The sequence below is a fragment of the Paraburkholderia sp. RL17-347-BIC-D genome, from assembly GCF_046027915.1.
Taxonomy (GTDB): domain Bacteria; phylum Pseudomonadota; class Gammaproteobacteria; order Burkholderiales; family Burkholderiaceae; genus Paraburkholderia.
Genome location: NZ_JARESS010000017.1, coordinates 1 through 115,343 on the forward strand (window position 1 = coordinate 1; position 115,343 = coordinate 115,343).

The following is a 115,343-nucleotide window of genomic DNA, read 5'->3' on the forward strand; positions in this document are numbered from 1 at the left end:
AGGATTGGTCCATGCGTCGGGCGCGACCATCGGTTCGCTGGCGGGCGGCTTGCCGGCCGCAGCGGCACCGCTTGTAACAAGATCGGCGTACGCGCGCAGCGCTCGCTGCGATTCGGCAGCAGCAGGAATCGTGTCGGCGGCATTGCGCTCTTCAGGTGTCGCCGTGCTCACGTAGCGATAGGGCTCGCCAGTCATGACCGAGTCATCGAGCGCGCGGCAGTTCGCACGCAACTCGCGCAACATCGCCAGTTGCGCTGCCGACACGCCTGGCCAACTGAGCGGCAGTTCACTCGCTCCACGATAAAGCCGCGACACGGTCGCAATGCACGCAAGCTGTGATGCCTGATGCTCGCGATAGTGGGCATCACGCATCGTCGTGAACCGCAGCAGCTTCTGCAGGGTGAGCGCGCCTTGCTGGACGGCCGCCAGCGTGATCGGCGCGGCGCTCGCGGTGCCGTCGACCAGCTGCGTCAGGCGCGCGTCCAGCGTCGCGAGTTGCCGATGGATTTCCGCCTTGAGTTGCAATTGCGGTTCGGCAGGCAACAGCAAGGTATTGACCACGAGCGTCAGGGCGATTGGGTAGTTGACGGCGATCCACACCCACAACACCGCGCGGATCAGCAGGTCGGCCTGATCGGTCTGGTCCACGAAACTCTGCACGTAGATCACGACGATCGCGACGATGAAAAACACCACGCCGATCTTGAGCACCCGGAGCAGGTACACGCTGCCAAAGAACATCAGACTCGCGATGACGATGCGCAGCAACGGATAGTCGAATGTAAACTTCAACAGCAGGATCGACAGGCCGATGGCGAGCGTCGAGCCGACCATGAACATCACGCCGACCAGCCGCGTGACCACCACGTTCGACTGCGTGACATAGAACACCACGAGTAGCGACAACGCGAGTTCGGGCACCTCGAGCGCCATCGACACGACGATCACGATGGCGCTCGTCAGCATGGAACGCAACATGACGTTCAGACGCCCTGGAAACGGCGCAAGCTCGCGCATCAGGAAAGCGCCTGCATCGCGCAGCGTGACGGGCAGATAGTCGGCGGCGGTCATGGGTTCCTCAATGGCGCTCGCCGTCGTCGTCGTGCCCGGGTTCCAGCACGGCCACCGCCGACGTACCGACGCGAAACAATTCCGGGTTCGGCTTGTCGATGCGGATCTTCACCGGGAAGCGCTGCGATACATGCACCCAGTTAAGCGTGCGTTGAATGCGCGGCAATCCGCCGGGCAATGCAAGGCCGGCTTCATCGGGCGCGATACCATAGCTGATCGAGTCGACGCTGCCCTGGAAACGCTGGCCCGTATCGCTCATCAGGTAGACCGTGGCAGGCGTCCCCGCCCTGACGCCCTTGAGTTCGGTCTCGCGAAAATTCGCGACCACGTACCAGTGGCGCGTATCGATCAAGGTGAAGACCGGTTTGAGCGCCGTGGCAAACTGGCCGGTCGATGTCTTCAATGACACGATGCGTCCGTCGAACGGTGCTCGCACCGTCGCATACTCCAGATTCAGTTCGGCCGTCGCGATCTCCGCCATGACGACGGCGCGTTGCGCGACCAGCGCATCGACGCCGCTCACAGCAGCCGCCGCCTGCTGCGCCTGCAATTGCGCGGCGCTGAGTTCGGCCTGCGTGGAGCGTTGCGCGGTGCGCGCACGGTCGACGTCTTCCGCCGACACATAACCGTGTGACAACAACGGCTCCATGCGGTGCAGCGTGTCCGACGCCTGGCCGGCTACGGCTCGCGCGCGCTCGACGGCCGCACGCACCGACTGCGCGTTGTACTGCTGCGCATTGACCGTGCGCTGGGTCAGCTCGATCTGGCGGTCGAGCGCGACGAGGGACGCCTGGCCCCGCGCGAGCGCATCCTGGTACGGGCGCGGATCGATACGGAACAGCAGATCGCCCTGCTTCACCGCCTGATTGTCGCGCACGGCCAACTCGACGATGCGGCCGCTGACTTCGGGCACGACGTCGATCGTATCCGCGTAGACATAGGCGTCGTCGGTGCGAGGCGCCCGGTCCCACACCCGGATGACGTAGACGAGCAGCAACAGTGTCACCACGACCATCACGATGGCCGGCCATTTTCTCTTCGATGTCCTGCTGGCTGGGGTCGCCATTCATCCACCCGACAAAAATTCAATGTTGGAAGAACATCAACCAGACAGCGAGCGCGAGGAATGCGACAAGCGTGGGATACACCACGGCGGAAGGTCCCATCAGATTGTCGGCCTGTAAGCGCTTGAGGATCAGATAGATGACGACCGTGAGCACGACGCCCGCGACGATACAGAACAGCCAGTCGGGAAAGTACGCGCCCAGCACGCCAATGGATGGCGAATTTGCGCACCCTGACATCGGAATCGCGGCAATCGCGGCCGCGCCGATTGCACGCTTTGAACATCTGCCTCTGGCTAGTGGCATGTGTCGTTTCAAAGTCGTCTCTATGGTTGAAATCAATGTTACGCCTTGCAGATACGCCGATGCGTCTCGCCTCGGATTTCGGGTTTTGGGCAGTGAGGGAAACGGCTTCGGGCGCACCGGAGATGTGACGCTTGCTTTGCATTTCCAACAAAGCGCCTTCATCCAAAGGCCTTCTGAAGAAACTGACAGCGCACCTTTCAAGATCATAGCCTGTGGGCCGCCCGTCGACAGATGGCAGGCGCACCAAGCCGTCACAATAACGCCGAAAAAGGTATTCCGCATTACATGAATATGTAATGTCGCCGCCATGACTCCTCTTCCTGGTCAAACCCTGACGCACTCCACATTCATGTAGTAGCGGCCCGCAATTGCGCTGACTATCATCAAGCCGGGGTCGAATGTTGGCTCGAGAATCCGGCACGTCACATTGATTGCGCACGGCATCTTTTTGTCTAATGAGAATCGAGGAACCGCATCATGCAAGCGCCCTTTGAAGAAGACAGAACGTGGCAGTCCGCGACGGCGCGCCTCTCGAACGAAAGCGAAATGCAACGGCCCATTGTGTCCAGTCGCGCGCGCCCGATGTGCGGCAAAGGCAAGTTTTCGAAATGCGCGATCCGGATTCTGGAGCGCAATGGACAGATCTCGGCAACCATTGCGTGGAGCGACGCGACCTCCTGCTGCTACGGCGAACAGACATGGCGGCGCTGCATCGCGAGGAAAGCCGGGGTTTGCGCACTGAGCGGCCAGACCATTGCAACCGGCGATGCCGTGTATCGACCCAGGCGTGGCCGACCTGCCCCACGAAACGTCGAAGCGATGATTCTGGCTACCGTCATGGACGCTACCCCCGTGGAGGAAACAGTCTGACAGGTCAAATCCGGCTCTGCGTCAACAACGATGACGTCATGCTCGGCCAACGTATTTCATATCTACGTAATCCGAATCTTGTTCCGGTGTCCTGCCGTAACTCAATCAGTGTCGAGCGCCAATAGCCTGTCCAGGCTGATTCCAGATTCATGTAATAGCCGCGCTTCGCCACGCTCACTAACATCAAGGACCTGACACTGCGGACCGTCCAAAACAGCCACTACGGCTGGGTGATTGCACCGCGCTCATGCGGACGTGTCTCTTTGGTCTCTCTGCGAAAGCATCGCACTCGTAGTAATTCATTCACCTATGGAGATGTGAAATGGCGACGATAGCTGCCGACTACATGGTTGGTGCACTAGTCAACGCGGGCGTGAAGCGCGTGTTCGGTGTCGTGGGGGATTCGCTCAATGGATTCACGGACTCGCTGCGCCGGGATGGTTCGATTGAATGGGTTCACATGCGGCATGAGGAAAGCGCGGCTTTCGCCGCTGGCGCCGAGGCTCATCTCACGGGGCAGCTCGCAGTGTGCTGCGGAAGTTGCGGTCCGGGGAATCTGCACCTCATCAACGGCTTGTTCGACTGCCAACGCAGCGGCGTTCCCGTTCTTGCTATCGCCGCGCATGTCCCAAGCACGGAAATCGGCATCGACTATTTTCAGGCGACTCACCCCGAAATCCTGTTCAAGGAATGTAGCCACTACGTCGAACTCGTCACCAGCCCGGACCAACTGCCGCAAATTCTGGGCCGCGCCATCCGGACAGCGGTTGCGCGTAAAGGCGTCGCTGTTGTCGTCATACCTGGAAATGTGGCGCTCGGACCTCTCACCAAACCTGTGCCGACCTGGAGCGCGCCTTCCGCTCCGGTGATTCACCCATCAAACGACGATGTGACGGAACTCGCAGGCCTGCTGAACCGGTCGTCGCGAGTGACGTTGCTGTGTGGGGCCGGCTGCAAGGATTCCCATGCGGAAGTCGTAGAACTCGCCCGCAAACTGCAAGCACCGATCGTGCACTCGCTGCGAGGCAAGGAATACATCGAATACGATAATCCATTCGATGTGGGCATGACGGGCCTTGTCGGTTTCGCTTCTGGTTATTCCGCGATGAAGAGTTGCGACATGCTCCTGATGTTGGGCACCGACTTCCCTTATCGACAGTTCTACCCGGAGAAGGTGACTATCGCGCAGGTCGATACAAGGGCGGAAGCGCTCGGCAATCGATGCCCGATAGAGCTTGGCGTATTGGGAACCGTCAAGGATACGCTCAATGAACTTCTTCCGAAAATTCAGCAGAAAACCGACAGCAGCTTTCTGAATCGCGCACTCGACGACTATCGCAAGGCTCGCCAGAGTCTGGATGCGCTGGCGGAGCCGGAAGCGGGCAGCAGCACGATCCATCCGCAGTACGTGACGCGGCTCGTCAGCGAACTCGCGGACGAAGATGCGATCTTCTCCTGCGACGTCGGCACGCCCATCGCATGGACCGCACGATATCTGAAGATGAACGGCAAACGACGACTGGTCGGTTCGTTCAACCACGGTTCGATGGCCAATTCGTTGTTGCACTCGATCGGCGCGCAGGCTGCTTTCAGGGACCGACAGGTGATCTCGATGTCGGGTGACGGCGGCTTCACCATGATGATGGGCGAGTTCCTGACGCTGATTCAAACCGGTTTGCCGGTCAAAGTCGTCGTGCTCAACAACGGAACACTCGGCTTCGTGGAAATGGAGATGAAGGCCAGTGGGTTCATCGATACGGGATGTGACCTGAAAAATCCGAACTTCGCCGCGATGGCCAACGCGATAGGAATCAAAGGCGTGCGCGTCGAGCATCCTGCGGAGCTGGAAGGCGCCCTAGCCGAAGCATTCGCCCATCCGGGCCCGGCTCTCGTCGACGTAGTGAGCGCGCGTCAGGAGCTCGTGATGCCTCCCGCGACCACCACTGATCAGGCCTACCACTTTGGGCTGTTCATGCTTCGTGCCGTCATGGACGGTCGGGGCCAGCAGCTCATCGATCTCGCAAAGGTCAACCTGTTCCGGTAACGCGGTCCGCAAAACTCAACGGAAATCGAACCATGTCCAGCAAGGCCGTCAGCACCGTCAATGTTGCATCACACCGCCAGCCCATCCACATGGGTTTCGTCATCGCCTGGCTTTTCTGTGCCGCGTTCTACTTCATGCAGTACATGCTGCGTTCGGCGCCGGGCGTGATGATACCCGAGCTGAGTGCGGCGTTCGCCCGCGATGCGCTGGGCGTGGGCGCGCTAGTCGGCCTGTACTACTACACCTATGCGCTGTTCTCGATCGTTTGCGGTGCGTTGCTCGATCGACTCGGCGGCAAGGCCGTCATTCCGGCCGGCATCGTTCTCGTTGCCGTCGGCGCGGCGCTGTTCGGTCTGGGCAGCGTGGAGGCGGCGCAGGTCGGCCGCCTGCTGCAAGGCGCGGGTTCGGCGTGTGGGTTCATCGGCGCGGTGTATCTCGCCACGCACGGCTTTCCCCCGCGTTCTCTTGCGACGGCGGTGGGATTCACTCAATGCTTCGGCATGCTGGGCGGCTCCGCAGGGCAGTTCGCCGTTGCCCCGCTGATTCACGGCCTCATCACGTGGCAAAAGTTCTGGTGGCTGTCCGGCCTTGTCATCCTTTTGATCGCCGTGCTGGTGTTCTTCGCGACGCCCGCAGTCCATGACGACAGCCCAGCCAACCAGGGCTCATGGATAAAGATGTTCGCGCCGTACAAGGAAGTGCTGTCCAATCCGCAGTCGTATCTCTGCGGTTTCTGCGCCGGCTTGCTGTTCCTGCCGACTACGATCGGCGACATGATCTGGGGCATTCCGTTCCTGCACAACGGTCTCGACGTCAGCTATGCGGAGGCCGTCAATCGTGCGAGCATGGTGCCGCTCGGCTGGGTGATCGGCTGCCCGCTGTTAGGTTACCTGTCTGACCGTCTGGGGCGTCGCAAGCCGGTGTTGATTGCCGGCGCACTGCTGATGCTTGTGTCGGGCGCGGGCATTTTCTATCTGCCAGCCGGTGTGGCGCCGCCTTATGTGCTCGGGCTGCTCCTCGGCATCGGCTCCGGTGCGGCAATGCTGCCCTACACGGTCATCAAGGAAGTCAATCCGGACAACGTGAAGGGCAGCGCCAGCGGCGCGATCAATTTCCTGGTATTCACGTTCAGCGCCTTGCTCACGCCCGCGTACGGCAAGCTGCTTGCCCACGTCGCGAGCGGCGGCGCAATGGATCTGCCGGTGTTCCGCGCAGCCGGCTCGTGGCTGCTCGGTGGCATCGTGCTCGCAATGGTGCTTGCGATGTTCATGCGCGAGACCGGATCACGCGGACGTGCGAACGCGTGAGACTGTACGGCCAGGCTAGCGTTTTTTGATCCTATCCGAAGGATGGGCCGCCGACGCTGCGACGTTCGGGCGTTTTGGTGGCCGCAAGATTTCCGTATCGGGTCGGTGCTAACACGCATCAGGCGTCAGGCATCGAACGTGGTTGTCGACGACGTTTCGAGTTGCAGTTTGCCGGCCTGCCGGACGAGAGTAGCAAACGAATCCGCCTGCATTTTTTTCATGATGTGGCCGCGATGCACCTGCACGGTGTATTCAGTGATGCCGAGGGTTGCCGCCACCTGCTTGTTGAGCAAACCGCTTGCGAGTAGCGGCAACAGTTCCTGCTCACGAGGTGTCAGCGATTGATAGAGCGCTTGAAGCGTCGCTGCATTCTGCGCTTCCTCGCGAAGAACGTATGCTCTCGCGAGAGCCGCGTCGACCGCGCGCATCAATGCATCTTCATCGACAGGCTTGGTGAGGAAGTCGACAGCCCCGCCCTTCATGGCAAGAACTACGGACGGCACATCTCCCATTCCGGTAATGAAAATGACCGGAATCGGAGAGTCCATGCGAAGAAGCTTCTGGACTTCCAGGCCATTCATGCCAGGCATTCTCATATCCAGGATCAGACATGCCACCACATTTCGATGCGGTTTGTCCAGAAACTCTCCACCGGAGCTGAATGCCTGGACGTCTCTTCCGTTTGCGCGCAGCAGCGCAGAGAGTGCTTCTCGCACCCGGCTGTCGTCGTCCACCACATAGACCAGTTCGTTTGCGGATTCCATGGAACCCCCTGTAGTCAGGCAAACTTCCCCTAACGTCGGTACAGTCGATCAGCGATAGACGCGCAGAATGTGCCTCTCAGGCGGGCGTGCCGACGAGAAATTATAGCCGTGGGAATCGTTGCCCGGAAGCGTAGGGAGCCGCATCGTGCATTACATGATTATGTAATGTCAGCGCCGTATATGAAATTGTAGGCTGAGCGTTCCACCTTGTCCGCTTGATTGGAAATCCCGATGCGGCGCACTCGGAAACACGTCATTGCTATCAGCCCACTATGCTCTTCCAAACCGCGTCTTCGAAAAGCTTTGATCCCCAAATGCAAGCAGCGATTCGCTATGGTATGACGGATCGCTGTCTCCTCGTATCCGATTCGTGCGCACTGCACTGCGCGCGACCAGGCCTCGCACGTACTACATAAAACAACCGACGACACCCCCCGCTCAATTTGCGCAAGGCACCATTGCGCTGGAAGATCCTGCCATGGGCGGAGACATGCAAAAGTACCACCGTCCAATGCGCCGACGAACTCGGAGGTTGACATGCTTACCGTGTTGATACCACGCTCGTCTCGGGATATTGCCCTCAGCGTCGCCATATCCAGTGCGTCAAGCATCGCAGGGTTACTAGAACCGATTTCCGGCATCCTCAGCCTCCTCTTTGTTGTCCTGATCGCGCACTTTTTCGGCAGGAGTTTCGGGCGTCTGGCCGCTGGGTTCGCCTCGCTTGGGATAGCCGGAATGGCATTCACCGCCGGTCACCCTCCGCTTGACTCCGGCTCTATCACCCATTCCGCGGTCGCAATCGCGGCGGCATGGCTTTGTGCCGAGCTGGCCTCCCGGCGCCCCCCGCAGCCTGACTCAACGGCCGGATCGAAGGATGGACAGTTCGATGAGCAACTCCGCCAACTGAACCAGACACTTCAAAGTATTAGCAGTCTTTTTCCCGGCCATGTGTGGACCGCGCTGCCCACTGGTCACATCGAATACCTGAGCCCCAGCCTGTGCGAATACACAGGCATAAAGGAAGCACACCACTGCGACTCTTTCCGAGCCGCAATCCACCCTGACGACCTGCAGACAAACGACCGATACTGGGGGGCGCTTCTGGCCGGAAACGACATGGGAGAGCTCGAGCTTCGACTCCGACGTACTGACGGCGAGTACCGGTGGTTTCTCTGCCGTGTCAAAACGATAAAAAACGAAAGTGGACGGCTACTGCGATGGATCGGTGTGAGCTGGGACATACACGACCGGAAGACCGCTGAATCCCTGCTTCGAATCGAAGAGGAAACCTATCGGCGCATTGTGGATAGTGTGCCGGCATGCGTATGTGTCGGTGGACCCACCGGCGAGCTTGTCTATGTGAATAAAGTCGGCGTCGCCGCGTTGGGACGACCGATGGAGGAAATAGTCGGCGACCGATGGATGGCTTACATTCATCCCGATGACCTGCCCGCCGCACGACAGCGATGGAATGCGTGCATTGCCGCGCGTGAACCGGTCGACATTGCCGTGAGGATGCTGCAGCGCGACGGCATATACCGCTGGCAGCGTCTTCTCGCCGAGCCATCACGCTCGTCGAGCGGGGACGTCATCAACTGGTACCTCGTCGGAATAGAAATCGAGGAGACCATCAAGGCTCAACAGGCATTGGCGGCCAGTGAGAAAGAAGCCCGAGAACTCCTCGATCGATTACCCGGCCGCTTCGCTACCCGGACAGAGCACGAGTTCGACTACGTGAGTCAGCAGATTCTCGAGGAAACGGGAACGACGCTTGAGGGCATACAGAATCTCGGCTTTCTGAGTTTCATTCACCGCGATGACCGCGACCGGATAGAGGCGGGCCATCGTCGCTCTCTTCGGGAAAAGAGCGCGCACGATACGACCTATCGATGGGCAGACCGCGACGGTAACTATCGATGGCACCACGCGCGCTCGATCCCTTACTTCAATGATGACGGAAGCGTTTACAAGTGGTATGCCGTGACCATCGACATTGACGATCTTTACAGGTCTAAAGAGGTCATCCGCGAAAATGAGGTTCAACTGAACTGGCTGGCGGAAACCGTTCCGGGCCTGCTCTGGCGTACGGACTCCCATGGCCGCCTGCAATACGCCAACAAGCGCACTGAAGACTACACCGGGCTACAGCTCGATGATTTGGTGGCGAACGGCTGGCTTCACCTGGTGCACCCGGATGACTCCGCGTCGACCGTTGAAGCCTGGCAGGATTCCATCGATAGCGGGAGGCCTTTTGACTGGGTCTATCGGCTCCGGGCGGCCGACGACACGTATCGATGGTTTCAATGCAAAGGCGCACCTATGCGGGGTGCCAACGGTGACATTTTGAATTGGTATGGGCTTTCGACGGATATCCACGACCGGCAGTTAGCCGAGGAGGCTCTTCGCTCGGAAGAGCTTAATTTGCGAAGGCTCGTGGACGCATTGCCCGTGATGATCTGGCGCGCCACACCGCAAGGAGATGTCGACCGGTGGAATCGACAAATGCTGAAGTTCATGGGCAAGGGCGAGGAAGAATTCGACAGAGAAATGTTACTTAAACTAATCCCCGAAGCTGACCGCCTTCGCGTCCGTTCGCGCTGGAGGCAAGCTGTCCAGGAAGGTGCGTCCTATCAGGACACGTACCAGGTGACGGGCGCCGATGGGAAACTGCGCTGGTATCTCGCTCGCGGCGAACCGTTTCGCGACGAGAGCGGACAGATCCTGCACTGGTACGGCGTATGTACGGACATCAACGATCTCAAGCAAACGGAAGCAGTGCTCGAACAGCGGGAGCACCAACTACACGAGCTTATCGAGACCATCCCGGCCATGCTCTGGTGCAATGACCCACAAGGCAGGCTCACTTACGTCAATCGGAAGACCTCCGAATTTGTTGGCCTGGATATTTCACAACTCGAGAACCTCGGCTATCAGAAGACCTTCCATCCTGACGATCTGGACAGCCTGCTTCAGGCGTGGACACACTCGATCGAGACTGGCGAACCGTACTGCCATGTTGCGCGGCTTCGCCGAAAAGACGGCGTCTATCGCTGGTACCAGAACACTGCCGAAGCAATGAGAGACGCCGACGGCAACATTGTTCAATGGTATGGGCTCAGTCTTGATATCGACGAGCGCAAGCGCGCGGAGGACCGGCTCAGACAGACTCAGGCTGAACTCGCGCGTGCAACCCAGATTGCCACGGTCGCGGAACTCTCGGCGTCGATCGCACATGAACTCAATCAGCCGCTCACGTCCGTTATCGCCAATGCGCAGGCTTGCAAACGGTGGCTCGCGGCGTCTCCGCCCAATTTAGGCGAAGCCAGGGTTTCCGTGGAAAGCGTCGTTCGAGATGCCCGTTCCGCGGACGAGACGATGCAAAGCATCCGCGCATTGTTCAAGCGGCAAACATTCCAGAAACGGGAACGGAATGTGAAAGACATGGTCCTCGAAGCCGTCCGTCTGCTACGGGAAGACGAAACCAGGCGTAGCGCCGACATCGAGTTCGACTTGCCCGATGGCCTGCCTCCAGTGTTCGTCGATCAGATACAGATTCAGCAGGTCCTTCTTAACCTCATCACGAACGGCATAGAGGCCACGGAGAACTCGGGACGCACACCCAGGATTCTGATTGCCGCGAGCCCGGTTGACGACCGGTCCATACTGCTCGAAGTCATCGATAACGGCTCGGGCATCGTCGACGACGACGACAGCATATTCGACGCATTCGTCACGACCAAGTGCAAGGGGATGGGCATCGGACTTGCGGTGTCCCGTTCCATTATCGAGGCTCATGAGGGTCGGCTTACCGCCTCCAATAACGAGGGCTACGGAGCGACCTTCGGCGTCGTCCTCCCCGTCTTGCCTGTCCCGATTTCCCAACCGGAGGTGGGCGCGAGATAGTGCAACCGGGCGACTTTCGCCATGCGTCCGCCGCCTGCTCCAATGCCCTCCGTCGCTTCAACCACAGAGCCTCGTCGACAAAAACAGACTTGACTCCAGATTCATGTAATAGCGGTCAGACATACGGCCAACTACCATCGAAACCAGGTAGAACACTGGAGCGACCACGGCTCGATGACTTCAACGCTGCTATCGCAGTCGCCGGTCTGCGCCGGTTACTGTCCCAATACAGCGGCCTCAAACGAATGGATATTTAAGCAATGATTCGCATTGGAAATCTGACTGTCTTCCCGGACCGGCGAGAGATATTCGTCGACGGCTCGCCTGTCGAGCTTGGCTGCAGAGCGATGGATGTTTTTCTCGTCCTTATCGAAGCAAACGGCGCATTGGTGACAAAGGAGAAGCTGATAGATCAGGTGTGGCCGACCACCATAGTCGTGGACAACAATCTTCACGTGCACATCTGCTGGATTCGTAAAATGATGGGCGAGGATCGTAAGTTGCTGGTATCCGTACCTGGCCGCGGCTATCGTCTGTTGAGACCGGTTCAGCTGCCGCATGCCGCCTCGATTTTCGTCGACTGTACTGACTCAAGGTGGGGTGCGCAGTAGTTTTTTCTCTTCGAGCGCGACACGTCCCGCTCAAAACAACTTGCCGGCGCCTGCAAATCTGGCAGCGCTCGTCCTAAGGCAGAGGTGGACCGACCACCGACGCCTTCAGGCGATGCTGTCGAGCAGGTCCAGCAACGCGTCCCCATCGACAGGCTTTCTGAAGAAGCCTAGTGCGCCTCTCTGCTGATAGTAGTTTTCAGTATGCTCGCCCGGTTTGCCGGTAATAATGATGACGGGCATTGCTGCGCCAGAATGAACCACACGCTCGAGCACTTGCAAGCCGTCGATGGGCCGCATTCCCAAATCCGTTATAACGCATAACAGACCCACGTAGCCGTCGGAAAAGAAATCTTGTGCCGATTCGTAGAGCCGTGTTCCATACCCGCCTGAGGCCAACAGGTTCGCTAGAGAGGTCAGAACCCGCCGATCATCATCAATCACGGCAACGGTTCGAACCGGAGGCGCGAGCATTTCTTTCCTCCGGGCCATGGAGTCTCACAAAGGTTTGGCGTTGGCGTCAGGCATCGAACGTGGTTATCGACGAGGCTTTGAGTTGGAGTTTGCTTGCCTGCCTGACAAGAGTCGCAAATGAATCCGCCTGCATTTTTTTCATGATGTGGCCGCGATGCATTTGCACGGTGTATTCGGTGATACCAAATCGAAAGGCTTTGTGAGGAAATCAACTGCCCCGCCCTTTATGGCAAGACCGTAGTTGAATGCCTGAGCGTTCGTTCCGTTTGTGCGCAATAGTGCAGAGCGTGCTTCTCGCACCCGACTGTCGTCGTCCGCCAGATAGACCAGTTCGTTTTCGGATTCCATAGAACCCCTCTGCGGTCAGGTAAAAACCTCTCCTAACTTCGGTACAGTCGATCTGCAGTAGGCCCGCTAAATGTGCTGCTCAAAGGGCGTGCCGATGAGAAATTATAGTCATCGGAATCGTCGTCCGGAAGCGTGAGGAGCCATGTCGTGCATTACATGATTATGTAGTGTCACCACCACGTATGAAGTTGTAGGCTTATTGTTTGGCCTCATCGGCCGCGGCGCATAGCGTCGGTCGTTCCAGATACACCATCTTCTACAGCGTAATCACGGCCGTCACCAGAGCCAAAGTAACTATTTATGCCTGAACGCTGCTTACAAGGGAATATTGGCACTTGTCCAACTGTTCAATGATTTGAGGCTCGTTTGCGAGCTGAAGGCCAATCATTCTGGAGCGACTTTAGTATGAATTCAAACGCCAAGCATACTTACGTATTGATCGCGGGCGCGTGGCATGGTGGATGGGTATGGCGCGATGTGATTCCAGGCTTACGCGAATTAGGACACGCCGTGACCGCACCCACGCTGACCGGACTCGGCGAGCGTCGCCACAATGGCACCGGCGACACAGATCTTGATAGCCACATCGACGACGTGATTGCTCATATCGAAATGGAAGGCCTGCGCTCCGTCACCCTGGTTGGATGGAGCTATGGCGGTATGGTCATCACTGGTGTGACCGCACGAATCCCCGACAAGATCAAATCGCTGATCTACCTGGACGCCTTTGTACCCGAAGACGGAAAATCTCTGGTTGACTATGTCCCGGCCGAGATGCGCGCCCAGTTCGATGAGTTTGTAAAAAAGGACAATTCAATTCCTCCAATCCCACCGGAAGTATTTGGCGTAACCGCCCCGACACTCGCCGAATTCGTGACGCCCCGCCTCGCCCATCAACCATGGCAAACTTTCTATGAACCGGTGCGGGCCCGGCCTCTACGCCAGGACATTTCCGTCGGATACGTGTACTGCTCGGGGTGGAATGCGACTCCATTCACACAGTTCTATGAAAAGTTCAAAAGCGATCCGCGCGTTCAGACAGCCGTCATTGATACCGGCCATCACTGTATGCTCACCGAGCCATTGAAAACCATCGAGGTCCTCGCTAACCTCGCATAAGCGGGTGTCTCTCATTGCTGTCTACTGGCCACCCTCGCAGATGTGCGGCGCGCATTGTCTTTGGATAAGCCGGGTCGAAATATAGTCGTGGTTCACTTGGCTTCCGAACGATGAGCGAGTGCGATCGCATCGAGACCCGCGAGCACGAATCGCACAAAATCCTCTGCAAGCGCATCCTTGTCCTTGGCGATAGCGGGCAATAGAGCGGACTGCATCTGCTTTGGCGCGATCATCATGGCGATGCAGGGCAACACTGAAAACATCAAAGCCCGCTGAACCACGGGCGTGGTCGGGTCCAGCCCCAGCACGCCGCCGATCACCTTGAGCAGGAATGCGGCCTTCGGACGCACCGCTTTCTCGATGAGCGCCGGGATGGCTTTCGACGGTGACAGCACTTCGCGCAGCATCAGCATAAAGCCCCAAGGCGTGCCCGCGTTCGTTGAAAGACCGACGAAACGCGAAAGGACCGCGCGCAACTGATCCTTGGGATCGTCGAGGCCCGCAGCAAGCGCGGCCAGCTCGTCAAGACCCACGACTTGCCGGTGCGCCTCGACCAGCGCTGCTTCGTAAAGCGCTTCCCTGCTTCCAAAGTGATAGTTCACCGACGCCATCGGTGTGCCCGCGCGTTCGCAAATTTCCTTGCTGGTGGCATCCGCGAAACCACGTTCGGCGAACACCCGGCCTGCAGTCTCGAGCAGGTGCTGACGGGTCGCCGCGCCGTCAGGGCGCGAGGCCCGTCTAGGCTGGGTCGCGGCTGTCTTTTTCGGGGTGGTCGGCATGGTCGAAGACTTACATTCCAGAAATAGTTTGAATTTGAATTCAAATTCGCATAGTATCCATTCTACTTGATCTGCGTCCGGTCCGCGAACGGACGCGCCGGCATGAAATGCTCAGTCACCAAGGCAGCCGGATCGCCCTCGCGGAGACTGCAGATTGAACTCATCGCGCGCTTTCCGTCGTGTTGAGTCGATCCGTCCAGTGTTCCGATCGGGACACCACAGGGTTTTAATTATGGATGACTTACTAAATAAACGCCTCTCGGTGGGAGTTTTGTCTAACCCCACGCGAGCGCAACGATTTGCCGGCGCCACACTTTCCTTGCTGCTCGTCGCTCTGTTATCGGCCTGCTCGCGGCACGAAGCGGCGACTTACCAAGGCTACGTCGAAGGTGAATTCGTCTACCTCGGCTCCTCGCAAGCCGGCAAGCTCACGGCGTTGTCAGTCTCTCGCGGACAAACGGTCAAGGCGAACGCCCCGCTATTTTCCCTTGACGCCGACGATGAAACCCACGCGCTCGCCCAGGCGCAGCAGCAACTCGCGGCGGCCCGCGCTCAACTCGCCGACATCCGGACCGGCAAGCGCGTGCCCGAAGTCGACGTCAACCGTGCGCAACTGGCCGAGGCCGTCGCCAACGCCCGCAAGGCCGCGCTGCAACTGACCCGGGACGAAGCCCAATATCGCGCGGGCGGCATCGCAAAAGCTCAACTCGACGATTCGCGTGCGAATGCCGACTCTACCGCCGCACAGGTTCGGGAGCTCACCCATCAGGTCGACGTGGCTCGCCTGCCGGCCCGTTCACAACAGATCGTCGAACAGGAGGCGCAGGTAGCCGCTGCCGATGCCGTGGTTGCGCAGGCGCAATGGAAGCTCGATCAGAAACGCGTCAGCGCGCCATCAGAAGGCCTTGTCTATGACACGCTCTATCGCCAGGGTGAATGGGTGCCCGCCGGCAGTCCGGTCGTCCAGATGCTGCCGCCGAAGAACGTCAAGGTGCGTTTCTTCGTTCCGGAGACGATCGTCGGGCAACTAGCACTCAATCGCGGCGTGACGCTGCATTGCGACGGCTGCGCGGCTGACGTGCCAGCGAAGATCACTTACGTGTCGAATCAGGCTGAATACACGCCGCCCGTCATCTATAGCAACGAAAGCCGCGCCAAACTCGTGTTCATGGTCGAAGCCCACCCGTCGATTGCGGACGCGACGAAGCTTCATCCGGGCCAACCTGTCTCGGTGGTGCTGCAATGAACGACGACACCCAACAGTACGTGATCGACGTGCATGACCTGAACAAGCGCTTCGGCAACAAGCACGTTGTCAACAACGTCTCGTTGCAGGTCGGCCGCGGCGAAATCTTCGGCTTTCTCGGGCCAAACGGCAGCGGCAAGACGACGTCCATCCGTCTCATGTGCGGCTTGCTCACGCCGGATTCGGGCAGCGGCACCTGCCTCGGCTACGACATCGTGCGCGAGAGCGAGCAGATAAAACGCAACGTCGGGTACATGACCCAGCGCTTTTCCTATTGGGAAGACTTGACCATCCGCGAGAATCTCGACTTCGTCGCGCGCATCTACCAGATGCGCAACCGGCGCGAGGCGGTGGATCGCTCGCTGGAATCGCTCGGCCTGCAAACGCGCGCGAACCAGTTGACCGGTTCCTTGTCGGGCGGGTGGAAGCAGCGGCTCGCGCTGGCCGCCTGCATGTTGCACGAGCCGAAACTGCTGCTGCTCGACGAGCCCACCGCCGGCGTGGATCCCACCGCACGGCGCGACTTCTGGGAAGAACTGCACCGCCTCGCCTCCACCGGCATATCGGTGCTCGTCAGTACTCACTACATGGATGAAGCCGAGCGCTGTCACAAGCTCGCTTATATCGCTTACGGGAAGATGCTCGCGCGCGGCACCGCGAGCGAAGTGATCGAATCACAAGGCCTTTCGACGTGGTCGATCCATGGCGAACACCTAAGCAAACTATCCGAGCAGCTCCGCACGACGCCCGGCGTTGACCAGACCGTCGTGTTCGGTTCCGCGCTGCACGTCAGCGGACGCGATCATGAAGCGCTCGAAGCCGCGGTGCGGCAAGCGGTGGTCGGAACCTCGCTGCGCATCAAACCGATCGGCACGGGGCTCGAGGATGTGTTCATCTATCTGATGAGCCATTCGAAAGACAACTTCGGAGCGCCGTCATGAGGAATCGCACCGTCTTCTCCTTGACGCGCTGGTGGAGCATCGTTCTCAAGGAGTTTCTTCAGCTGAGGCGCGATCGCGTCACGTTCGGCATGATCGTCGGGTTACCGATCATCCAGCTGGCACTGTTCGGCTTCGCTATCAATACCGACCCGAAGCATCTGCCGACAGCCGTCATCATCCACGACCAGAGCGAGTTTTCCCGCAGCTTCGTTGCGGCGATGACGAACTCCGCTTATTTCGACATCGTCGAAATCTTGCCTGACGAGGAGGCCGGACGCCGCGCGCTCGCTCAGGGCAAGGTCCAATTCGTGCTCAACGTGCCGGTGGATTTCTCCCGCAAACTGCTGCGTGGCGAGCATCCGTCACTACTGGTCGAAGCCGACGCGACCGATCCCACCGCAACGAATACCGCCGTCAGCGCGCTGCCGAAACTCGTCCAGCCGGTCGCGAACAAAGATCTGACGGGTCCGCTCGCACACCTGAACGGCACGCAAAACGCATTCGACGTGCAGGTTCACAATCTCTACAACCCCGAAGGCGTGACGCAATACAACGTCGTGCCCGGACTGATGGGCGTGATCCTGACTATGACGCTCGTCATGATGACCGGCCTCGCCGTGACTCGCGAACGCGAGCGCGGCACGATGGAAAACCTGCTCGCCACTCCTGTTCTGCCAATCGAAGTGATGACCGGCAAGATCGTGCCCTATGTCGTCATCGGGCTCATTCAGGCGTCGATCATTCTTGCCGCGACGCGCTACGTTTTCCACGTTCCGTTTGTCGGCAGCGCGCTGGCCATCTATCTCTCGGCGCTGCTTTTCATCGCGGCGAATCTGACGGTGGGCATCACGCTTTCTTCGCTCGCACAAAACCAGTTGCAGGCGATGCAACTCACCGTCTTCTACTTCTTGCCCAACATCCTGCTTTCGGGCTTCATGTTCCCGTTCGCGGGCATGCCGGCATGGGCGCGGTTTATCGGCAACCTCTTGCCGCTGACCTATTTCAACCGGCTGATTCGCGGAATTTTGCTCAAGGGCAATGGCTGGGCCGACCTGTGGCCATCGGTGTGGCCAATGGCGCTCTTCACGGCAATCGTCATGGCCATTGCATTGCGCTTCTACCGGCGCACGCTCGACTAGGGGGACACGATCATGAAGCAACTCGTTTTCCTGTGTTCACTCGTGCTATGCGGCTGCGCAGTGGGACCGGACTTTCACGCGCCCGCTGCGCCGGACACGCAAACCTACACGCACAAGGCCGAGTCATCTCGTACGGTATCGGCCGGCGGCACAGAGGGTTCCTCGCAAACCTTCACGACGGCGGACACGCCGCTACCGATGTGGTGGCGCCAGTTTCACTCGGCGCAGCTTGATCGTCTTGTCGAGCAGGCACTCAGCCAAAGCCCTACCTTGGCGCAAGCCCGCGCAAAGCTGATCGAGGCGCGCGAAAACTATAACGCCCAGTCGGGTGCGACACGATTTCCGAGCGTCGACGCGAAGATTTCGGCAATGCGTCAACAAGTCGATCTCGCGGCTTTCGGCATTCCGAATGTCGAGAACCCCGGGCCGTTTTCGCTATTCAATGCGTCGGTGATGGTGTCCTACACATTCGACGTTTTCGGCGGCAATCGCCGGGCGCTCGAAGCCACGTTGGCGCAGGTCGACTATGAGGCGTTCCAACTGGATGCAGCGCGCTTGTCCATTGCGGGCAATGTCGTGTCGACGGCCGTGCAGCGCGCTTCGCTGCAACAACAGGTCTTGCTGACGCAGCGTCTTGCAGATGCACAGGCGCAGCAACTCGGCATCATGGAGGCACGCTTTGCCGCCGGTGGTGTGTCGCAGCTCGACGTGAACAGCCAGCGCACGTTGCTCGCGCAGACGCGTGCGTCGCTGCCGCCACTCGCTACGCAGCTCGCGCAGGCGGATCACCAGCTTGCGATCCTGGTGGGCGACGCCCCGTCTAAAGCAGATTTCGATCAACTCACGCTGGACTCGCTTCACCTTCCGGTTGAGATACCCGTGACGCTGCCATCGACACTTGCACGGCAACGTCCTGACATCCGCGCCTCTGAAGCGCTATTGCACCAGGCCAGCGCAAACGTGGGCGTTGCAACGGCGAATCTGTATCCACAGTTTTCGCTATCGGCGGGAATCGGCTCTGAACGCACGAGTATTCAGGACATTGTGAATGGCCTGAACATCTGGAATATCGGCCTGAATCTGACACAGCCCATTTTTCACGGCGGCGAACTGCATGCGAAGAAACGTGCCGCCCAGGCCGCCTATGACGCTGCGTTTGCGAGCTATCAGCAAACGGTACTTCAGGCGCTGCAACAGGTCGCAGATGCGCTGACGGCATTACATAACGATGCGCACGAGTTGCATGCACGCGACGACGCCGCGCGACAGGCTCGAGCGAACCTCGAGATTGCGCGCGCGCAGTATTCAGCGGGTGGCGTCAGCCAGTTCAGCCTGCTCGACACGCAACGTCAAGCGCTGCAGACCGCTCTCGACCAGACGCATGCGCAGGCTGCCCGGTTGGGCGACACGGCTGCGCTGTTTCAGTCGCTGGGTAGCAGCGAGGCTGACTTGACGTTAGGAAGCGCGCCGTAAGGGCGAGAGGCCGCTTTGCGTGACCACATATATCATGGAGTGATATATAATCGGATCGAAGGCCCGCGGCGGAATCCGGAGTGTGGCCTCGCCCCACGTGATATCGCCCTCTCAAATTCCTATTCGACCCTTGTCCCGCTACGCTCTCATCCGCTGGCTCGCCAGCTTCGCCCCCCACCCCATTGCCGTCCGGTGGCCGGAGCGCCTGAGATCGGGTCTCGGCGCCTTGCTCGGAATTGCATTCACCGGCGGGACCATGCACGTCCTTCTCGGACCGGCGGCGAACATTCCGCTTCTCGTCGCGCCAATGGGCGCTTCGGCCGTGCTGCTGTTCGCGGTTCCCGCCAGTCCGCTTGCGCAACCGTGGTCGATTATCGGCGGCAATATCGTCTCCGCGACAGTCGGCGTGGCCTGCGCAAGCTGGATCGCCGATCCAGTGGGCGCGGCTGCCTTGGCCGTCGCGCTGGCGATCTGTGCGATGTTTGCGCTGCGCTGCGTTCACCCGCCGTCGGGCGCGGTCGCGCTGACCGCGGTCCTCGGCGGTCCGGCGGTGCACGCGTTGGGCTACCGCTTCGTGGCCGAGCCGATTGCAATCCAGTCGGTGACGCTGCTGTGCGGTGCCATCATCTATCACGCTGCTACCGGGCATCGATACCCGCACGTCGCCCAGGCGAGTTCGGTCAAAGGCGCGGGCGCATCGGCTTCGGCGTCGAATGAAGGTTTTACGCGCGCGGACCTCGAAGCAGTGTTGAACCGGCGCGGCGAATTGCTCGATATCGACACGGACGATCTGGAATCTCTGTTGCGCGATGTTCAGTTGCAGGCCTACGCCCGTACGTTCAATGAACTGACCTGCGCGGACATCATGTCGCGGTCGCTCGTCGCCGTGTCGGCCACCACGCGAGCTTCCGCCGCATGGAGTCTGCTGAAGCAGCGCCAGATCAAGGCACTTCCGGTCACTGACGAAAAGCAGCACGTGATCGGCATCGTGACCCGCGCCGACCTCGTCGACAAACGCGCGTTCGGCAAAGCGCCCGGTCTGTCGTCTCCCATGCAGCGCTGGTTCAGGCGCAGCGTCACGCCGGCGCCGCTGGTCGGCGCCCTGATGAATGTCGACGTCCGTACCGTCGACGCAACGACGCCGATCGTCGAACTGGTGCCCGTGTTCGCGAACTACGGGCATCACCATATCCCGGTTCTGGACTCGAGACAGCGGCTTGCCGGAATGATCACGCAGGCCGATCTCATCGCGGGACTGTATCGCCAGGCTTACGCCAAGCAGCGAACCACGGCATAGCCACCGTCATACACATCGAGGTCGAACACGGACATACATATCACGTCATGATATAATTCGTGTTTCACTTCTTTCTCCACGGCACTCCGATGAAAACACTCACGCGCGGCTTGACCAAGGCGAACTTCGAGCAACTGTCCGAGTTTCGCTACCAGATGCGGCGCTTCGAGCGTTTCTCTGAACAGGCCGCCCAGGGCGAAGGCATCACGCCGTTGCAGTATCTGCTGCTCCTGCATATCAAGGGTTATCCGGAGCGCGACTGGGCGACCGTCGGCGAGCTTGCGGAACGGCTGCAGGCGCAGCATCACGGCGTGGTCGCGCTCGTGTCCCGCTGCGAGGCGCTCGATCTGGTCCGCAGGAAGGTCAGTGAGACGGACCGCCGCCAGGTCGAGGTTCATCTGTTGAAGGCGGGCGAGCAGGTGCTCGCCCGTCTCGCCGAGATGCACCGTGCCGAGCTGAAGTCGCTCAAAGGCGCGTTTAATGTCCCCCAGATCGATATTTGAGTCACCATGAGTCTCGATACCCATAAGCGCGATTTTTCCATCAATGCGCGGCTTCCTGGCATTTCCGCGCTCGCCGCGGGGATCGGCGCTCTCAGCACGCTCGCGGCGTTCGTGCTGTTGAGCCTGATTCATCTATTCACCAATCTGTTTTTCTTCCAGCAATTTTCGTTTGCGGACCGCTCACCCGCTGTCAACACGTTGGGTGTCTGGGTGGTAGTCATCCCTGTGATCGGCGGTCTGATCGTCGGTCTAATGGCGCGTTACGGCTCGGAGAAGATTCGCGGGCATGGCATTCCCGAAGCGATCGAGGCCATCCTGTTCGGCAAGAGCCGCATGTCGCCGAAGGTGGCGATTCTCAAGCCGCTGTCGTCCGGCATCGTGATCGGCAGCGGCGGCCCGTTCGGGGCGGAAGGCCCGATCATCATGACAGGCGGCGCGCTGGGCTCGCTGATCGCGCAGTGCGTGAAGGTCACGTCCGCGGAACGCAAGACGCTACTGGTAGCCGGCGCGGCGGCGGGCATGACAGCGGTCTTCGGCACGCCGGTGGCGGCCGTCCTGCTGGCGGTTGAACTGCTGCTGTTCGAATGGCGCCCGCGCAGTTTTCTGCCGGTCGCCCTCGCGTGTGCCGTCGCGGGATTTGCGCGCGCGGCATTCTTCGGCACCGGGCCGCTGTTTCCGCTCGAAACCGAGCCGCCCGGCGCGCTGTCGCTGCTGTCCTGCGTCATCGCGGGTCTGCTCTCCGGTGCGCTCGCCTCGGGTTTGTCGGCCGCGCTTTATAAAGTCGAGGACCTGTTCGGCAAGCTGCCCATCCACTGGATGTGGTGGCCCGCGCTGGGCGGGCTCGTCGTCGGCATCGGCGGCTTTCTCGAACCGCGTGCGCTCGGCGTCGGCTACGACGTGATCGGCGACCTGTTGCATCAGCACATTGCAATCCAGATCGCGCTGGCGATTCTCATCGTGAAGGCTGTCATCTGGGTCGTGGCGCTGGGCTCGGGTACTTCGGGCGGCGTCCTTGCTCCATTGCTCATGCTGGGCGCGGGACTCGGCGTCTTGCTCGGCCATGTGCTGCCGGGCGGCGAACCCGCCCTGTGGCCGCTCGTCTGCATGGCGGCCACGCTCGGCGCGACTTTGGGCGCGCCGTTGACCGCCATCGTGTTCGCATTCGGCCTGACGCACGACAGTAACGCACTGCTGCCGCTGCTCGCCGCGACGCTGATCGCGCACGGGTTCGCAACAGTCGTCATGAAGCGTTCCATCATGACAGAGAAAATTGCCCGGCGTGGTTATCACATTTACCGGGAATACGGTGTCGATCCACTCGAGCGCCACCATGTCGACGAGGTGATGTCGCGCACGGTCAAGACAATCGATGCCGACATGTCCGTGGCCGAAGCGCTGGCAACGTACTTCGGCGCGACGCAGACACATCGCGCCTATCCGGTGGTGCGTCAGGGCGCGCTGGTGGGCGTCGTCGATCGCGCGGTGCTGGAGAAAATCCGCGATGGCGACGCGCAAAATGCGCTCGACTCGCGACTCGCCGACGTATTGCGCCAGCGTTCGCCCGCTTTTGCATTACCCGGTGAAACCTGCCGGCTCGTCGCAACGCGGCTTGCGGTGCATGGTCTCGAACGGTTGCCGGTGGTTGCGGATTCCGCAACGTTGCAACTGATCGGCATCGTGTCGCGCAGCGATCTGATCAAGCCGTCTCTCGCGCACTTTGACGAAGAGCACATGAAAGAGCGGTTCCGGCGCTTGCGAATGGACACCGGCAAGCGGCACTTCCCACCGGTTCCGTAAACCGCCAGAGCTGTCAGCGATTCTTCCGTGCCCCTTCGGGGGCACGCTTGCCTCCTTTTCCCCGCTGTTTCACAGCACTGTCTCCCGCACGACATCGTCCCGACGCCGCGAAGCCATGTCGCGCGTTTCATCGCTATTCGCAAGCGTTCCAAAGACACGCGCGTCGCAAGCCACAACTGGGAACGGGGCTCGCACACGTGACATCCAACACCATATTGACGATCGAATCAGCCGCCGATCGCGTGCGGACCGACCCGGACTCGCCATCATTATTCAGGAGACGCAAGATGAAGATGATCAGCGCAGCACTGCTCAGCGCACTCACGTTGACCGGCCTTCCATGCTGGGCGCAGAGCGCCGGTCCCACCGATGCGCAGATCGCAGCCATCGTCGTGACGGCCAGTCAGGTGGATATCGACGCGGGCAAGCTCGCGGAATCGAAAACGAAGTCGAAAGATGTCAAAGCGTTCGCGCAACGCATGGTCACCGATCACAGCGGCGTCAACAAGGCCGCCGCCGACCTTGTGCACAAACTGGGCGTGACGCCGGAAGACAATCCGACGAGCCAGAGTCTCAAGCAAGGCGGCGATGCGAACCTGGCCAATCTGAAGTCGCTCAAGGGCGCGCCATTCGACCAGGCGTATATCGATCACGAGGTCACCTATCACGAGAACGTTCTCGACGCGCTGGACAAGACGTTGATTCCGGACGCGCAGAACGCGGAATTGAAGGCGCTGCTCGTCAAGGTGCGCCCAGCCTTTGTCGCGCATCTCGAGCACGCCGCGCATTTGCAGGCTGCGCTGGGCAAGAGCGGTGAGTAATCCGACAGTTCGCGCGGCCGGAAAGCGCCGGAGCAAGAGCACGTTCAAGCTTTGCCGCGGACGACGAACGTGAGACAGTCCGCCGCATCGTCGCGGGAGATCGCTCGGCGTTCGAACTGCTGATGCGCCGGCACAACCGGCGCTTGTATCGTCTCGCGCGCGCCACGCTGCGTGACGCGGCGGAAGCCGAAGACGCGCTGCAGGCGGCGTATCTATCGGCCTACAGATCGATCGCCCGGTTTCGTGGCGATGCCACGCTTCTCACCTGGCTGTCCCGTCTGGTGCTCAATGAATGCTATGGACGCCTGCGCCGGGAAGCTCGCCGTCAGAACGTGATTCCGATGGTGGACGCCAACACTCACGTCGATATCGATACCATGATCGCGCAAGATTCCGATTCCCCAGAAAAGGCGGCCGCGCGCGCCGAGTTGCGGACATTGCTCGAGCGCAAGCTGGACGAATTGCCGGAAGCCTTTCGCGTTGTGTTCGTGCTGCGTTCAGTCGAGGAAATGAGCGTCGAGGAGACCGCGCAATGTCTCGACATCCCGGAAGCGACGGTGCGCAGCCGGCACTTCCGCGCCAAGAGCCTGCTCCGCGAATCATTGGCGCACGAGATCGATCTCGCCGAGCGCGACGTCTTCGAATTCGGTGGTGCGCATTGCGACCGGGTGGTCGCCAACGTACTAAAGCGGCTAGCCGATGAGGATGGTCAGCCGTTCACTTGTGGTTGAGATTTGTTTGCACGCTGTTGGCAGATGGAGAGAGTCGCCTATGCGCCGTCGATACAAATCCGCCGTTTTCGCCGACCCCATTCGCAGTGTCTGCGCGATCCTGGCCCTGCTCGCCGCGGTGGCAAGCTCGAGCGCCGAGGCGCGCGAGATCAAAGTCGTGTCGGGAACCTATGGCAAGAACTGCGGCGCGTCACGAGGCAACGCGACTGCAGACCTCGCCCGCCAGTGCAACGGTCTGCAGACCTGCCGGTACGTGCTGCACAAGGCACCCACAGGCACTCCATCCGTGCGCTGCCGCACGGACTTCCGCGCCGAATGGTTTTGCACCGGCACCGAATTCCATACCGCCGCGCTCAGCGCTCAAGCAGAGCCGGGCAGCACACTCGTGCTGAGTTGCGTCGAAGAGACCGGCGCGGGCAAATAACCGCCTCACTTCTGCGGACGGGCCCGCAGGGCGTTCTGCGCCATCCACCTGAGCCGCTCGCAGTCAGCCTTGACTCTCGATTTGAATTCCGCCGGATCGTGCAACCGCATGGCGTTCATCTGAATGCCTTCCTTCTCGCCGCGGCGCCAGCCGGTCTGCCATTGCAGGTCGAAGTTGCTGGCGTCATGCAGCACCTTGCGCAGGCGCTCCTTGTACGCGCCAATACGTTCGGGCGAGGTCCCACAGAATTCCTGGGCGAAATGAGCCCGCTCACCCGCGGCTTGCGCATTGGCGTTCGCGGTTTCCTCGTTCGCCACGCCCGGCAGCGGCCATGCCACCGACAGCAACAGCACGGATGCCACCGGCAATAGCATTCGATAGCAGTACTGCCATTTCCTCATGTCCGACTCCTTACGTCCATGGCGGCGCATCCGTCCAATCAGCCCGGCACGGCCGCATCGCCCAGGGATACTCCCTACGTTTTCCGCCATTTCACGCCGATCTGTCTTGATTCGACTGCAGGATGGCGGTTTCACGCGCTATGCCAGTGTATTGCGTTGACAATACACGGTGTTACGCTCAAGAAAGCAGCCTTCGCGGCAGTGAGCCGCCGTTCAGCGGCAGAACAGCAGCCATAGAACATACCGCGAAGCGCGAATGCCTACGAGAGGCGAAACATCGCTGCGGGAGCGACTGCGATGCAAATCAAAACATATACCGGACTGACGCTATTGGTGTTTAGCAGTGCTGCTTTCGCATGGCAGCCACTCACCTATCCAATTCGAAGTCAAAGCCCTTATCAGCGCAGCATCGATACCGCGATGTGTTACGCGACGGCGAACAAGCAGACCAAGGTCAACATCGTCCGCGAGCCGCAGATTCCACCGCGCAAGCCGGCTGCCACCAAGACGTCGTCGACCGGCGTGCCGTCGCGGCCGCCATTGCCGCCCAGCACCTTCTCGTCCGCGCCGATCGGCGCGAGCATGCCGGCCGCCGCCGCGCCGGGCGCGAGCGCGCCCGCAGAGACTACGGCGGCGACGGCGACGAAGGGTGCCTCGGCGCCTACGGCGGCGAGCGCGACTTCGGCGGGCACCACGACCACGGCCGCCACGGCGGCATCGGCGACGAGCGCGGGCAACAGCGCCTCGGAAACGGCGGCTGCGAGCGAGGCGCAGATGGCTGCGGCATCCAGTGTGAAGCTGCCACCTCTGCCGGCGCCCGAGCCGCCAATGACACAGTATTGGGCCGCGTATGGCGCGTGCATGCAAGCGCGGGGTTACGTCGTCGCACAGTAACCCTGCTTGCAAGCCTCGTTACGGTGCCTTGTTTTTTTCTGATTGTGGCGCCGGCATTCGACGCCCCTTTGCGACACGGCGATGCTTAGCGACTTTACTTCCGATCAGCACGATCCCCTCAGATGCGGGCACTGCGGTGTCCCGCTAGCCGGTCGCTTCACGCCCTGTCCTTTGTGCCATCGGCGACCGGTCGATTCGTTCGGCGCGCGTTCGGCGCCGCCTCCCTCGCTCAAAGTCCCGCTGAAGGATCCATTGGACGATTCTCAGCCGCTCGTCGACAGCCGTCTGCCGACACGCAGGATCTGGAACCCGTCCTCGCGCGCGCTGGTCAATCCCTACGAGTTCATCGAGGAGCCCGTGGTCGCGGTGTCCGCCTATCAGCGACTGCGCCAGCCCCTCGTGCTGGGCGCATCGGTGCTGGTGGTGACGTCCGCGGTGTATCTGGGGTTCATCCATAGCAACGACTCGGATGTCGGCACGCCTATCGCGGTTTCCGGCAAGGTGCGCACGCAAAACGTCCCGCCGCTCGTCGTCATTCCGCAGAAGCCCACGGCCGCTGTCGCGCAGCGGTCCGCGCCTGCCACCCCACAGAAATCCACGACCATCGTCGCCCAGAAGCCTGCAGCCGTCGCCTCCCAGAAGCCCGCCACCGTCATCGCGCAGAAGCCCGCGGCCGCGCCCACTGTCGTCGCACCAAAGCCCGCGGCCACCGTCGCCGCCGCGCGGTCCGTGCCCGTGCGTTCGCCGCCGGTTCCGCCACCGGCCGCGACGCCACCGCTTTCGCGCCGAGTCGCATCCGTTGGACCCGAGACGAAGCGAAATCCGGGCGGCCAGTCAGGCAACCCGCCGGATCAACCGCGCGCGGATGTGTCGCGGCATCTCAGAGCTGCCCGTGCCAATCTGCAGCAGAACAATCTTTCGGCGACCCGAGGGCGCCTCGCAGCAGCCATCGCCGCGCAGCCGGATAATCGCGACGCGTTGAACTTGCGCTCGACAGTGAGCCAACGCGAACAGCAGCGCGACGCGCTACTGAGCCTTGCGCGAGGCTGCGGATATATCGCTCGATGGACGTGCGTCTCGCACAATGCCGGCACGGCACTGCAGATCGATTCGAGCAGCAAGGAAGCACAGCGTCTCGTGACGCTTGCACAGCGCGAAACCGAACTGCAGATGCCGCCGCCCGCGGAACCCGCACCCGAGCCGCCGCCCGACACACGCGACGTGGCCATCCATCATTGACACAAGAGGCCGCTTCGATCAGTCATGCAGGAATGGAACAGGAACACGTGCGCGCTGCGCCCTAGCGGGCCGGCACGGCCAGACTCACCTGACGCGCGATCGCGCGATAGCGGTCAGCGGTATCCCTGAGCGTCAAGCCGGCCAGCGAGCGTTCCGCCCGCGCCTGCCCTAGCGCAACGATCACCGCCTCGGCATAGCACTGCACATTGCCGGTATCGACCAATTGGACGCCGGGAAATCCGCTCGCGAAAGCGAAGGCCGGAATCTTGCTCGCCACGATCGGCACGCCGGAAGCCAGCGCTTCGAGAAAAGCCACACTGTGCGCCTCGGATTGCGACGGCATGACGAACACGTTCGACTCCGACAGCACGGTCGCGACATCCGTGCGCGGACCTGCCACCGCGACGCGCTCCGCGATGCCCAGCGTCTTCGCCAACGCGACGACCGCGCGGTGATAGTCGGGGTCTTCGATCACGCCGTACAACACGAGCCGTGCGTCTTTCTCGTGCTTGAGGACTTCGTTGAAAGCCCGCACCGTCAGCAGTTGATTTTTGACCGCCGCGTACCGGCCGATCTGCACCACCTGCGGCGTGCGGCCGTCGCGCTCCACGCCGTCGGTGAACGCGAAGCGCGCGATGTCCACGCCGTTCGGCACGACGGTCATCGACGGATGCGGCCCGATGGCCTGCACATAGTCCGTCACCCCCTGCTCCGACACGCCGATCACCATCCGGGCGCGTCCCGACAGGACATGCTCGACGCGCCTGAACAGAGGGCGCTCGAAGTCGTTGGTCGCCGAATGCATGACGTAGACCACCGGCACGCGCAACGGCAATGCGCGCGCGTAAAACGACGGAATGGTCGCGTGCGCAAAGATCACATCCGGATGAAAACGCCGCACGGCGCCGAACAGATGGCACAACTTGATGAACGCACGATGCCGCCGCTCTGGAAAGAAGCACTGCACGCCGTGGCTTTCGAGGTCGTTCTGCAAGGGCGCGAAATCGGCATGCGCCGGCAACAGCGAAGCCACGCACACCGCCATGCCCTCGGCACACTGATCGAGCGCGAGGTCCTTGGCCAGGACTTCAGCTCCCGACAGACGCGGCGCAAGAACCAGGTGAAAGACACGCATCATGGTGTCCTTGCCATCAACGTCCTGAACAGCATCCACGCGGCGGCGCAGCCAAGGCCGAGCGTCATGGACCAGGCAATGCCCGTCACGCCCCAATAATGCACGGCGGGAGGCGCGCTCAACACCAGCACCACGACCTGGATCGCCGACGCATGCACGGTCGCCTTCGCGTCGCCCACCGCGCGCAGATAGGCCACGAGCACTGCGATCAAAGCGCCGATTGCCATATTGATCACCAGGATCCTGAAGAGCGGCACTGCCGGCAGCCATGCCGCGCCGAGAATCAGCGAGAAGAGCGGCTCGGCGATCAGCCGCAGCACTGCGACGAAAGCCGCGAGCCCGATCGCGATCACCAGCAGATAGATCTTGATGATGCGCGACGCCGACTCCGGACTGCGGCGATGATGCGCCGCGAAGGTCGGAAAGAGGTATTGCGACATGGCGATCGCGGCGTCGGCGAGCAGCATCTGCGCGAGCCGCGACGACATCTGATAGCTGCCCAGTTGCGCCGGCCCGAGCAGTTTGCCGACCACCACCTTGTCGAACTGATTGAGCAGTAGATTGATCACGCTGCTGGCCCAGATCCAGCGGCTGAAACCGACATAGTGGCCGATGCCCGACCACACCGCGCGGATCGGCGGACGCGGTTTCATGGTCGCCCAGGTCAGCGTGCTTTTCAGGCTCTCGCCGGCCACGAGGCCGATCAGCACCGAAGACGCGCCGGCGCCGAAATACGCGAGCGCGAGCCCCACCGTGCAGTCGACGAATGACGCCGCCACCTCCACACCGGCGATATGCTGGAAGCGCCGTTCGCGCTGCACCACGTAATAAGCGGGCGACGCCAGACCGCGCAGCAACGGCAGCAGCGCCGCGAGTTGGATCAGGATCAGCGAGCCGTCCAGATGGAACTGGCTGCTCAGCAATGGGGCGAGCGCGACCAGCAGCAGCGAAATGAGCACACCTCGCGCCGTCAATGTCGTCCACACCGCGCCGAGCTGCGAGCGCGACGGCGGATGTTCGCCTTGAATGACCGCTTGCGCGAGGCCGGTATCGGACAGCGCCTCGGCAATCGCCACCGCGAGCAGAGCCACGCTCACGCTGCCGATCGCCGCCGGCCCTAGCATCCGGCCAATCGCAAGAAATTTGATCGCTACAAGTCCACGCACGGCGAACTGCTGTAGCAGGACCCACGTCGCCGCACTCGCGCCGAAGCTGCCCGCCACCGAGAACGCCGGAAGCCTGATCGCCCGCAAGCTATTTCTCCGTCGAATCGGAGCGCCGTTGAATCGGCCGCGCAGAGCGATTTCAAGCATCGCTCTGCGGACGCCGCCGGCGCATAATTTGTTAGGTTGCACCAGCAAGCTGGCGAGGTTTTTTCATCGAACTCTATGCACGACCATACCGCGAGAGAATCGCCTACAACCGCCATCAGCTAGGCCGGTTCGGCCTAAGCCGACACCCCCTAGTACGCTGAACCACAAAGCCGGACAAATTAGTGGTTACACGGATTCCGGCGGTGCTAACGTTGCTCAGCTAGCGCCATGCGGGAACGGGCGCACGGGTACTTTTTTTTGCAACGCAAATGGCTACCGAAGCGATGGAACGAGACTACGTCCTGATTGTGGAACCGAATCTCACCGGTCACCGCTGGCGATATGTCGAGTGGACCATGCAGGCCTGCGCTGAAGCCGGCTATCCGTGCATGCTCGTGACCGAGTGCGCGAACGAAGACCACCGGCTCCCGAGACAGATCACCGCCGCGAACCGCCCGGACCAGCAGATCGCGTTTGTCGATCCCGAGGAGCAACCCCGCGGCCTCATGCGCGATCCCAACGAATACTGGCGCTTCCACCGCTATTTCAAGCGCGTGCACACGATCATCAGCCGGATGCAGTCGATCCGCCTCGTGGTCGTGCCCTATGTCGATTATTTCTTCTATTCTCTGCCGTTTCTCGGCTCGCCGTTCGGCAAGACGCCTTGGATCGGCATCACGATGCGCTCGACGTTCCATCATCACAAGGTCGGCATCAAGGCGCCCGATCGTCCGGTCGTCAATGCGATCAAGGCGCTGCTCTTCAAGCGCGCGATTCGGACCACCGGCCTGCGCACGCTGCTGACGATCGATCCCACCTTGCCGGAATGGTCAGCGCGCAGTGCATCGAAGCACAGCGCGGCCATTGCCTACGTGGCCGACCCTTTTCCCGATGAACACGCGGAAAACCCCGTACTGGCCCGCCAGCGTCTGGGACTCGATCCCGAGCAGCGCTATCTGCTGGTGTACGGCGCGATCACGGAACGCAAGGGCATCTACGAACTGGTGCATGCGCTGACGCGTCTCGAGCATGCGCCCACGCTGATCGTTGCCGGCGAGCAGGATGCGGGCACGCGTCATTTCATGCGCAATCATGTGCGCAGCCTCAAGCCCGCGCCGCTGGTGCTCGACGCCTTCATTTCCAACGATATGGAACGCGATCTGTTCTCCGCGTGCGACGCCGTCTGGCTCGGCTATAAGGGGCACTACGGCATGAGCGGCGTGCTGGTGCAGGCGTACCGTTTCGGCAAGCCCGTAATCGCGACGGAAGACGGTTTGATCGGCTGGTTCAGCCGGCGTTGCGAGCTGGGGCCGATTCTGAGCGACCTGAGTTCCGCGTCGATCGGCCGCGCGATCACCGAGACCATGACCTCGTGGCCGCATGCGCCTCAAGCCACGCCGTCCGCGCGTGAAGACCTGCTGTCACGGCATACGCTCGGGCAATTCAAGCAGACCTTGCTGCAGCAGATGGCTTGATTGCACGGCAGGTTCTTCAATAAAACACGAGGCGTCCATCATTGCGATGGACCGCCTCGTCACATGTGGCGTCGGTTTCGTCACTGACACGGCGAACTCATGTCTTGAAGTACCGCGGAAGTGGCTGGAATTGACGCGAAGGCTCCAAACGGTACGCGCTGTATGCCGCGAATCGAGGCCAGTAGCAAATCAGATAGGCGAGCGGAATAAAAGAGGTGACGGTAGTGACGCTGACGGTGGCGCTGATAAACAGAAATATCATCATGACGAAGCCGTCGCTCGCGGTAAATGCAATGACAGCGAAAACGACCAATGCGCTGAAGATCCCCAGTTCCGCTATCGTGCCGGGAAGACCACCAAACAGCGCACCGAGCGCCATGTCGTCCTGGATCAAACGGATATAGGGAAGGTACTTGTAGTGCGCCATCATGTCGGGTGCGCTGATGCCCTTGACGAGATCCTCCAGCCGCGCATCGAACACGAACGCATAGCCGGCCAACCGGTGGGCAAAGGTGTCCGAGCCGAAGAAATTGTTGGACGCAAGGTACACCGAGATCGCTGAAATCACCGCATAGTAGCCAACCATGACCACCACTGGATGGAGCGAGCGCAATCTGTAACGGAAGGGATACAGCGCAGCGAAAAGGAAAAGCACCATCGACGACTTCGAGAAGCTGATGAAAAGGCCGAAAAGATAGAGAGCAATGAGTTTTTTATTGGGTGAATCGCTGAAGAGATGCAGGATAAGAGACGCCACCAGCAACGACGAGAAAAACCCCGCTTCGCGCGAAAATCCCGAGACCCGAGTGAAGTAGAACACCTCGTAGAAGTTCGTGTTGGTCATCGTCGCGTAGTCGCCCCAAATCAGTTTCGACAGATTCGTTGGCCCGAGCAGGAGCGAGAAATCACGATCGACGTAGTACATCGCGAATTGCACGGTTGCGAACAGGATATTGATGACCATCCACGGATGAAGGTAGCTGATGCGGCGCTCTGTCGTGTACATCAGATAGCCGATGCAGATGCCGATCGACAGGACCCGCACCGCCGCGGAGGGAGAGGTCAACGCGCTTGCCATAACCGCGATCAGCAATGGGCCGGCCCAGCGACGCGCCGTACCGGCGAGGAAGCGGGAAAAATCCAGATCGAGGAACGGGATCACGAGATAGAAATAAAGGGTGATCCCGTTCACCTGCGGATTGAGAATCACGCAGGTAAAAAACATGTAGAACAGCACGGATACTAGTCTGGAGTACATTGTTTTCTCAATGCAGGAACGCGCGACAGCCGGCGGCGATCACGATGCGCCATGCTGTTGCGGTGGCGGAGCACTCGCCGCGGCATAGGCCGCTGCATAGCCGTAGCTGCGTTTCTCGCTGCGCCGTCGCGGCATCGCGTTGAATATCATGCCGATCAGACGCGCGCCGGCGCGATCAAGACTTTGCGCGGTGTCCTCGAGTTCCCGTTCGCTCTGGGCGCTCGGACGTACTACGAGCACCGTCGATCCGCCGAGAGAGGCGATCAGGTTTGCATCGCTCACCGCGAGCACCGGCGGTGTATCAACGATGATCACGTCATACAATTCGCCAAGACGGTCGAGTAGTTGTTGCATGCGGGGAGTCGAGAGCAGCCGGGACGGATTGGACGGGTACCGCCCTGCAGCGATAAACGAAAGTCCATGAACACCTGTGTTTCGAATCACGTGATTGACGTCGACCTGGCCAGCCAGAACTTCGGCGAGGCCACCCGCACCGGTCTGCTTCATGATGGCGGCCAGTTGGCCGCGGCGCATGTCGCCGTCGATCAGCAATACCCGTTTTCCGGCCTCCGCGCTGAGGACGGCCAGATTCGAAGAGATAAAACTCTTTCCCGTGCCGGGCGTCGCGCCTGTCACGACAAGCACGTTATTCGGCGCGTCCTGAATCTGCCGTTGCAACGACGCGCGTATGCCCCGCAAAGCTTCAAGCGGCATGTCATCGTACCCGTCGGTGGCGAGCAGGAAGCGGCCGCCGGCCAACACGGGATCTTGCGGAGCAGAGCCGCTATAGGCCAATCTGGGCGGCGATCCGGTTATCCTTTCGGCCCCTGTTTGCTGTGCTCTCCCCGAAAGGCCTTTCTTCGCCGGCTGCAAGTTCAGACTCTGCGCACGGTCCAGCCGGGCCTGCTCGTCACTGAACAACACGTGACCAAAGACAGGCAGGTTCAGATGGCGCTCGGCCGCCAGCGAGTTCTCGAGCGCCGACGACCATAGGCGCCGCACAAAGACGTACAGGAACGCCGCGATCAGACCGCCGGCGGCGCCCACGCCGATCACCAGCGGGCGCTTGGGTTTCACAGGGTCCACGGGCAACAGCGCGGTGTCGATGATGTGTACGTTCCCAAGCGTCCCAGCCTGCGTCACCGCCAGTTCGTTGGATTTGTTGACCATAGCAACATAGATATCTTCGGCGACCTTGACGTTGCGTGTGAGGTCGGCCGACCGGCGCTCGGACGCGGGCAACTGGTCAAAGCGCGCTTCGAACGCGCTCTTGGCATTCTGCAGAAGTTCGAGTTGGCTATTGACGGTCTGCACGTCACGCGAGTTTGCTGCAAAGTGACTTTCCAGCGCCGCTTTTTGCACCTTGAGCATCGCGATCTGACGGTCGAACTCAATGCTGCCCTGGAGGTAGGACGCGGCTTCGGTACCCGCCTGCATCGAGCTCGACGCGGTTCTGTACTGGCTCAGTTCGGCCTCCGCTTGCGTCAGGTTGGCGTGAAGCTTCGGCAGTTCTCCAACGATAAAGTCACGGGTCGTGAGGGCCTCGGTGCGGTGCTGCGCTATATGAGAAGCGATATAGCCCTGGGCGATGCCGTTGGCAATTGCGCGAGCCAGTTCCGGATCGGTGTTTTCATAGATGATCTGCACGACGCCGGTGTCCTTACCCGACTCGCTGACTTTCAACTGATGCTGGAAACGTTCGATTGCCTTGACGTCGCTAAAGCGCACGAGCGTGAATTCGGTTCCGGGGCGCGCGACGAGCCGATCCATCGTCAGCGCCACGCCGTTGGCCTGGGAGGGTACGCCGGGTGCGCCCGTGAGCAAGGTCCGCCCTTTCGGATCGGTGAGACGGTAGTGACCGCCAGCGAGAGCGGTCAACGTCAGTGATTCGTCTTCGAGCCAGGCCGGAACAGTCAGCGAACCGACCGACGCTTCCTCTCCGCCCCATGCAAAGGAGCCCAAACCGATGGGCGCCGGCATTGGCTCACCCGGCGTGGCAAATTGGCTGGTGATCGCTCCGATAACTGGGATGCGGTTCGGCGTGATTGAGGTGTCCTGCTTGAATTTCTTGATCACCGGCGCAATCACGCTCCGGCTTTGGATGATCTGAATCTCCGCCTCGGTAGGCAACGTGGGCGGAACGACCTGCTCCGGCGTCTTCGACGCTTGACCGAGCGCATTGGGCTGAGGGAAATCAACTTTGACCAACGCATCCGCGGAATAGACGGGGGTTGCTGCGAATGCATATAGCGCGGCCAGTCCCGTGACCACCGCGACAATGCCGACGATCAACCACACGTTGTCCACGATCAGGCGTGCTAGTTCGCCGGCGGAAAACGCATCGACGTTGTTCCGTAGCCCAACCGGCGCAGTACGGGAAACACTCGAATTCATACGACGAACTCCTTGTTTGTTAGAACCAGAGTGAACCACTGGCCGGGAAATCCTCTTCCCGAACGCGCCTCGCAGTTCGACAGGCGCATCAGATTGGATCAGGGGATCCGTCACGCTTGCGTGAGGATCAAGGGGTCGTTGGTGGCAGGGGTGGAGCGGTCCGGTCTCGCCTGACAGATTGCGGCGCCGCAGCGACATCGTCTGTGCTGTAACGCACACGACTTAAAAATCGCGCCACACAGAGGGACGGACCAAAAGAAACAGCCCGCGGCTTATAGAAAGCGCGGGCTGCGGAGGTAGAAGGCTTGCTGCGCCGGGACGCCGGCGCGACGGATCGGGTTAGACCGGATTGGCGGCAACGAAATTCTTGAAGGCCGCATAAGACGGATTCTTTGTGACGCCGTCTGCCTGTATGAGGCCGAAGTCCGGATCGATCAGGCAGTACATCTGGACGGATTGAATGTTGTATTGATCCTTGAGCGATCGATACTCCGTCAGCGCCTTGGTTACATAGCTAGCCTGTTGCGCCGGGGTGACCTGGTTGCCCTGCCAGCCCCATTCCGTCAACCAGATCGGCAGGTTAAAGGAGTCTTTCAGAACTTGCAGTACATTCAGGCAAGCGTTGTTTCGCCAGCCACAAATGATATCGCCTGAACTCTGGTACCAGTGGTAAGTCGTGTAGTCCCAGCGAACCTGCGCTGCGCCTGAAACGCCGTTAGCCGAGCCATTGGGCGTGATGCCGCTCCACAGCATCTGCAAGGCGCGATAAGCAAGCGGGACACCAACGTTGACGCCGCATTGGATCGTCGGGTCGATCGCCTTCACGCCGTCGATCATGCCGCGAATCACGCCGCGGAATGCCGGCCAGATCGCGGGACTATAGTTGTTCGTGTTGCTACCATCACCGTTCGTAATCAGGCCGTTCGAGTCGAGCTCGTTACCGCACTCGATGTACTTGACGAGGCCCTTCAGCGGCTTGGCGATGGACGATCCCAGGTTGTAGCCCAACGTGTATGCGGCCGATTCGGAACCGTTCTGGTTATACGCCGTCGACCAGACATTAATACAGGGCATGATGGACACGCCGCTGCCGGCAAACGCACCGGTCAATGCGTTGGCGACCGTCTGAGCCATGCCTGCGTCTGCTACGTCGACGCGATAGGTCGTAACGCCGAGATCCTTGAGCAACGCCAGTTGGGCAGCTGCCGACATGGTGTGGTAGATACCGTCGGGCCACGCAAGGTGGCCATTCATGCCGTAGAACAGCGAGCCCGAAGTCGAAGGGGAAGTCGCCCGGGTGACGTTGACCGTGATGGTCTGCGTGGTCTTGGTGCCGCCCGCCTGTCCCGCCGCAACGGAAAATGCGACCACATCGATCTGATGCGAGCCCACGGTCAATTTAGTCGTATCAACCTGGATGGAAAATTTGCCGCTGCTCGGCGTCGTGTCGGCGCCGATCTTGGCGACGGTCGCGTGGTCGTAAACGGCCACGTTGCGCCAGTTGGTGCCGGCTGTGCCGGTCACTGTGATGGTACCGGAGATAGTCGCGTTGGCCGCAGGGGTCGTCACGGTGAAACCGCTTGAGCCGGCCTTGTTGGCCACACTTGCGTCATTGGCTACCGCCGCGGGTGAGTCGCCGCTGCCACCGCCGCCGCATGCGGAAAGTGCAATCGACCCGGCACCTGCGACGAGACCGGCGAGGAACTTCCTTCGAGGTACTGATTCAGCAGGAACCAAAGAAGGGACGGAAAGTGGAAGATGTTGCTGATTTTTCGGTCGGGTAGGTAAGGTCATGAGTACAACTTACGCAGTTCGGTTGGGGTTCGCAGTATATGTGCCCGCCCTTTTCGTATGTTGTAACTGGATGTAAAAGCGCAGCGATAAGGCGAACTATCTCCAGACTTATGCGAAGAAGCAAATATCCGCATTACGCGTATCTAAAAAGAGAACATATGTGCGCCGCCGCACATACGAACTGTTGTGTCCGCGCAGCAGTAAAACAATTATTTACCTATTAATTAGGGGTTTTCAGCACTTAATTTTTGTGCTTCAGCCCGGCTCCAAGCGAGTTCTCGCTTTGTCTCCGGACAACCCGTCCCCGATAAAAGATCAAATATCGCGAGGATTTATTCATACAAATAGCAACCCCTTCTTCTATTTTGTCCGATGAATAAGGGTAAAAACTAACGACACCAAAAAAAAGCCGACCCTTAAATCGTTAGAGGGCCGACCGCATGTTCGCCATAGAAACTCTTTACGCGCGCACTTCTTGAAGTCGATTACGTCATTGGCTTGAACGAGTTTAGTTTTCATAACTCATTTAATTTATTCTCCATACGAAATGTCGAGCGCCCCTTTGGATGCCCGTAGCCATGGGCAATCAACAAAATGCGAGTGCGCCTGTCTGTCGCGCGGAGTGCCTGTGCGCCGGCGTGACGCTACATACTCGAACGCAAGCGCGGCGGCGAATGCTCTGAAAGTTCGATTTCGTACTGACGAGTGGTCCGGCGCACCGTATTTTGGTTCTGCTTGCCGCTAAAGAACGCGGAGTTCCGCGTTGCCTTCAGGTGCCTGCAGACCACCTGCCTCTTGCTCATCGAACCGACTGAGCCATTTTCATAAGCGATTCAACGAGGATTGATCCGATGCCGACGATTCATCGCCGCCGCAGCCTATTCAGATCACGCATATTCGGGCGCGCTACGCTGTCTGCTCTCCTGTTGCTGGCTTTCTCAAGCGGCTCGTACGCGCAGGTGAAGCTGCAACTGGCCAACCCGGCGGGCTCGCAAGTCATGCTGACAAACGGAAAGAAGACACTCCAGTTCAAAGTCGTGCCGCCGGACCATCTGCGCGCGGCGAAAATAACGGTCGGCGTTTATTCCTATGACAGCGACGGCAAGCCGGCGCCCACTCCACTCACCTCGTACGAGAAAACCATCGGCAGCATGCAGGGTGGTAAGGCGATCGACATCGACGTGGCGATCCCGCGTGCGGGTCTATTCCGCCTCGACGCAACCGTGGAATCGGCGCATGGGGAAACGCTCGGCAAGACAACGAGCACGCTGGCTGTCGTCACGAAACGCGACGAGGTAGGGCCTTCCGACTTCGGGGTCGGCACGCACTTCGCTCAACACGTCACACCACCAGCGTCGGTGCTGTTGCCGCTCGTCAAGCAGGCTGGATTCTCGTGGATTCGGGATGACCTCTATTGGGCGGCAATCGAGAAAAAACCCGGTGTGTTCAAATTTCCCAAGAGCTACGACGACTATCTTGCCTTGTGTAAGCAGCTCGGCATTTCGCCGTTAGTCGTTCTCGGCGAGGGTAATGAGGGCGCCTATCCGACACTCTTCCCAAAGTCGAATTTCCCGCTGTCAGCCGACGCTCGCGCGCGCTTCGCGGATTACGTCGACGCGGTGGTCTCCCGCTACGGTGACGATGCTGTGACTGCTCCCTACGGCGGAATAGTTAAACATTGGGAGGTGTGGAATGAGCCGGACTTCAACAAGATCAGCTACGCCGCCTACCTTTCCCTACTATGGGAAACGTTCGGCGCCGTTAAGGATGTCAACGCCGATGCGTCGGTCATTTCCTGCGGCGGTGGCGGCTCGGGCGGCGGCCCCGGCGGCGACTGTGTTGTCGGTTTACTCAAGGAAGGAGGACTGAACGATCAGACCGGATTTAGCGTACACCCCTATATGTCGCCGAATACGCCAGAAAGGGGTTACAAAACCGAAGGCGCTCCAATCGACTCCGTGAGCATTCCGACGGTGTGGCCCTACCTGAAAAACTTCACTGCCGACCGTGTGAAAGCAGACGGCCGACCTCTGCAAGTTTGGGTGACCGAGTTCGGCTGGCCTGTGAATCCTAAAGAGCCGGGGCAGGATGAGGCCACGCAGGCGGCCAATCTGGTGCGCAGCTATTTGCTATCGCGACGCTATGGCACAGTTCGCGTCATGTTCTGGTATGACTTTGTCGACGACGGCACCGACCTCAACAACATCGAACATAATTTTGGCTTGCTGCATCACGACCTGACACCCAAACCCGCATTCGTCGCGGCGTCCGTATTGAGCAGCACGCTCGGCAAGCGTAACTGGGCAAGAGCGCTCGTCGACGAGGAGAACCTCAAGGCGTATCAATACGGAACCGATGATCCAGTTATCGTCGGCTGGACGGTCGACGGCAAGCAGCGCGTTGCATCAGTCAGCCTGCCGCCTGGAAAATATATTCTGCGCGACTGGCAAGGCGTCGACACACCGGTCACGATTACCGCGCAGAAATTCCAGTGGCGAGTGGGTCCGATTCCCCGTTACCTTGTGCCAAACCGACCGTAGTGTCAGTACACGCCAGTGCGCCGGACCGCCACGCAGAGCGGCATGCATGCACGCTCAGGATAACTGCCCACCCGCAGCAGCAGCGGGCACTTCCTCGCGCACCGAACTGCTGCGCTTTTCTGGGAACAGTGCATTGCGCATCAACAGGAACGGATACTCGATAGCACGCGTGGTCACATAGCCGATCGCAATCGCGATCGCAAACTGCGCCGTAAGCGCGACGACCCAAATGAGGCTCGGCGCAAAACCCAGCGCGGTCGCTTTACGAATCAGCATGTCGCCCGGCGCGAGCGCGAGCGAATGCCACAAGTAAATACCGTACGAATAGAGGCCGATCCACGCCACGCCGCGATAGATCCACGATTTACGCAGCGATCCGGAGTATTCGAGCACCAGCACGATCAGCGCAGCAAAGCCAAGCGCTTGAATCGTGTAGCCGATGCTTTCATCCAGTGCGAGGTTCTTGGTGGCGAAAGCGAGCCATGCGCAGAGCAGGACGACGCTGAAGATCAACAGCCACTTGCGCTTGGCGAGCTGATGGTAGACACCGGGTTTCATCCAGTAGATCGCGGAAAGAATCACGCCCACCAGCAAGCTGTCGATACGGTATTGCGTGTAAGCAAACGCCCCATCGAGATTACCGCCCGCCACTGCGAAACAACGCGCCGTGAGCACCACCGCGCAGATGCCGGTAAGCACGCTGACGATCGTCCACGCGCCGAGACGCCAACGCGCAAACACCAGCAGAAGCGCCGGCAGTACCAGATAAAAGTGTTCTTCGACCGCCAGACTCCACGTCTGCGTAATCGACGTGCCCAGATAGTTTTGCAGGTGGGTCAGGTTCTGGAACAGGAAGGTATTCCACGGGTGGCGGCCGGCCAGCACATGGAAGACGATCAGCACGTAATACGCGGGCCAGATGCGGAAAATCCGGCGGATGATAAAGCGCCGTGCATCGACCTGTCCTGTTTCGGCGTACTGTCGAAGCAGCAGACCGCCCACCAGAAAACCGCTCAACGTGAAAAACAGGTTCACGCCTTCACGGCCGAAACTCTTCAGTGGGTACTCAATAATCTGGATGAGGTAATTGCCGGTATGTACAGCATGAAAGTGAAAGCCCATCACCATGATGATCGCGATGCCGCGGACGAAGTCGAGTTCGATCGCCCGTCCGGCTTTTGTGGGTCCCGCCCCGCCGAATAACTTCATGTTGTGCTCCGGTCCCATGCAAATGCGGTCATGCAAGATTGCGGTCGTCTCTCGCGGGCCCATGTCCCTTTTTGCATCTTCGGTGTCGGCAAGCGTGCGTGCGCGCCAACTTCAAGGCATTGACCGACAACATACGCAAGTGTGCGCGCGTCTTGCAGAGCTTACGCTTTCCGCGACCGCCAGAACCCAGGCAATGGTCGACGAATGCGGTCCAGCCCACTAACAGGCGTGCAGATTCCTTCAAAATAACCCGATGCGAGACCGTCCACTGTAGACCGACGGCGAAACGACGGTGACGGGGAGGAACTCGGTAATGCGCCACCAGTATGCAACGCCCTGGATATGGTTTTTTCTGCTGCCGCTTGCGTTCGACTATAAGGCGACCGACGCGAATACGGGTCACTTCGCGCAGTTCATCTTCGTCCTGCCGGCGATCGCCGCAGGGATTGCCCTTCTTCTCATCGCGCCGCGTTTTCACGAGCGCTCGCGGCTGCGCTCGGTCGTCACTTGGAGCTTGATCCTGTGCGTGTTCGGCAGCATCGTCGCCCAACTGGTTCAGGATAACGACACCGGCAACTATTTACGAACGCTGCTGCCGTTCACTCTCTTCATGCTGGGTTACCTCGTGGCGTGCCGCCCGTGGAGCGAATTCCGCATCGCCCAGTTCGAAAAAGCCCTGTTCGTCGCCAACGTCATCAGCCTCGTGTTCACCATGGTCTACGGCATGGCGACGGGCGGCGGTCTCGACGACGTGCGCTTCCGTATCCTCTCCGTGACGCTGCTGGGTTTGCAAGGCGTATTGCTCCACGAATTCATCGTGGCAAAGCGTTTTTCGCTCTTTACCGTGTCGATCTTCGCGCTGAGCGTCGTCATCGAATTGTTGAGCGTGACCCGCAGCGTGATGGTCGGCACGGTGCTGCTGTTCCTGATCGCCATGGGACTGAGCGCGCCGTCGATCCGGCATATCTGGCGCGCAATGAGCCGCACCATGATCATCGGCGCCGTGCTCGCCGGCATGGCCGGCGTCGCGGCCCTGACTTTCCCGACCGTCGCCGAGCACTGGACGCAGCGCATTTTCTTCTCCGAGGAAACCCGCTCCGGCAAGGATCCGACCACGATCACGCGTCTCGCGGAAATGCGCGACCAGTACGATCAGGTCACCGCGCAGCCGGAGACCTTGTTGTTCGGCGAAGGTTACGGCCACTACTATCGCTACTCGCCGGTCTATCTGCCTGACCTCGCCGGCCAGATCAGCGAGAAGGACTTTTACGCGATCAACGAATGGGCCGCGGGCCACAATTTCTGGGTCTATCAGTTCTTCGCGGGCGGCCTGCTGTTCGGCATCGGCATGCCGTTGGCCACGCTCGCCGCACTGGCGATCTGCTTCTTCTCGTATCGCTACTGGCGCTCCGTCGTGCCCGACGCACCCATGCTGCCGGTGCTCGGGCGCGCCATCATGCTGTTTGCCGCGCTGCCGGCCACGTCGATCGGCGGCAATCCGCTTGGGCCGCGTTTTTCTGGCCTCATATTCGGCGTCGCGCTCGGCTTGATGATCGCCACCCACGCGCGTTTGCAGCGCGCGTTGCCGGCGCGCGCGCGGCGCTTCCGCAGGCCGCCTTACGTGCGCCCGGAAGCAATGCCGGAATTGCCCGGCCGGATCCAGCCGGGCATGGGCCGCGCGGACCTCACGTCCACGCTCGGCGTGTCGCGCACGGCCGGCTCCTCGTCCGACGCCGGCCAGTTCGGTGCGCTCGTCCCGCATACGCCGCCCAGGCATCGCTCCAACCGACCGAATATCGCCCGATGAAAATTCTCCACCTGCTTGCAAGCGTCGACCCACGCGCCGGCGGTCCCGTTGAAGGCGTCCGCCGCAGCGGCATGGCGATGCGGGAGGCCGGACACGAGATCGAAGTGGCGACTTGCGATGCCCCCAGCGACGCCTACCTTGCGGCCTTCCCCTTTCCGCTCCACGTCTTCGGCCCGACCAATGGCCGCTACAGCTTCAGCGAACGCCTCGCGCCGTGGCTTGCCGACAACGCGAAGCGCTTCGACGCGGTGATCGTCCACGGCTTGTGGCAATACCACGGCTTCGCGGCATGGAAAGCGCTGCACAAGAGCGAGGTGCCGTATTACGTGTATGTGCACGGCATGCTGGACCCGTGGTTCAAAGAGGCCTATCCGCTCAAGCATCTGAAGAAGTGGCTGTACTGGCCGTGGGCCGAATATCGCGTGTTGCGCGACGCGCGCGCCGTCATCTTCACAACCGAAGAAGAACGTACGCGGGCGCGCCAGTCGTTCTGGCTGTACCGCGCGCATGAACGGATCGTGCCGTTCGGCACGACGGTGCCGCAACTCGAAGCCGCACCGCTGCGCGAAACCTTCCTCAAATCCATACCGAGCCTGCGCGGCAAACGCATCGTGCTGTTCCTCGGCCGCGTGCATGCGAAGAAAGGTTGCGATCTGCTGATCGAGGCCTTCGCACGCGTTGCCAGCCGCGATCCGGCGCTGCATCTCGTGATCGCCGGTCCAGACGAAACCGGCTGGGCCTCGACGCTGCGCACCCAGGCGCAGGCGGCCGGCATCGCGCATCGCGTGAGCCTGCCGGGCATGCTGCAAGGCGAACTCAAGTGGGGCGCTTTTCATGCGAGCGACGTGTTCGTTCTGCCGTCGCATCAGGAAAATTTCGGCGTGGCGGTAGCGGAGGCGCTCGGCTGCGGACTGCCGGCGCTGATCTCCGACAAGGTCAACGTGTGGCGCGAAATCGAAGCGGACGGCGCGGGGCTGGTGGCCGCGGATACCGTCGACGGGACGGAAAAGAATCTCGTGCGCTGGCTCGAACTGGACGACACGGCTCGCGAGGCGATGCGCGCACAGGCGGCCCGCACATTCAATGCGCGCTTCCGTGTCGAGACCATGGTCAGCGCGCTGACTGCCCTGCTCGAGACCAAGGGCGGCCACGACGACGTGCGTGAAAACGACAACACCCTCACCACGCTGCGCGAAGCAACCCAGCAAAGCCGCTGATCACCGGCGGCATTCCACGGCCTGAAGGCCTCACACTCAAAACGAAGATGGCGCGCCTCGTGCGCGCCATCTTCGTTCGTCTTCATCAAACGCTCACTGCTCTTTCATCACCGGCGTCAAAGTCGAGGCTGCGATCGGCAACGTCTCGACTTGAGGCGGCGTCTGGAGCGACATGGTCGCACTGTTCGCGGCTTCGGTTCGCGTACTGCCTACGGCGTCCGGCACATCCAGCTGTCGCATCAAATGACCGGCGAGACGCAGCGACAACGCGGCAATCGTGATGGTCGGAAAATTGGCGCCGACAGTCGGAAACACCGAGCTGCCGCCAATGTACAGATTGCTGATCCCGTGCACCTTGCAATCACGATCGACCACGCCCTCGCGCGGTGAATCGTGCATGCGCGTGGTGCCCATGTGGTGCCACGTGCCTTCCAGCTTCACCGGCCACGTCCGGCCTTCGAGCGGCGCATCGAGCGTGACGTCGGCGACGTTCGCCATCTGCAATTCCTGCGCGAGCAACTGGAACGTTTTATCGAAAGTGCGCTGCACCTGGTCGCCCAGTCGCCACTCCACCCGCACGCGCGGCATGCCGAAGTGGTCGCGCTTGTCGGCCGACAACGTGACGCGGCTATCCGGATTGGGCTCCGCTTCGACGATGGCCTGCAGCGTCACGTCGGTGATCAGCGCGGGCCATTGCAACAGCCGCGTCAAACCGAAACCGACGGTGTGCAGCGGGTGCGCGATCATGGTCTCGATGTCGCGCTTCACGCTGCGGCCGGGCTGGTCCTTGCCCATCAGCGCTTCCTTGAAACGGATCAACGCCTCGGAACCCGCACTGCCTTCGCCGTACCATTTCGAATAGAGCCACACGCGTGAATTGAGCAGCTTCTCGCGTTCCATCCACTCCTGCTTCGGCGCGAACTGGGACGAGATCTTCGTGCCGTGCGCGGAGACCGCCACATTCTGGTAGTGATACTTGATGTCGTACAGCTTGTTGCGCGCGATGCCCGGACGAAAGCGCACCTTGCCCGACATCATCCGCGGATGGTCCATGAAGTAGCGGCCGACCAGATCGTTGGCATTGCCGAGCCCCGCAGCCTGCACGTTGTTCGACGCAAGCAGTAGGCGCGCGTTTTCGATGCCGCCCGTGGCCAGCACGAAAATCCGCGCGCTCACCGACATCGCGCGGCCGCTGATGGTGGCCACCTTCACTCTGGAAATCGTCGTGCCTTGCGCATCCGCGTCGATATTGAGCACGTTCGCATGAAGGAACACGCGCACCCGTGTCGAGCGCGACAGTTCCTCGCGATACACCTTGCCGAAGCGCACCGGCGGGCTGAACTGCGCGACGGTATCGCGCATGTCGCCGGTGGCGAGCGGCAGACGGCGCACGTCCTGACGCCCGATCTCCTGCTCCCAGTAAGCAGGGTCGAAATTCTGCGGACCGAGCTTCAGAAGTTCATGCGTGCGCGCATAGTAAGGCTCCAGTTCGTCGAGACCGAACGGCCAGCCGCTGTGCGCAATCCAGTCGCGCTTTTCGAAGTCCCAGGGATCGAGCGGACGGCACCAGCCGCCCCAGCAGTTGCTGCTGCCGCCGAAATAGCGGCTGCGCGAGCCGTCCGCGAACGTGTAGGGCAGCCCGATGTTCTCGCCGCGATAGAGGTCGCGGGTTGCGTCGTCAGGACCAAAACCACCGCTTTCGAGCATGCAGGCGTCGATACCCGCCCTCGACATTTCGAGCGCGAGCGTAATTCCCGCCACGCCTCCGCCGATGATGCAGACGGTCGTTTCAATGACCGTGTTTTGTTCAACAGTACGCGTATCGATGAACATCCGCTACTCCCCATCTGCTTCACGCATTTCCTGAGCGCGTCACGGTTCGCCAAGCGGAGCTGGCAACCAGGCCACGCAAACGTCGCGGCCGGAACTTGCATTGGTGCTGCCACGAACGCCGCTCATCCCGCAGCGCGGCAATCCCATTGTGGCAGTCGACATTCCGGCAAAACGACCTCGGCCTCCCAGCGTACAAAACGCTGTGGTTCTATGTCTGTGGTTCAGGTCACGGAATCGAACCGGTTCCTGATAAAGCGGCAAGGATTTCCGCCGTACACGCCCTCCGCTTCCAGCGAACGATGCACGACCGACAAAGGTGTCACGACCGCCGAGCGGCCGATGGTCACGCCCATTTGCACGACGCACTTCGAAGTGATCCAGACGCCGTCCTCGATGATGATCGGCGCGACGTGCAGATCCATCGTCGTGCTCATGTCGTGAGAGCCCGCGGTGAGGAACGTGCCCTGTGAAATGCACACGTTCGAGCCGATGCGAATCAGCGTCTGGTTGTAGATCCACACATCGACACCGAACCAGCAGTTGTCGCCCACCTCGAGATTCCACGGCGCCTTCACGCGCACCGGATGCACGAATCGGCAACCTGTACCGATCTTTGCGCCGAACAGTCGCAGCAACGCAACGCGCACACCTGAGAACGGCAGCAGTTTGTTGTTGATCACACAGGCTTCCAGCACGAACCAGATGAGCTCGATCAGCGCGCCGCGCTTGGCCTGATAGTTTCCTTTTCCGGCCTGCGACAGATCGATGACGCGGCCGTCTTCGCGCGCGCACTCGGCTTGCGGCATGCGCCCGACGTGTGGATCGTCGGCTACGTTACCCATCAGCTTTCTCCGAACCACGAACAGTGGTAAACATACGCAGGCATGCCAGGCAAACCTCTCACATTATGTTGCCACGCCTGGCTCGACTTCGCGCGGTGGCTGTGAGGGCAAGCGTTTTGGCGGCTACACGCGTACCGGTTGGCGCACGATAGCTTTATCCCGACAGCATTTCCCTGGGGAATGAGATGATGACCTCGCTTCGACACACCGCTACCTGGACGTTTCTCGCGATCGCATCGTGCGCGATGCCGGCGTTCGCACAGAACGCCGCACCCAATCCCGCCACGGCCGCCCGCCCTCCCGCCGCGACGGCGGCCAACGGTTACGGTCTGAACGCACAGCTTCCCGCCGACCGGCGCGCCGCGCACCGCAGCAGCGAGCAAGGCCTGCTCGGTGCCCCGAACCCATACGGCACCGCCGGCGCGCAAGGCAATACCAACGACGCCCAACGCGCCGCGCTGCTCGACTCGCAACGCATGACGGTGCTGGGCGGTGATCAGGCTGCGCAACCGGCGGTGGGCAAGGGCAAAGGCCAGCGCAAAGCGCCGGCTGCGGCCAACGGCCAGGTCCGTGTAGCCGGCCAGCCGGGACGGCCGAATGCGGCCGACGGTCTGACGCCCGAAGGCGCCGCGAGAGCCACCTATACCGACCCCTACGCCAGCAAGCAGGGTGTCTACCGTTCTCCGTGGTGAGATCGCCTTCATGACAAGGGCCGCGCGCCGGATCAATCCGGCGCGGCTTCCTCCGCAGTAGCCGGTTTTCGCCGGCGCCTCGCTGCAGCACCTGAAGGCCGCGCGCCGAAAGACGGCGCTTCGCCTTTGCCGCGTTTACCGTCCACCTCAAGCAACAGCATCGCGAGCCGTTCCTCGAAGGCGCGAATCGTCGACTCCGGCGAGAGCGCGCGCTCCGCATAATTGCGCGCCGCCTTGCCGAGTGCCGTGCGCCGTTCCGCGTCGCTCGCCAGCACCGTGATCGCCGCCGCCAGCGCTTTCACGTTGTCCGGCGGCACGACCACGCCACGCGGTGCCACGGCTTCGTAGAGCGCCGTGCCGCGACGCGCCATCGCCACGGTCGCGCGTCCGCTCGCGAACATGCCCGTGAGCTTGGACGGCATGACGAGATCCGCCGCGTCGCCGCGTTGCGGCAGCACGTGAATGTCGGCGAGGTTGAGCAGTTCGTTCAGGCGGTCCACCGGTTGCAGCGGCAAGAACACGCAATTCGTCAATCCTGAGCAGCGCGCGACCAGACTCTCTTTCGCGGCGCCGCTGCCGCAGAACACGAAGGTGAGGTCCGTGCGTGCGGCCAGCGCGACAGCCGCATCCGCAAGCGTTTCGATGCCCTGCTTCGCGCCCATGTTGCCGGAATAAAGAATCACTTTCTGCTCGGCAGGAATCCCGAGCAAACGCCGGAATTCGCTCGGCCGCGCAAGCGGAAAGATGGTCGACACGTCCACCCAATTGGGCAGGCAAACAACCCGTGACGCGTCGACGCCCTTGGTCGTCGCGCGCGCGCTCATCTGCCGCGTGATCGACGACACCGCATCGAAGCGCCGCAGCAATGCGCTTTCCACCCAGCGTGCGGTGCGGGCCGCGAACGAGCTTTTCAGCAATCCCAGATCGAATGCCGCATCGACCTCGTAGTCCTGAATATGCAGCCACGCTCGCGCGCGCGTGATGCGTGCGAGCATCAGCGAACCCGGCGCGCACATCAAGGTCGGTGCGATCAGCATGACCGCGTGGGGGCGCCACAGCACGTGCCGTACGAGCAGCGGCAGCGAGGTCGCCGCGAAGGTCGCGAGATGCAGCATCCGCTTCAGGCCGCTCGGACGCGCCGGCACCCAGAGCGGCGCGCGCCAGATCGCCACGCCGTCGCGCGTCTCGTGCTGATACCGCCACGACGCGTAGCCCTCCCCAACTCGCCACTCCGGGTAGTACGGCGGCGCGCACACCACGCGCACCTCATGTCCGCGGCTCGCCAGCAGCACGGCCATTTCCGCCGTGTACTTGCCCACTCCCGTCAGCTCAGGCGCATAGTTGATGCCGTAAATCAATATCTTCATCGTGGCTGCCAGAACAAGTTAGGGCGTGATGCGCGCGACGTGGCTGGGGGCGGAGCGACTCAGTCGCTCAACATCAGTGCGCAGCCGCGGGCGATGTTGGCAGCCGCGGAAGGCGGATCGAAACGGCGAATCACATCCATGCACCGGCGCGCGGTGCCGCCCGCGTCGGCGAAGGCCTCCATTGCCTTGAGCATGGTGCGTTGCAGGCCGGCGACATCGCCCGGTGTAAACGCATAGCCGCTCACCCCGTCGATCACCAGTTCCGGCACGCAGCCGCAACTCTCACTGACCACAGCCGGGCAACCATGCGCGAGCGCCTCGTTGACCACCAGTCCCCAAGGCTCGCTGTAACTCGGCAGCACCATGCAGGTGGCGCCGTAGTATTCCCGTGTAAGCGGCTCGTCCTGCAGACTGCCGACGAACGTCACCGCGTCGCCGAGTTCGAGCTCAGCCACCTTGACATGCAACGCTTCGCACATCGGGCCGGTGCCGACAATGCGCAGCTTGGCCGCCGGAATACGCCGCCGTAATCCGGCGAGCGCCTCGATCAGCGTGCCGATACCTTTCTCTTCGGACAAACGCCCCACGAACAGAAACACCGGCGGATTACCCGCACGAGCGGCGACCCGCTCGACCAGCGCACGTTCCGGCGAAAACGAACCCGGCATCGCCGCGGCCTGACACGGCACGAAAATCTTGTCGCGCTTCGCGCCAAGCGACAGCAGATACTCGCGGCTGCGCTCGCCGAAGCCGAAATAGCCATCGCACAGCGAGAAAAACACGCGCTTCGGAATCGACGTCAGCAGCTTTTTAGGCCGGTCACGCGCGGTCGAGTCGCAGAACACCGCACGCCGTTTGCCGGTCACGATGCACGCCGCGAGCATCGCCCAGTATTCCGGGCGGTGATAGCCCGGCAGCACGATCAAATCCGATTTGGTGCGCAAGACTTCCCACGTGAGCCGTGCGATCAGTTTCATGGTGGGCACGTCTTCGTAGCAGCCGTCGAACAGCTTTTGCATCGGATAGCGATGAAACGAGTAATCGACGTCGGAAAAGCCGACGCGGTCGTGCTCCGTATCCGCGATCTGCACCATCGAATAGCGAATCGCTCCGGAAGCCGAAATGTTATGCAAGGCGGAAAACACGACACCCTTGTGGCGCGACCACACGACGTTGTGGAAGATCGTGACTGACGCTGTCATTTTTATGCCACTCCTCGAAAAATCGACCTGCGTGCGTTGCGCGTCCTGCGCATGCACAGCGTCCCAAGCGGTCCTTTACTCCAAAGCCGCGCGCCTAGGCCTCGATGGCGGCAGCCGGTGTCGAACCAGCGTGTGATTCGACGAAGTCCCGGTACGTGGATGCGATTCCGTCCTCCAGACCGATCGTGGCCTGCCAGCCCATTTGCGCGAGGCGCGAGACGTCGAGCAGCTTGCGCGGTGTGCCGTCGGGTTTCGAGGCGTCGAATACGAGCTCGCCTTCAAAACCGACGACCTTGCAGATGCATTCGGCGAGTTCACGAATCGACAGGTCCTCGCCCACTCCGACGTTGAAGAGGCCCTCCGTCACGTTGTGTTCGAGAACGAATAGCGTGGCCGCGGCGAGATCGTCGACGTGCAGGAACTCGCGGCGCGGCGTGCCCGATCCCCACACCGTCAAAGCGGCGTCGCCATTCAGCTTCGCTTCGTGCGCCTTGCGCACCAGCGCCGGCAACACGTGACTGCTCTTCAGATCGTAGTTGTCGTTCGGGCCGTACAGATTGGTCGGCATCAACGCGACGTACTGCGTGTTGTACTCGCGGTTGTACGCTTCGCACAGTTTGAGGCCGGCGATCTTCGCGATCGCGTAGGCGTCGTTGGTCGGCTCCAGCGGCGAGGTCAGCAGGTACTCCTCCCGGATCGGCTGCGGACATTGCTTCGGATAGATGCACGACGAACCGAAGAACACTAGCCGTTCGACTTTGGCGCGGTACGCGGCATGGATCACGTTGGTTTCGATCACCAGGTTTTCATAGATGAACTCGCCCGGCTGCGTCGCGTTCGCGAGAATACCGCCCACGCGCGCGGCCGCGAGCAGCACCACGTCGATCTTTTCGCTTTCGAAGAAGCGATTCACGGCCGCCTGATCCGTGAGGTCGAGCTCCTTGCGCGAGCGGGTGATCACGTTCTGATACCCCTCGGCGGCGAGACGCCTGACCAGCGCGGAGCCGACCATGCCGCGGTGGCCCGCGACGAAGATGCGTGCTTGTTTGTTCATCGCAAGTTACTCGTGATGTTCCAGCGCCGTGAATCCGGCCAGCGTGACGAGCGCGTCACGTCGTGCAATCTGATAATCCGAGCGCACCATTTCCTTGACGAGCGACTCGAACGAGGTGGTCGGCCGCCAGCCGAGCTTCGCATGCGCCTTCGACGGATCACCGAGCAGCGTCTCGACCTCGGCGGGCCGGAAGTAGCGCGGATCGACACGCACGATCACGTCGCCCGGCGACATCCTGATCTCGCGCCCTTCCACCTTCTCGACGATGCCGACTTCATCCACGCCGGTGCCTTCGAAACGCACGGTGACGCCCAGTTCAGCGGCAGCGTGCTGCACGAACTGACGCACGCTGTACTGCACGCCGGTGGCGATCACATAATCCTCCGGCTGTTCCTGCTGGAGCATGCGCCATTGCATTTCCACATAGTCGCGCGCATGGCCCCAATCGCGCAGCGCCGACAGATTGCCGAGATACAAGGTCTTCTGCATGCCCACCGCGATACGCGCAACGGCGCGCGTAATCTTGCGCGTCACGAAGGTCTCGCCGCGCACCGGCGATTCGTGGTTGAACAGAATCCCGTTGCAGGCATAGAGGCCGTAAGCCTCGCGATAATTGACCGTGGTCCAGTACGCGAACAGCTTGGCGACGGCATACGGGCTGCGCGGATAGAACGGCGTAGTCTCCGACTGCGGCACCTGTTGCACGAGGCCGTACAGCTCCGAGGTCGAAGCCTGATAGAAGCGCGTCTTCTCCTGCAAGCCGAGAATCCGGATCGCTTCGAGAATCCGCAAGGCGCCGAGGCCGTCCGCATTGGCCGTGTATTCCGGCTCCTCGAACGACACCGCGACGTGGCTCTGCGCGGCGAGGTTGTAGATCTCGTCCGGCTCGACGCGCTGGATCACGCGCAGAATGCTGGTCGAGTCGGTCAGATCCGCGTGGTGCAGAAAGAGGCGCTGGTCCGGATCGTGAGGATCGCGATAAAGGTGATCGATCCGGTCTGTGTTGAACAGGGATGACCTGCGTTTGATGCCGTGTACGTCGTAGTCTTTGGCGAGCAGCAGCTCCGCCAGATACGACCCGTCCTGTCCAGTGATGCCGGTGATCAGCGCGACCTTACGTTTCATGGAGCCTTCTCCTCGTTAACTTTTGCAATCCGAGTGCCACAAACTTTGCTGCACGGCCGGCAGTCGGCCGCTCTCTCAGCCGGCAATGCTGTCGTAGCCGTAGTAGCCGCCCTGATAGCCCGAGCCGAGGAACGCGCCTTCCTGCGGCACATCCGTCAGCAGCACGCCTCTGAGCCCCACGCCGCCATTGCGCAGCCGCTTGGCCGTCTCCATGACCTCGTTGAGCGGATGGCGGCCGTGGCGCACCACCAGCAGCGTCGTGCCCGCGTACTTGCCGATCACCGTCGAGTCGGTCACCGCCAGAACCGGCGGCGTGTCGACGATCACGAGGTCGTAGTGCGACTTCAGTTCTTCGAGCATCGTTTCGAAGCGCTTGCTCATCAGCAGTTCCGCCGGATGCGAGGGCAGCGTGCCCTTGGCGAGCACGTCGAGACCCGGCAACACGTCGCGCTGGATCATCGAGCTCAGATCGCCGCCGCTCAGCACGTCGGACAGACCCGGCTGATGCGCGACACCGAAATGCGAATGCACGTCACCGCGCCGCATATCGCCGTCGATGATCAGCACGCGCTTGTTCGCCGACGCCACCAGCGCCGCCAGATTCACCGACAGGAACGACTTGCCGGAATCGGGCCGCGAGCCGGTGATCATCACCACGTTGTTCTCGGCGTGATCGAGCGAGAGCTGCAACGAGGTGCGCAGATTGCGCACGCCTTCCACGGCGATGTCTTCCGGCGCCTGCTGCGCCAGCACATGCAGCCCGCGACGGCGCAGCATGACGTTTTCCTGCAGCTTCAACTGGGTCTGGCTGCGCGGCACGACCGCGAACACCGGCACGCCGAGCATGCCTTCGAGTTCATCCGGACGTTCCACGCCGCCGTACATGGCGCGCTTGAAGAAGGTCAGCAGAATGCCGAGCACGAGGCCGCCGCCGAGCGCGATCAGGATCGCGATCACGCGCTTCGGACGCACCGGTTCATCAGGTGCTTCGGCGAAGTCGACCACGCGCACGTTGCCCACTTGTCCCGCTTTCGCCACGCGCAGTTGCTGCGCGCTATTCAGCAGATTCGTGTACAGCTCCGTGTCGACGTGCACGTCGCGCAGCAGCCGCAATGCGGTTTGCTCCGTATCCGGCATCACCGCCACGCTGCGATTCATGTTGGCTGCCGCGCCTTGCAACGCGGCGATCTGCGCGTCGAGCGAGGCCACCGCCGGGTGATTCGCCGTGAAGCGTTGCGACATCTCCGCGCGTTGCTGCTGCAGATCCATCAGCTTGGTCTTGTTATCGACGATCTGTTGCAGCAGCAGGCGGCTTTCTTCGCCCAGATCGACCGTGCCGTGCGTGTTGCGGAACTTGTTGTAGCGTTGCTCGGCGTCGTCGAGTTCCTTGCGCAAGCCCGGCAGTTGTTGATCGAGAAAGGCCAGCATGTGCTCGGCCTCGGTCGACCGGCTCTCCACATCCTGACGCACGAACTCGCGCGCCATGCTGTTGACGATCGCGGCCGTCAGGCCGGCGTCGCCGCCTTCAAGGCTCGCGCGGATCACGCCGGATTGCAGCGTGGTTTCCTGCACCAACAAAGCCTTTTGCAAACGGTCCACGGTGCTCAGCGTCGACGCGCGCTGCAATTCGAAACGCGAGCCGGCGGCGCCGACCAGCTTGTCGACGCGCAACGTGATCGGGCCGTCGGCGGTATCCGTTTCCACGGTTTCGCCGACTTTCCCCGACAGAATCGCAATACCGTTCTTGTCCCGCAGCACGTACGACCCGTCATTGCCGGAAATCAGCGTGAAAGTCGCGTCGTACATTTCCTTCGAGGTGTCGAACCGCGACACCGAAATGCTCTCGTCACCCCATGCATAGCCCGACAGGTTGATGAACTGCGGCAACTTGAAGCCCCATTGCCCGTTCACCAACCCCGCAATCATTCCGCCGATGAGCGGAAAATAGCGCGGCGTAGCCGTGATATCGAGGTGCAGTTTCTTGACGGTTTCTTCCGTGACGAGCCGCGACTTCAGCAACTCGATCTCGGCCGCCGTCGAAGGCTTGGTGTCGAACATGCCGGTGAGCGGCGGCAAGGAATCCTTGCCGTTCGCATTGGCATTCGCCGTCTTGTCCTCGACGTGAAACAGCACATCCGCGCGGTACGTCGGCGGCGCGAGGAAAGCGTACGCGCACCCCAGCGCGAGCGCGATCAGCGTCACCATCACGATCGTGCGCCAACCTCGCACGATCGTCCGCAGATAGTCCGACAAGTGAAGCTCGTCCGGACCGGACACGTCGGTGTAACGGTTTTCAAAGTTGATTGCCATTTTCTTCACCCAACAAAGCCCGGCGGTTCAAGATCACGTTGTACGGTTACTATTTCGCGAGGACGGCGCCCGTCACAGCCGCATTGATCGCCGGCAGCAGCAGGTTCAACACACGGTTGAAGCGGACCAGCCCGCCTTGACCGACATACACCACGTCCTTCGGCTGCAGTTCGAACTGATTGGCGAGCACCATCGACACCGGCGAGGTCGCGTCGAGGTGGTACACCTCAGGCGCTTCGCTCGTCGAGTTGCGGATCACGAACAGTTGCCGGGCCGCGGCCGTGTTCGAGTCGAAGCTGCCGCTGTCGGAGATCGCCTGCGAAAGCGTCAACGAGCCGTTGCGCATCGGCAGGATGGTCGCCGGCTTGTTGACCTCGCCCATCACGTAGACACCGCTGTCTTCGCGCGACGCCACCCGCAGCATGTCGCCCGGTTGCAGATAGATGTCCGACGGATTTTTGCCACGCTTGATCAGATCGTCGAGATTGAGCTGATACGGGACGCCATTGCGGATCAACACCACGCGGCTGCGATCCGCATTCGCGCTGAGGCCGCCGCTCAAGCTGATCGCGGTCGTCAGCGACATCGGAATGTCGTTGACAGCCTGAGAGCCAGGCGTGCGCACTTCACCGTCGACGTAAACCTGCTGCGCGCGGAACGAGGCCACCCGCACCGTCACTTCCGGCTTCTGGTACACCTTGCTCAGACGCTTCGCCAGGTCCTTCTGGATCGAGGCGACGTCCCTGCCCGCCACATGCACGGTGCCTGCGTACGGAAACTGCACATCGCCGTTTTCGTCGATCAGGAAGCCAGGTGCGGCATCCGTCGTCTTCGTGTTCTGTGCCGGCTGACCGAGTGCGGCAGCTAGTTCCGGGTGATCCCATACGACGATCTGCAGCACGTCGCCGGGGCCGACCTTGTAAACGGCCGGCTTGCCGAACAACGCGACCGTTGCCGGCGGCAGCGCCGAGCTCGTCTGAGCCTGGTTCATCTTGCGCAGCAGCGCGAGGTTGATATCGGTAATCGGGATCTGCTGTTGCGATGCCGCTTCAGTACTGTAATCACCACCCGTGTCCTGAATTGCGGCAGGCGTGACCATCCGCTGACCCGGAGCGATGCCGCATCCGGAAATCAACGTTGCAGTAGCGAAAACCAGGAGACTTCCCGTGCGTAGACCAAGCGAGCTCATGATGTTTCCTCCTTGTGCCACGGCGTTTTTCCTCAAAGTAGAAAGCGCGTAGCGTTTTTAACAACTAATAAGCGTTTCGATGCACCAGTCCGGCGACTATCGTCGCGCCGATAATCCGCATGTCGAGTGCGAACGACCAATGGCCCAGGTAATACAGGTCATGTTCGACACGACGTTCCATCTTTTCGATGCGGTCGGTTTCGCCACGAAAACCGTTGATCTGTGCCCACCCCGTAATCCCCGGTTTTATGCGGTAGCGATTGATATAGCCCGCGACCACTTTCTGATAGAGGTCGTCGTGCTCGAGTGCATGGGGACGCGGTCCTACGACCGACATGTCGCCACGCAACACGTTGTAGAATTGCGGCAGTTCGTCGAGGCTCGTGCGGCGCAGGAAAGCGCCCACTTTGGTCACGCGCGGATCGTTGCGCGTGGCCTGCCTGACGGTGCCTTTTGGCTCGATATGCAAACGCATCGAGCGAAACTTGTAAATCGTGAATACGTGACCGTCTGCGCCTTTGCGTTTCTGCTTGAACAGAACCGGACCGCGCGACGACAGCTTCACCGCGATCGCAATGGCGAGCATGACCGGTGCAAGAGCGATCAGCGCGGTCAACGCGAACAGACGGTCGAAAATTTCCTTCTTCAGCATCGAACTGGCGGACAGCGGCGAAGCCACGAGATTGATCGCCGGCACGCCGAGCAGATCGATCACGCCGCTGCCCTCGAAGAGCGCGAGGCTGCGCACGTCCGGCATGAAACGGATGTTCACCAGATCGTCGCGGAATTCGCCGACCAGCGAACAGATCAACGGCTCTTCGGAAAGCGACAGCATCAGCCACAGTTCGTGCACGTCGTTGGTCCGCATGTAGCCGGCCAAAGCATCGACGGTATCGAACACCGGCACGCCCGGGCTCGCGACCGACGACACGTCCGGACGCGCGTTGTACACGGCCGTGGCGCGAAAACCGGTGGTCGGCGCGGCGTTGATCCGGCGAATGATCGCGTCGCACTGCGAGCCGCTGCCGACAATGGCGACCTGGTGCAGATTCATCCCGGCGCTGCGCGCGCTCGCCAGCACGGCGTGCGTCATCAGCCGGTACGCGATCAGCAGGCCGCCGGTCACCGCCGTCCAGTACGAGAACCACAGCCGCGACACGAAGTCGATCCGATGCAGCGAATACATCAACACGAGCGCGCTGCCCTGCACCATCAGCCACGCGAGCGACACCTGGCCGGCCAGCACCAGCTTGGAGCGGCCGCGCCATGATTCGTAGACGCCGAACGCCGGAAAGATGGCCAGCGCGAAGGCCGCGGAAAACATCACGAGCGCCCAATAGAACCCGGATTGAGCGAGGTAATCAAAGCGGATTTGCGACGCCACCGCCGCTCCCGCCAACACCAATGCAACATCGAAAACCCGCGCGAGCAAATCCTGAAACTTGCGCATTTTGGTCACCTCGTTCTTGCCGTTCTTGTCCGCAGTTGAGTCCGGCGTGCTGTTTAGGAGCAGCGGCCGTAGTTGTCGTTAAACCTCACAATGTCGTCTTCACCGAGATAGGTGCCTGACTGGATTTCAATGATTTCGAGCGGCACCTTGCCCGGGTTTTCGAGCCGGTGGCGGGTGCCGAGCGGAATGTAAGTCGATTCGTTTTCACTCAACAGAAACTGCTCTTCACCGCGAGTGACGAGCGCCGTGCCGCGCACGACGACCCAGTGTTCCGCGCGGTGGTGATGCAATTGCAACGACAGTTGCGCGCCCGGCGTCACGACGATCCGCTTGACCTGGAAACGCTCGCCATGGTCGATCGAATCGTAGAAACCCCACGGGCGGCGCACCTTGCGATGCGCGTCGGCCTCCGGCGCGTGCTGCGCCTTGATGCGCGACACCAGACCCTTCACGTCCTGCACGTGCGAGCGGTCGACCACCAGCACCGCGTCGGCGGTTTCGACCACCACGACATTGGTGGTGCCGACGCAGGCGACCAGCCGCCCTTCCGAATGCGCGTAGCTCGATACCGCGCCTTCGAACGTCACCCGGCCGCGTCCTGCGTTACCGTTGGCGTCCTTCTCCATCGCGGCCCAGACGGCGTCCCAGGAACCCAGGTCCGACCAGCCGGCATCCAGTCCGACCACCACGCCGGCGGGCGTCGCCGGCGCGCTCGCGGCCGCGCCATCCGTCGTTTGCGGCTCGGCCGTCTCGGTCAGGCGCTCCATCACCGCGTAGTCGATCGAATTCGCCGGCGTACTGAGGAACGCGTCGACCAACGGCCGGAAATACGCACCGTCGACACGGCCACCGGTGAATGCGCGTTCGCAAGCCGCGTGCATTTCCGGTTGCAGACGCTTCAACGTATCGAGCCACACGCTGGCGCGGACGATGAAGATGCCGCTGTTCCACCAGTACATGCCCGCCGCGACGTACTTCGCCGCGAGTTCTTCCGCGGGCTTTTCGACGAAACCGTCGATCGCATGGCCGCCGCCCGCCAGCTCGGCACCGATGCGGATATAACCGAAGCCCGTGTCGGGGCGCGTGGGCGGCACACCCAGCGTCGCGATCGAGCCCTCATCCGCATAGCGTGCCGCGAGTTCCAGCGCGGCCTGCAAGGCGGGCACGTCGGCGATCGAATGATCCGCGGGCATCACGACGAGAATCGCGTCGCTACCGTCCGCGCACGCCAGCGACGCCGCCAGCGTCAGCGCAGGCGCCGTATCGCGTCGCGCCGGCTCGACAATAAGACGAGCGTCGACGCCATTTTCATGAAGTTGTTCTGCGATCACGAAGCGATGTTCTTCGCCGCATACGATGATCGGCGATGCGTCCACGCTCCAGCCGGCCGGAAAGCCTTCCATGCGCCGCGCGGTGGCTTGCAGCAGCGAGTCGGAACCGACTACGTCGATCAGTTGCTTCGGATAGTTTTCCCGCGACACCGGCCACAGGCGCGTGCCCGAACCGCCCGCCAGGATCACCGGGACGATGCGCGCGCAACGCGCGCCTGCCGTCGCGCCATCCGCACCGGTCGGGGCGACCGACGCGGTGCCTACAGCTCCCTGATTCGACATATTCGCATTCCTTATAATTTCCAAAGATCGACGGAAGTACGGACCGGATGCCGTGTTGCCACGGCGATCCGGCTGGCCCCGTCGCGCTATTCGCCGACTAGTCGGCGACTTTGAATCCGAAATTCGGTCGGCGAAATTCTCATCCGCTTGCGAAACACTTTCGCGAGGCGGTCGCCGTTACCCATACCCGTGCGCCGGGCAATCTTGTCGACCGGCAATTCCGATTCGGTCAACAGGCTGCAAGTCACCGCAAGGCGCTCGTGCAACAGAAAACTCGAGGGCGTAATGCCCATTTCCATCTTGAAGCGGCGCAGAAAGTTGCGCTCGCTCATCGCGGCGAACTGCGCCGCGTCGGCGATCGAAATCGCCTGCTGGCAGTTCTCTTGCAGCCAGCGAGCTGCCGCGCGCACCTTGTCGCCGGGACTCAGGCCACCGTCTTCGCCGAGCAGCGGCGCGAGATTCGAGCACGAGTCCGCCAGTAGGCGCTCGGCAACCGTACGCGCCGTGGCGCCGCCGAGATCGCGCTTGATCATGGCGAGCGCGCTTCGCATCGATTCGAGGCGATCGCCCGCATCGGCCGTCTGTTCCGGCTGGCGCGCCGACACCGGCTGCGCCTGTGAGTCGCCACCTTCCTTGCTGTCGGGCACATACGCCGCCTCGAGCAGCGCGCGGCCTTCCGCGATCGGCCGGATCATGCCGGTGTTGCGGCGCACACGGCGCAGCCACGCGATCAGGCGTTCATCGCCAGCGGCGGCGAATGCGCCTTTGCCGCCCGCCACATACAATGCGTCGAAACCACCGTAATGCCGCGCGTCGAGCCCGTCTGTCCAGACCCGCAGCGCGGACGACGAAGTCACCATGCCGCCATCGGCCGACAGGAAGGACACGTCGTATAACCAGCCACCCGAGCCAGACGAAGCCATTTCGTTCGCTGCCTGGAACACCTCGGCAACGACCCCGGCTCCCTGCAGCGAGCAGTCGTTGAACATCAGTATCGCGATGCGACGCATACCCTTGTTTGGAGCGTGCACCCAGCGCAGCATTGCGGACTCGAGACTCGCGCAGGTCATAGTCATCCTCTCACCAGAAAACGGATCTACTTTTCACCTTGGACGGCCGCAGAGAGGCCGGCCTCTGTGCAGCGCATCATAGTCACCGCCACTCAAGCATTTAGCCGCCATGACCGAAAGCGCAGACATGTTGGCGTATGGACAGGGTGACCAACCAGGGATTTTCGGAACACCCCCACTACCGCCGTCTTTTCAACGAATTAATTGCCGATTCCACATAGGAATGAATTGGCATTCTGCGAATGTTAATGCAAATAAAAGCGCCATTTCGTACGCCACCGCACACACCACGACTACTCGAAAACGGCGCAGTTACAATTTGATCCATCCATCGCCATGCCGATTTGAAGTGACTTTTTCCCATCGGGACGTCAGAATGAGCGCAACCTGCTTCGCTATTCCAGCGCCCGCCGCGCCCCTTGCCTGCTTGGGTTTCTTCTGACGATATATCCGCGGGGATGGCAATAAGTAAAACGAACATCCAATATAAGCACTTGAGAGTGCGACAAAATTATTTAGTTGGTTGTTATTGGATCTCACGGATATAAACGTGACGATTAATGTTTCAAACGTGAAACACGGGAATAAGACCACTTTAGGCGGCACGGCAATAGACGGGCCAGTGGCGGAATGTGTCGAGTGGCAACCGGGCTATTTCCGCCAGCGGTTTGCGGAAATACACTATGCGGTTTCCGCAACACATTGCTTCGAGAGGTGGGCCGAGGCGGCTTTGACCTGGTGAACTAGTAGTTCGGCGACGCGTCTGTTGCCTTGGAAGGACAGCGAACGACACGGGGAACACATGTCGAATGTACGCGAACAGCGCGCGCCGCGAAAGCGCGTTGACGGCTTTTCCGGCGGCAGTCGAGGGCTGAGGAGCGGCATTGCCGCCTCGGTGGCGGCCGTCGTCCTGCTCGGCCTCGCGGCCGGTCGATGCGCTGCGGCCGATGCTGCGCCGCAAGCGAATGGTGTGGGCAATGGCGAATTCACCGCGGACGGCAGAAAGTGGACGCCGTGTGCGGCGGAATACGGCACCTGCCGTTTCAACGGCACGCGCGACGTGCTGTATGGCACGGCGCAACAGCACGTCGTCAAATCGTTCTCGAATAGCGCGGAGTGCAACAACGGCGTATTCGGCGATCCTGCACCGGGCGTGGAGAAGCGTTGCGCGATGGCGCCAACGGTGGCGAATACTGCAACCGCGTCTGTCGCGAAGCAGGACGCGGCGCCGAATGCGGCAATGCAATCCGCCACACCCACGGACCTGAAGGCGCCACCGGGACAAGGGCTGCGTTGCTCAGCGCCTTCGTCGCAGGTCCCCACGGCCGCGAGCGGCGATCTGCTCGAAGCCGACACGCCCAGCGATGGCACGCGTCTCTTCGCCATGAACAAACCGTTCGCGCTGGTTTTCGCCACGCGCCCAGCACAAGGCGACACGCTCAACTGGCAGATACGCGACACGTGGAATGCCGTGCGCGCCAGCGGACGCTTTCCCGTTGCAGCTGGTGCGACGCTGTCCACTTTGAGCTGCGCGTCGAGCGTGGCGGGTTACTTCGCGGTGTCCGCATCGCTGGAACGCGGACACGGGCAGTTCGAATCGCGCGGCACGCGTCCCGCGGGCATCGTCACGTTCGGCGTGCTGCCGGATCCGTCCGCTGCGTTACCCGGCGTGCGTTTTCCGTATGAAGATCTGCACCGGTTCGGCGGACAGGGGGCCGCATATCTTGCGCCGGGACAGCACTGCTGCGACGGCGACGGCTATCGGCCGGTCTATACCGCTCTCGGCCTCACGTGGGTCAACGACAATCGCAACTGGTATATGGAGGAGCCGAAAAAAACCGGCACGTTCGACCCCGCGAGCAAACAGCTCACGCCGTTCTTCCGGCGCGGCGACCTGCTGCGGCTGATCCAGCTCGACGGCATTCCGCAATGGGCGAGTCCGACGAACAAGGAGACCCACAGCTATGTGCCGACCTCGCTCGCGCAGATGAAGGACTACATGGCCAAGGTGGGCGCCGAGTCGAATCGCGTTCGCATGACTTACTTTCCGAAACAGCGCGACAACTACTATCAGGTGACGTGGGAACCGGACGCCGACGGCGGTCTGCCGTGGCGCGACACGGACGCGAATTTCATCGCCATGTACAAGGCGGTCTGGGAGGGCATCCATCAGACGGATCCGCATGCGGTGGTAATGGGTCTGACCTATTCGTCGGTGCAGGGCAACGTCACGTGGATGCGCAAGCTCGGCCCGCTTGGCATCGGCCGCTATATGGACGGCATGACGATTCACGGTTACTACGACATCGGCACGACGCCCTCGCATCCGCCCGAGCGCGTCGCGGATTCCGGCAATCAGGGCACGGTGCCAGGCGCGTTGCCCGCCGCGATGCGGGCGCTGCGCCACGAAATGCGTCTTTACCTGAAGCCCGGCGCGCCGCTCTTCGTGACTGAAACCGGCATCAGCTACGACATCGGGCAGTCGTATGGCAAGAACTATCCGGGCGCGAACGTGCTGTATGCACAGGCTGCCGTGACGGCGCGCACGCATCTGATTTTGCTCGGAGAAGGCGCCGACATGACCTACGTGTTCTATCTAGCGGATATGCCGGACGCCGCGCCGGGCTACGGCATTTTCTTCGAGCTCGATCATCCGAAAGGCGCCTACGGTCCTTCCCGCATCAGCCCGAAACCCGCGGCGCTCGCGGTGGCGGCGATGACGCGCATCATCGACGGCACCGACACGCTCGGCCCGCTCAAGGATCTGCCCCAAGACGTCTACGCCTACGCGTTCCGCCGGCTCGGCGGCGGCAAGATCGTGACCGCGTTATGGACGCATGACAACGGCAAGTGGAACGCCAAAAGCGGCTTCGACGCGAGCCGCAGCGTGGACTTTCGGCTGCGGGTCGACGCGCCCGGCACGACCGGCGAAGTGACGGCGTTCGACATGATGGGCAACGCGACGAGCGTGCCCTACCGCGACGGAATGGCTAGCCTGAAACTCTCGCCCGCGCCGGTCTATGTCGTCTCCGGCAACGCCGAAGTCTTCAGGAACGCAGTCGCCACGCCCGAGGGTTACATGGCGCATTAGCGGCGCGATGTGACGATAGTTCGGCGTGATGTGACAGGTTCTGTGGCCCTTGGCGCACATAGTATGCAGGCGGAGGCACGTTAGCATGCCTATCAACACGCTGGAGCCGAAACATGAGCGGCCTTGCATGGATGATGCTGATACTGGCCGCGATGATCGGCGCATTTCTCTTTGCGACGATCGGCGCAATTGTGCTCGCGCTTCTTCTGACGAGCGTCTCAAGCCGGCTCACGCGGGACGATGATCAACGTCGTGACTACTAGCTGACCTGGCGCTCAACCAGCGCGAGAAGCGGGGGAGATGACATGCTGCTGACCGAGATCGATTTCCTGGACGTGGTCCGCCTCACGCCCCTGGTCGCATTCGATCTGATCGTGAGCGATGCTCAAGGGCGCGTGCTGATCGGCCGACGCCGCAACCGCCCTGCCCGTGGCACATGGTTCGTTCCCGGTGGCCGCATTCTTAAAGACGAAACACTCGACGCCGCGTTCACGCGCATCGCCGACGCCGAGTTGGGCATTGCGCAACTGGCGCGCTCGACGGCACGCTTCGAAGGCGTGTTCGAACATCACTACAGCGACAACTTCGCGGGCGAGCCGGACGTGTCGACGCATTACATCGTGCTCGCCTATTCGCTGACGCTTACCGGCACCGCACCGCTCGGACGGCCCGAGCAGCACAGCGAATATGTGTGGCTTGCGCCTTCGGAACTGCTCGCGCGCGCGGACGTCCACGAAAACACCAAGGCCTATTTCCGCTGATACGGGAGCAAGCCATCACGCGGGCCTGAACCCGCGCCGCATCGCAATCTGGCGCTGACTGTGAGTTCGGTAACGTGCCGGCCACGGTCGCTACAGTATGATGCGAGCTCACCGTCAGAGCTCGAATCACTATGCGATTACCGGCAATCAGGCTCGTTCGCGATTCTTTCACTGCTTTACTCGCGGTTTTCTTCTTCACCTTCCTGCCAGGCACGGCGCGCGCGGCCGATTGCGGCGCCGGCACGCTGGTCACTGTGGTCGCGCACCTCGACGACGATCTGCTCTTCGTGGACCCCGCCATCAGCGAGCGTCTCGACGCGGGCTGGTGTATCACCACGGTGCATCTGATCGGCGGCGCCAACGGCGGGGACTTCGCTTATGTTCAAACGCGCGAGCGGGCCTCGCGGCTCGCCTATGCGCGCATGGCAGGCGTGCCTGACGAGTGGCTCGAATCCAACGTGACGATTGCCGGCAAGCTCGTGCATCAAATGGTGCTGAAGGCCCGGCCGCAGGTGCGCCTGGTCGAATTGCGCCTGCCCGGCGGCGCCGTGCGCGGCGGCCGCGTGCCGCTCGGCCTGCTGTGGGAGCAGCACGCCACGATCTCCACTTATCCGATGAACGCGGACGGCTCCGTACGCGTGAAATACGATCGCGATGCGTTGTCGGCCACGTTGAAAGTGATACTCGCGCAAGCGACGCTGATCTACACGCTCAATCCGGACACCGTTCCGTTTATCGAGCATCCCGATCACATCTATTCCGCGCGCATTACCCGCCACGTCGCGCAGACGCTCGGCAAAGGCGTCCCGATCGTCTATCACGTCACCTATCCGACCGGCGGCTGGCCCGGCAATCTTCCCGCCGCCGAAGTGCAGCGTAAGCGCGACATCGTCGCCAGCTATTTTTCGATCGACGGCAGCGAGTCGTCGCATGTATTCGGCGAGTTTCAATGGGACGGCAACTGGATTTCGCGCCGCTATGCGTTTGCCGATCGCTCCGATCGCCGCGTGCCCGATTTCGTGTCTCATCCGATTCAGCTCTTCAATGCGGCGGCGAGCCGCTGCCTGACCTCCGCGGGTCCAGGCCGCGCGCCGACACTCGCCGCGTGCACGGACTCGTCCACGCAGCAATGGCGATGGGATCCGCTGACCGTGTATCCCGGCAATACGCGCAACGCGGCGCTCGTGAGCGTCGCGACTTCGCAATGCATCGCCGAGCGCGACGGCTATCTGGTCGCCGAGACTTGCGATCAATGGGACCTGGCACAGCGCTGGACGCCGTGGGACTTCGGCCTCGTCTATACGCCGATGCGGCATTGCCTCGGCGAAAACGATGGCAAGCTGACCATGCGCGGCTGCACCGCGCTCACCACCCGCTACCGTTGGGCCACCACGCAACGCACCCAGGCGAACGACCTGAGGCTCGCCACGGCGATGGTCGGCGACATCGCCGGCTCGGGCGAGCAGTCCGCCGTGTACGTTCAGCGGCAACACGACGGCCCGGGATTCGACGTGTATGCCGCGTCGCTCGCGAAAGCGTCGCCGCCCGCGCTCTGGTACGCGGGCGCCGTCCCATTCGATCCTCTGGCTACCGCACCGAGCTGTGCCGGCGACAAACTGTGCTTCGACAGCGTGCGCTTCCTGCTCGGCGATTTCGACGGCGACGGCAAGGCGGATCTGATGATCGTCGCGGCGCGCCAGGGCGGGACCGCATTCTGGTTGCTCCGCAGTGCCGGCGACCGGTTCGAGGCGCCGCGCCTCTGGCTGCAGACCAGCAATGCGTTCAAGCCGGAACTGACGCAGCAATATGTGGCGGCGGACTTCACGGGAACGGGACGGGCCAGCGTGCTGATCGCGCAGAAGCGGCCCGACAGTGGGCTCGATCTGTGGATCGCGTCTTCGCAAGGATCGGGCGTCTCAACGGGAGCGGCGCCGGCGCTCTGGGCGCAGGCCAAAAACCTGCCGCAGAACGTCAATCTGCTGGTGCGCGAAACGGCGGGCGCGCGCGCCTCGCTGGTCGCGGTCGACGGCGCGAACCGCCGCCTCGCGCTCACGCCCATCACCAACGAGGGCTCGCGCATGAGCGTCGGCGAACGCAACGTCTTGCCGGCAAGTTTCGCCCCCAACTTCGTGAAGGTGACAATGGGCGCCGTGCATGGCCGCGACAGCAACACGCTGATTCTGCTGAGCCCGCATCTCGACGAGTCGAGCGAAGAAGCGATGGTCGACGTCGCCACCCTCGACCTGAGCGGCGCGGCGAGCGCGCCGGCCCAGGCGGCGATATTGCACGGCATGACGTGGTCGGATGTGTTTCCGCAATTCGTGCGCGACAGACAGGGTGCCGCACTCGTGCTGTTTCGACGGACGGACGCGACTCTCGGCGATTTCTATTTCACCGGTGGCGCGCCCGCGCTCACGCGCTATCCATCCGGAAACGGCCTGACACTGGGCGAAGCTCAGGAACTCGGCAAACTGCCGGGGCTTTTCTCGGAGACAGTGCGAATCGACCGGCTCGCGCAGTAGCGCGGACCGGCCGGTCCGATAGACGTCAGGCCGAAACCTGTAGCTGAACGAACTTGCGCGCGATCGTCATGTAACGATCCGCGGTGTCGTGCAGCGTGTAGCCGGCCAGTTGCCGGTTCGCGCGCGGCGTGTCGAGCGCGTACAGCAGCGCGCGGCCGTAGGCTTCCGGGTCGGTCGTATCGACCAGGTTGACGCCGGCGAAAGCGCTCGCAAAGCCGAACGAGGGAATCCGGCTCGCCACGACTGGAATACCCGACGCAAGTGCCTCAAGAAAACCAATGCTCTGCGCTTCGAAACGCGACGGCATCGCGAAGACACGCGAGGCGCGCAGGATCGCGGCGACGTCGGAACGCGGCCCGCCCACCGTCACCTTGCTTTCCAGGCCGAGTTGACGAACGAGCGACAGCACCGCTCTGTGATAGTCGAGATCTTCGACAACGCCGCAGAACAGCAGATGCGCTTCCGGCTCCGATTGCAGCACGCGCTCGAACGCGCGGATCGTGTCCAATTGGCTCTTGCCTTCGATATAGCGGCCGAGCTGGACGATCTGCTTCGGGTGCATGCCGATATCCGGCGCGACGGCGTCGTTGGCTTGCGCGAATAATTGCGCGTCCACGCCATTCGGAATCACGACCATGGACGGATGCCGGCCAATCTCACGAAGGTAGTCGTCGATATTCTGCTGCGACACGCCGATGATCGCTCTCGCCCGTCGCGAGAGGAGGCGTTCGGCCCGCTTGAGCGCGCCGTTCTCGAAGTCGTTGACGCCGGAATGCATCACCCACGCAATCGGCGTATGGACCGGCAGGAGGCGCACATACAGCGCGGCAAGCGTGGCGTGAGCCACGATGAAGTCGGGCCGGAACCGCCGTACCACGCGATACAGGTGCAACAGCTTTCCCACCCTGCCGTAGCGAACCTCGGGAAACAGACACGTGACGCCCGCCGCCTGAAGTTCTGCGTGAATGGCGGCGAAATCGTCCTGCTCTGGGAGCAGCGACGTCATGCAGACTTCATGGCCACCGCGCTGATGGTGAATGGCCAATCCTTTTACGAGTACTTCTGCTCCGGACAAGCGCGGTGCATGAACCAGTTGAAGAATCCTCACGATTTATCTCTCTGGATAACCGCCTTTTTTGCGCAGCGGAGGGATACCGCCCCCGTTATTGCAGACCCCAAATAACGTCGGCATCCATCATCGTGTATCGCGCGTTCCCTTTCGCGGAGCGCGTCAATGGCTCAGTAAAACAGCGACAGTTCCGCTGCGAAGTCCATGTCGCGAGGAAACGTTACACCCAAGGCCCAGCACTTTTACGCCAACCCCAAGAGCTTTTCGGCGGGTCAATGAGCGCTAGCGCCCATTTCTCAGTCGATTAGCCGTGCCAGATAGTTAGGCATCCGTTTCAAATTATTGCGACCCCAATTCGTTATGGCGAAAAAATACTAGTTTCGCCTGACGGATATTTTCATGCGATCAAAGCAATTAGTACTGCATTAATGTTCATACGTAACGACTCGTTACTTCTTTTAAACACACTAATGCGTATTGTTGCGTCGATTCTTCCCAAATTGAGCTTTTCTAGCTTACAGGACAGTAAAAAATTCATCGGCTCGTGCCGTGAATTCACGTACTGCGATCTGAATCGCGCTGTTCCTCAACTCGCTGGCCGTTTTCGTCGTCCTTCCCCGGTCGTCCGATTCCGCCAAATCCGCTTCTGTCAGCGGTTCGGTTTCGTATGACAAGAGTTTCTCTGCAGAGAAATGCGTTCGGGGCCGACATCCCGGGAAGGCATCACCTTCGCGCAGCCGCAAAGCCGCGCACACAGGACGCCAGTGTCGAAGCCTCGGTCATCGGCTGGCTTGCAAATGAACCCCGATGTTCGCTCCACCTCCCGACGCGCTTTGCGCGAGGACACGGACGAAGCATCAGCTAACGCATTGCTTACAGATTGATGAAATCGCACCTACTCGCACTCTCGACACTCTCCCTCGCACTCGCCGCATGCGGCGGCGGTGGCGGTGGCAGCACCACCGGCACCGCGGCAAGCCAGTCCAACGGCAACAGCAGTAGTTCGAACAGCTCGGCCAGCACGTCTGCCGCTAACAACCCCAGCACCGGCACCACTGCGCTGAACGCCACGGGCGGCACCGCGGCCATGAGCTGCGCCTCGCCCTCCACGTCGGCCGGCTCGGGCAGCGCGACGATCTCCGCCGATACGCCCAGCGCCGACGGCACGCGCATCTTCGCGGCCGGCAGCACCTTCCAGCTCGCCTTCAACACCAACGCGCCGAGCGCGGACACGCTGAACTGGGCCGTCACCGACACGCTCGGCCGCGTCGCCGCGAGCGGCAGCACCGCCGTGCCGAGCGGCGCGAAGACCATCACGTTCAATTGCACCTCGACGCTCGCCGGTTATTTTGCGGCGACGGGCACGCTCGCCAAGAACGGCGGCCAGCTGCCGCAAGCCGGCACGCGTCCGGTCGGCATCGCCAGCTTCGGCGTGACGCCGAACCTGTCCGGCGTCGTTCCGGCCGTCACCTATGCGCGCCAGGAACAGCATCGCTTCGGCATGCAGGGCGCAAACGACAACGGTCCGCTGCTTGCCGCGCTGGGCATTTCGTCGACGATCGACGACCGCCAGCTCTCCACCATGGAACCGAACGGACCGAACACGTTCAATCCGTCGGCCAGTAATCTCGATTCGTTCTACAAGAGCGGCAACGTGATGCGCCTGATCCGCCTCGACGGCATTCCCGCCTGGGCGAGCAGCACCGGGGCCTTCCAGGACGACACGACGCTGCCAACCGATATTTCGTACTACCAGAGCTATATGAGCCGTGTCGGCACGGAATCGAACGCGATCCGCGCCGCGTACTTCCCGACCCAGTCGGCGAACTACTATCAGGTGACGTGGGAACCGAACCAGATGTGGACCGATACCGACGCCAACTTCGTCGCGTTGTACAAAGCGGTCTACCAGGGCATTCATTCAACCGATCCGCACGCGATGGTGATGGGCCCGGCCGATGCCTTCCCGAGCCTGACCACGACGCACCTGAAACGCCTCGCGCCGCTCGGCTTCGGCCAATACATCGACGCGGTCGCCACGCACGGTTACTACGACGCGGGCACCTCGCCGTCGCACCCGCCTGAGCGCTACGACAGCGACCCGTCCACCGCGGATGGATCGTTGCGCGGCCAGATGCGCAACCTGCGCACGGAGATGGCCACCGACTATCGCACCGGCATGCATCTGTTCTCGACGGAAGCGGGCATCAGCTACGACCTCGGCAGCTCGTATGGCCCCAACTATCCGACCGCGAACGTGCTGTACGCACAAGCGGCGGTCGCGGCGCGCATGCACATCATCACGCTCGGCGAAGGCGCCGATCAGACCTACGTGTTCTACGGCGCGGACTATCCGGATGAAGTCGGCTACGGCACCTTCTTCGACCTGAGCGATCCGCAAGGTGCGTTCGGCGCGTCCAACATCAGCCCGAAGCCGGTTGCCATGGCGATCAGCGCGATGACGCACACGCTCGACGGCACCACGACGCTCGGTCCGGTGAACGGCACGCCGACCGGCGTATACGCCTACGCGTTCCAGCAGGTGGGCAACGGCGCGGTGGTCACCGCTTTGTGGGCGCACAACAACAACGTGTGGAGCGCGAGCGCGGGTTTCAGCTCGACCTATAGCGTCTCGTACAGCCTCAACGTCGATGCGCCGGGCACGAGCGGCACCGTGAAGGTGGTCGACATGATGGGCAACGCGACCAATGCGAATTACAGCAACGGTGTGCTGACGCTCAACCTGACTGAATCGCCGGTGTATGTGGTGTCGAACAATGCGTCGGTCGCCAAGGCCAACGCGACGACGCCGGTGGGATACGTCGCTATGTAAGTTGCGCGTTTGATGGACCCGAATTCGGGTACTCGGTGGACATGAAAAACGTCAGCCGGCTCATAGGCCGGCTGACGTTATTTTTTTGGACGCTCGAAACAGGCAAGGCATGTTCGGCGTCGAGATCGAGTCACGATGTTCTCGTGGCGCTGGCGATTGCTTTCATCGCGCTGGCAAAAACCGGTCAGATTTCTTGCATGACTTGTGCGCCGGCCAAACTGCTGGGCCTGATGTGAGCTTCGCCGAGACCACAGCCAGGCAAGCGCCTTAAAAACCAGAAACCCCAACATAAAGCACAAAACAGGCGCACACTACCTTATTGCTCCCCTGCGGAGCAAAAACCGCCAATTTGGGAGTCCATCATGGCAAAAGGTCAAATGCGCAGTAACCGCGAAGTCAAGAAACCGAAACAGGCGAAGAAACCCCAACCCGCCACCTCGCCATCAGGCGCGCCGCCGATTCGCGTAGCACCGAGCGTGTCAGCGACCCAGAAGAAGCACTAAAGCGAGCAAGCCCGCCCCACACAGGCGGGCATCCTCCTCGACAAACTACTTCGAAATATCCTCCAACGCCACGTCCCGCGTCTTCGGCCCAAGCGTTCCAATGGCCAGCATCACCACTGCCATTGCCCCGGAGATAAACACGAACACGCCGTCCACGCCGAAGCGGCTCAAACATCCCGCGATCACGAACGCGGAGAACATCGCCGAAATCCGGCTCCACGAATAAACGAATCCCACGGCCCGCGCCCGAATGCTAGTCGGAAACAACTCGGCCTGATACGCGTGATAGCTATACGAAATAATATTTCCCGCTAGCACGAGACAGACGCCCAGGCTCACCAGCAACACCGTCTCGCGCGCCTGGCTGAACGCCAGCCCGCACACCACGTTGACCGCCGCCATGCAGATAATCACTGTCTTGCGCTCGAAGCGGTCGGCGATCAGCAATCCCAGCAACGGCCCGAGCGGTGCGGCAATCGCGATGATGCTCGCGTACATCAGACTCGTCGTCACCGTAATGCCCTGCTTGATCAGCAAGGTCGGAATCCAGTTTGCGAAGCCGTAATAGCCCATTGTCTGGAACACGTGGAAGATGATCAGCATCAGCGTGCGCTTGCGATATGGCGGCACCAGCAGATCTCGAAACGCCGCCCGTGCGCGCACCGGTTCGGGCGAGGCCGGCTCCGGCAACGGCCGTCCGTATTCGCGCGCCACGCGTGCTTCGAGCCGCGTCATGATCGCGTCCGCTTCGTCGATGCGGCCTTTCTGCGCGAGCCAGCGCGGGCTCTCCGGCAAACGCAGGCGGATCCACCACACCACGATCGCGCCGACCACGCCGGTCAGCACGACCAGACGCCAGCCATCCAGGCCGAAGTAGCGATGCGGCACCAGCAGATACGAGAGAAACGCGACGATCGGCACCGCGCAAAATCCCACCGCCTGTGAACACGCCGACGCGCGTCCGCGCACATGCTTCGGCACGAGTTCGGAAATGTACGTGCCGATCGTGACGATCTCCACGCCAATGCCGATCCCCGCAATGAAGCGCCACAGGTTGAGCCCGAGCGCCGTGTCCTGGAACGCCATGATGATATTGGCCGCCGTGTACCAGAGCAGCGACCACGTGAAGATCGCGCGCCGGCCAAAACGGTCGGCGAGAAAGCCGCACGCCGCCGTGCCGATGAACAGGCCCGCGAACAACGCCGCGATGAAACTCGCGACGCCGCTGGTGCCGAACAGACCGTGCGTGGTCGCGGTGAGAATGCCGCTGCGCACGAGTCCCGGCGCGATGTAGCCGGAGAACATCAGGTCGTACAGTTCGAAGAAGAGCCCGAGGCTCAGCAGCATCACCAGCTTCCAGATCGAACGCGTGGCCGGCAGGCGGTCGAGTCGCGCGGAGATACGCGCACCATCGAGCGCGATTTCGTCCGCGCGGCCGTCCGCCGACGCACCCGCGCCGGAGGGCAAACCGCCGAGCGCGCCGGCATCGCCGACCGCTGTCGCATACACCGCATGATTCGACGACTTCATCGTCTGTCTCCTTTGTCCGGTCTTGCGCCGGATGAGATTGATTTGATTGCGTTCCATACATCGAACGCCGCGCTCATGCAACGGCCTCACGCGGCTTCCTGCGGCGCCTGCTTCGACCCGCCGCCCAGCGCCACGATCTGCGCCTCGTCGTAGCCGAGATCGCGCAGCACTTGCGCCGTGTGCTCGCCGATCTTCGCGATCGGTTGACGTGGCTGCAGACGCGCGCCGTCGAGTGAAATCGGCAGCAAAGGCATGCCGGTTTCGCTGCCGTCATCGAGCGTGAGCCGAGCAAGACCACCGCTCTGGTTCAGATGCGGATCGTCGAACAGCTCTTCGGGTTTCGTGATCGACGCGAACGGAATGTGATCGCGCTCGAACTGGGGCGCGAGCGCCGCGCCTTCGAACTGGCTCAGCGTTTCGCCGAGTGTCTTCAACAGCCATTCGCGCGCCAGCACGCGGTCGTTGTTGCTGGTGAGGCGCGGGTCGGCCAGCAGATCCGCGCGGCCGAGAATCGCACACAGCGCGCGCCACTGTCCGTCGCCGGTCGCGGCGATGAACATCTGCTCGTTGTTGGCGAGCGTGAACACGTCGTACACGGCCCACGCGCTGATGCGCTCGGGCATCGGCGCGGCTGGCACGCCGGTCGCGGCGAACTGCTGCATGTGCTGCGCGGACAGCAGCACGCAGTTCTCGAACAGCGCGCTCTGCACTTCCTTGCCGCGTCCGCTCGCATGCCGTTCGTGCAAGGCGGCGAGCACGCCGATCGCGCCGAACATGCCGCCCATGATGTCGTTGACCGAACTGCCCGCGCGCAGCGGACGGCCCACCGGCCCGGTCATGTAGGCGAGGCCGGCCATCATCTGCACGACTTCGTCGAGCGCGAGACGGTGTTCATACGGACCGTTCAGGAAGCCCTTGTGCGAGACGTAGATGAGCTTCGGATTGCGCTCGCGCAACGTCGCGTAGTCGAGACCGAGGCTCGCCATGCGGCCCGGTTTGAAGTTCTCGACGAACACGTCCGTGGTATCGACCAGCTTGTGCAACGCGGCCAATCCCGCTTCGCTATCGAGGTCGAGCGCCACGCTCTTCTTGTTGCGATTGAAGGTGCGGAAAAAGCCCGCGCCGGTGCCGAGCAAACGGCGCGTACCGTCGCCGCGCGGCGGTTCGACCTTGATCACTTCAGCGCCGAGATCGCCGAGAATCATCCCGCAGGTCGGGCCCATCACCATATGCGACAACTCGATCACACGAATGCCCGCGAGCGGCAGCGCGCCTGGCTGCGGCAAAGAGGTGGAAGTAGAGGAAAGCGGATTCATTGCAGTACCTGCGAGTCGGAGAATTCGAAACGTTGACGGGCGGCGCTGAACTGCTTCGGCAAGCCGGCGCGCGCCAGATAGCCGTACAGCGGTTCGCCGGGCAAAGCGTCGGCGAGCACGGCGCGCGACGCGAGCAGAAGGTCGAGGTCGATGCCGGTCGTGTAGCCCATGCTGTCGAGCATGAACACGAGGTCTTCGGTGTTGACGTTGCCGGTTGCGCCCGGCGCATGCGGACAGCCGCCGAGTCCGGCCAGCGACGCGTCGAATTCGCGGATGCCGTGTTGCAGCGCGACCAGTGTGTTGGCGAGACCGAGGCCACGCGTGTCGTGGAAATGCAGCGAGCGCAGCCTGCCGCCCGCGACGTTGCGCACCAGTTCGATGATCTCGCCGACCTGGCGCGGCGTCGCTTCGCCGGTGGTGTCGCCGAGTGCGATCACATCGGCGCCTGCTTGCACCGCGGCGTCGGAGATCGCGGCGATATCCGCGTACGGCACGGCGCCTTGCAGCGTGCAGCCGAACACCGTCGACAAGCCGGCGATCAGTTCGACGCGCCGCGCGCCCGCTTTCGACGCGCCGTCGATCAACTCGCGCATCGCCGCGAACGCCTCGATCATTTCCGCCGGCGTCTTTCGCACGTTCGCAAGGCTATGCGCGGCGCTCACCGAAATCGGCGCGACGATCCGATGCACGCCGCATTCGAGCGCTCGTTGCGCGCCCTTCAGATTCGGCACCAGCGCCGTGACAATCAGATCGTCGTAGGTGAGCGCGTGGGCGATGACTTCGTCGGCGTCGGCCATCTGCGGCAACAGCGTCGTCGGCACGAAGGAGGCGACTTCCATATGGCGCACGCCAGCGGCATAGGCGGCGTCGATCCAGCGCCGTTTGAACGCGGTGGGCATCGTGCGGGCGATGCTTTGCAGACCGTCTCGCATACCGACTTCGGTCACGACGACGCGCTCCTGGGTGTCACTCATGGTCTTGAATCCCGGTCTTGAATGCGGCGGAGAATGCGGGGAATGAAGCAACTGAGTGACAGCGTGCCCGCGCATCGACGCGCGGCAAAGTCTGCGTTGGCGACGCACTCCATCGCCGCTCGCGATGGCGGCTCAGGCAGGCCGGACGGGCGTGAGCCGCCGCAAAGGGGAAACCCTTAAGGGCTTTTCAGAGGATGCGCCGGGAAGATCTTGGCCGGGATTTCAGGCTCGGGCTCAGCCCGCGTTCAGCAGATGATCGAGCAGATGCGACGCCGCGAGCGTGAGCGCCTGACGGTCGCGCATGCAAATCACAAAGCGCCGTTCGGCCCAGGCTTCGCTCAAGGGCACGGCCATGATGCCGTATTCGTCGGCGGCGTGACGCGGCAGTGCTTCGCGCGGCAGGATCGCGACGGCGAGGCCGGCCTGGATGAAACGATAGGCGGCGTCGAACGTCGACACGTAGGTGCGATAGTTGAGTTCGCGGCCCTTCTCTACCGCGATGCGCTGCATCAGTGCATTCACTGAGGCGTTCGACGAGAGTCCGAGGTGGTCGAACGCCAGCGTCTGCTCGAAGCTGACCGCGCCCTCGCCCGCGAGCGGATGGTCGCGCGGCACGATCAGCGCGAGATGATCGGCGCGATAGGGCAGCGCGTCGAGACTGCCCATCGGCACGACATCGCGGCAAATGCCGAGATCGGCGACGCCTTCTTCCAGCCCTCGAACGATTTCCGCGCTCACGCGCTCTTCGACGTCCACGCGAATTCGCGGGTTCGCCTTTAGAAACGCCGAGAGCGCCTCAGGCAGAAACTCCACCATCGACGACACGTTCGCCAGCACCCGCACATGGCCGCGCGCGCCGGCCGCGTATTCACTGAGTTCGGCTTGCAGGCGTTCGTGGCCGCGCATGATGAGCCGCGCATGCCGCAGCAGCGCCTCGCCGGCGGCGGTCGCGCGCACGCCGCGCTGGCTGCGCGAGAGCAACGCGACTTCGACCAGCGCCTCGAGGTCCGCCAGCCGTTTGCTGACCGCCGACGGCGCGATGAACTCGCGTTCGGCCGCGCGCGCGATCGTGCCTTCCTCGCAGACGGCAATGAACAAGCGCAAGGTCACCTGATCGATCTGCCACATGAGCGGGCGTGCTCCCAAGGTCTGAAGTGGGAAAATTATGCCCGACGATGACGGCGGCCGAGGCCATCTCAGGGTATCCACCGCGGAGGTTGCTTGGCTTGCTTGGGTTGCTTGGCTTGCTTGGCTTGCTTGGCTTGCTTGGCTTGCTTGGGTTGCTTGGGTTGCTTGGGCTGTTTGAGCCGCTTTACCCGCGATCATTCCCGCACTTGCCCGGCTTTTCCGGTCTGGCTATGCTGAGAGCCTTGCCGGCCGCGAGCCTCTGCGCAGCACGCGAATCGCGGCACGAACCAGAACAATCGACCAGAACCAGAGATAGCCATGTCCACCACCAGTCTCTTCCTCACGGCCGCAGGCGTCGGCCTCGCGATTGCCGCGCCGGTCGGCCCGATGGGCATGCTGTGCATCCGCCGCACGTTGACCGGCGGTCCGCGTGCCGGGCTCGCCATCGGTTTCGGCATCGCAACCGGCGACGCCGCTTACGGTCTGATCGCGGCACTCGGCCTCGTCAGCATCTCGCAGTTCATGCTCGCGTACGACCGGCCCTTGCATCTGCTCGCCGGATTGTTCCTGTTGTATCTGGGCGTGCGCACGCTACTGCAGAAAGCACCCGCCGACGCGTCGAACGGCGACAGCAACGGCAACGGCAACGGCAAGCTCGCGCAAGTGGGCCGCGCCGGTGCGCTGCGCGCCTATGCAAGTTCATTGCTGCTCACGCTGACCAATCCGCAAACGGTCATCATGTTCGCCGCGCTGTTCACGACGCTCGCCCCGCGCGGCGCGTTTTCATCGAGCATCGCGCTGACCACGGTTGGCGGCGTGTTTTGCGGCTCGATCGCTTGGTGGTGTTTCCTCGTGACGGTGGTGTCGCTCGCGCGCCATGCGATCGGTAGCAAACTGCGCGTTGCCATCGACCGGATCGTCGGGTTCACGCTGGCGGCGTTCGGCGTCGTGGAAATTCGCCGGGCGCTTTGAGCAAGCATCCGCGCACAGCACCACGTGTTAGCGCTGCGGCTGGGTCGGCCGCTACGCTCCCAGCCTCTGCCTCACGAGCGCCCGCGCAACGCCACGAGCACCACACCGCAGATCGCCAGCAAACCACCGCATAGCGTCGCGAGCCCCGGGCGTTCTCCGGTCAGCAGCGCGGACAAGACTGTCGCCACGGCCGGCGTCAGATAGAGAAAATTGGCCGCACGCGCCGCGCCGAAATGACCGAGCGCGAAGGTCCACGTCGCATAACCGAGCGTCGCCGGAAACACGCCGAGCACCAGCACCGCCTGCAGCGTCCCGTGTGGCGCGCCGTCGAGCGAATGCACCGCGCCCGGCAACCAGGGCGTCAGCAGCAGCGCGCCGGCCAGCAATGTGTAGGCGGTGCAGGTCAACGCGCCGTAGACCGGAATCAGACGCCGCTGCAGCACGAAGTAACTCGCGGAACACAGCGCGGCGCCGAGAATCAGAGTGCTGCCCGCGCCGAGCGTCAGGCCGCCCGGCTGCCCGCGCGCAATCACGGCGATACCCGCCAGGCTTATCAGCGACCCGAGCCATCCCCAGCGGTTGAAACGCTCGCCGAGTACGACGGCCGCCAGCAGCGCCGTAAAAATCGGCAGCGTATTGACGATGAAACTCGCCGCGCCCGCAGCCACGGTCTTTTCACCGGTATTGAGCAGCGCGTTGTAGAGCGCGATGCCGAGAAAACCGCACAACGCGAAGCGCAGGCCATCGGGCCATGTCGGCAGACGCGGGCGCCGGTAGGCGAGCCACGCGAGCACCAGCAGCGCCGCAGTAGCGAATCGCGCGGACGCCAGTTGCAAAGGCGGCAAGCCCTGCAAGCCGATCCGAATGAATGGAAAAGCGGATGCCCACGACACAATCGTGAAAGCGACCGCACCTGCCGCCAACAGCGGCTGACGCGCAAAGCGCGAGGGACTAGGCGAAGTGAGTGTGTTCATGCCGCGATCGTGCCTCGCCATGAGCTGCTAAGCTAGAACACAAATGAACACCGTGATGTGAATATGGCTCACACCTCGCCACACGCCGCGTCCGCGCGGCCGCCGCTCGCCAGCCTCGAAACCGTCTGCCATGTGGCCCGCGAAGGCTCGTTCCTCGCCGCCGCGGAAGCAGCCGGGCTCACGCACGGCGCGATCAGCCGGCGCGTCGCGGCGGTAGAAAACTGGCTCGGCATGACATTGTTCGAACGCCATGCCCGCGGCGTGCGGCTGACACCGGACGGGCAGCGTTTTGTTGGGCGGATCGAGCAGGCTTTCGGCATTATCGACAGCGCGGCGGACCAGTGGCGTTCGCCGCGCAGCCCGCAACTGGTCAAGCTGAGCGTGGTGCCCGCATTCGCCAAGCTGTGGTTCTTCGAGCGCCAGGCGGCGTTCGAAACCGAGGCGCCCGCGCTGCGCATCCAACTCGACATCGACCATCGCAACGCGGACATCGTCAGCGGCGACGCGGATCTGGCCATTCGCTACGGGCGCGGCAACTGGCGTCATCTGGAGGTCAAGCCGTTCTTGCCGGAGAAGCTGTATCCGGTGGCGCATCCCGCACTGGCCGCGCAACTGGCGAAGCAGCGGCATAAGCGCGGCGACGCGGCGCTACTCGACGTGCCGCTGCTGCACGACTCGGACGTGACAGGCTGGCGCGCATGGTTCGATGCGCTGGACATGCCGTTGAAACCTCGCCCGCAGGACCGGCGCTTCGAAGACTACACGCTGGTGCTGGCCGCCGCGGAAGCGGGACTCGGCGTGGCGCTGGCACGCGTGCCGCTCGCCGACGCCTATCTGCAGCGCAGCGGCCTCGTACGCGTGAGCCGCCATGAAGTCGCCTCGCCACTGACCTACTACTTCGTGCATGCGAAAGGCGAAAACCGGCCCGAAGTCCTCGCGCTGATCGATCGTATGCAGGCCGCGCAGCGCAGCGCTTCATACGCAAACGCGGCAGTTTTGCGACAATAGCGGCTTTCGCCGCGCCGCGGCGGCCTTTGCGCCGCCCTCCATCGACTGTCGAAGGCCGGCGCGCCGGCCTTGCCGCCTCTAACCCGTCCAACCCACCCGACCGCCAGCGGTCCGCTCAATGGCACTTCCCCACATCGATCTGCTGTACTCCGTCTCCGGCCTGTTCGTCGGCTTTCTGGTCGGACTGACGGGCGTCGGCGGCGGCTCGCTGATGACGCCGATCCTGGTCCTGCTGTTCAATGTGCATCCGGCCACCGCGGTCGGCACCGACCTGCTGTACGCGGCGGCCACCAAGGCCACCGGCACGCTCGTGCACGGCCTGAAGCGCTCCGTCGACTGGCAGATCACCCTGCGCCTCGCCGCCGGCAGCGTGCCGGCCGCCACGATCACGCTGATCCTGCTGCATCGTTATGGCATGGACACGCCGGGCGCGAGCCGGCTGATCCAGGTCGTGCTCGGCGCGGCGTTGCTGGTGACGGCGGTGGCGCTGGTGTTTCGTCCGCAACTCGCGGCGCTCGGCGCGCGCAAACAGCGCACGCCGCGTCAGGGACGCACGCTCGCGCTGACCATGCTGACCGGCGCGGTGCTCGGCGTGCTGGTGTCGCTGACTTCGGTCGGGGCGGGCGCGATCGGCGTGACGGTGCTGTTGCTGCTGTATCCGCTTTTACCGACCACGCGCATTGTCGGATCGGACATCGCGCACGCGGTGCCGCTCACCCTGCTGGCGGGCGCCGGCCATTGGCTGCTGGGCTCGATCGACTGGTCGATGCTGCTGTCGTTGCTGGTGGGATCGCTGCCGGGCATCGCGATCGGCAGCTATCTGTCCTCGCGCGCGCCGGACGCACTGCTGCGCAACCTGCTCGCCGCCACGCTCACACTAGTCGGCGTACGCCTCGTGCTGGCCTGAAACCGCCCTAAGGATATCGACGCACGGCGGCGCGAACGTCCAGCGGCTACTTGAAGAACCGGCAGGTCAGATCGGCCTCGAACTGCCGGATCCATTGACCGTGACGATCGTGATAGGACTGCGCCCAGCCGCCGCGCCGCACGGTGACGAGGCGCTCGTGCGCTTCATCGCTCGGATCCGCGCAGGCACTGATGTCGAAATGGACTGGTGCAAAACCGTGCCGCGCGCACACCAGTTCGAAAGCCGCCCGATCGCCGATGGGCAGATCGGTATAGCGCAAAAGCGAGGTGTCCATGACGTTGACTCCGGTTCCTTACGCATCACAGTACGCTTTGCAACGCGTCAGCAGTGTGTCACAGCGCACAGACGGACCGTGGCCGCGCCGCCGTCCCATTCGAAACGGCGAAGCCCCATCATCGCCGCTTCAATAATCGCCAAATAAATAAAAAAAGGCTCCGGTTTTTTGCCGGAACCCTGGTGCACGCCTGCATCACGATGGCGCATGACGGCGTGAGCCGTCCGCGCCAGGTGCCGCAGCCTGCTTACTGCTGCACAACGGTCAGCTTGTTCGACACCGACGTCACGCCGGCGACGCCCTTGGCCGCCTGGCCGGCAGCGTCGATCTGGCCTTGGTCAGGCACCGAACCCGTGAGGGTCACCGCGCCGCCACGAGCACGCACGGCGATGTTCGACACATCGACGCCTTGTGTCTTGGCCAGCGCGCTACGCACCTTGCGGCCCAGCTGGCTGTTCGCCTTCTTGGTCGACTTGGCGCTGGCAGCCGGCGCGGCGGTCGTGCCGGTTGCCGTTGCGTCGCTTGCCTGAGCGTACACATTGCACGCCACCACCATTGCCACAACCGAGCCCAGCGTTTTCAGAAAACCGACCGATTTCATAGCTTTTCTTCTCCTTAGCTTCACATTGGACCGCATATACAAGCGGCTTCGTTACGACTACCGGCAGCCATGCTGGGCGCGCACGACAAGGCGCGGCCGAGCAACGGCCGACTAGGGCTGTAACACGATGTGCGAGAGGCGAGAGAGGCCGGTTGCCGTTGCCGCCTGCGATGACCGATGGCGGGCATGCAGTGCGGTACGAAACCGGCAAGCCGCGAAGTCCGCCGACGCGCCCGGTTCTTGTGTGTCGTGCCGGGTCGCGCCGCGCAAACATCTGTTCGCGGCAGCGATGCACAATTTAATCTAGCCGGGCCAGAAGCGCAAAGGGTTTAGTCGGGTTTAGTCACACTCGAGATGCGAATCGCGTCAGACGCGCGGGCTGTCACGCCACGTTCACGATTTGTTACGGGTTTGTCGGCGCTGGCAGCCGCCGCGCGTTCCGCCGTGCGGTCAATCTCAGGTACCATCGGCGCGACGCAAGCTGCCGCGCGGCTTGCGTGCCCTTCGCGGCAGCCTGGCCACAAGCCGCGCGTGCTTCGCACCGCTTTGCGCGCGGCGGAGCGCCGTTCCTGTTCACTTTCGACCGTAGCCCGTCACGTCATCCGATGAAGCCAGCCTCCGGCCGCAAAAGCCCTCCCCGTCTCGTCGCCCGTTTCGTCGCGATCTCCTGGCGCGATCTCGCGGTTTCGTTCGGGCCGATCCTGCTGATCGCCGCCGTCGGGATCTGGGTCGCCGTGCGGCTGATCCAGCCCGCGCCGCCCAGCACGCTGACCATCAGCGCCGGCCCCGAAGGCAGCACCTTCTGGACAGCGGCGCAAAAGTACAAGGCGATTCTGGCGCGCAACCGCATCACGCTGAACGTGCTGTCGTCGGAAGGCTCGCTGCAGAATCTCAAGCGGCTGTCTGATCCGAAGTCCGGCGTCGATGTCGCCTTCGTGCAGGACGGCGTCGCGCCCGGCCCGGCGGCCGACGGGCTGATGTCGCTCGGCAGCGTGGCCTATGTGCCGCTCGCGATCTTCTATCACGGGCCGACCGTCACGCGGCTCTCCGAGTTCAAGGGCCAGCGGCTCGCAGTCGGCGCCGAAGGCAGCGGCACGCGCGAACTGGCGCTCGCGCTGCTCAAGGCGAACGGCATCGTGCCGGGCGGCGCAACCAAACTCCTGCCGCTTTCGGGCGACGACGCCGCCGAAGCACTCGTCTCCGGCAAGGTCGACGCGGCGTTCCTCGCCGGCGATTCGGCGCAACCCGCGGTGATGGGCAAGCTCTACCGCACGCCGAACGTGCAGTTCTACGATTTCTCGCAGGCCGACGCCTACACGCGGCGCTTTCCCTACCTGACGCAACTCGAAATGCCGATGGGCGCGTTCGACCTCGGCAAGAACCTGCCGTCCGCGCCGATTCACATGGTGGCGCCGACCGCCGAGCTGGTGGCGCGCGACTCGCTGCATCCCGCGCTTTCCGACCTGCTGATCGAAGCCGCGCGCGAGGTGCACGGCAAGGCGAACATCATGCAGCGCGCCGGCGAATTCCCCGCGCCGCTCGCCCACGATTTCCCGGTCAGCGACGACGCCGCGCGCTACTACAAGTCCGGCAAGAGCTTCCTCTACCGCATCCTGCCGTTCTGGCTCGCGAGTCTCGCTGACCGCCTGCTGGTGGTCGTGGTGCCGCTGATCGTGTTGCTGGTGCCGGCGTTGCGTCTGGTGCCGTCGCTGTATGCGTGGCGGGTGAAATCGCGCATCTATCGCTGGTACGGCGCGCTGATCGCGATCGAACGCAGCGCGCTCAGCGACCATTCGCCCGCCGAGCGCGCGTCGCTGATCGAGCGGCTCGACGCGATCGAGGAGTCGGTCAACGGTCTGAAGATGCCGCTCGCCTATGCGGATCAGTTCTACGTGCTGCGCGAGCATATCGGCTTCGTGCGCCAGCGGCTCATGCAGGCCCGAGACGCTCAGCGCGACGACGCCGCCAACGAAGCGGAAGGCGCGGAGAACGGATCGGACGAAGCAGGCGCCGGACCCACGCCGCCCGCCGCGAACGAAGCGGCTGAAATCGGCGAAACGCGCGACGACCACGACGCGAAACCATATTGACGGGTGCAAGCCGCGGCTGCACCGCGTAAGATCATTACAAATCCGACGGTGCAGCAGACGCGCCGTGCGGAACCGGCAATTCGGGAGACATTTATGACCGTTGGCATCGACGCCAGGCAACCGCTGTGGTTCTACGACTTTGTCTCGCCGTTTACCTACCTGTTGCTGGAGCAACACGACAAATGGCCGGGCTTCGACTTCGTGTTCACGCCGGTCGTACTGAATGATCTGTATCGTCACTGGGGACAGCGGCCGGCTTACGGCGTGCCCTCGAAACGCACCTTCCTGTACCGGCACGCGCTGTTTCGCGCGGAGCAACTCGGCATTCCGTACAAGATGCCGCCGGCGCATCCGTTCGATTCCATGAAGCCGTTGCTGCTCGCCACCGCGGCGAATGGCGACATCAACTTCGTGCGCGAGATTTTCCGATTCATCTGGCGTGAAGGCCGCGATCCGTCCACTGATGAGGCCTTTGCCGAGTTGTGCGACCGCGTCGGTATGCCCGACGGTCCGGAGATCATCAGAAGCGCAGCCGTGCTGGCGCAATTGCAGCGCAACACGGCGGATGCGATCGGCCTCGGCGTCTACGGCGTGCCGACCTTCTTTCTGAACGATCAATTGTTCTGGGGTGAGGACGCGTTGCCCATGGTGCTGTATTGCGCGCGCACGCCGAACTGGCTCGAATCGAGAGAAGTCAAACGGATCAGTTCGCTGCCGTCGGGGCTTGCGGACATTCAACCGTAGGCGACACGTAAGCGTAAAGCGGGCAAAACGCGCGCCGCATGGCGCTTGCGCGGGTCGATTGCAGGTCGATAGCGGCAAAACAGCCTTGCTGATGCCGGTCATACCGTGCCCGCTATGCCGCTACACCGCAAACGGGCCTAAGGTTATGACCTTCGCGCCGTGCGCGTTGGCGCTGCGCTGTCACGAGACTCTCGCGGGCGGCTCCGTACGACGCCTTATCGAATGATCCGTTTGCCCCGCCTCGCTTAAATCATGGACGACACCGCCGCCTCCCTCGATATCTGGCTCGTGCGCGTGCTGCGCACGCTGCTGGTCGAGCGCAGCGTCACGCAGACCGCGTTGCGTCTGAATCAGACCCAGCCTGCCATCAGCACCGCGCTGCGCAAACTGCGCGAGACGCTGAACGACCCGATCCTCGTGCGCGGCAAGTCGGGCATGGTGCCGACCGAATACGGCGAGTCGCTGCTGGCTTCGGCGCAACGCGTGCTGCGCGAAGTCGATTTCGTCGCGACACCGCATGGCGACTTCGATCCCGGCCGCTCGCGCCGTACGTTTCGCGTGGCCGCGCCGGATTATCTGAACGACTTCTTCATGCCGACGGTGATCGCGCAGTTTCGCGAGGCGGCGCCGCACGCGCGGCTTGAGATCGATTCGTTGAGCCCGATGCTCGATCATTCGGCCGCGCTCGATGCCGGCGAACTCGATCTGGTGATCGGCAACTGGCCGAAGCCCGAGCCGCGCTTCGAGCGCAGCGATCTGTTCTCCGACACGGTCGTGTGCATGATGCGCGCCGATCATCCGCTGACGCGCATGCCGTTGACGCGCGAGGCGTATCTCGCCGCGCCGCATCTGGCGCCGACGGCGTATAGCGGCGCGAGCAGCGGCGCCATCGACATTGGTTTCGCGCGGGCGCGCGCCGAGCGGCGTATCGTTGCCACGCTGCCCTACTTCGGACTGGTGCCGCAAACGCTGCTGCAATCCGATCTGATCTTCACGACCACGCGCCGCTTTGCGATGCACTACGCGGACATGCTGCCGCTCGCGGTGGTCGATGTGCCGATTCCGTTTCCGCGCATCAAGTGCTATCAGTTGTGGCATCCGCAGCCGGACCGGCCGAGCGATGTCGGCTGGCTGCGTACGCTGATGTCCGAGGTGTCGGATACGCTGGTCGCGCAGAAGGTGCGGCGCGCGAAACGGGCGCCCAAAAAGGAAACGTCAGCCGCGATGGGCTGACGTTTGGGTTTGCAGTGCGATCGGCGGCGGTTGAACGCCTTCGTCTTGATCGACTTCTAGCTATCAGACACTCGCGCAGAGCTGCTGCGTTGCGAGCTGCGCCACGACCTGCCGCGTACGAATCTGCAGCAACTCCGCGCACACCGCCACGGCGATCGCCGAAGGCGCCTTATCGACGATACCGGCCACGCCGATCGGACACGTCATCTCCACCAGCCGGTCCAGATCCACGCCACGATCGAGCAAACGACGCTCGAATTTCACGCGCTTCGTCTTTGAACCGATCATGCCGAAGTAGGTGAAATCGCGCCGCCGCATGATGCGTGCGGCGAGCGAGAAATCGAGCGCGTGATTGTGCGTCATCACGAGAAAGTACGCGCCTGGCGGCGCCGTATCGACAATCGCGTCCGGCGTGTCGGTCGCTTCGATCTGCACGTTGGCGGGCGTTTCGTCGGGGAACAGTTCGTCGCGCTCGTCGACCCACTGGACGACGCACGGCAAGCTGCCGAGCAGCTTGATGAGCGCGTGCCCGACGTGCCCCGCGCCGAACAGCACGATATGCATCGGCGCCGGACGCGGCGTCTGCACGGCGCTGCGTCGGCCGATCTGAACGGATGAAAAATCGTTCATGGCGATCATTCCAGTGAGTGTGTTGTTCACGCGCTTCTTTCCCGGCTCATTGCTACGCTGGTTGCCGCGGTGTTGCGGTTGCGGCCCGCACCGCGCCGACCGCCTTGAGGATTTCCTCGCTGGTCGCGGGCGCATTCAGCGGCGGATTGACCTTGTGGTCGCCCACGGCCGACACTGCGTCGCGCACGGCGAAGAACACCGAGAACGGCAGCAGCAGCGGCGGCTCGCCGGTCGCCTTCGAGCGATGGATGCTGTCCTCCGCGTTGCGGTTTTTGAAGAGACGCACGCGGAAGTCGGGCGGCGTATCGTTGACGGTCGGAATCTTGTAGGTGGACGGCGCATGCGTCATCAACTTGCCGCCGGCGTTCCACCACAGTTCTTCGGTCGTGAGCCAGCCCATGCCTTGAATGAAAGCGCCTTCCACCTGGCCGACGTCGAGCGCCGGATTCAACGAAGCGCCCACGTCGTGCAACGCGTCCGCGCGCAGCACGCGCATTTCGCCGGTCAGCGTGTCGATCACCACTTCCGATACGGCCGCGCCGTACGAGTAGTAGTAGAACGGCCGGCCTTGCAGCTTCGATTGATCCCAGTAGAGCTTCGGCGTCGCGTAGAAACCGTCCGACCAGAGCTGAATACGCGCGACGTAAGCCTTCGCGATCACTTCTTCGAACGGCACGATCGCGTCGCCGACCACGACCCGGTCATGCACGAAGCGGACTTCCGACGCGCTCACCTGCCCCGCGCCGAAACGCTCGGCGGCAAACGCCGACAGACGTTCGCGCAACTGACGCGCGGCGTCCTGCGCAGCCTTGCCGTTCAGATCGGAACCCGTCGAGGCCGCCGTCGCCGACGTATTGGCGATCTTGCTGGTGTCGGTGGCCGTGACGCGAATGCGGTTGAAACCAATGCCCAGTTCATGCGCGACGACCTGCGCGACCTTCGTGTTCAAGCCCTGGCCCATTTCGGTGCCACCGTGGTTCACCAGCACCGAACCGTCGGTGTAGATGTGAACCAGCGCGCCGGCCTGGTTGAAGTGAGTCACGTTGAACGCGATGCCGAACTTGACCGGCGTGAGCGCCATGCCCTTCTTCAGTATTTCGTTATTCGCGTTGAACTCGTTGATCGCCGCGCGACGCGCGCGGTATTCGCTGGTCGCTTCGAGTTCGTCGATCAACTCGTGAATCACGTTGTCTTCGACGATCTGACCGTACGGCGTCTGGTTACGCTCCGTCTTGCCATACAGATTGCGGCGGCGCACGTCGAGCGAATCTTCACCCACCGAGCGCGCGACGTTGTCCATGATGTATTCGATCGCGAACGCGCCTTGCGGACCGCCGAAACCGCGGAACGCCGTATTCGACTGCGTGTTGGTCTTGCCGCAGAAGCCGTCGATCGTGACGTCGGAGAGCCAGTACGCGTTGTCGAAGTGGCACAGCGCGCGCGTCATCACCGGACCGGACAGGTCGGCGGAGAAGCCGCAACGCGAGGTCATGTCGACCGTCACGCCGTCGATCACGCCCTTGTCGTCGTAGCCGACTTCATACGTGTAGTGGAAGTCGTGGCGCTTGCCCGTGACCATCATGTCGTCGTCGCGGTCCGGACGCAGTTTCACCGGGCACAGCAGCTTCCATGCGGCGAGCGCCGCGCAGCACGCGAACAGACCCGATTGCGATTCCTTGCCGCCGAAACCGCCACCCATGCGGCGGCATTCGATCAGCACGTTGTGCGACGCCACGCCCAACGCGTGCGCGACCATGTGCTGCATTTCGGTCGGGTGTTGCGTCGAACAGTAGACGTGCATGCCGTCGTCGTCCTTTGGCACCGCGTACGAAATCTGACCTTCCAGATAGAACTGTTCCTGACCGCCGAGCAACATTTCGCCGGTTTCGCGACGCGCGGCGCGGGCGATCTTGGTGTCCGCTTCGCCGCGCGCGAGTTTCATCGGCGGCAGCACGTGCTGGTTCGCGGCGCGCGCCTGCTGCGCGGTCAGAATCGCCGGCAGTTCCTCGTAGACGACTTCGGCGCGGCGCGCGGCGAGACGCGCGGTTTCATGCGACGTCGCGACCACGATGAAGATCGGCTGGCCGATGTATTGCACGAGACCGTCGGCGAGAATCGGATCGTCGCCGTGGATGATCGGGCCGACGTCGTTGACGCCCGGAATGTCGTCGGCGGTGAAGATCGCGACCACGCCCGGCGTGGCGCGCACCTTGTCGAGCGACATCGAGACGATCTTCGCATGCGCTTTCGAGGACAGGCCGAGCGCGGCGTGCAGCGTGCCGGCGAGCGTCGGGATGTCGTCGGTGTACGTGGCGCGGCCGCTCACGTGCAGATGCGCGGACTCGTGCGGACGCGAGATGTGCACCTGGGTGAAGTCGTCGAGATCCTGAAGGTCTTTCAGGAACGGTTCGGCTTGCTGATTCATTGTTGTGTTCTCCGTATCCTTTGGGCTTCTACTTAGACTGCGGCCGGCGCACAGGCCGCGGCGACCGCGCGCACATCCAGCGCGCTCTTGGGCAGCGGATTGTTCGGACGCGTTTCGAGCCAGAAGCGGTACAGCGTGTTCTTCGCCGATTCGAGGCGGTAGTTGCTGGTCGCGCGCATGTCCGACAGCGGCGCGTAGTCGTTGCCGAGCGCGAGCATCGCGGCCTGCGCGGTGGCTTCGTGCCATTCGGCGTCGCGCAACACGGCTTCCGCATGCGTCGCGCGCTTGGACGTGGCGGCCATGCCGCCGAACGCGATGCGCGGCTCGCGGATCAGGTTGCCGTCGGCGATGAAGGCGAACGCGGCGCACACCGCCGAGATGTCCGAATCGAAGCGCTTCGAGAGTTTGTAAGTGCGGAACTGCAGGTTCTGACGCACGCCGGTGCGCGTCGGCACTTTCAGTCCGACGACGAACTCGTGCTCCGCCATGTCCTTCTTCTGATACGCGAGGTACAAGTCTTCGAGCGGCATTTCGCGCCCGATCTCGCCGCCGCGCACGATCACGCGCGCGCCGAGGGCGATCAGGCCCGGCATCGAATCGCCGATCGGCGAACCGTTGGCGATATTGCCGCCGAGCGTGCCGGCGTTACGAATCGGCAGCGACGCGAAACGCTGCCACATCTCGTTCAGTTCGGGGTATTGCTTCGCGATTTCCGCGTAGGCCTTTTCGACGCTCACGCCCGCGCCGATCTCGATCCATTCGTCGTTGGTCTCGAGCTTCTGCAATTCGGCGATCTGCCCGACATACACGATGTTGCCGAGGTCGCGCATCATCTTGGTAACCCACAGGCCGATGTCCGTGCTGCCGGCGAGAATACGCGTGGCCGGTTCGGCTTCCTTGATCTTCGCGAGCGCTTCGACCGTACGCGGCGCAGCGAACTGCTGGCCGGCGTGCTGGTAGTGGAAAGTGTCCTTACGTTCGAGCGTGGCGAGCGTTTTCGACAATGCTTCGATGTTGACCGGCGCTTTCGGCGCGGGCGCTTCGAACATGCGCACTGCCGCGTCGATGATCGGACGATAGCCCGTGCAGCGGCACAGATTGCCGGTCAGCGCGTTGCTGATCGCGTCACGCGACGGCACGCTCTTGTTCGCGCAGCTATGTTCGTGGCCGTGCTTTTCGTACAGCGACCACATCGACATGACGAAACCTGGTGTGCAGAAACCGCACTGCGAGCCGTGGCACTCCACCATCGCTTCCTGCACGGGATGCAGCGAGCCGTCCGGTTGGCGCAGGTCTTCGACGGTGTAAAGCGCTTTGCCGTCAAGCGTCGGCACGAACTGGATGCAGGCGTTGACCGCCTTGAAGTCGACGCCGCCCGCCTCGTTACGCTCGCCGATCACGACCGTGCACGCGCCGCAATCGCCTTCGGCGCAGCCTTCCTTGGTGCCCGTGCAATGCGCGTCTTCGCGCAGATATTGCAGGACGGTGCGGGTGACGGGCGCGTCCTTGATCTCGCGGATCGCGTTGCGGTGGTAGAAGCGAATCGGCTCAGTCATGTCTCGTTACTCTCGAATGTTCTGTGTCCGTGGGGACGTGCAGCAGTGATGGTTCGAAAACTATCACCGTCAATAAATACAACCCATAGCTCGGGTCGCATGCGGGACATATCCGCGAAAAGATATCGAGATGGGTTTGGGGAAGGGTTGGCTTATGGTGGTTGGGGTATTTGGCCGTATTTTTTCTGTTTTTGTTGATTATTTGCCAATTTGTGGAGAGCAGTTTTGACGCACCCAGCCGAAAAAGTGACCTCTGACGAGGCTAAAACGGACCACTATACGGTTCCGGCACCGGGTTTTTGTCAGACGAATTATTAAGCAAGTCCTGCAAGAGAATCGGTTCCATGGGAAAATCACGCCTTCCCGCCGATTTCAAGTCTCGTTTTCCCCATGTCCACCGACTCAGCGACACCTCGCAGCGAATTTGCGACGACCATGCAGATCATTCCGGTCGTCTTTTTCACGTTTCTTTGCTATCTGACGATCGGAATTCCGCTGGCGGTACTGCCGGGCTACGTCCACGACGACCTGGGTTACAGCGCCGTGCTGGCGGGTGCGGCGATCAGCGTGCAATACCTGGCGACGTTGGCGTCGCGGCCGCTGGCCGGCCGTTCTGCGGATACGTTGGGGCCGAAGCGGACCGTGTCGATCGGTTTGCTGGGTTGTGGCGCAAGCGGGGTTCTGTTGTTGCTGGCTGTGCTGTGCGGACGCTGGCCAGTGCTGAGCCTCGGCCTCCTGGTCTGCAGCCGTCTCGTGCTGGGGTTCGGTGAGAGCCTGTGCGGCACGGGGGCGATTCTGTGGGGTATCGGCCGGGTGGGCACGAGCAACAATGCGCGAGTGATTTCTTGGAATGGCATCGCCACCTACGGCGCGCTGGCAGTCGGTGCGCCGCTGGGCGTGGCGATCGAGCATACGGTCGGGTTTGCCGCGTTGGGAATTCTGGTCATTCTGCTGGCGGCGCTTGGTTTTTATCTGGCTCGTCCGATGGCGCCGGTGCCGATCGTGCATGGCGAGCGCATGTCGTATCGCAGCGTGTTCACGCGGGTGCTGCCGCATGGGATCGGGTTGGCGCTTGGCTCGGCCGGGTTTGGGTCGATTGCTACTTTCATCACGCTGTTTTATGCGGCTAAGCATTGGCCCAATGCGGCGTTGTCGTTGACGGTGTTCGGGACGCTGTTCATCGGGGCCCGGTTGTTGTTTGCCAATACGATCAAGACCTACGGTGGATTTCGCGTCGCGATTGCCTCGTTTTCGTTTGAATGCGCCGGGTTGTTGATGTTGTGGTTGGCGCCTGAACCGCACATTGCGCTGGCTGGGGCAGCTTTGACCGGGTTTGGGTTTGCTTTGGTGTTTCCGGCTCTCGGGGTCGAGGCTGTTGGGCTCGTGCCGCCGGCCAGTCGGGGGGCGGCTTTGTCGGCTTATTCCGTGTTTCTGGATCTTTCTCTCGGGATTACCGGGCCGTTGGCTGGGTATATTGCCGGCGAGTTTGGGTATGGGTCGGTGTTTCTTTTTGCGGCTGTTGCCGCTGCCGCGGGTGTGGGGCTTTCTACTTTGCTCTATTTGCGCAATGCCAAGGTGAATAATTTGCCTGCGGCGCTTTGAGTCTGGGTGCGTTGTGGTACTGGAGTTTTGGCCTTTCCTTGAGTTCACGGTGGTCTATTAGCGTTGCCCCTCTGCGGGGCAATGCTCTCAACTTAAGCCCCATCCCATCAAGCGAGTTTGTGCGCAAGATGGAAATGGGGCTTCGCTTTTTTCTGGGTGGCGGACCACTGCAAGCACCCGATTGAGGTTGTCCAGATAGCGCCGGATACGCAGAAGGCACGCGCCGAGGATGGGCTTGAGCGCGCCGAGCAAGCAAAGAAGAACCTACCTCCCCCCCGACAACCCCCTCTCCAAAGCTGCGACCCCCGCCGGCAAATCAACCTTGACACCCAGATCCACCATAGTCCTCCCAAGCGCGTGCACAGTGCGAAAGAGGTTATGTTCCCGACACTGCTCTCCCATCTGTCCCACGCGAACGATAGGCAATCCAAAAGACCCTGAAATCTCCACCTGATGCATCCGCGAAATATGCGAGCACACATCTGCCGGACTGAACCCTTCGGGCACCTCGATGCCAACAACAGAATTCAACCGACAAGCGTCAGGCGTATACAACCGCAGCCCCATCGCCGCGACCCCATCCTGCAGCGCCAACGAACACTTCAAATGCCGCGCAAACCGTTTCTCCAGCGTCTCGGCACAAACAAGCCGCAAAGCTTCGTGTAAAGCCAAAACGCCAGAAACAGGCGCCGTATAGTGATACCCCGCGTTGTGCCAAAAATTCTCCGCAAGCGTCGCATCCAGGCACCAATGCGCATTCGGCGCCGTGCGCCCTTTCACGCGCTCCCACGCCGCATCCGAAAACGCGATCAACGACACACCGGGAATCGACGACAACCCCTTCTGCCCACCCGTAATAACGGCATCGATCCCCCAGGCATCCATCTCCAAAGGCATCGTACTCAAGGTGCAAACCGCATCGACGATCACCAACGCGCCCGCGGCTTTCGCCAACGCGGCAATCTCCTTCAGGTGATAATTCCACACCGTATTCGACGTCTCGCCCTGCACCACCGTCACGATCTCCGGACGCTCGCGTCGAATCGCCTCGGCAATCTCTTCGAGACTCGCCACCGAGCGGTCGGCAACATCGAGCGTGCTCACCCGCGCGCCGACGCGCCGGCCCATCTCCGCCATCCGTTCGCTGAAGAAACCGTTCTTGATGGACAGCACACGCGTGCCTTCCCACGCGAGGTTCGAGATCGCCATCTCCATCGCGGCCGATCCAGGCCCGGCCACGCCCAGCACCCATTTCGAATTCGTCTGGAACACATAGCGCGCCATCGACTTAACCTGCCCAATCACCTTCACCATCGTGCCACCCAGATGATTGATCACGATCGCGTTGGCCTTGGCCACCGCCGCGGGAATCGGCACGGGGCCGGCGCCCATCATCAGGAGCGGCTCTTCGGGAAGAATGGCGTCGAGCGACTCGACAACCGGACAGGGCACTGCGGAAGATGCGGATGTGAATGATGAAGTCGGCATGATGATCGGTACGTGAATGTCAGGACGCAAAGGAGCAAACGGCCCCGCCAGCATTGACGCTGGCGAGGCCGCCTGTTCGATCATTCACCGATCCGCGCGATTGCGCAAGTTTTTTGACTATGCTTGACCGCACAACACGGCGGACAATCCCGTCACTTCACCTTGGTCTTATCAAGCTTCTTGCCCGTGGACGCATTGAAACGCTCGACATAATCTTCGATCAGCTTGCGCAGGGCGCGGCCGATCTGCCGGTAGTCGGACTCGTTCAGATTGGCCAGCGAGACGCGCCCCGACGGATGCTGAGTGCCGAAGCCGCGGCCCGGCAGCAGCACCACCCGCGCTTCGCGCGCGAGACGGAACAACAACTCGGAAGGCTGCGTGTTCTTCAGTAGCCACTCGACGAACTCGCGCCCGAACATCCGCTCGCCGAGGAATTCGATGTCGAGAATGGTGTAGTAGTCGACCTGATTCGGATCGTCGTCCTCGAACGAAATGCCGACCTCTTCATAGAGCGCCTGCTTGCGCTTGCGAATCAGCCGCTTCAACGCGTTCTTGTACGCGTCCGGCGTGTCCATCAGCGAGAACAGCGAAAACAGCACCATCTGTACCTGCTGCGGCGTCGACAGGCCCGCCGTGTGATTCAGCGCGACGGTGCGGCTGTCGGCCACCAGGCGGTCGATGAACTTGAGCTTGTCCGGCTCCGTCGTGATCGACTCGTAACGCTCGTGCAACTGCTTCTTCGCGTCCTTCGGCAGTTCGGCGATCAACCTGTCGAGCACGTTGTCGCGATGCGTCGCGATCGTACCGAGACGCCAGCCGGTCGCGCCGAAGTACTTCGAGTACGAGTACACGAGAATGGTGTTCTTGGGCGCGAGCGCGAACAGCGACACAAAGTTATCGGCAAACGTGCCGTACACGTCATCGGTCAGCAGGATCAGATCGGGCCGTTCCTTGACGATGTCGGCAATGTACTGAAGGCTCTCGTCGTCGATCTTCACCGAAGGCGGATTGCTAGGGTTCACCAGGAAGAACGCCTTCACCTTCGGATCGCGCAGCTTGTCGAGTTCCTTCTTCGAATACTGCCAGCCGTTGGCCACGTCGGCTTCGAGATTCACGACGTTCAACTGGTAGTCGTTCAGGCGCGGAATCTCGATGTACGGCGTGAAGATCGGCATGCCGAGCGCGATCGTGTCGCCGGCCTTGATCAGGTGGTTCTCGCGCATCGTGTTGAAGATGTACGTCATTGCCGCCGTGCCGCCTTCCACCGCGAACACGTCGAATTCGCCGACGAACGGATGGTCGCCGATCATCTCGCGCCGCAGATACTGACCGACGATCAACTCGGACAGTTTGAGCATGCGGTCGGGCACCGGGTAGTTCGAAGCGAGAATGCCCTCGCACATTTCATACAGGAAGTCGCCGGCCGAATATCCCAACTGGTCGCGCACGTAAGACACCGCGCCGCGCAGGAAGTCGATGCCCGCCACGCCCTTGTTTTCGCGCAGGAACAGATCGAAGCGCTCTTCGAGGCCGTCGCGTCGCGGAAAGCCGCCCACGCCTTCCGGCATGTAGGCGAACGAGCGCTCCGATTCGCGCATCGCAAAGAGGCCGAGTTGCCAGAAGCCGTGGCGCGGAATCGTCGCGAGAAAATTCGGATTGCCGCGGCCGGCGTTGAGCATCGATGCGTTGGCGGGCCGCTCCACGGCGCCGCCGCCGGCGGCCTTGATCAATTCGTCCTTCAGCTCGAACGGGCTGAGCGCGGCCATACCTGCTTGTGCCATATCTGAGTGTTTCTTGTCGCCCTTCTCTTTTGCCATGATGCGTTCTCCTGAGCCAAGTGAAAGACGCCGGCGTGGCGGATGATCGCCCGATAAGCGCCGGCGTAAGAGATCGATAGACGCCCGCGCTAGACGAGCCCGACCACGAGCGGGCCGAGCAGCGTCAACGCGACGTTCGCGATGGCGTACGTAATCGCGAACGGCACGGTCGGCACGGCGCTTTCCGCCTTGTCGAGCACGCCGCCGAATGCCGGATTCGCGCTGCGTGAGCCGGTCAGCGCGCCGGCCAGGATGGCCGCGTTGTTGTACTTCAGCACGTAGCGGCCGAACAGCATGGTGAGCAGCAGCGGAAACAACGTGACGAACACGCCGAGCAGGAAGATCGTCATGCCGCTCTGCTTGACGGTGACCACGGCCTGCAAGCCGGAGTTCAGCCCGACCACCGCGACGAAAGCCGCGAGGCCGAAGTCCTTCAGCAACTGCGAGGCCGCCGTCGGCATCACGCCGTACATCGGATGCTTGCCGCGCATCCAGCCGAACAGCAGCCCGGCCAACAGACAGCCGCCGCCCGAACCGAGCGTAAGCGGAATGCCGCCCACGTCGATGACGATCAGTCCGATCAGCAAGCCCAGCACGATGCCGACGCCCATATAGATGAAGTCGGTCTTGATGCTGTACGGCAGCTCGTAGCCGGCTGCGTCGACGGCGCGCTTGGTGTCTTTCGGCGAACCGTAGAAGGTGATCACGTCGCCGTGTTCCAGCTTGGTCTCCGGCAAGATCGGCAGCGGCTGGCCGGCGCGCAATATGCCCTGGATGTAAACGCCGTGGCGCATATCACGATCCAGCACTTCCCGCGCGGCGGCGATCGTTGTGTGGTTCATGCCTTTGCGTGTGAACACGGCTTCACGCGTTTGCATAACCACGCCGATGTCTTCGACTGCGGCAACTTCGCCGCCGCTCGCACCGAATGCGACCACAGCCTCGCGGCGGCCAACAACCAGCACCACGTCATCGGGCTTCAACACCAGATCGGGCGTTGGATCGAGTTGCTGCCCGTCACGCTTGATCCGCTCGATCGTCAGCATGTCCTGATGTTGCGTCTCGACGGCCTTCACCGTTTTCCCGGCGCTGACATCGATCTTGTATGCTCGGCCGACCATCTCGGGCAACGCGGAAAGCTGTCCCGGCGCGATGGACGGCGCACCGGAGGACAGCTCGCGTTCCGCCTGGATCGAGGCGTCGCGCAAACTCTGCCCCATGAACTTGGGCAGAATGTTCACGCACACGATGATCGCGCCCAGCGAGCCGAACACGTAGGTCACCGCGTAGGCAATCGCCACGTCTGATTGCAGCGACTTGACCTGATCGGCAGGCAGGCCGAGACGCGCGATCGCGTCGCCCGCCGTGCCGATAATCGCCGACTGCGTCAGCGCGCCGCCCGCGAGCCCGGCGGCGAGGCCCTTGTTCAGGTGGAACAGCTTCGCGCACACCACCACGGTGATCAGTGCGGTGACCGCCAGGAAGACGGCCATCGCGATCTCACGCAGCGTCTTGCGGTTCAGCGAATTGAAGAAGCCCGGACCGGAGTCGTAGCCGACGGCGTAGATGAAGACGGCGAACATCACCGACTTCACACCGTTGTCGATGGTCACGCCCGCCTGACTGATGACGACCGCGGCCAGCAGCGACCCGCCCACGCCGCCCAACTGAAACTTGCCGAAGTTGATCTGCCCGATGAAGTAGCCGGCTGCGAGCGATAGAAACAGCGCGATCTCGGGTGATTTCTGAAAGATGTGATGTAGCCAGTCCATCGTGCCCTCGCTGGATAGTTTGCGATACTGAGTACTGGGTGCGGCCCGCGCATGCGAGGCGCAATCGTGTCGCGCGCCACATGCCGCCTGCCGCCTGCCGCATCGACCGAACGTGGCATGGCGCGCCACGTCCGGCACATCTGCCGCCTAATGGAATTTCCCGGCGAGGCCGACAACCACCGGCCCCATCAGCGGCAACAGAATGTTCGAGAGTGCATAAGTGATCGTGTAGCCGATCACGGGAGTGGAGTTGCCGGTGACGCCCACCAGCGCGCTGATCGCGGGCGTGCTGCATTGCTGGCCGGCAATCGCGCCGAGCAGCATGGGCGCCTCGAGCTTGAGGAACATGCGGCCGATCCATAGCGACAGCAGACCCGGCACGAGCACCATCAGAATCCCGGCCACCGGCAACGCGAGACCGTATTCACGCACCAGCTTGATGGCGTCCGGTCCCGCCGACAAACCCACTGCCGCGATGAAAGTGGCGAGACCAAAGTCCTTGAGGATCTGCGCGGCCGCCGAAGGCAGCGAACCGACCAGCGGATAACGCGAACGGATCCAGCCGAATAGCAGCCCCGACAGCAAACAACCGCCGCCCGTACCGAGCGCAACCGACACGCCGCCCACCCGTCCGCCGAGATGGCCGATCGCCATGCCGACCAGCACGCCCACACCCAGATAGACGAAGTCGGTCTTCTGCGTCGCGACGAGCGCGTAGCCCAGCCGCTTCGCGCCGCGCTCCACATCGGTTTTCGTGCCCACCAGCGTCAGCACGTCGCCGCGATTCAGTTCGGTGCCTGGCAGCGCCGGCACCGTGCTCTCGAGCCGCGTGACCGCCGCGATGTAGACGCCGCGTCCGTTTTCCGGCGTCGCCTGTTCGCGCACCTGCGCGATGGTCCGGCCGTGCAGGTCGCGGCGCGTCAGCACCACGTCGAGCTTCTCGGCGATCACGAGGCCGAAGTCGGTGCCACTCACTTCGTCACCAAGCGCGGCAGCGGCCGCCACTATGGCTTCACGTCGCCCCGCCACGAGAATGACGTCGCCAGGTGCGAGCGTCAGTTGCGGTTCGGCCGGTACGTCCAGGCCATTGCGCCGCACGCGCTCGACCGTCAAATTGAAGCCGTACTGCTGTTCGAACGCCCGAATCGTCGCGCCAGCCGCCGTGCCGACGAGAAATGCGCGGCCCACCAGCGCCGGCGCGGCCGCGTGCTGTCCCTCGCCGAATGCGCCGTCGCCGCCGAGCTTGCGCCACACGCGCTCGGCTTCGTCGCGCAGATTGACGCGCAATAGCAGCGGTGCGAACTGGCTCGTAAAGAGCACGATGGTGATCAGGCCGAACAGGTAGCTCACGCTGTACGCGGTCACGATATTGGCCTGCAGGCGGACCGTTTCCGCGTCGCCGAAGCCGAGCTTGGCAATCGCCTCGGACGCCGTGCCGATCACGGCCGACTCCGTCGCCGCGCCGGCCAGCAGACCGGCCGCGGTACCGGCATCGAGCCGCATGACGGCCACCGCGATCATGATCAGCACCAGCACCGACACGATCTCGACCACTGACAGCAACCCGTAGCGCCAGCCGCGGCCGATGTTGGCGAAGAACTGCGGCCCGCCGGTAAAGCCCAGCGCGAAGATGAACAGCGCGAACGCGATGTTCTTCAGATCGGGGGCGATGCGCGCGCCCGTCTGGCCCAACAACAACGCAACGATCAACGTGCCGCACACGCCGCCGAGCTGAATGGGCCCGACGCGGAACGAACCAATGAAATATCCGATTGCAAGGCTTGCGAACAGCGCGATCTCCGGTTGAGACCTCAGCAATTCACCGATCATGTTGGCTCGCCGATTAACGGGTTTATTGGCAGGAAACCGAAAAATCGTTCGAGAAACTCGAATAGATTTATTCGGTCCCCAGTTTGACGCACGCATTACTCAATCGGCATAGCGAATGAGTGAAAACTTAATTTATGGCAAGGGGATGACGCGAGTTGCGCCCGGGATGATTTGCCGCGCTGCAGCGGCGGGTATTGAAATAGTCATTCGATAGCTCGACTGTCACTCTTTCCTCGCGAAGTTGCCTAATGCCTTGAAAAGACATCGTCTGCTGATGGCCAATTATTACAGCATGAGTGAACATGCCTTTTCGAACTGCCTTTTTTAATTGATATTGTAATTCCGCAGGGCTGTCAATATTATTTTTAACTCGCGTCCGCCTATCTTCGCAAAAAATGATCTTTAGCAAAGGCGAATGGATTGCAAGCACCTGGTCCGTGAGGCTTACCCTATACTGGACCGTTCGCCTGCCGCGCCATCAGGCCGCTTCGTTAGCACCGCACGTATTCTTCGGAGCCCGACATGCGCATGATCCTGTTCAGCAGCCGCCAATACGACAGCGACACGTTCACCGAAGCCAATGCCACGCATCGCTATGAACTGCACTTCCAGGAGTCGCACCTCGACAGCGAGACGGCCATTCTCGCTCAGGGCTACGAAGTGGTATGCCCGTTCGTCAACGACAACGTTAACGCAGCGGTATTGGAGCGGCTTCATGCCGGCGGCACGCGCATGATCGCGTTGCGCTCGGCGGGCTTCAATCATGTCGATCTGGCCGCGGCCGAGCGTCTCGGCATCACGGTCGCGCGGGTGCCGGCTTACTCGCCGCACGCGGTCGCCGAACATGCAGTCGGCTTGATTCTGGCGCTGAACCGGCGCCTGCCGCGCGCCGCCGCACGCACTCGTGAAGGCGACTTTTCGCTGCACGGACTGCTCGGCTTCGATCTGCATGGCAAGACCGTGGGCGTGGTCGGCACGGGCATGATCGGCCGCGTATTCGGGCGCATCATGGCGGGCTTCGGCATGCAGGTGCTCGCGTACGATCCCGGCAAGCCCGCCGACGATCTGCTCGCGCTCAGCGCCCGCTACGTGCCGCTCGACACTTTGCTCGCCGAATCCGACGTGGTCAGCCTGCATTGTCCGCTGGTGCCGGACACGTACCATTTGATCGACGGCCCCGCGCTCGCCAAGATGAAGCGCGGCGCGATGCTGATCAACACGGGCCGTGGCGGCCTCGTCGAAAGCAATGCGCTGATCGGCGCCCTGAAAGATGGCCAGCTCGGCCACCTCGGGCTCGACGTGTACGAGGAAGAAGGCGGCCTGTTCTTCGAGGATCACTCGAACCTGCCCTTGCAGGACGATGTGCTCGCGCGTCTGTTGATGTTCCCGAACGTGATCGTCACCGCGCATCAGGCGTTCTTCACGCGCGAGGCGATGAACGAGATCGCCCAGACCACGCTCGATAACGTCGTGGCGTGGCAGGCCGGCACGCCGCGCAACGTGGTGCGCGCGCCCGCTTAGGTGCCGCCGCCGGTGTTCAGCGGCGTCGCGCGGACCACGGTGCGCGCGTCGTCCGCGGCGCCGCAGAGTTCGCGCAGCAACGTCGCCTCACGCTCGTGCACTTCCACCGGAAACCAGCGCGCGCCCGCATCGGCCAGATAGCGCGCGCGATGCTGGCCGTTGCGAAACGCCACCACGCCTTCGCGCTCCAATCCGAACCAGCCCAGCAGACCCGGCGCGCGACGCGTCGAGATGGTCACGTACGGCATCTGCGGAACCCGCGGGTTCTCTGGATCGAGAAACTCGCGAATGCCGCGCACCTTGCCCGAGTGCCATTCGGCGACCGGCTTCAGCACGTAATCGGTATTGTCGCGATCGGCGCAAGCGAGCAGCTTGCGCACGTCGACGAGGACAACCTGATGCCGCGTGCCGTCCGTGACGAAGACGCGTTTCAGGCGCACGTGGTCGTACCATGGATGCTCTTGCAGAGGCACGGTCCAGACCGTCTCGGCACAAGCCGGCGCGGCGGCTGACGATGAATTGGACAAGGGCAAAGGCAGGCTCGTTAAGCCGGCGAAAAGACGCCAGCGCATTAAAAGAGCGCTTACGCTACGAGCCGATTGTGTAAGAAGCATGACAGACCACGGTATTAATTACTCTGCATGAGCACACTGCTCACAACCCCGCACCCAGCGGGCAGACGCTGATGACTTCTACGGTGACAACGATGATAACCACGCAAAATTTCAATGACCACGTGCGCATCGAAGCTAATCAGGATATCGGCGTGGCGACGATCATCCTTGAGCGCCCTGCGCGTCGAAATGCCGTCGACCGTCCTGTCGCTGACGCGCTCAGCGCCGCGTTCGCCCGCTTCGAAGCGGAGCCGGCTTGGCGCGCGGCGGTGCTGTTCGGCGCGGGCGGCACCTTCTGCGCGGGCGCGGACCTGACCGCCCTCGCCGACGACACCCGTCGCAACGAATTGCATGCCGACGGCAGCGGTCCGGGCCCGATGGGACCGACGCGCATGAGCTTCAGCAAGCCCGTGGTCGCCGCGATTGCCGGTTATGCGGTGGCGGGTGGTTTGGAACTGGCGGCCCTGTGCGATCTGCGAGTCGTCGAAGACGACGCGGTGCTTGGCGTGTTCTGCCGGCGCGTCGGGATTCCGCTGATCGACGGCGGCACGATCCGCTTGCCGCGCTTGATCGGCCTGTCACGTGCGCTCGACCTGATTCTGACCGGCCGCGCGGTGAGCGCGCAGGAAGCGCTCGGCTTCGGTCTCGCCAATCGCGTCGTCCCAAAAGGCACGGTACGCGCCGCGGCGGAACAACTGGCCGCCGAACTGGCCGCCTTTCCACAGGCGGCGCTACTCGCCGACCGCCGTTCGGTGTTGGAAAACAGCATGCTCGACGATGTCGCAGAAGCATTGCGCCGTGAAGGTGCCGGCGGTTATCAAGCGGTTTTCGACGAAGGTGTGGCCGGCGCGGCGCATTTCGCCAGTGGTGCCGGCCGCCACGGCAAAACGCTCGGCCCCGACGGTGGCAGCCGCTAGAAACGCAGCGAGGCTCGCGTTTGACAGCGACTTTCAGCAAAAAACAACATCCGTGTCGACGATCAGCAAGCCCGTTTTGACTTAGGTAGAATCCCCTACTGTTTTACCCCTGTACGGCGCACGCGTTTTCGCCCCGAAAACGCGCGCCGGCCGCGCGACGCTTCCCGTCGCGCCGATTCACGCTCCTTCACCATGCCTTTGCCCCTGCTTGCCCTTGCCGTTGCCGCGTTTGGAATCGGTACCACCGAATTCGTGATCATGGGGCTGCTACCCGATGTCGCGCGCGATCTGTCCGTGTCGATTCCGGCGGCCGGCATGCTGGTCTCGGCGTACGCGCTCGGCGTCACAATCGGCGCGCCGATCGTCGCAATCGCGGTCGCCAACATGCCGCGCAAGAAGGCGCTGATGAGCCTGATCGGCGTGTTCATCGTCGGCAATCTGCTGTGCGCGGTGGCGCCGGGCTACGCGGTGCTGATGGCCGCGCGCATCGTGACCGCGTTCTGCCATGGCGCGTTTTTCGGCATCGGCTCGGTGGTCGCCGCAGGCCTTGTTGCACCGAACCGCCGCGCGCAAGCCATCGCGTTGATGTTCACGGGCCTCACGCTCGCCAACGTGCTGGGTGTGCCGCTCGGCACCGCGCTTGGCCAGGCGGTGGGCTGGCGCGCCACGTTCTGGGCGGTGACGGGCATCGGCGTCGTCGCGGCGGCCGCGCTCGCCGTGTGCCTGCCCGCGAAGATCGAAATGCAGAAGGCCAGCCTCGTCCACGAATTCAGCGTGCTGAAGAACCCGCAAGTGCTGATGGTGCTCGGCATCAGCGTGCTCGCGTCGGCGAGCCTCTTTTCCACCTTCACGTACATCACACCGATTCTCGAAGACGTGACCGGCTTCACGCCGCACGCGGTCACACTCGTCTTGCTGCTGTTCGGCCTCGGCCTGACGGTGGGCAGCACGCTCGGCGGCAAGCTCGCCGATTGGCGGCTGATGCCGTCGCTGGTGGCGTTTCTGCTGGCCATCGTCGTGATTCTGACCATCTTCGCCGGCACGATGCATTCGGAGATCCCGGCGATGATCACGATCTTCGTGTGGGGCATTCTGGCCTTCGCGATCGTGCCGCCGCTGCAAATGCTGATCGTCGACCGCGCGAGTCATGCGCCGAATCTGGCTTCGACCTTGAACCAGGGCGCCTTCAACCTTGGCAACGCGACCGGCGCCTGGCTCGGCGGCATGGCGATCGGCGCGGGCGCACCGCTCACGACGCTGCCCTGGGTCGGCGTGGCGACTTCTATCGGCGCGCTGGTGCTGACACTGTGGTCGGTGTCGATCGACCGGCGCGCGCAACGCATGGCGATGGCAGGCTAACCGCCCTTCTGCTCGCTCGCGTCAAACCCCGCGCAGGTGCGGATGACTCGCGGCCGTAGTAGCATCTCGGCCGATGAAAGTCATCTTCACTCGCGATTTCCTCGCTTTGATCCTTAGCGTCGCCGTCGTCGGACTCGGCAGCGGCGCAACGCTTCCCCTCACTGCCCTCGCACTCACGCAAGCCGGTTACGGCACCGACGTGGTCGGCCTGCTGACTGCCGCGCAAGCGGGCGGCGGGCTCGTCATCGTGCCGCTCGCGGGATGGATCGCGGCGCGTTTCGGTGGCCGCCAGGTGATCGTGAGCGCCGTGCTGGTAGTGGCGTTCGCCACGGCGCTGATGCAACTCACCTCGAACCTGTGGCTGTGGGCCGTGTTGCGCGTACTATGCGGCGCGGCGCTGATGCTCCTCTTCACGATCGGCGAAGCGTGGGTCAACCAATTGGCCGACGACGCCACGCGCGGCCGCGTGATCGCGATTTACGCGACCAACTTCACGCTGTTCCAGATGGCCGGTCCTGTGCTGGTGAGTCAAATCGCCGGCTTCACGCAGTGGCGCTTCCTGATTTGCGGGGCGATCTTTCTGCTGGCGCTGCCGATGCTCGCCACGATCCGCAAGACGCCGCAAGCGTCCGAGGAGGAGCACGCGGCGCACGGCAGTTGGCGCCATGTTTTGCCGCAGATGCCGGCGCTCGTGATCGGCACTGGGTTCTTCGCGTTGTTCGACACGATCGCGCTCTCGCTGCTGCCGCTCTTCGCCATGTCGCACGGCATTACGAGTGAGGTGGCCGTGCTGTTCGCGTCGGCGCTGCTGCTCGGAGATACGACGATGCAATTCCCGATCGGCTGGCTGGCTGACCGGCTTGGACGCGAACGCGTACATATCGGTTGCGGTGTGATCGTCGTGGCGCTGCTGCCGTTGCTGCCGTGGGCGATGACTTCGCCGTGGCTCTGTTGGCCTCTGCTGTATGTGCTCGGCGCGGCGGCAGGGGCGATTTACACGCTGTCGCTGGTTGCCTGCGGCGAGCGCTTTCGCGGCGTCGCGCTAGTGTCGGCGAGTTCGCTGGTGGGCGCGTCGTGGAGCGCGGCGAGTTTCGGCGGCCCGCTGGTGGCGGGCGCGCTGATGAAGGGCGTGGGGAATGACGCGATGGTCGGGGTGCTGCTTGTTGCGGCGTTGGCGTTTCTGGTGGCGGTCTGGTGGGAGAGACGGCGTGCGCCGGTGCGAGTCGTTGGTTGATCGCCGGACATTGGTTTAAGCGTTTCGGCGTTTCGGCGCTTGGGCGCTTGGGCGCGGCGCCACTGCATGATGATGACCCATGAATAGCAAAACGGGGAAGCCACGATAAATGGCGTCCCCGTTTTTCGTCATGCACGTTGCGTGCGGGTCGTCCGCTATTACAGCGTTACTTCAACGCCGGCAAAATCTCCCCGACGCATGCGCCGAAACCCACACGATAACCCTCACCCTGACACCAGCCGGCCAGCGTCAATTCGTCGCCGTCTTCGATGAAACTGCGTGTGCCGCCTTCCTGCAACTCCAGCGGCTTCTTGCCGTTCCACGTCAACTCCAGCAGGCTGCCGAACGAATCTTCGGTCGGCCCGCTGATCGTGCCCGAGCCCATCAGGTCGCCCACGCGCGTATTGCAGCCCGATACCGTGTGATGCGCGAGCTGCTGCGCCATCGTCCAGTACATATGCCTGAAGTTGGTTCGCGCAATCGTGCTCGCCTGCTTCGCCTGCCGCGGACGCAGCTTCACTTCCAGCGTGATATCGAACGCATGCTCGCCGTCGTGCCGCAGGTATGCGAGCGGTTGGGGCTCCTGCGCCGGCTGCGCGACGCGGAACGGTTCAAGCGCGTCGAGCGTCACGATCCACGGCGAGATCGTCGTCGCGAAGGTCTTCGCGTTGAACGGTCCGAGCGGCACGTATTCCCATTGCTGAATATCGCGTGCGCTCCAGTCGTTCAGCAGCACCATACCGAAGATATGCGCTTCGGCATCCGCGCACGCAACCGGCTTACCCAAGGCATTGCCCGCGCCGATCACGAAGCCCGTTTCCAGTTCGATATCCAGCTTGCGGCACGCGCCGAACACCGGACGCTCCTGATCCGGCAGCTTCAACTGCCCGTTAGGACGACGCACGGGCGTGCCGCTCACCACCACCGACGACGCGCGTCCGTTATAGCCGATCGGCATCTCCGACCAGTTCGGCAGCAGCGCATTCTTCGGATCACGGAACATGGAGCCGACATTCGTCGCGTGCTCCTTCGACGAATAAAAATCGGTGTAGCCGGGAATCTGCACCGGCAGATGCAATTGCGCGTCGGCCTGGCGGATCAGCGCGCGGCTGCGCAGTTCGGCGTCCTCACGCAGCGTCGCGTTATCACGCGAGAGCAGCTTGCTTAACTGAATACGCACGCCGCGCCACGCGTCACGGCCGAGCGCGATGAAATCGTTCAACGCGTCGCGCACGAATACACTGTCGCCCGCACCCGACGTAGGCAGCGTCAGCAGACCCGCGCTTTCGAGCGCGGCCAGGTCGACGATGCTGTCGCCGATCGCGACGCCCACGCGGCACGTCGCATTCAGAGCGTCGCTAAAGACGCCGAACGGCAGATTCTGAATCGAAAAATCGCTGCTCGAATCGTTGGCTGACTCGACCCAGCTTTTGCGCGACGGATCGAGCGTCGCCTGAAGATCGCTCGGTGCGTTCATCGTTGCTCCGGATTGAAGTGTTTCTTGAGACCTTGCCAGCACTCGTAGTAATGCGCCTGCAATTGCGCGGTTTCGAGCGCGAAGCGCGTGGGCTTGATCAGCGTGCGCGTTTCGAACATGAAGGCCATCGTGTCGGCGACTTTCTTCGGCGTCGACGTATCGCCGTGCGAGGCTTTCTCGAACGTTTCCGCGTCCGGGCCATGACCCGACATGCAGTTATGCAGACTCGCGCCGCCCGGCACGAAACCCTCGGCCTTGGCGTCATACACGCCGTGCACGAGGCCCATGAACTCGCTCGCCACGTTGCGATGGAACCAGGGCGGGCGGAACGTATCTTCGGCGGCGAGCCAGCGCGGCGGGAAGATCACGAAGTCGATCGAATCGACGCCCGGCGTGTCGCTTTGCGATTGCAGCACCAGGAAGATCGACGGGTCCGGATGATCGAAGCTGATCGAGCCGATGGTGTTGAAGCGGCGCAGATCGTACTTGTACGGCGCATAGTTGCCGTGCCACGCCACCACGTCGAGCGGCGAATGGCCGATATCCGCGCGCCACAGATTGCCGTTCATCTTGGCGACGAGTTCGAAGTCGCCTTCACGGTCTTCATAGGCCGCGTGCGGCGTGAGGAAGTCGCGCGGATTGGCGAGGCCGTTCGAGCCGATCGGACCGAGGTCCGGCAGACGCAGCAACGCCCCGAAGTTCTCGCAGATATAGCCGCGCGCCGTGCCGTCCGGCAGGCTCACCGCGAAGCGCACGCCGCGCGGAATCACCGCGATCTCGAACGGCTCGACGTCGAGCTTGCCGAGCTCGGTCGCAATGTGCAGGCGCCCTTCCTGCGGCACGATCAGCAGTTCGCCGTCGGCGGTATAGAAGAAACGGTCCTGCATCGAGCGGTTTGCCGCGTACAGGTGAATCGCACAGCCGCTCATTGATTCGGCCGCGCCGTTGCCCGCCATCGTCACCCAGCCGTCGATGAAATCGGTCGGCTCGGCCGGCATCGGCAACGCGTCCCAGCGCAACTGGTTGGGCGGCGTCGGCGGCACCTCCGCGAAGTTGGCGACGAGCCGCTCCGAAGGCAGCGGCGTGAACGGCTTGTGCACCGCCGCCGGATGAATCCGGTACAGCCACGAGCGGCGATTGTGGCCGCGCGGCGCGGTGAACGCCGTGCCCGACAGTTGTTCGGCGTACAGACCATACGCCGCGCGCTGCGGCGAATTGCGGCCTTCCGGCAAGGCGCCCGGCAAGGCCTCCGTCGCGAATTCGTTCGCGAAACCCGACTGATAGCCCGGCTCGATTTCGAGCCGCGAACTGGCAGTGTTCGGCGTGCGTGTTTGGGTGTCCATGCAAGGTTCTCCGTTGATACTCGATCTCGTCATCTCATGCGGTCCGCGGCTCGGACGGCTGGCCGCGTTGGCGCGTCGCGGCGGCCAGCGCGATCACCAGCAGCGCGGAGCACAGCACCGGCAGGGCCGCCGCATGAAACAGCGCGGCGTTCGACCAGTTCAGCGCGATCAGTTGACCGCCGATCAGTGGTCCGATCACCGAACCGATCCGGCCAATGCCGAGGCTCCAGCCGATCCCGGTCGAACGCAGCGTGGTCGGATAGAAATGACCGGCCAGTGCGTTGACCGCCGGTTGTCCGCCGACCACGCAGAAGCCGCCCGCGAACACCACGAGCAACAGCCAGGGCAATGCATGCGCCACCGTGCCGATCGTGCCGACCGCCAGCGCCGCGCCCGCGAAACACACGAACAGCACGCGCACAAAACCAAACCGTTCAATGAACCAGCCTAGCAGCAAGGTGCCGACCACGCCGCCTGTTTGCAGCACCGTGCCGACAATCACGGCCGTGCCCGGCGAATAGCCGGCGTCGCGCATCACGGTAGGCAGCCAGTTCGACAGAAAGTACAGATCGATCAGGTTCATGAAACTGATCGCCCACAGAATCAAGGTTACCGGGCCGCGGCCGGCCCGGAACAATTCAGCGACCGGCGCGCCGCCGTTGCCCTTCTCACGCACGACGAGCCGCGTGTTCGCGTCGATCGGCAGCGCCGGGTTGAATTTCGCGAGGCAGCGCAACGCGCGCTCGCTGCGGCCCTTGAGAACCAGAAATTGCAGCGATTCCGGCAACGCTGCAAGCATCGCCAGCGCGAGCAGCAGCGGCACCGCGCCGCCCACCCAGAATACCGCGCGCCAGCCATAAGCCGGAATCAGCGCGGCGCTGATGAAGCCGCCGAGCGCCGCCCCCAGCGTGAAGCCGCACGACACCAGCATCATGCGCTTGACGCGATGCGCGGGGGTCGAGAATTCGCCGACCAGCGCCATCGCGTTCGGCATGATGCAGCCGAGGCCGAGACCGGTGATGAAGCGCAGTGCGATCAACGCGGGGATCGTGGTGACGAAGGGCGTGGCCAGCATCGACAGCGCGAAGAAGAAGGTCGAACCGATCAGCACCGGACGGCGGCCGATGCGGTCAGCCAGCACCGACAGCCCGAGCGCGCCGAGCAGCATGCCGAACAGGCTGGCGCTGAACACCGGACCGAGCGCCGCCTTCGAGACATGCCATTCGCCGATCACGCTCGGCGCGACGTAGCCCATCGCCTGCGCGTCGAACCCGTCGATCACGAGGCACAGCCCGCATAGCGCGAGCAGCAGCAACTGGAATGCCGGGTGATGCGTTTCGCCGAGCACGCGCTCGACTTCGATCACATTGGCGGCGGCCGCGGCCGGTTTTGCGCTCATTGGGTCGTCTCCTGATGCTGACTGGATTAATTCGATGGTGGCGGCGCGGCTGAAACGGCCGGACAGCGCCAGTGGGCGGCGCATGCGCCGCGCGCACGGCACAAGTCATCTCGCCATCGCAGTCGCACCGCAATTTACGTATAGTAAAATGAATTATGATTAGTGAAATTAACGTAAACCCTGAAAAACCATCCAAGAATCCCGGACAGCCAGTCGGCACAAGCGTTCGACGGATAACGTTATGAGCAATTTGTTCATGTGACGGCGGTGCAGACTGCTACCATCAGTGGATGCGGCAATCGAGTCGCGTTGCTGCGCGCCGAGCGCCTCACTATCGCCATCCATACGTCTACATGATTCCGCCGACCATCCCCAACCTCATTGCCCGCGCCGCCGATCATCCGTTTCTCGGCGAGCATCTGGTAATGGGTCAAGGCCTGCATCACGACGTCGCGCTGGCGCAATTCGACGGGGTCGAACTCGCCAGCGCCTATGAGCCGATCTTCGATATCAGCGTGCATGCGTTGGCGCAGTCACTGTCGTCGGGGGTCGAGGGGGTGGACCGTTTCGGCGATGAACTCGGCTTTCAGGCCGTCACGCACCGGGTCGAGGCGGCGCCATTCGACGTGTTCGATCCGTTCGACCGTATCGCCGACGATCAGGAACTGGTCGCGCTCGACCGCATGTCACGCGCGCTGCACGCCATCAATTTCTTCGGCGCGCAGCGGCATGGGTTGCTCTTTCTGCGCGTGCACGAGCGGCTGCTCAAGAGTGTGAAGTACGACCACGGGCGTCATTTTTCGAGCGTGCTGTTGTCGTTCGGATTGAACCCGTCGCGGGTGGTGATCGAGTTGCCGGCTGCGGCGGTCGCGCACAAGACGTTTCTCGGCTATCTGACCAAGAGCTACCAGCACTATGGGTTCAAGGTGGCGGGGAATTTGTCCAATGCCGGGCAGATTCTGTCGGTGTCGGAGACTGCGCGCCTCGACTTCATCAAGATGGATGCGGGGACCGCTTTGCGCGATGCCACGGTTAAACCGCTAGTGGGTTATGCGGGCCGCTTGCGGATTCCGCTGATCTTCAACCGCGTGATGGATGAAACGCAGTTCGAGGCGTTGCAGCAGTACGACGTGCGCTTCGTGCAAGGCCCGTTGTTCAATGCGCATTATCACGATCGGGCGGTTTGAGTAGTTGAATCGACGCGTTGGCACACGCGCCGCCCGCTTCAAACCGTATCGCCCAAACGCCGCGCAAGCGCTTTCAGCCGCGGCGCGACGTTGTCACGAAACACATCGTCTCCCATCGACGACGCCGGCCCGCTGCAACTCAGCACCAGCCAGCGCCCTTCGCGCGGCTCGCGAAACGGCACCGCGACCGCATTGACATCGTCATGCCACGCACGGAACGAATAGCAGCAGCGCTGCGCGGCAAAGGCGGCGATTTCCTGCTCGGCGTCGGCGACCAGTTCGGCGCCGTCCTTGCCCGCCGCCTTCCTCAATTCCGCCAGTAACGCGGCGCGCACGTCGAGCGGCTGCACGGCCAGATAGGCGCGGCCCATCGAACTTGTCAGCATTGATAGTTTCGAACCGGACGCCAGCCCAAGCGTCAACGCCGTTTCGCTACGGATCGTCTCCAGATAAATCATGTCGAGCCCGTCGCGGCAACCGAGCGAGACCGCCGCCCCCACCTCGCGCGCGAAGGTGCGCATGTGCGGGCGCGCGAGTTCGAGCGTGTCCGTGCCCGAGAGCAGCGCGAAACCGAGCGACAGCACACCCGCGTCGAGTGCGTATTTACCCAGGGTTTCGTCGAGCCGCAGATAGCCGAGCACGGTTAGCGTGTAGGCGAGACGGTTGACGGTCGCCTTCGGCAAACCCGTGCGTTCGACGAAATCGCGGTTGCCGAGCATCGTTTCGCCCGGCTTGAACGCGCGCAACAAATCCAGTCCGCGTGCGAGGGCGACCACGAATTTGCGCTCGTCGAGCGGTTCGGAGGGAGTAGATGTCGGCGTCATGGGGTGATACACTCGGACGTGGTTTGCAAAACATTGTTTCGCATAGCGGAACTTAAGTCAAGCGCAAACACGTTTCCGTCAAGCAAGGAATCAGGAGATAAGCCATGGCCGAGGCCGCGCAGTTTCACTGGGAAGACCCGTTGCTGCTGGATCAGCAGCTCACCGAAGACGAACGCATGGTGCGCGACGCCGCCGCGGCCTACGCGCAGGACAAGCTGCAGCCGCGCGTGCTCGAAGCGTTCCGTCACGAGAAGACGGACATCGAGATCTTTCGCGAGATGGGCGAACTCGGCCTGCTCGGCCCGACGATTCCTGAGCAATACGGCGGCCCCGGTCTGAACTACGTGGCGTACGGCTTGATCGCGCGTGAAGTGGAGCGCGTGGATTCCGGCTACCGGTCGATGATGTCGGTGCAGTCGTCGCTGGTCATGGTGCCGATCTACGAGTTCGGCTCGGAAGCGCAGAAGCAGAAATACCTGCCGAAGCTCGTCACCGGCGAATGGATCGGCTGCTTCGGCCTGACCGAACCGAATCACGGCTCCGATCCGGGCAGCATGGTCACGCGGGCCAAGAAGGTCGAGGGCGGCTATTCGCTGTCGGGCTCGAAAATGTGGATCACCAATTCGCCGATCGCCGACGTGTTCGTCGTGTGGGCGAAGCTCGAAGAAGACGGCAAGGACGCGATCCGCGGCTTCATTCTCGAGAAGGGCTGGAAAGGACTGTCGGCGCCGACCATCCATAGCAAAGTGGGCCTGCGCGCGTCGATCACCGGCGAGATCGTGCTCGACGAAGTGTTCGTGCCGGAAGAGAACCGCTTCCCGGAAGTCAGCGGCTTGCGCGGTCCGTTCACGTGTCTGAACTCGGCGCGCTACGGCATCGCCTGGGGCGCGCTCGGCGCGGCCGAAGCATGCTGGCACACGGCGCGTCAGTACGTGCTGGACCGCAAGCAGTTCGGCCGGCCGCTCGCCGCGAACCAGCTGATCCAGAAGAAGCTCGCCGACATGCAAACCGAGATCACGCTCGGCCTGCAAGGCGTGCTGCGCCTCGGCCGCATGAAGGACGAAGGCACCGCCGCCGTCGAAATCACCTCGATCATGAAGCGCAATTCATGCGGCAAGGCGCTGGACATTGCGCGGCTCGCACGCGACATGCTCGGCGGCAATGGCATCTCGGACGAGTTCGGCATCGCGCGGCATCTGGTGAATCTGGAAGTGGTGAACACTTACGAAGGCACGCATGACATTCACGCGCTGATTCTCGGGCGCGCGCAAACGGGCATTCAGGCTTTTTTCTGAAGGTTTTCTGAAGCGCGGATTACAACCATTTGCGATATAGCGATTGTGTCGGAGCCCGCGCGGCTCGATAAAAAAGCCGGTTCAATGTGAACCGGCTTTTTTCGTTCGACGCAGCGCGCCGTCGCTAACGGCCCGCTTCGTGGCGCATCAGCCGCTTACTTGTTCGGCTGCGGCGTCATGCGCAGATACGGACGCAGCGCCTTGTAGCCCTTCGGAAATTTCTGCTTGATGACTTCCTCGTCCTTCAGCGACGGGACGATCACCACATCATCGCCCTGCTTCCAGTTGCCGGGCGTAGCAACCGAGTGGCTGTCGGTGAGTTGCAGCGAATCGATCACGCGCAGCACTTCGTCGAAGTTGCGGCCGGTGCTGGCCGGATAGGTGATGATCAGGCGCACCTTCTTCTTCGGGTCGATCACGAACAGCGAGCGCACCGTGAGCGTCTCGTTCGCGTTCGGGTGGATCATGTCGTACAACTCGGCGACCTTGCGATCGCCGTCCGCGAGAATCGGGAAGCCGACATTGGCGGCTTGAGTCTCGTTAATGTCTTTGATCCACTCTTTGTGCGACTCGGCGCTGTCGACCGACAACGCGATGGTCTTCACGTTGCGCTTGTCGAATTCGTCGGCCAGCTTGGCGGTCAAGCCGAGTTCGGTCGTGCAGACCGGCGTGAAGTCGGCGGGATGCGAAAACAGCACGCCCCAACTATCGCCCAGCCATTCATGGAATTTGATCGGGCCGACACTCGACTGCTGTTCGAAATCCGGCGCGATATCGCCAAGACGTAGACTCATTGTGCAACTCCTATAGGGGTTTGGACATTGCCGCGCGACCATTTACCCGCGGCGCTCCGCAACGATAAAGCATACGGGAGGGACGGTGTATGACGAACGAACATCGCTTCACTACTTTATGCGTTTTTGTAATTTTCACCGATTTAGTGGAAACTTTGCGGGACAGATCAACTCCATCTTAGGCAAACTTGTCTGCACGTCGTGCAGGCGGTGGCGTTGTTTGTGGCTATGCTTCAACCGGGAACGGTTCGTGCGAAGTTGGAACCAACCGAGCCCTGCGCTCGCCAGCGGCCGTTTCTTTGGTTACGATTCACGCGTGGCGTGAGACGAAGGGGAGCTGTCAATGTCGGAAATCAACAAGGAGAGATTGATGTCGGATATCAAAACCGTCCTCGCGGACGCTGAAGATCTGCTGAAACAGGCCGCGAGCGCCACCGGCGAGCGTGCTTCAGAACTTCGTGAAACGGCGCTCACGCGCCTGAAGCAAGCCAAGGAAAAGGCGGCCGACGTTCAGGTCGTGGTGGTCGAAAAAGGCAAGAAGGCAGCCCGCGCCACCGACGACTACGTGCACGAGCATCCGTGGGCATCCATCGGCATCGCCGCAGGCGCCGGTGTGCTGCTTGGGCTGTTGATCAACCGCAAGTAACACTGCCGATGCCGCCGGGGCGTGTCTCGTCCGGCGCACCAGTAAATCGAGTTGACCGGCGCACGCCTGGCCGGTCCGCTTCTTCTGGCGCGCGCGCGCGCCGGTTAGGCCTTCACGCGCAACGCCCACAGCCATGACGATCGAAACACAATCGCAGCGCGGAGAACATAGTCCGTTACGCCGCATAATCGGTTCCGTGTTTGCCATTCTGCAAACGCGGCTGGAACTGGTCGGCATCGAACTCGCCGAAGAAAAGGACCGTTTGCTCGGCGTGCTGTTCCTCGGCCTTGCCGCCATGATGCTCGCCACCATGGCGCTGATCGCGCTGACCGCGCTGATCGCTATCGCCTTCTGGGACACTTACCGCTGGCAGGCGCTCGCCGGCATCACCGCGGTCTATGCGATTGCGGGACTAGCCTGTGCGCTGAAAGCGCGCAGCGGTTTGCGCAATGCTCCAATGGTGTTCGAAGCGACCCTCGCCGAGTTCGAAAAAGACCGCGACGTGTTCCGCAAACCGTGACCTTGAAGGCGCAACGGCGTGCCCTTCGCGCCTTGCGTCTTGCTTGAGAAGCTCGCGCGAAATGCAGCGCCGTTCCACCGCCCCACCATTCACTGCCGCCGACACGCCATGAGCCAGATCCATCCCGACACCGCATTCCGTAACAAGCGCCACCAGGCCAAAGATCTGAGCGCACCGCATTTGCGAGCACTGCGCAAGGAGCTGCTGCTGGTGCGTGCGGATGTCGAGCGTATGGAACTCGCTCAAGCGACCATCGAGTTGCGACAGGCGGTCACGCACTTCAGCTGGCTCAAATTTATCCTGCCGGGCTTCGGTGGCATGCGCGTCGGCAAGGGCTCGAAGGCGAGCTTTATCAACGCGGGGAGCATCGGCGCCCTTCTCAAACAGTATCCACTCATCAGCTCGATCGTCTCGATCCTCCTCGCCAAGCCACTACGTACGACGGTCGTGGCCGGCGCCAAACCCGTTTTGAAGTGGGGCAGTCTCGCGCTTGCCGGGTGGGAAGGCTATCGGATCTGGCAGCAGATAAAGCGAGATTCGGCGGCCTCGTCTGGCAACAAGGCTGAATCCACGGACAGCGGTTACTGAGGGCAGACGCTGCGGGCCGTGTCGCCTCGGCTCGACTCGCTAGCTTGTATTCCAGCAGTCGCCGATAAGGGACGTCGAACCGCTTGCCCCGTTTTTGTTGCCGCGTAATCCTGTCGCATCGAGCGTGAAAATGCCGCATGTGTCGTCGCGCATCGGGCCGGATTCGTTCGGCGTTGCCTCGATCGCATAGCCACCGTTCGTATCGTCCGCGGGCAGCACATGCAGGCGATAGACAGGCGTGCCGAATTGCGGCGCCTGATCGAGGCCGGGGGGCAATGTCGGCGCGCTGTCGCTTGCCGCTCCTTCGACGAATTGGGCCGCGCGATAGAGCGCGGACGCCGCGTCGATTCGATGAGTTCGCGCAATATGGCTGCGATACGAAGGCACGGCAAAGACGGCCAGCGTAGCGGCGATCGCTAGCGTAATCATCAACTCGAGCAGCGTGAACGCGGATGCATGCGGCTTCATGTCGCCTCCGTCAAAAAGGTCTGGCGGCAACGCGTCGCCAATGACGTTCGATTTTCTGTCCGTCGATCACCAGTTCCATTTGCAGCCATACCTGCGACTCGCTGACGCGGCCGAAGCCGCGCGAAGTCAATAAATACGCCCGAGCATCGGCACGAGTGGCTAGACGCCAGGCCTCGATCAGACATTGCGGCGCGCGCAGCGAGCCGGGCCATTGCGCCACCGGCGTAACGGCGCCTGCTTCGAATGCGGCTGCGAGTTTCCAATGTGTCGGCTCACCGGCTGCGACCGGCGTCGGCGCTCCGGACTGCGCGCTTGCAGCCGCGATGACACTGCGTGCGCATAAGTTCAGCGCCGAATCCGCGGCGTGAAAGGCCTGCAAATAGTCGCGGACGTTGGTCGTGCCGCGCGCTGCTGCGAGCGAGGTTTCGAACCATGCTGCGGAAGTGACCAACATCATTGTTGAAATCAGCAGGACGATCGGCAGGACCAAGCCGCGTTGGCGAGCGCGTGACACATTGCGACCCGTTCGGCTTGGGCCTGACAAGATTGCCGGGTCATCGTGGCATCTAACGCACTTCCCGTCCGCGCAGCTCGGCTGCATTTCCCTTCGTCGTTTTGTCACAGCGAATCCTCCACGTGGTTGCGTATCGCCACACGCCGCGAGAACGCCTGACGCGGCCGCGAGTCGGCGGCGAGAGCGCTCACGCCGTCGCAATCGACATAGCGCGCACGCTGTTGTCCCTGTGGCGCGCCGCGCACGAGAACACAGAGATCGACGGCGACGATCTTCGCCCATTGATCAGCCATCACGGCCGACGCGTCGATTGCGGCCAACCCGCCGGCCAACCAGTACTTGATCCGCAAGCGTTCGACGCCTTCGACCAGCGGTTGAGCGGACCCCGTCTTGCCGTTGCCCTCGCAGTAAAGCTCCGGCTCGCCGGTCGAACCGCTTGCTCTCGCGAAGTACCGGTTGACGACCAGCACGCCCTGGTCGCCGAGTGCCGCGTTGCTGCCAGTCACGGCCTGGCCGAGGCAGTCGGTCGTTTGTCCGCTGGTCGATGGCCATGTGGAGATGTTGTCGCCCACGTAGCGGACCGCGACACCGTCCGAGTGGCTGGGCAAGGTCTCGCAAGCGAGGCTATCGTCCGCGCCGGTCGGGCGGCCGCCCGAGCATCCGAACATCGGCGCGGGACTGTTGTATCGTGCGACGTCCGCGGGCACGAAGCCTGCCATTTGCAGTTGCTGGCCAATCAGCGTCAGCGCTGTCAGACCGGCCTCGCGAATCCGCATCGCATCGCTCGCGTGCTCGAACGCGCTCCGCTGCGTCGTATAGAGCGAGACTGCACCCGCAGTCACCAGTAGCCCCAGCGCCATAGCGATTACGAATTCGATCAGGGTGTGGCCGTAAGCAGGATTCGAACGCCGCATCATTTTGCAAACGCCAGCGCCACGCATGAAGAGCCAACCGGAAGATCCGCTCCGCCGCAGGACGCGGGCTTGTCGATGACATCGTCGGAATGCGGCATGTCGCGTAGTGATGTCCATGTCACGCGAGCAGCCGACACACCACCGTTGTCTCCCACCGAGGCTTCGCCATGCGGCAAGAGTACCGTGGCCCGTGCGCCCCATTGCCTGATTGCGGAGTCGCCAGCGGAGGGTGCGCTCATCGCTTCCGCGACGGAATCCGCGATCCAGGCAGCATGTTCGCGCATGGACATCGCGCGGGCTTCGCGTGCGGTCCACAACTGACCGGCGATCAAACCTAGTGCGGTGACCGCCATCAACGCGACCGCCAGCATGACCTCGATCAATGAACTGCCGCGACACTTCGACTCGCTGCGGCGCGAGTGCCGGCTCTGCGAATATCGGCTCATGACGCCGCTCCGCATGCACCCTCGACAATGCGCGCGCGGCCGCCCGCCGCGATACGAATGCAACGTCGCCACTTGTCCCCTTGCGTCGCCCTGGACGGCGCACGCGGCGCGATATCAAAACTGCGAAAGGTGCCGATCAATTGCCCCGCCGGCGGCGTAA

97 protein-coding genes and 1 pseudogene (1 of these 98 running past the window's edge) are annotated in these 115,343 nt (G+C 62.3%); 45 read left to right on the forward strand and 53 right to left on the reverse strand.

What is annotated here, in order from left to right:
- From P0D96_RS22695 to P0D96_RS22705, 3 genes and pseudogenes are all read right to left on the reverse strand, one after another.
- A pseudogene (locus P0D96_RS22695) lies at positions 1-1,071 on the reverse strand (FUSC family protein); the annotation flags it as partial.
- Between the two features lie 7 nt (positions 1,072-1,078).
- Positions 1,079-2,137: a multidrug transporter subunit MdtN gene (mdtN, locus tag P0D96_RS22700; protein ID WP_408315384.1), complete on the reverse strand. Its 1,059-nt coding sequence runs from the start codon at positions 2,135-2,137 to the stop codon at positions 1,079-1,081.
- Positions 2,138-2,156: 19 nt separating this feature from the next.
- Positions 2,157-2,750, reverse strand: a complete 594-nt coding sequence (locus tag P0D96_RS22705; RefSeq protein WP_408315386.1) for a YtcA family lipoprotein — start codon at positions 2,748-2,750, stop codon at positions 2,157-2,159.
- A 168-nt stretch (positions 2,751-2,918) separates the two neighbouring features.
- Between P0D96_RS22705 and P0D96_RS22710 the strand changes: the two genes are divergently transcribed.
- From P0D96_RS22710 to P0D96_RS22720, 3 genes are all read left to right on the forward strand, one after another.
- Positions 2,919-3,311 carry a DUF3331 domain-containing protein gene (locus P0D96_RS22710; RefSeq protein ID WP_408315388.1) on the forward strand — a complete coding sequence of 131 codons (393 nt, stop codon included), beginning with the start codon at positions 2,919-2,921 and terminating at the stop codon, positions 3,309-3,311.
- 322 nt (positions 3,312-3,633) lie between these two features.
- On the forward strand, positions 3,634-5,355 hold the full coding sequence (poxB, locus tag P0D96_RS22715; protein WP_132375896.1) for a ubiquinone-dependent pyruvate dehydrogenase: 1,722 nt from the start codon (positions 3,634-3,636) through the stop codon (positions 5,353-5,355).
- 134 nt (positions 5,356-5,489) lie between these two features.
- Positions 5,490-6,662 (forward strand): MFS transporter, encoded by a 1,173-nt coding sequence (locus P0D96_RS22720; protein WP_408315500.1) that lies wholly within the window; start codon positions 5,490-5,492, stop codon positions 6,660-6,662.
- Between the two features lie 125 nt (positions 6,663-6,787).
- Here the strand turns inward: P0D96_RS22720 and P0D96_RS22725 are convergent, their stop codons facing one another.
- Positions 6,788-7,426 carry a response regulator transcription factor gene (locus P0D96_RS22725; RefSeq protein WP_408315390.1) on the reverse strand — a complete coding sequence of 213 codons (639 nt, stop codon included), beginning with the start codon at positions 7,424-7,426 and terminating at the stop codon, positions 6,788-6,790.
- A 537-nt stretch (positions 7,427-7,963) separates the two neighbouring features.
- Between P0D96_RS22725 and P0D96_RS22730 the strand changes: the two genes are divergently transcribed.
- A complete protein-coding gene (locus P0D96_RS22730; protein ID WP_408315392.1) occupies positions 7,964-11,329 on the forward strand; it encodes a PAS domain-containing sensor histidine kinase in 3,366 nt (1,121 codons plus the stop codon).
- Between the two features lie 260 nt (positions 11,330-11,589).
- The gene (locus P0D96_RS22735) at positions 11,590-11,940 is read left to right on the forward strand and encodes a winged helix-turn-helix domain-containing protein (protein ID WP_408315394.1); all 351 of its coding nucleotides are present in this window, start codon (positions 11,590-11,592) and stop codon (positions 11,938-11,940) included.
- A 105-nt stretch (positions 11,941-12,045) separates the two neighbouring features.
- On the opposite strand, the gene P0D96_RS22740 is transcribed toward P0D96_RS22735, so the two are convergent.
- Together P0D96_RS22740 and P0D96_RS22745 are read right to left on the reverse strand one after the other, a co-directional pair.
- A complete protein-coding gene (locus P0D96_RS22740) occupies positions 12,046-12,411 on the reverse strand; it encodes a response regulator (RefSeq protein ID WP_408315396.1) in 366 nt (121 codons plus the stop codon).
- A gap of 46 nt (positions 12,412-12,457) precedes the next feature.
- Positions 12,458-12,571 (reverse strand): hypothetical protein, encoded by a 114-nt coding sequence (locus tag P0D96_RS22745; protein WP_408178884.1) that lies wholly within the window; start codon positions 12,569-12,571, stop codon positions 12,458-12,460.
- Between the two features lie 593 nt (positions 12,572-13,164).
- On the opposite strand from P0D96_RS22745, the gene P0D96_RS22750 reads away from it, so the two are divergent.
- Positions 13,165-13,878: an alpha/beta fold hydrolase gene (locus P0D96_RS22750; protein ID WP_408315397.1), complete on the forward strand. Its 714-nt coding sequence runs from the start codon at positions 13,165-13,167 to the stop codon at positions 13,876-13,878.
- A gap of 92 nt (positions 13,879-13,970) precedes the next feature.
- Here P0D96_RS22750 and P0D96_RS22755 read toward each other — a convergent pair whose 3' ends face one another.
- The gene (locus tag P0D96_RS22755) at positions 13,971-14,657 is read right to left on the reverse strand and encodes a TetR/AcrR family transcriptional regulator (RefSeq protein ID WP_408315399.1); all 687 of its coding nucleotides are present in this window, start codon (positions 14,655-14,657) and stop codon (positions 13,971-13,973) included.
- A gap of 271 nt (positions 14,658-14,928) precedes the next feature.
- Here P0D96_RS22755 and P0D96_RS22760 point away from each other — a divergent pair, with 271 nt between their 5' ends.
- The 10 genes from P0D96_RS22760 to P0D96_RS22805 all read left to right on the forward strand — a co-directional run bounded on the left by P0D96_RS22760 (position 14,929) and on the right by P0D96_RS22805 (position 25,029).
- Complete coding sequence (locus tag P0D96_RS22760) at positions 14,929-15,903, forward strand: HlyD family secretion protein (RefSeq protein WP_408315400.1); 975 nt, start codon at positions 14,929-14,931, stop codon at positions 15,901-15,903.
- Positions 15,900-16,844 carry an ABC transporter ATP-binding protein gene (locus tag P0D96_RS22765; protein WP_408315402.1) on the forward strand — a complete coding sequence of 315 codons (945 nt, stop codon included), beginning with the start codon at positions 15,900-15,902 and terminating at the stop codon, positions 16,842-16,844. The genes P0D96_RS22760 and P0D96_RS22765 overlap by 4 nt, the downstream gene beginning before the upstream one ends.
- A complete protein-coding gene (locus tag P0D96_RS22770; RefSeq protein ID WP_408178790.1) occupies positions 16,841-17,983 on the forward strand; it encodes an ABC transporter permease in 1,143 nt (380 codons plus the stop codon). Before P0D96_RS22765 ends, P0D96_RS22770 begins: the two co-directional genes overlap by 4 nt.
- Positions 17,984-17,995: 12 nt before the next feature.
- Positions 17,996-19,456 carry an efflux transporter outer membrane subunit gene (locus tag P0D96_RS22775; RefSeq protein ID WP_408315404.1) on the forward strand — a complete coding sequence of 487 codons (1,461 nt, stop codon included), beginning with the start codon at positions 17,996-17,998 and terminating at the stop codon, positions 19,454-19,456.
- Positions 19,457-19,586: 130 nt separating this feature from the next.
- Entirely contained in the window at positions 19,587-20,753 is a 1,167-nt protein-coding gene (locus P0D96_RS22780; protein WP_408178792.1) for an HPP family protein, read from the forward strand.
- 89 nt (positions 20,754-20,842) lie between these two features.
- Positions 20,843-21,256 (forward strand): MarR family winged helix-turn-helix transcriptional regulator, encoded by a 414-nt coding sequence (locus P0D96_RS22785; RefSeq protein ID WP_012431895.1) that lies wholly within the window; start codon positions 20,843-20,845, stop codon positions 21,254-21,256.
- A gap of 6 nt (positions 21,257-21,262) precedes the next feature.
- Positions 21,263-23,053, forward strand: a complete 1,791-nt coding sequence (locus tag P0D96_RS22790; protein WP_408315406.1) for a chloride channel protein — start codon at positions 21,263-21,265, stop codon at positions 23,051-23,053.
- 287 nt (positions 23,054-23,340) lie between these two features.
- Complete coding sequence (locus P0D96_RS22795; RefSeq protein ID WP_408315408.1) at positions 23,341-23,874, forward strand: DUF4142 domain-containing protein; 534 nt, start codon at positions 23,341-23,343, stop codon at positions 23,872-23,874.
- Positions 23,875-23,960: 86 nt separating this feature from the next.
- Complete coding sequence (locus P0D96_RS22800) at positions 23,961-24,605, forward strand: RNA polymerase sigma factor (RefSeq protein WP_408315502.1); 645 nt, start codon at positions 23,961-23,963, stop codon at positions 24,603-24,605.
- Positions 24,606-24,645: 40 nt separating this feature from the next.
- Positions 24,646-25,029 carry a hypothetical protein gene (locus P0D96_RS22805; RefSeq protein WP_408315410.1) on the forward strand — a complete coding sequence of 128 codons (384 nt, stop codon included), beginning with the start codon at positions 24,646-24,648 and terminating at the stop codon, positions 25,027-25,029.
- Positions 25,030-25,034: 5 nt separating this feature from the next.
- Here P0D96_RS22805 and P0D96_RS22810 read toward each other — a convergent pair whose 3' ends face one another.
- On the reverse strand, positions 25,035-25,382 hold the full coding sequence (locus P0D96_RS22810; protein ID WP_408178799.1) for a hypothetical protein: 348 nt from the start codon (positions 25,380-25,382) through the stop codon (positions 25,035-25,037).
- 345 nt (positions 25,383-25,727) lie between these two features.
- Between P0D96_RS22810 and P0D96_RS22815 the strand changes: the two genes are divergently transcribed.
- Positions 25,728-26,324 (forward strand): hypothetical protein, encoded by a 597-nt coding sequence (locus tag P0D96_RS22815; protein WP_132375911.1) that lies wholly within the window; start codon positions 25,728-25,730, stop codon positions 26,322-26,324.
- Between the two features lie 252 nt (positions 26,325-26,576).
- Positions 26,577-27,563: a hypothetical protein gene (locus P0D96_RS22820; protein ID WP_408315412.1), complete on the forward strand. Its 987-nt coding sequence runs from the start codon at positions 26,577-26,579 to the stop codon at positions 27,561-27,563.
- Positions 27,564-27,624: 61 nt separating this feature from the next.
- Here P0D96_RS22820 and P0D96_RS22825 read toward each other — a convergent pair whose 3' ends face one another.
- Both P0D96_RS22825 and P0D96_RS22830 read right to left on the reverse strand, forming a co-directional pair.
- Positions 27,625-28,698, reverse strand: a complete 1,074-nt coding sequence (locus P0D96_RS22825; RefSeq protein WP_132375913.1) for a glycosyltransferase — start codon at positions 28,696-28,698, stop codon at positions 27,625-27,627.
- On the reverse strand, positions 28,698-29,951 hold the full coding sequence (locus tag P0D96_RS22830; protein ID WP_408315413.1) for an oligosaccharide flippase family protein: 1,254 nt from the start codon (positions 29,949-29,951) through the stop codon (positions 28,698-28,700). Before P0D96_RS22830 ends, P0D96_RS22825 begins: the two co-directional genes overlap by 1 nt.
- A 329-nt stretch (positions 29,952-30,280) precedes the next feature.
- Between P0D96_RS22830 and P0D96_RS22835 the strand changes: the two genes are divergently transcribed.
- Positions 30,281-31,486: a glycosyltransferase gene (locus P0D96_RS22835; protein ID WP_408315414.1), complete on the forward strand. Its 1,206-nt coding sequence runs from the start codon at positions 30,281-30,283 to the stop codon at positions 31,484-31,486.
- A 97-nt stretch (positions 31,487-31,583) separates the two neighbouring features.
- On the opposite strand, the gene P0D96_RS22840 is transcribed toward P0D96_RS22835, so the two are convergent.
- The 3 genes from P0D96_RS22840 to P0D96_RS22850 all read right to left on the reverse strand — a co-directional run bounded on the left by P0D96_RS22840 (position 31,584) and on the right by P0D96_RS22850 (position 36,932).
- Positions 31,584-32,744 (reverse strand): hypothetical protein, encoded by a 1,161-nt coding sequence (locus P0D96_RS22840; RefSeq protein ID WP_408315415.1) that lies wholly within the window; start codon positions 32,742-32,744, stop codon positions 31,584-31,586.
- Positions 32,745-32,783: 39 nt separating this feature from the next.
- Positions 32,784-35,138: a polysaccharide biosynthesis tyrosine autokinase gene (locus P0D96_RS22845; RefSeq protein ID WP_408315417.1), complete on the reverse strand. Its 2,355-nt coding sequence runs from the start codon at positions 35,136-35,138 to the stop codon at positions 32,784-32,786.
- A gap of 339 nt (positions 35,139-35,477) precedes the next feature.
- Positions 35,478-36,932: a glycosyl hydrolase gene (locus P0D96_RS22850; protein WP_408178806.1), complete on the reverse strand. Its 1,455-nt coding sequence runs from the start codon at positions 36,930-36,932 to the stop codon at positions 35,478-35,480.
- An 851-nt stretch (positions 36,933-37,783) separates the two neighbouring features.
- On the opposite strand from P0D96_RS22850, the gene P0D96_RS22855 reads away from it, so the two are divergent.
- Positions 37,784-39,472 (forward strand): glycoside hydrolase 5 family protein, encoded by a 1,689-nt coding sequence (locus tag P0D96_RS22855; RefSeq protein ID WP_408315419.1) that lies wholly within the window; start codon positions 37,784-37,786, stop codon positions 39,470-39,472.
- Positions 39,473-39,526: 54 nt separating this feature from the next.
- Here the strand turns inward: P0D96_RS22855 and P0D96_RS22860 are convergent, their stop codons facing one another.
- Entirely contained in the window at positions 39,527-40,681 is a 1,155-nt protein-coding gene (locus tag P0D96_RS22860) for an acyltransferase family protein (RefSeq protein WP_408178808.1), read from the reverse strand.
- A 313-nt stretch (positions 40,682-40,994) separates the two neighbouring features.
- Here P0D96_RS22860 and P0D96_RS22865 point away from each other — a divergent pair, with 313 nt between their 5' ends.
- Both P0D96_RS22865 and P0D96_RS22870 read left to right on the forward strand, forming a co-directional pair.
- Positions 40,995-42,488 (forward strand): O-antigen ligase family protein, encoded by a 1,494-nt coding sequence (locus P0D96_RS22865; RefSeq protein WP_408178809.1) that lies wholly within the window; start codon positions 40,995-40,997, stop codon positions 42,486-42,488.
- Positions 42,485-43,705, forward strand: a complete 1,221-nt coding sequence (locus P0D96_RS22870; RefSeq protein WP_408315421.1) for a glycosyltransferase — start codon at positions 42,485-42,487, stop codon at positions 43,703-43,705. The genes P0D96_RS22865 and P0D96_RS22870 overlap by 4 nt, the downstream gene beginning before the upstream one ends.
- A gap of 93 nt (positions 43,706-43,798) precedes the next feature.
- Here the strand turns inward: P0D96_RS22870 and P0D96_RS22875 are convergent, their stop codons facing one another.
- Complete coding sequence (locus P0D96_RS22875) at positions 43,799-45,538, reverse strand: FAD-dependent oxidoreductase (RefSeq protein WP_132375923.1); 1,740 nt, start codon at positions 45,536-45,538, stop codon at positions 43,799-43,801.
- Positions 45,539-45,759: 221 nt separating this feature from the next.
- Complete coding sequence (locus tag P0D96_RS22880; protein WP_408315424.1) at positions 45,760-46,380, reverse strand: DapH/DapD/GlmU-related protein; 621 nt, start codon at positions 46,378-46,380, stop codon at positions 45,760-45,762.
- Positions 46,381-46,565: 185 nt separating this feature from the next.
- Here P0D96_RS22880 and P0D96_RS22885 point away from each other — a divergent pair, with 185 nt between their 5' ends.
- On the forward strand, positions 46,566-47,072 hold the full coding sequence (locus P0D96_RS22885) for a hypothetical protein (RefSeq protein ID WP_408315426.1): 507 nt from the start codon (positions 46,566-46,568) through the stop codon (positions 47,070-47,072).
- Positions 47,073-47,104: 32 nt separating this feature from the next.
- Here the strand turns inward: P0D96_RS22885 and P0D96_RS22890 are convergent, their stop codons facing one another.
- From P0D96_RS22890 to P0D96_RS22930, 9 genes are all read right to left on the reverse strand, one after another.
- Positions 47,105-48,439 (reverse strand): glycosyltransferase WbuB, encoded by a 1,335-nt coding sequence (locus P0D96_RS22890; RefSeq protein ID WP_408315428.1) that lies wholly within the window; start codon positions 48,437-48,439, stop codon positions 47,105-47,107.
- Positions 48,440-48,498: 59 nt separating this feature from the next.
- Positions 48,499-49,641, reverse strand: a complete 1,143-nt coding sequence (locus P0D96_RS22895; RefSeq protein WP_408315429.1) for a glycosyltransferase family 4 protein — start codon at positions 49,639-49,641, stop codon at positions 48,499-48,501.
- Between the two features lie 94 nt (positions 49,642-49,735).
- Positions 49,736-50,695 carry a GDP-L-fucose synthase gene (gene fcl / locus P0D96_RS22900; RefSeq protein ID WP_408178813.1) on the reverse strand — a complete coding sequence of 320 codons (960 nt, stop codon included), beginning with the start codon at positions 50,693-50,695 and terminating at the stop codon, positions 49,736-49,738.
- A 6-nt stretch (positions 50,696-50,701) separates the two neighbouring features.
- Complete coding sequence (gene gmd, locus P0D96_RS22905) at positions 50,702-51,820, reverse strand: GDP-mannose 4,6-dehydratase (RefSeq protein ID WP_132375929.1); 1,119 nt, start codon at positions 51,818-51,820, stop codon at positions 50,702-50,704.
- A gap of 75 nt (positions 51,821-51,895) precedes the next feature.
- Positions 51,896-54,130, reverse strand: a complete 2,235-nt coding sequence (locus P0D96_RS22910; RefSeq protein WP_132375930.1) for a polysaccharide biosynthesis tyrosine autokinase — start codon at positions 54,128-54,130, stop codon at positions 51,896-51,898.
- Between the two features lie 49 nt (positions 54,131-54,179).
- A complete protein-coding gene (locus P0D96_RS22915; RefSeq protein WP_408315431.1) occupies positions 54,180-55,319 on the reverse strand; it encodes a polysaccharide biosynthesis/export family protein in 1,140 nt (379 codons plus the stop codon).
- A gap of 64 nt (positions 55,320-55,383) precedes the next feature.
- Positions 55,384-56,769 carry an undecaprenyl-phosphate glucose phosphotransferase gene (locus P0D96_RS22920; RefSeq protein WP_342960127.1) on the reverse strand — a complete coding sequence of 462 codons (1,386 nt, stop codon included), beginning with the start codon at positions 56,767-56,769 and terminating at the stop codon, positions 55,384-55,386.
- Positions 56,770-56,822: 53 nt separating this feature from the next.
- Positions 56,823-58,382, reverse strand: a complete 1,560-nt coding sequence (locus P0D96_RS22925) for a mannose-1-phosphate guanylyltransferase/mannose-6-phosphate isomerase (protein ID WP_408315433.1) — start codon at positions 58,380-58,382, stop codon at positions 56,823-56,825.
- Between the two features lie 86 nt (positions 58,383-58,468).
- Positions 58,469-59,452, reverse strand: coding sequence for a helix-turn-helix domain-containing protein (locus P0D96_RS22930; protein WP_132376975.1), 984 nt, complete (start codon positions 59,450-59,452; stop codon positions 58,469-58,471).
- Positions 59,453-60,254: 802 nt separating this feature from the next.
- Here P0D96_RS22930 and P0D96_RS22935 point away from each other — a divergent pair.
- The 4 genes from P0D96_RS22935 to P0D96_RS22950 all read left to right on the forward strand — a co-directional run bounded on the left by P0D96_RS22935 (position 60,255) and on the right by P0D96_RS22950 (position 65,826).
- Positions 60,255-62,543, forward strand: a complete 2,289-nt coding sequence (locus tag P0D96_RS22935; RefSeq protein WP_408315435.1) for a hypothetical protein — start codon at positions 60,255-60,257, stop codon at positions 62,541-62,543.
- 113 nt (positions 62,544-62,656) lie between these two features.
- On the forward strand, positions 62,657-62,806 hold the full coding sequence (locus tag P0D96_RS22940; RefSeq protein WP_408315437.1) for a hypothetical protein: 150 nt from the start codon (positions 62,657-62,659) through the stop codon (positions 62,804-62,806).
- Positions 62,807-62,851: 45 nt separating this feature from the next.
- Complete coding sequence (locus P0D96_RS22945) at positions 62,852-63,304, forward strand: GDP-mannose mannosyl hydrolase (RefSeq protein WP_408315504.1); 453 nt, start codon at positions 62,852-62,854, stop codon at positions 63,302-63,304.
- A 131-nt stretch (positions 63,305-63,435) separates the two neighbouring features.
- A complete protein-coding gene (locus tag P0D96_RS22950) occupies positions 63,436-65,826 on the forward strand; it encodes a PIG-L family deacetylase (RefSeq protein ID WP_408315439.1) in 2,391 nt (796 codons plus the stop codon).
- Positions 65,827-65,851: 25 nt separating this feature from the next.
- On the opposite strand, the gene P0D96_RS22955 is transcribed toward P0D96_RS22950, so the two are convergent.
- Positions 65,852-66,934 carry a glycosyltransferase family 4 protein gene (locus P0D96_RS22955; RefSeq protein WP_408315441.1) on the reverse strand — a complete coding sequence of 361 codons (1,083 nt, stop codon included), beginning with the start codon at positions 66,932-66,934 and terminating at the stop codon, positions 65,852-65,854.
- A gap of 834 nt (positions 66,935-67,768) precedes the next feature.
- On the reverse strand, positions 67,769-68,218 hold the full coding sequence (locus P0D96_RS22960) for a hypothetical protein (RefSeq protein ID WP_408178820.1): 450 nt from the start codon (positions 68,216-68,218) through the stop codon (positions 67,769-67,771).
- On the opposite strand from P0D96_RS22960, the gene P0D96_RS22965 reads away from it, so the two are divergent.
- Both P0D96_RS22965 and P0D96_RS22970 read left to right on the forward strand, forming a co-directional pair.
- Positions 68,187-69,728, forward strand: a complete 1,542-nt coding sequence (locus tag P0D96_RS22965; protein ID WP_408178821.1) for a hypothetical protein — start codon at positions 68,187-68,189, stop codon at positions 69,726-69,728. The genes P0D96_RS22960 and P0D96_RS22965 overlap by 32 nt on opposite strands.
- A gap of 41 nt (positions 69,729-69,769) precedes the next feature.
- Positions 69,770-69,964: a hypothetical protein gene (locus P0D96_RS22970; RefSeq protein WP_408178822.1), complete on the forward strand. Its 195-nt coding sequence runs from the start codon at positions 69,770-69,772 to the stop codon at positions 69,962-69,964.
- 312 nt (positions 69,965-70,276) lie between these two features.
- On the opposite strand, the gene P0D96_RS22975 is transcribed toward P0D96_RS22970, so the two are convergent.
- The 4 genes from P0D96_RS22975 to P0D96_RS22990 all read right to left on the reverse strand — a co-directional run bounded on the left by P0D96_RS22975 (position 70,277) and on the right by P0D96_RS22990 (position 75,179).
- Positions 70,277-71,761 carry an MFS transporter gene (locus tag P0D96_RS22975; RefSeq protein ID WP_132375937.1) on the reverse strand — a complete coding sequence of 495 codons (1,485 nt, stop codon included), beginning with the start codon at positions 71,759-71,761 and terminating at the stop codon, positions 70,277-70,279.
- Positions 71,762-71,847: 86 nt separating this feature from the next.
- On the reverse strand, positions 71,848-73,077 hold the full coding sequence (locus P0D96_RS22980) for a CaiB/BaiF CoA transferase family protein (protein ID WP_408315444.1): 1,230 nt from the start codon (positions 73,075-73,077) through the stop codon (positions 71,848-71,850).
- Positions 73,074-74,051, reverse strand: coding sequence for a hydroxymethylglutaryl-CoA lyase (locus tag P0D96_RS22985; RefSeq protein ID WP_408315446.1), 978 nt, complete (start codon positions 74,049-74,051; stop codon positions 73,074-73,076). Before P0D96_RS22985 ends, P0D96_RS22980 begins: the two co-directional genes overlap by 4 nt.
- A 234-nt stretch (positions 74,052-74,285) precedes the next feature.
- Complete coding sequence (locus tag P0D96_RS22990; RefSeq protein WP_408315448.1) at positions 74,286-75,179, reverse strand: LysR family transcriptional regulator; 894 nt, start codon at positions 75,177-75,179, stop codon at positions 74,286-74,288.
- A gap of 318 nt (positions 75,180-75,497) precedes the next feature.
- Between P0D96_RS22990 and P0D96_RS22995 the strand changes: the two genes are divergently transcribed.
- Entirely contained in the window at positions 75,498-76,151 is a 654-nt protein-coding gene (locus P0D96_RS22995) for a LysE family translocator (protein ID WP_408315449.1), read from the forward strand.
- 71 nt (positions 76,152-76,222) lie between these two features.
- Here P0D96_RS22995 and P0D96_RS23000 read toward each other — a convergent pair whose 3' ends face one another.
- Entirely contained in the window at positions 76,223-77,125 is a 903-nt protein-coding gene (locus tag P0D96_RS23000) for a DMT family transporter (protein ID WP_408315451.1), read from the reverse strand.
- Positions 77,126-77,188: 63 nt separating this feature from the next.
- On the opposite strand from P0D96_RS23000, the gene P0D96_RS23005 reads away from it, so the two are divergent.
- Together P0D96_RS23005 and P0D96_RS23010 are read left to right on the forward strand one after the other, a co-directional pair.
- On the forward strand, positions 77,189-78,133 hold the full coding sequence (locus tag P0D96_RS23005; RefSeq protein ID WP_408178828.1) for a LysR substrate-binding domain-containing protein: 945 nt from the start codon (positions 77,189-77,191) through the stop codon (positions 78,131-78,133).
- Between the two features lie 118 nt (positions 78,134-78,251).
- On the forward strand, positions 78,252-79,040 hold the full coding sequence (locus P0D96_RS23010) for a sulfite exporter TauE/SafE family protein (protein WP_408315453.1): 789 nt from the start codon (positions 78,252-78,254) through the stop codon (positions 79,038-79,040).
- Positions 79,041-79,086: 46 nt separating this feature from the next.
- Here the strand turns inward: P0D96_RS23010 and P0D96_RS23015 are convergent, their stop codons facing one another.
- Genes P0D96_RS23015 through P0D96_RS23025 form a run of 3 tightly spaced genes read right to left on the reverse strand, consistent with a single transcriptional unit; the run spans position 79,087 to position 79,936 of the window.
- A complete protein-coding gene (locus P0D96_RS23015; protein ID WP_132375945.1) occupies positions 79,087-79,335 on the reverse strand; it encodes a hypothetical protein in 249 nt (82 codons plus the stop codon).
- Between the two features lie 47 nt (positions 79,336-79,382).
- Positions 79,383-79,544, reverse strand: a complete 162-nt coding sequence (locus P0D96_RS23020) for a hypothetical protein (RefSeq protein WP_165923872.1) — start codon at positions 79,542-79,544, stop codon at positions 79,383-79,385.
- A 38-nt stretch (positions 79,545-79,582) separates the two neighbouring features.
- Complete coding sequence (locus tag P0D96_RS23025; RefSeq protein ID WP_132375946.1) at positions 79,583-79,936, reverse strand: BON domain-containing protein; 354 nt, start codon at positions 79,934-79,936, stop codon at positions 79,583-79,585.
- A gap of 605 nt (positions 79,937-80,541) precedes the next feature.
- Here P0D96_RS23025 and P0D96_RS23030 point away from each other — a divergent pair.
- From P0D96_RS23030 to P0D96_RS23040, 3 genes are all read left to right on the forward strand, one after another.
- Complete coding sequence (locus tag P0D96_RS23030) at positions 80,542-82,026, forward strand: TAXI family TRAP transporter solute-binding subunit (RefSeq protein ID WP_408315455.1); 1,485 nt, start codon at positions 80,542-80,544, stop codon at positions 82,024-82,026.
- Positions 82,027-82,119: 93 nt separating this feature from the next.
- Positions 82,120-82,770 carry a 2-hydroxychromene-2-carboxylate isomerase gene (locus P0D96_RS23035; protein ID WP_132375948.1) on the forward strand — a complete coding sequence of 217 codons (651 nt, stop codon included), beginning with the start codon at positions 82,120-82,122 and terminating at the stop codon, positions 82,768-82,770.
- A 252-nt stretch (positions 82,771-83,022) separates the two neighbouring features.
- Positions 83,023-84,003, forward strand: coding sequence for a LysR substrate-binding domain-containing protein (locus P0D96_RS23040; RefSeq protein WP_132375949.1), 981 nt, complete (start codon positions 83,023-83,025; stop codon positions 84,001-84,003).
- A gap of 63 nt (positions 84,004-84,066) precedes the next feature.
- Here the strand turns inward: P0D96_RS23040 and xdhC are convergent, their stop codons facing one another.
- Genes xdhC through xdhA form a run of 3 tightly spaced genes read right to left on the reverse strand, consistent with a single transcriptional unit; the run spans position 84,067 to position 88,614 of the window.
- Positions 84,067-84,633, reverse strand: a complete 567-nt coding sequence (gene xdhC / locus P0D96_RS23045) for a xanthine dehydrogenase accessory protein XdhC (protein ID WP_408315457.1) — start codon at positions 84,631-84,633, stop codon at positions 84,067-84,069.
- 52 nt (positions 84,634-84,685) lie between these two features.
- On the reverse strand, positions 84,686-87,058 hold the full coding sequence (gene xdhB, locus P0D96_RS23050) for a xanthine dehydrogenase molybdopterin binding subunit (RefSeq protein ID WP_408315459.1): 2,373 nt from the start codon (positions 87,056-87,058) through the stop codon (positions 84,686-84,688).
- A 32-nt stretch (positions 87,059-87,090) separates the two neighbouring features.
- A complete protein-coding gene (gene xdhA / locus P0D96_RS23055) occupies positions 87,091-88,614 on the reverse strand; it encodes a xanthine dehydrogenase small subunit (protein WP_408315461.1) in 1,524 nt (507 codons plus the stop codon).
- Positions 88,615-89,004: 390 nt separating this feature from the next.
- Here xdhA and P0D96_RS23060 point away from each other — a divergent pair, with 390 nt between their 5' ends.
- Positions 89,005-90,216, forward strand: a complete 1,212-nt coding sequence (locus P0D96_RS23060) for an MFS transporter (protein ID WP_132375953.1) — start codon at positions 89,005-89,007, stop codon at positions 90,214-90,216.
- Positions 90,217-90,480: 264 nt separating this feature from the next.
- Here P0D96_RS23060 and P0D96_RS23065 read toward each other — a convergent pair whose 3' ends face one another.
- The 4 genes from P0D96_RS23065 to aspT (P0D96_RS23080) all read right to left on the reverse strand — a co-directional run bounded on the left by P0D96_RS23065 (position 90,481) and on the right by aspT (P0D96_RS23080) (position 97,123).
- Positions 90,481-91,704 (reverse strand): pyridoxal-phosphate-dependent aminotransferase family protein, encoded by a 1,224-nt coding sequence (locus P0D96_RS23065; protein ID WP_408178886.1) that lies wholly within the window; start codon positions 91,702-91,704, stop codon positions 90,481-90,483.
- A gap of 152 nt (positions 91,705-91,856) precedes the next feature.
- A complete protein-coding gene (locus tag P0D96_RS23070) occupies positions 91,857-93,521 on the reverse strand; it encodes a bifunctional aspartate transaminase/aspartate 4-decarboxylase (RefSeq protein WP_408283338.1) in 1,665 nt (554 codons plus the stop codon).
- An 89-nt stretch (positions 93,522-93,610) separates the two neighbouring features.
- Positions 93,611-95,293, reverse strand: a complete 1,683-nt coding sequence (gene aspT / locus P0D96_RS23075) for an aspartate-alanine antiporter (RefSeq protein ID WP_408315463.1) — start codon at positions 95,291-95,293, stop codon at positions 93,611-93,613.
- A gap of 147 nt (positions 95,294-95,440) precedes the next feature.
- Positions 95,441-97,123 (reverse strand): aspartate-alanine antiporter, encoded by a 1,683-nt coding sequence (gene aspT / locus P0D96_RS23080; protein WP_408315465.1) that lies wholly within the window; start codon positions 97,121-97,123, stop codon positions 95,441-95,443.
- A gap of 522 nt (positions 97,124-97,645) precedes the next feature.
- On the opposite strand from aspT (P0D96_RS23080), the gene P0D96_RS23085 reads away from it, so the two are divergent.
- On the forward strand, positions 97,646-98,644 hold the full coding sequence (locus P0D96_RS23085; protein ID WP_408315467.1) for a 2-hydroxyacid dehydrogenase: 999 nt from the start codon (positions 97,646-97,648) through the stop codon (positions 98,642-98,644).
- On the opposite strand, the gene P0D96_RS23090 is transcribed toward P0D96_RS23085, so the two are convergent.
- The gene (locus P0D96_RS23090; RefSeq protein ID WP_408178836.1) at positions 98,641-99,258 is read right to left on the reverse strand and encodes a plasmid fertility inhibition factor family protein; all 618 of its coding nucleotides are present in this window, start codon (positions 99,256-99,258) and stop codon (positions 98,641-98,643) included. The genes P0D96_RS23085 and P0D96_RS23090 overlap by 4 nt on opposite strands.
- 92 nt (positions 99,259-99,350) lie before the next feature.
- Here P0D96_RS23090 and P0D96_RS23095 point away from each other — a divergent pair, with 92 nt between their 5' ends.
- From P0D96_RS23095 to P0D96_RS23105, 3 genes are all read left to right on the forward strand, one after another.
- Complete coding sequence (locus tag P0D96_RS23095) at positions 99,351-100,175, forward strand: crotonase/enoyl-CoA hydratase family protein (RefSeq protein WP_408178838.1); 825 nt, start codon at positions 99,351-99,353, stop codon at positions 100,173-100,175.
- A 192-nt stretch (positions 100,176-100,367) separates the two neighbouring features.
- Positions 100,368-101,534 carry an MFS transporter gene (locus P0D96_RS23100; RefSeq protein WP_408178839.1) on the forward strand — a complete coding sequence of 389 codons (1,167 nt, stop codon included), beginning with the start codon at positions 100,368-100,370 and terminating at the stop codon, positions 101,532-101,534.
- A 73-nt stretch (positions 101,535-101,607) separates the two neighbouring features.
- Positions 101,608-102,768 carry an MFS transporter gene (locus tag P0D96_RS23105; protein WP_408283348.1) on the forward strand — a complete coding sequence of 387 codons (1,161 nt, stop codon included), beginning with the start codon at positions 101,608-101,610 and terminating at the stop codon, positions 102,766-102,768.
- Positions 102,769-102,934: 166 nt separating this feature from the next.
- Here P0D96_RS23105 and fahA read toward each other — a convergent pair whose 3' ends face one another.
- From fahA to P0D96_RS23120, 3 genes are read right to left on the reverse strand one after another with little or no spacing between them, the layout of a single operon-like run.
- Entirely contained in the window at positions 102,935-104,245 is a 1,311-nt protein-coding gene (gene fahA / locus P0D96_RS23110; protein WP_408315469.1) for a fumarylacetoacetase, read from the reverse strand.
- Positions 104,242-105,588 (reverse strand): homogentisate 1,2-dioxygenase, encoded by a 1,347-nt coding sequence (hmgA, locus tag P0D96_RS23115; protein ID WP_408283354.1) that lies wholly within the window; start codon positions 105,586-105,588, stop codon positions 104,242-104,244. The genes fahA and hmgA overlap by 4 nt, the downstream gene beginning before the upstream one ends.
- A 34-nt stretch (positions 105,589-105,622) precedes the next feature.
- Positions 105,623-106,987, reverse strand: a complete 1,365-nt coding sequence (locus tag P0D96_RS23120; protein ID WP_408315471.1) for an MFS transporter — start codon at positions 106,985-106,987, stop codon at positions 105,623-105,625.
- A gap of 353 nt (positions 106,988-107,340) precedes the next feature.
- Here P0D96_RS23120 and P0D96_RS23125 point away from each other — a divergent pair, with 353 nt between their 5' ends.
- A complete protein-coding gene (locus P0D96_RS23125) occupies positions 107,341-108,174 on the forward strand; it encodes an EAL domain-containing protein (RefSeq protein ID WP_132375965.1) in 834 nt (277 codons plus the stop codon).
- 38 nt (positions 108,175-108,212) lie between these two features.
- On the opposite strand, the gene P0D96_RS23130 is transcribed toward P0D96_RS23125, so the two are convergent.
- Positions 108,213-108,998, reverse strand: a complete 786-nt coding sequence (locus P0D96_RS23130; RefSeq protein ID WP_408315473.1) for an IclR family transcriptional regulator — start codon at positions 108,996-108,998, stop codon at positions 108,213-108,215.
- A 104-nt stretch (positions 108,999-109,102) separates the two neighbouring features.
- Here P0D96_RS23130 and P0D96_RS23135 point away from each other — a divergent pair, with 104 nt between their 5' ends.
- Complete coding sequence (locus P0D96_RS23135) at positions 109,103-110,293, forward strand: acyl-CoA dehydrogenase (protein ID WP_132375967.1); 1,191 nt, start codon at positions 109,103-109,105, stop codon at positions 110,291-110,293.
- 155 nt (positions 110,294-110,448) lie between these two features.
- Here the strand turns inward: P0D96_RS23135 and P0D96_RS23140 are convergent, their stop codons facing one another.
- On the reverse strand, positions 110,449-111,087 hold the full coding sequence (locus tag P0D96_RS23140) for a peroxiredoxin (protein WP_116119029.1): 639 nt from the start codon (positions 111,085-111,087) through the stop codon (positions 110,449-110,451).
- Between the two features lie 343 nt (positions 111,088-111,430).
- Between P0D96_RS23140 and P0D96_RS23145 the strand changes: the two genes are divergently transcribed.
- The 3 genes from P0D96_RS23145 (at position 111,431) to P0D96_RS23155 (ending at position 112,841) form a co-directional block, all read left to right on the forward strand.
- Positions 111,431-111,733 carry an ElaB/YgaM/YqjD family protein gene (locus tag P0D96_RS23145; RefSeq protein ID WP_007179108.1) on the forward strand — a complete coding sequence of 101 codons (303 nt, stop codon included), beginning with the start codon at positions 111,431-111,433 and terminating at the stop codon, positions 111,731-111,733.
- Positions 111,734-111,866: 133 nt separating this feature from the next.
- Complete coding sequence (locus P0D96_RS23150) at positions 111,867-112,253, forward strand: phage holin family protein (protein WP_132375968.1); 387 nt, start codon at positions 111,867-111,869, stop codon at positions 112,251-112,253.
- Positions 112,254-112,361: 108 nt separating this feature from the next.
- Positions 112,362-112,841, forward strand: coding sequence for a DUF3318 domain-containing protein (locus P0D96_RS23155; protein ID WP_408178887.1), 480 nt, complete (start codon positions 112,362-112,364; stop codon positions 112,839-112,841).
- A gap of 39 nt (positions 112,842-112,880) precedes the next feature.
- Here the strand turns inward: P0D96_RS23155 and P0D96_RS23160 are convergent, their stop codons facing one another.
- The 5 genes in view from P0D96_RS23160 to P0D96_RS23180 are tightly spaced (at most 10 nt apart) and all read right to left on the reverse strand, a layout consistent with a single transcriptional unit that may run on beyond the window.
- Positions 112,881-113,309, reverse strand: coding sequence for a type IV pilin protein (locus P0D96_RS23160; protein ID WP_408315476.1), 429 nt, complete (start codon positions 113,307-113,309; stop codon positions 112,881-112,883).
- A 10-nt stretch (positions 113,310-113,319) separates the two neighbouring features.
- A complete protein-coding gene (locus P0D96_RS23165) occupies positions 113,320-113,931 on the reverse strand; it encodes a pilus assembly PilX family protein (protein ID WP_408178846.1) in 612 nt (203 codons plus the stop codon).
- Positions 113,928-114,740: a PilW family protein gene (locus P0D96_RS23170; protein ID WP_408178847.1), complete on the reverse strand. Its 813-nt coding sequence runs from the start codon at positions 114,738-114,740 to the stop codon at positions 113,928-113,930. Before P0D96_RS23170 ends, P0D96_RS23165 begins: the two co-directional genes overlap by 4 nt.
- Positions 114,737-115,183: a type IV pilus modification PilV family protein gene (locus P0D96_RS23175; protein WP_408178848.1), complete on the reverse strand. Its 447-nt coding sequence runs from the start codon at positions 115,181-115,183 to the stop codon at positions 114,737-114,739. Before P0D96_RS23175 ends, P0D96_RS23170 begins: the two co-directional genes overlap by 4 nt.
- Positions 115,180-115,343, reverse strand: the final stretch of a protein-coding gene (locus tag P0D96_RS23180; protein WP_408178849.1) for a GspH/FimT family pseudopilin. 397 nt of this gene lie beyond the right edge of the window; the window shows 164 of its 561 coding nt (coding positions 398-561); its start codon lies off the right edge, out of view; the stop codon is at positions 115,180-115,182. The genes P0D96_RS23175 and P0D96_RS23180 overlap by 4 nt, the downstream gene beginning before the upstream one ends.

Coding starts and splice junctions, on each gene's coding strand:
- mdtN (WP_408315384.1), bottom strand. CDS start 2,137: ATGGCGACCCCAGCCAGCAGGACATCGAAGAGAAAATGGCCGGCCATC.
- P0D96_RS22705 (WP_408315386.1), bottom strand. CDS start 2,750: ATGGCGGCGACATTACATATTCATGTAATGCGGAATACCTTTTTCGGC.
- P0D96_RS22710 (WP_408315388.1), top strand. CDS start 2,919: ATGCAAGCGCCCTTTGAAGAAGACAGAACGTGGCAGTCCGCGACGGCG.
- poxB (WP_132375896.1), top strand. CDS start 3,634: ATGGCGACGATAGCTGCCGACTACATGGTTGGTGCACTAGTCAACGCG.
- P0D96_RS22720 (WP_408315500.1), top strand. CDS start 5,490: ATGCAGTACATGCTGCGTTCGGCGCCGGGCGTGATGATACCCGAGCTG.
- P0D96_RS22725 (WP_408315390.1), bottom strand. CDS start 7,426: ATGGAATCCGCAAACGAACTGGTCTATGTGGTGGACGACGACAGCCGG.
- P0D96_RS22730 (WP_408315392.1), top strand. CDS start 7,964: ATGCTTACCGTGTTGATACCACGCTCGTCTCGGGATATTGCCCTCAGC.
- P0D96_RS22735 (WP_408315394.1), top strand. CDS start 11,590: ATGATTCGCATTGGAAATCTGACTGTCTTCCCGGACCGGCGAGAGATA.
- P0D96_RS22740 (WP_408315396.1), bottom strand. CDS start 12,411: ATGCTCGCGCCTCCGGTTCGAACCGTTGCCGTGATTGATGATGATCGG.
- P0D96_RS22745 (WP_408178884.1), bottom strand. CDS start 12,571: ATGCATCGCGGCCACATCATGAAAAAAATGCAGGCGGATTCATTTGCG.
- P0D96_RS22750 (WP_408315397.1), top strand. CDS start 13,165: ATGAATTCAAACGCCAAGCATACTTACGTATTGATCGCGGGCGCGTGG.
- P0D96_RS22755 (WP_408315399.1), bottom strand. CDS start 14,657: ATGCCGACCACCCCGAAAAAGACAGCCGCGACCCAGCCTAGACGGGCC.
- P0D96_RS22765 (WP_408315402.1), top strand. CDS start 15,900: ATGAACGACGACACCCAACAGTACGTGATCGACGTGCATGACCTGAAC.
- P0D96_RS22770 (WP_408178790.1), top strand. CDS start 16,841: ATGAGGAATCGCACCGTCTTCTCCTTGACGCGCTGGTGGAGCATCGTT.
- P0D96_RS22775 (WP_408315404.1), top strand. CDS start 17,996: ATGAAGCAACTCGTTTTCCTGTGTTCACTCGTGCTATGCGGCTGCGCA.
- P0D96_RS22785 (WP_012431895.1), top strand. CDS start 20,843: ATGAAAACACTCACGCGCGGCTTGACCAAGGCGAACTTCGAGCAACTG.
- P0D96_RS22790 (WP_408315406.1), top strand. CDS start 21,263: ATGAGTCTCGATACCCATAAGCGCGATTTTTCCATCAATGCGCGGCTT.
- P0D96_RS22795 (WP_408315408.1), top strand. CDS start 23,341: ATGAAGATGATCAGCGCAGCACTGCTCAGCGCACTCACGTTGACCGGC.
- P0D96_RS22805 (WP_408315410.1), top strand. CDS start 24,646: ATGCGCCGTCGATACAAATCCGCCGTTTTCGCCGACCCCATTCGCAGT.
- P0D96_RS22815 (WP_132375911.1), top strand. CDS start 25,728: ATGCAAATCAAAACATATACCGGACTGACGCTATTGGTGTTTAGCAGT.
- P0D96_RS22825 (WP_132375913.1), bottom strand. CDS start 28,698: ATGCGTGTCTTTCACCTGGTTCTTGCGCCGCGTCTGTCGGGAGCTGAA.
- P0D96_RS22835 (WP_408315414.1), top strand. CDS start 30,281: ATGGCTACCGAAGCGATGGAACGAGACTACGTCCTGATTGTGGAACCG.
- P0D96_RS22840 (WP_408315415.1), bottom strand. CDS start 32,744: ATGTACTCCAGACTAGTATCCGTGCTGTTCTACATGTTTTTTACCTGC.
- P0D96_RS22845 (WP_408315417.1), bottom strand. CDS start 35,138: ATGAATTCGAGTGTTTCCCGTACTGCGCCGGTTGGGCTACGGAACAAC.
- P0D96_RS22850 (WP_408178806.1), bottom strand. CDS start 36,932: ATGACCTTACCTACCCGACCGAAAAATCAGCAACATCTTCCACTTTCC.
- P0D96_RS22855 (WP_408315419.1), top strand. CDS start 37,784: ATGCCGACGATTCATCGCCGCCGCAGCCTATTCAGATCACGCATATTC.
- P0D96_RS22860 (WP_408178808.1), bottom strand. CDS start 40,681: ATGAAGTTATTCGGCGGGGCGGGACCCACAAAAGCCGGACGGGCGATC.
- P0D96_RS22865 (WP_408178809.1), top strand. CDS start 40,995: ATGCGCCACCAGTATGCAACGCCCTGGATATGGTTTTTTCTGCTGCCG.
- P0D96_RS22870 (WP_408315421.1), top strand. CDS start 42,485: ATGAAAATTCTCCACCTGCTTGCAAGCGTCGACCCACGCGCCGGCGGT.
- P0D96_RS22875 (WP_132375923.1), bottom strand. CDS start 45,538: ATGTTCATCGATACGCGTACTGTTGAACAAAACACGGTCATTGAAACG.
- P0D96_RS22880 (WP_408315424.1), bottom strand. CDS start 46,380: ATGGGTAACGTAGCCGACGATCCACACGTCGGGCGCATGCCGCAAGCC.
- P0D96_RS22885 (WP_408315426.1), top strand. CDS start 46,566: ATGATGACCTCGCTTCGACACACCGCTACCTGGACGTTTCTCGCGATC.
- P0D96_RS22890 (WP_408315428.1), bottom strand. CDS start 48,439: ATGAAGATATTGATTTACGGCATCAACTATGCGCCTGAGCTGACGGGA.
- P0D96_RS22895 (WP_408315429.1), bottom strand. CDS start 49,641: ATGACAGCGTCAGTCACGATCTTCCACAACGTCGTGTGGTCGCGCCAC.
- fcl (WP_408178813.1), bottom strand. CDS start 50,695: ATGAACAAACAAGCACGCATCTTCGTCGCGGGCCACCGCGGCATGGTC.
- gmd (WP_132375929.1), bottom strand. CDS start 51,820: ATGAAACGTAAGGTCGCGCTGATCACCGGCATCACTGGACAGGACGGG.
- P0D96_RS22910 (WP_132375930.1), bottom strand. CDS start 54,130: ATGGCAATCAACTTTGAAAACCGTTACACCGACGTGTCCGGTCCGGAC.
- P0D96_RS22915 (WP_408315431.1), bottom strand. CDS start 55,319: ATGAGCTCGCTTGGTCTACGCACGGGAAGTCTCCTGGTTTTCGCTACT.
- P0D96_RS22920 (WP_342960127.1), bottom strand. CDS start 56,769: ATGCGCAAGTTTCAGGATTTGCTCGCGCGGGTTTTCGATGTTGCATTG.
- P0D96_RS22925 (WP_408315433.1), bottom strand. CDS start 58,382: ATGTCGAATCAGGGAGCTGTAGGCACCGCGTCGGTCGCCCCGACCGGT.
- P0D96_RS22930 (WP_132376975.1), bottom strand. CDS start 59,452: ATGACCTGCGCGAGTCTCGAGTCCGCAATGCTGCGCTGGGTGCACGCT.
- P0D96_RS22935 (WP_408315435.1), top strand. CDS start 60,255: ATGTCGAATGTACGCGAACAGCGCGCGCCGCGAAAGCGCGTTGACGGC.
- P0D96_RS22940 (WP_408315437.1), top strand. CDS start 62,657: ATGAGCGGCCTTGCATGGATGATGCTGATACTGGCCGCGATGATCGGC.
- P0D96_RS22950 (WP_408315439.1), top strand. CDS start 63,436: ATGCGATTACCGGCAATCAGGCTCGTTCGCGATTCTTTCACTGCTTTA.
- P0D96_RS22970 (WP_408178822.1), top strand. CDS start 69,770: ATGAAAAACGTCAGCCGGCTCATAGGCCGGCTGACGTTATTTTTTTGG.
- P0D96_RS22975 (WP_132375937.1), bottom strand. CDS start 71,761: ATGAAGTCGTCGAATCATGCGGTGTATGCGACAGCGGTCGGCGATGCC.
- P0D96_RS22980 (WP_408315444.1), bottom strand. CDS start 73,077: ATGAATCCGCTTTCCTCTACTTCCACCTCTTTGCCGCAGCCAGGCGCG.
- P0D96_RS22985 (WP_408315446.1), bottom strand. CDS start 74,051: ATGAGTGACACCCAGGAGCGCGTCGTCGTGACCGAAGTCGGTATGCGA.
- P0D96_RS22990 (WP_408315448.1), bottom strand. CDS start 75,179: ATGTGGCAGATCGATCAGGTGACCTTGCGCTTGTTCATTGCCGTCTGC.
- P0D96_RS22995 (WP_408315449.1), top strand. CDS start 75,498: ATGTCCACCACCAGTCTCTTCCTCACGGCCGCAGGCGTCGGCCTCGCG.
- P0D96_RS23000 (WP_408315451.1), bottom strand. CDS start 77,125: ATGAACACACTCACTTCGCCTAGTCCCTCGCGCTTTGCGCGTCAGCCG.
- P0D96_RS23005 (WP_408178828.1), top strand. CDS start 77,189: ATGGCTCACACCTCGCCACACGCCGCGTCCGCGCGGCCGCCGCTCGCC.
- P0D96_RS23010 (WP_408315453.1), top strand. CDS start 78,252: ATGGCACTTCCCCACATCGATCTGCTGTACTCCGTCTCCGGCCTGTTC.
- P0D96_RS23015 (WP_132375945.1), bottom strand. CDS start 79,335: ATGGACACCTCGCTTTTGCGCTATACCGATCTGCCCATCGGCGATCGG.
- P0D96_RS23020 (WP_165923872.1), bottom strand. CDS start 79,544: ATGCGCCATCGTGATGCAGGCGTGCACCAGGGTTCCGGCAAAAAACCG.
- P0D96_RS23025 (WP_132375946.1), bottom strand. CDS start 79,936: ATGAAATCGGTCGGTTTTCTGAAAACGCTGGGCTCGGTTGTGGCAATG.
- P0D96_RS23030 (WP_408315455.1), top strand. CDS start 80,542: ATGAAGCCAGCCTCCGGCCGCAAAAGCCCTCCCCGTCTCGTCGCCCGT.
- P0D96_RS23035 (WP_132375948.1), top strand. CDS start 82,120: ATGACCGTTGGCATCGACGCCAGGCAACCGCTGTGGTTCTACGACTTT.
- P0D96_RS23040 (WP_132375949.1), top strand. CDS start 83,023: ATGGACGACACCGCCGCCTCCCTCGATATCTGGCTCGTGCGCGTGCTG.
- xdhC (WP_408315457.1), bottom strand. CDS start 84,633: ATGAACGATTTTTCATCCGTTCAGATCGGCCGACGCAGCGCCGTGCAG.
- xdhB (WP_408315459.1), bottom strand. CDS start 87,058: ATGAATCAGCAAGCCGAACCGTTCCTGAAAGACCTTCAGGATCTCGAC.
- xdhA (WP_408315461.1), bottom strand. CDS start 88,614: ATGACTGAGCCGATTCGCTTCTACCACCGCAACGCGATCCGCGAGATC.
- P0D96_RS23060 (WP_132375953.1), top strand. CDS start 89,005: ATGTCCACCGACTCAGCGACACCTCGCAGCGAATTTGCGACGACCATG.
- P0D96_RS23065 (WP_408178886.1), bottom strand. CDS start 91,704: ATGCCGACTTCATCATTCACATCCGCATCTTCCGCAGTGCCCTGTCCG.
- P0D96_RS23070 (WP_408283338.1), bottom strand. CDS start 93,521: ATGGCAAAAGAGAAGGGCGACAAGAAACACTCAGATATGGCACAAGCA.
- aspT (WP_408315463.1), bottom strand. CDS start 95,293: ATGGACTGGCTACATCACATCTTTCAGAAATCACCCGAGATCGCGCTG.
- aspT (WP_408315465.1), bottom strand. CDS start 97,123: ATGATCGGTGAATTGCTGAGGTCTCAACCGGAGATCGCGCTGTTCGCA.
- P0D96_RS23085 (WP_408315467.1), top strand. CDS start 97,646: ATGCGCATGATCCTGTTCAGCAGCCGCCAATACGACAGCGACACGTTC.
- P0D96_RS23090 (WP_408178836.1), bottom strand. CDS start 99,258: ATGCTTCTTACACAATCGGCTCGTAGCGTAAGCGCTCTTTTAATGCGC.
- P0D96_RS23095 (WP_408178838.1), top strand. CDS start 99,351: ATGATAACCACGCAAAATTTCAATGACCACGTGCGCATCGAAGCTAAT.
- P0D96_RS23100 (WP_408178839.1), top strand. CDS start 100,368: ATGCCTTTGCCCCTGCTTGCCCTTGCCGTTGCCGCGTTTGGAATCGGT.
- P0D96_RS23105 (WP_408283348.1), top strand. CDS start 101,608: ATGAAAGTCATCTTCACTCGCGATTTCCTCGCTTTGATCCTTAGCGTC.
- fahA (WP_408315469.1), bottom strand. CDS start 104,245: ATGAACGCACCGAGCGATCTTCAGGCGACGCTCGATCCGTCGCGCAAA.
- hmgA (WP_408283354.1), bottom strand. CDS start 105,588: ATGGACACCCAAACACGCACGCCGAACACTGCCAGTTCGCGGCTCGAA.
- P0D96_RS23120 (WP_408315471.1), bottom strand. CDS start 106,987: ATGAGCGCAAAACCGGCCGCGGCCGCCGCCAATGTGATCGAAGTCGAG.
- P0D96_RS23125 (WP_132375965.1), top strand. CDS start 107,341: ATGATTCCGCCGACCATCCCCAACCTCATTGCCCGCGCCGCCGATCAT.
- P0D96_RS23130 (WP_408315473.1), bottom strand. CDS start 108,998: ATGACGCCGACATCTACTCCCTCCGAACCGCTCGACGAGCGCAAATTC.
- P0D96_RS23135 (WP_132375967.1), top strand. CDS start 109,103: ATGGCCGAGGCCGCGCAGTTTCACTGGGAAGACCCGTTGCTGCTGGAT.
- P0D96_RS23140 (WP_116119029.1), bottom strand. CDS start 111,087: ATGAGTCTACGTCTTGGCGATATCGCGCCGGATTTCGAACAGCAGTCG.
- P0D96_RS23145 (WP_007179108.1), top strand. CDS start 111,431: ATGTCGGAAATCAACAAGGAGAGATTGATGTCGGATATCAAAACCGTC.
- P0D96_RS23150 (WP_132375968.1), top strand. CDS start 111,867: ATGACGATCGAAACACAATCGCAGCGCGGAGAACATAGTCCGTTACGC.
- P0D96_RS23155 (WP_408178887.1), top strand. CDS start 112,362: ATGAGCCAGATCCATCCCGACACCGCATTCCGTAACAAGCGCCACCAG.
- P0D96_RS23160 (WP_408315476.1), bottom strand. CDS start 113,309: ATGAAGCCGCATGCATCCGCGTTCACGCTGCTCGAGTTGATGATTACG.
- P0D96_RS23170 (WP_408178847.1), bottom strand. CDS start 114,740: ATGATGCGGCGTTCGAATCCTGCTTACGGCCACACCCTGATCGAATTC.
- P0D96_RS23175 (WP_408178848.1), bottom strand. CDS start 115,183: ATGAGCCGATATTCGCAGAGCCGGCACTCGCGCCGCAGCGAGTCGAAG.